This window comes from Rugamonas sp. FW305-51, assembly GCF_058786935.1.
Map to the genome: position 1 here is coordinate 1 of NZ_JBYSZG010000003.1, position 114,907 is coordinate 114,907.

A 114,907-nucleotide genomic window follows, 5' to 3' on the forward strand; every position below is an offset into this window, starting at 1 on the left:
GTTTTTGTCCGTTTCATAAATCCTCCCGTTGATGAAGTTTACCAAACAGGAGTGTCCGAAAAAGTCAGAGTACCTCAAAGTTAGCTAGCGTAGGTGGTCGTCTTAGGAAGCTTGTTTATGTTCGCTTGCAAAATCAGCTCTGTCTAGGGCAAACCTCCTTACTGAGCATAGATATACAAAGCCGGGTACAAAACCGGGTATGTTCTTTCGATATTTTGTGTATTTTTGCAAAATTTATGGGCTATTGCTGTGAACTTCCCGTTCAACGTCGAAGCTAGAAGTGACTCAACTGTTGTATTTTTCACAAACAGGTAAAAAATTTCTATCAAGTATTGACCCATGGAACTATCTTATAGATAAGCCTTCCCTTCTTGGTACTGATCCAATGGCCGTATAGGAATCGATATGTCGAAAAACCTGCCACCATCGTTGCCAAATATGCAGCAACAACTGGACGTTTCCATTTATACGTCGCATGGGCAGCGAAAGGTACCCGACATCCGGACGCCCGCCAGGCAGAAAGCAGTAAATTTCGAAAACAAGGTACGACATGCACCCGTCGAAAACGGGGCGTTCTTCCGTGCAGATGGCACTTTGATAACACAAAAAGCTGGCACCATAAATAGTATCCATTTCGATCAGCATGAACTCGTCGGCACTGGGAAAAGCTTGTTCACGCACAACCACCCCAACGGACTGTCCTTTTCATGTCCAGATGTCGAGCAGGCCGTTGAGATCGATCTAATCGAATTGCGTGTCGTAACAACCTACTGCCGTTATATCCTTCAACCAAATGGGAGTTGGCCATCCTGGCCGACCATTGAAAGCGCCATCCAGCAGCATGGACCTCATGCTCACCAATTTGTCACAGCGATGGTGCACTCTTGTCAACTTGCAAATGGGGACGTACGCAAGGAAATGCAGCACCAGTTGTGGCTTTTGGTTGCGCATGACCTAAACCTCATCTATTCACGGGAGCCGTCTTAAATGGATACGCAAAACGCCGTACCCTCTCTTGAGGAATTCCTCTCTGAGATACTGCCGCCACCCGGTTACGAAGGATGTGTGGTGGTTGAAGTGCATGGTCACGTTGTCTGGATGAAACGCTCGGATTTGAAACCCACCGACGCTGTTTGCTTTTTTGACGGTGACTGCCGCACAGTGTTGGTTCCGGAAGACCCGCGAATTCGAAACCTCTTGCGTTAGTGCAAGACTTTGGGGCAGTCAACGCAACACTCTTACAACAATTGGCAAAGGCCTACTTTTGTTGGTATTTTTGTTGGTATCCATGCGATTTTCGTCAGATTTTCATAGTGTGATGTGATACCGGCAGTCGCACCAGCAACATGCATCACCCTGCCTTACGCAGTCACGAAACCCGCTTGCCTCATAGGTAAGCGGGCTTTTTTTTGCCTCATGGAAATTTGTGCAAGGGCATAAGATAGGATAGTTATAGTTGAACAAGAAGAGAACTGGTTAGGCACTCGCCTTCGATCCGCAGTACCGTAACGCAATTGTGCCCCACCGTGGTTGCACGGTTAATGTTATGTTAAAAATTCTTTATTTCTTGGAAGATTTCTACCGCTGAGCAGTCCTGCGACACTACATCCCGGCAAGGTGATCCCGTTGCCGCACAAGACCTTGCAAGATCGCCTTGGCCAAATCCTTCGGATACCCTTCGGGAAGCTGCGCATAGGCCGATGTCACCACGCCATCGACGGCCGCCAGCAAATCCTCGATGATGCCTTCGGCGGCGGCGGCACCCAGGCCGACCAGCTCCGCGTGGTTCAGCCAGTGCCGGCGTTGTATCTGCTGCAGGTTGTAGTAATTCTGCGCGCCTTTGACAGCCATCGCCAGTTTCGCCCGTTGTGGCGCCAGCTTGTTCGCCCCGGCTCCCAGAATGGGATGAGCGGAGAGGACGTCGTACAGTGGCGTAGCCTGGAACCGGCTTCCAGCCAAATGGAAAATGCTGAAATTTTTCGCGTGGCCGTCAGTCGCCGCCAGCAGCCAGAACACGAGCTGGGTTTTAAAGAAATTCAACCTGTCCTGTTCCGACTGTTCCGACCCCAGCAGGACTTCCATGATCTTGCTGATCCCCGGGCCGCCGTCCGCCTGGTACTTGTGCAGCGGTGACGTTCCCGTGGCCTGACAGAAATCCTCCTGCGGCAAGCGCACGATCCAGCTGCCGTCCTCGGCCGCCCTGCGGTCGAAGCGCTCAACGACCAGCACCTTCATGTTCTCAAACTGCGCGATCTCACAGTGCGCGACGGGCAGCCCGAATCCCTGCATGATGCGCGAACACAGCCACTCGTTTTCAACCGACGTGCGCATGTCGGCCTGCATCGCGCCGACCAGTCCCAGAGGCAGCTTCAGGATATGCGTGGTCGGCGTGCTGCCTAGCGGACGTTGCCACTGCCCCTGATGCCACAGCAAGGCGCTTTTCTCCTGGGCGCCAGCAATCGACAGTCTGAGGTCATCGACCTCATCGCCTTGGCCCAGGGGACGGTCGGCTACCGCGTTTCGCAACAGCGTGGCGACGCCGCGCTCATCCAATGGTTCGCTTCGAATTGAAAAAAGATCCGTCGGTGCTTCATCTGTGGGCAGCAGCTGGATCGCGCCGACGCAGTCCCGGCCGACAGCGGCCAGCAGCTGATGTGGCTCGATCCCTGCAGTTCTGAAATGACGCGCGATTCTGCGGCGTATCGCTTCGCTGTCGGGCAGCAGGTTATCGAAATAGTTTTGGACCAGCGCCCCACGATACGGGGCGTTGCCCGGCTGGAAGGGCAAGGAAAGCGAAAGCGGACGGCCCTGCGCATCGTCCAGCCACTCGTCGAAGTAGGTCAGCGTAGCGCCGCCGGCAGACGCATCCCAGTAGCCGACAGGGGTTCCATTGAGCCAGATATTCAATCGCTGGGCATGCGCTCGCCGTCCCATGTTACCAATGCTCCGTTTTCTTCGATGGCGGGATCACCTTCGGCGGCGCGGCCACCCTACCCTTTCGGGTGCTGGCGATGGACGTTGGCACTGTCGGCGCTTCGGGCGAAGCAAGCACAACATCAGGCGAGGCCGCCGCAGCGCTCTCGCTCAGCACGATCTCGCTACCAAGCAGCCGTAGGATGGTAAACAGGCGTTCTACGCTCGTGGCCGAAGGGTTCGCTTCGATCTTAGCGTAACTTTGCTGTGTTACGCCAAGGAGAGCGGCGACAGCGGTTTGTGACAAGCCCGCGCGCTTTCGAAACCCGACCAGTAACGGGCGTATCTGTTGCAATGTTCGAATGGGATAGTCCACGTCCGCAGCCCTCGTTATTTTTTACAGTATATAAGCTGTAAATTTAAAATACAACCTGATGATTGTATTCAAATTTTACACCTCTTAGGCTGTAACTCTGGCGCCAATGAGCGCGAACGCGCGCCCAACAATTAAGCAACCGCAACACCAGCCGCCATCAGTCATGACATTGTTCATCATGGCTGACAAAAAGCTTATTGACGACACCTACAAAATTTCCGAGAAGCGCGGCAACGGCCAACTGCGACGGGAAGTCTGGGTTGACGATCGCGGCCATGTCACGCGCTACGACCTCGCCTATATAAATCAGCGCCTCTACCAACGAGACAACGGCCGGGTAGTGGGTTACGATAATGCACACGATAGCCATCATCGTCACCACATGGGGACTGTTGAACCGGTCGATTTCACGCCATTCGAAGACATCGAAGCCCGCTTTTAACGGGACTGGACTGCCTTGCAGGAGCGGAAATGAGCAAACTGATCATCAAGACTGGCGACGAGGCAGAATTTTTCCAGCGTGGACGAAAACTCGCGCAATTAGCCGACCAGGGCCGTGAACTACCGAAAGAGAGCATCATCGCCTACGAGGATCCGGCCGACGTCCTCAAACTGCTGAGCGCCGCCAAACTGGCGCTTTTTCGCGCCATCAAAGACCAGCCCGGCTCGATCACGGCCATCTCGGAGCGCCTCCATCGGGACAGAAGCGCAGTGAAGCGCGATGTGGATGCGCTCGCCAAGGCAGGCTTGGTCAAGGTCGAACCAAGGGTGCTACCAGGCCATGGCCTGATGAAAGAAGTCAGCGTCACCGCGCTGCGTTTCAAATTGGAGGCTGTGCTGGCTTGAACCCGGGTACAAACTCCCCCCGGGCATCATCCGCATTGCTTCGCGCGTGCCCACGAGCATGCGTGCGCTCAGCACAAGAAAAAAGGCCGATCACTCGCATGACCGGCCTAGGCTGACTTCCAAACGCCGTCAGAACTTGCTGGACAAGCTCATGCCTATGCTGCGCGGATTAACCCGGTAGCCCTGCACAATGGACGCCACCTGCGGATGCTGGATCAGCGTATCCTCATCGAGCGCATTCTTGACGAACACGGTCACGCTGACACGGTCAAAGCTCATCCCTGCGCTAAGGTCCACCGTGTGATAAGCCGGCCGCAGGTAGTCGGTCTGGTCCGGATCGAGCGAGCCGTGGCTGGCCCCCACCCACTGCACTCCGCCCATCACGAACGCGCCGCGCTCGCCGACGGCGAAGTTGTACTGCGCATTGATGGCCGCGTTGTACTTCGGCACGCCCTGGATGGGCGCCCCTTCATGCGCACCGACGATGCCCGACTGCAGCCCGATATCGTTCGACAACTCCGCCTTCACATAGCCGCCCGACGCGCTCAGGGTCAGGCCAGCCATCGGCTTGCCCTTGATCTCGAACTCGAAGCCCTTGCTGGTGGCGTCGCCCGCGTTGGCGTTGTAGGTGTAGGCGCAGGTCGGCAGATACACGCCCTGCTGGATGTTCTTCCACTTCACGTAGAACAGGTCGGCATTGACGGTCAGCCGGCCACCCAGGAAGCGCGACTTGTTGCCGACCTCGTAGCTCCACAGGCTGTCCGGCGCATAGGTGCCGGGCGCGGCCGTGATGCCGTTCGCTTCCAGGTCCGGGCCGCAGGTGGTGGGCGGCACGTAGACGTTGGAGCCGCCAAGGCGGAAGCCCTTGGCCACGCTGGTGTAGACGGTGTTGTTGGGATCGAGCTCCCAGGTCAGCGCGTATTTCGGCGTGAACGCCTTGGTCGACTGCTCGGCGCCGCCGTTGCTGCCGGCGCCGGCCAGGTACAGGCCGTTGTGCTGCGACAGGGTGGTGGTGGCCTTCAGGTAGCGCGCACCCACGGTGGCGTGCAGCGTGGGAGAGAAGTAGTAATTGAGCTCGCCGAACACGGAGCCCTGGCGCTCGCGATAGTGGAAGTTGCCCGAGAACGAGTTATCGTTCGGGAAGTCATTCGGGAACGCGCCGGGCAGGATGTCCGGGTCCGACGTGCTCAGGCCGAACTGGTTGAACAGCGCGTTGACGCCGAAGATGGGATCGTTCTCGGTGATGTTGGTGTGCTGGTTGGCGTAATAAACGCCGCCCAGCCAGGTCCATGGCGACACGCTCGCGTCATACGGCTTGGAGGCGAGCCGGACTTCCTGTGCGATCTGGCGCACCTGGTTGTTCAGGTAGACGGCCGACGGCAGCGCCGCCACGCCATCGATCAATTCCTGCGGCGCGGTGCCGCCGTCCGCGACGGGGGTCATGAAGGTCGACAGCGAATAGCTGTTGTAGGCCGAGCCGTTCTGCGTGCGGTCGAACTTGCGCTGGAAATAGCTGGTGCTGGCCGTCAGGTCGGCCGCGCCCATGTCCCAGTTGACGGTCACGCTGGGCGCCAGCAGCACGTCGTTGGACGGTTCGCGCACCTGCTTTTGCGCCTGGTAGCGCGGCAGTTCGAGGTTGAAGGCGGCGATATCCTTGGCGTTGACCCTCTGGTAGTAGAGCGACGGCGTCACCGTCACCGTGCGGCTCGGCACCCACTTGAGCGCCACGCGCAGTTCCTGGTCGTCGATCTTGTTGATGTTGTTGGCCAGCGTGTTGCCGGCCCCGTCGACCTGGTTGATGAAGCCGCCCGTGTGCTGGACTTGCGCACCGATGCGCAGCGCCAGTTCATCCTTCACCAGCGGGAAGTTGCCGACGATGTTGGCCGCGTAATTCATGCTGCCACCCTTGGTGCTGGACGCTTCCGTGTAGGTGGTGAATTCGCGTTCCTTCAAATCGGGTTCGTTGGGCACGAACTTGATGGTGCCGCCCATGGAACCGGCGCCGTACAGCGTGGCCTGCGGTCCGCGCAGCACTTCCACCCGGTCCAGGTCGAAGAACTTCGGCTCGATGTTACCCATGGTGTAGACATTGCCCACCGTGACGGGCACTTCGCCCAGGTAGATGCCGACCGTGGCCGCGCCGGCCGCCGAGCTGATGCCGCGGATTTCGATATTCGAGGTGCCCGGCCCGGCGCCGCCGTTGCCGGTGGCGGCCGTGAAGGAGACGTTGGGCACCACCCGGGTCAGGTCGGTGATGTCGGTGACGTGTTCGTTCTGCAGCTGGGCGCCGGTGACGGCGCTGATGCTCATTGCTACCTTGCTGGGATCTTCCTTGCGCTTTTGCGCGGTGACTTTCACGACTTCGATCTGGTCGGACTGCACGCTTTGCGACCATGCCGGCGCGACCAAAGTGGCGGCAACGGCGACGACGAGGGTTTTTCTGCGTATTTTCATGCGAAATCTTTCCAAGAGTGACGAGGTTGCTCTATGAATACATCAGTGCTCTCGAATGGTGCACGAATCAGTTTAAGAATGGTGAAAAAAGCCAGCAAGTGTGGCGTTTTTTCATCTTTTCCATCGAGATCATCTTGCTTGCATTATAAGCAAGAAGCCTGCCATGGGCTGCGCCAGCGGCCGGCGCAACCCTCACTTGAGGATGCTGTAAATGCTGCTGTAATCATCCGTCCACGGCCGGATCGTGCTGAGGCGCGGGGACTGGGTGGCCACCTGCCGTATCCGCTCCGGGTGGGCGATGCTGGCCGGGCGGGCCACCAGCACCCATTGTGCGCGGGCGAGGCCCGTCTGCGGGTCGGAGTAGGAATCGACCAGGAAGCTGTCGCGGTGGTAGTGGGCGGCGGCGCTTTGCACTACCGGCACCAGGTCCAGGTGCAGGTTCGATACGTGCACCGCCAGCACACCGCCCCCATTCAGGTGGCGGAAATATTCGCCGAACGCTTCGCGCGTGAGCAGGTGAACGGGGATGGCGTCGCCGGAGAAGGCGTCCAGCACGATCAGGTCGAAATGCTGGGGCGGCTCCGCCTCCAGCGACAGGCGCGCGTCGCCATGGGCGATTTCCACCTGTGCCTTGCAGTCGGACAGGAAGCTGAATTGCGACGCGGCCAGCTTGCTGACGAGCGGATTGATTTCATAAAAGCGGTAGTAGTCGCCGGGACGGCAGTATGCCGCCATGGTGCCGGCGCCCAGCCCGACCACGCCCACCCGCTGGGGCCCTTCCGTCCGGCTGGCGGCCATCCCCACCCCGGCGCCGCCGATGGCGCCGTAATAGGACGTGGGCCAGCGCCGCCGATCCGCCTGCCGGAATTGGAAGCCATGCAGGATGATGCCGTGCGATAGCTGCCGCACGGCGTCCTTGCCCTCGCCCAGGTCGCGCACCTTGACGATGCCGTAGAAATTCCTGGCCTTGATGGCGCCGCGGTCGATCAGCAGCTCCTTGCCCACGTAAAGGCAGGTGCTGAGCGTGGCCGTGAACACGACGCCCTTCTTCCACGACTCACCGGACAGCATGAACGGCATGGCCGCATCGGGCTCCCGGCAAACGGTAAGGAACACCATGAGCAAAGCGCCGATGGCGGCGATGGCCAGTTCGTAATTATCATTGAACAGGCGCGGCGCGAGCAGGGCGACGAACACGCCCCCGATGGCGCCGCCGCTGGCGATCATCAGGTAGTAGGCCGTCAGCTGGGACGGCGCCGGTTTGAGCCTGGCCAGCTCGCCATGGCACACCATGCAGCAGACGAACAGGCCGGTGCAGAACAACAGGATCTGCCAGACCACGTTCTCGTTGAGCAGCATGGGAAACATGCACAGCACGACCATCACGGGCACGATGCCGGCGAACAGGGGCAGATAGCGGTCGCGCCGGTACCAGCGGCTGCTCTCGAAGCACAGGATAAAACTGAGCAGGTACAGTACCAGCGGCAGCACCCACAGCAGCGGGATGGGCGCGATATTTTCCGTCAGGTGGCTGGTGATGGACATCAGCAGCACCGTCGGCAGGGCCGCCAGCGCCACCCAGCGCAGGCGCGCGTGCCGCTCCAGCGTCACGCGCGCCACGGCGGCGGCGGGTGCGGGTGCAGGTGCCGGCGCGCCGGCCTGCATCCAGGCGCCGCGCACGGCCAGCGCGATGCAGCACAACACAAACACGCCATAGCCCGCGGACCAGCCCAGCGCCATGCCGCGCGTGGCCAGCCGGGGCTCGAAAAACAGGGGATAGCTGAGCAGCCCCAGCATCGAGCCGAAGTTGGACAGCGCGAACAGGCGGTACGGAATGCGGCCGGCCTCCTCGCGCGCGTACCAGGCCTGGATCAGCGGGCCGGTGGACGACAGCAGGAAATACGGCAGCCCTATCATCGCCGCCATCAGGCCCAGGATGCGCCAGGACGGGTCGGCATCGCCAACGGGCTTCCAGCTGGCATCGGCCACGATGGGCAGCAGCGCCATGCTGGCGGCCAGCAGCAGGATGTGCAGCACGGCCTGGCGGCGGGGGCCGAGGTAGCGCACGGTCAGGTGCGCATACAGATAGCCCAGCAACAGCAGCAGCTGGAAGAACAGCATGCAGGTGCTCCACACCGCCGCCGAACCGCCGAACCAGGGCAAGATCATCTTGCCCACGATGGGCTGGATCTGGAACAGCAGGAAGGCGCTCAGAAAGATCGTGCTGGCATACAGAAGCGTCATTGTCGCTGTCCTATCCACTGGCTATCGTTCTGGCAGCTTAGAGTGTCACCGCATGGCGCGCAATAGCTGTTTTGTCCTGCCCAGGACAGCCTGCGCACGCCGTTGCGCCGGCCGCGCGCCGCAACGCTTCCCGCTTGCTATCCGCATTCTGGTCCGCAAAAAACGCAGTTCGTCGCATGCCGGTGGTGGTGTGCACGGTCCCTGTCTATAGTTCACTCATCGCAGCACACAACCGAGCAGACAACCACCGACAAGGAGCATCAAAATGAACATCGCCAAAAACATGGAAGCCATCTTCATCATCGCCACCGTACTGATCGCCGGCACCAGCCTGGCCACCGCCGCAGTCCCGGCGCACCACGCCGCCACGCACACCGTGACCAAGGTGGACACCGCCAGCATGCAGGTGGTGACCATCAGCGCCAAGCGCCTGACCGCGGAACAGAAGGCCGCACTGGGCAACTAATAGCGCAACGAAGACCATCAACCATCCACACTTGACGACGGGAGCATCAACATGAAACGAATCATGCGCGCAGCATTCCTGGCCACGGCACTGTGCAGCGGAGCACACACCGCGCTGGCCGATGAAGCCGTCAGCGAGCAGCGCGCGGTCGATGCGCGTACCGTCAACGTCAACCTCGATGGCGTCATCAGCCTGAGCGTGAAGCGGGGGCCGGCCGCGCTAACCATCTCCGGCGACCCGCGCTACCTGCCCAAGGTGGTGGTCGAGCAGCGTGGCGACAGCCTGCACATCGGCACCGAGCTGCGCGGCGTCCACATGGGCAAGATGGATCTGCGCGCCGAGCTGACCCTGCCCAACCTGCACGAGCTGGTATCGGCCGGGGTGGGTTCCACCGAGATCAACGGCTTTAACGGCGACACGCTGAACCTGGCGCTCAACGGTGCGGGCGGCATCAACGCCAGGGCGCAATACCGGAACGTGACCGTGAAACTCGGCGGCGCCGGCAGCATCAATCTGGACGCGGGCAGCAGCGACAACATGGATATGAACCTGCGCGGCGCGGGCAGCATGCATGTCCACGGCCAGACCAAGAAACTGCACGCCAACCTGAGCGGCGTAGGCAGCCTCGATGCGCGCCAGCTGCAGGCCGACAGCATCGACGTCAGCCTGACAGGCCTGGGCAGCGCACGCGTCTACGCGAAGAACAGCGCCAATATGAATCTGACCGGCCTGGGCTCGGCCACCGTCTACGGCAATCCGGCCAATCGCCAGGCCAGTGCACGCGGCATGGGCAGCGTGCACTGGGAGTAGCACCGCCAGCACCGCCGTCAGGCGCAACAGAAAACACGTGGGTGTGTTTTGCAGTCCGGGTCCCTCCCCCGGACTTTTTTTTGCCCGCTATTTCAGATAGCGCTGCCGCAGCACGGCGGCGCTGAGCAGGTCCCGTCCCAGCACGATGCGCACTTCGGCGCGCTGGTTGTCGGCGCGCGGTTCCGTCGCCGTCATGCCCAGGCGCGCGGCCAGTACCTGGGCCGCCGCCTGCTGGTCCGCCCGGTATTCGATCCGGCTGACAGGCACTGCGAACGGCCGCATATTCGTCAACCGCACCACCTTCACGTCATCGCTGCGCACCGTGCGCGCCAGTGCCGCCGCCATTCCGGTCACGCCGTTGCCATTGCTGATTTCCAGCCGTACGGCCATGCCTGCATTTGCCGCTAAAGCCGGTGCGGCGGGAGCGGACGGCGGCAACAACGCTGCCGGTGCGCCGGCCGGCCGCACATCCGGCGCCTGCAGCGGCAGCTGCGGCGCCAGTGCCGATGCCGGCGATGGTGCCGGCGCCGCGACCCGCCGCAGCTGCACCATCGCGCCGCCGGCCGCGACCACTTCGGTACGCGCCAGCGATCGCGGCCAGCCTGGCTGAGGTGCCGGCACAACCGGCGTCGCATCGTGTTCACCTTCGCGGCCCGCATCGGGCCAGCTATCCTGTCCCCGCCGGGCGGCCAGCGCGCGGGCGGTGGCGGGCGCCATGCCCTGGTCGGCCAGCAGCGCATAGTCGCGCCGCAGGTCGTGCGCCTGCAGCGAGCGCGCCTGCCGCAGCATCAATGCCGCGCGTTCACCCTGCCCCTGCTGCTCCAGTGCCTGCGCCAGGTGCTCCCAGCTCACGGCGTTCAGGGGATCGAGCACGCACGCCTTCTCCAGCGCGGAGACGGCATGGCCGCCATCGCCGGCCAGCAGATAGGCATAGCCCAGGTTCCCCAGCAGGAAGGCCGATTCCGGCGTGACCGCGCCGGCGCTTTCGCGCACCAGTTCCTGCCATAGCACGATCGCCTTGCCGTAATCGCCCTGCCCTGCGTACAGCACCGCCAGGCCGTTGCGGGCATTCACATGGCGCGGGTCCAGCTGCAAGGCTTGCCGGTACGATTGCAGCGCATCCTCATAGCGCCCGGCCGCATGCTGGTTGCGGCCCAGCGTGTAGTAGCCATCCGCCAGCGCCGGCGCAGACACGGGCGCAGGGGCCGGCGCAAGCTGGCCGGCGGCCGGCGCCACGCCAGCGCTGCTGCACGCCAGCAGGGTGGTGCCGGCACAGATGGCGCTCAACAGCTTGATCGTGGTTCGCATGGTGGTCTCCCAGGGTTAGGACGTGCCCGACAGCGTAGGCAGCAGCACGCGCATGACCTGCATGGCCGCAGGTCCCAGCAACACCAGCATCAGCGTGGGGAAGATGCAGAAGATCAGCGGGAACAGCAGCTTGAGCGATATCTTGGCCGCCGATTCCTCCGCCGCCAGGGTGCGCTTGTGGCGCAGGTTATCCGAGTGCACCCGCAGCGAATCGCCCATGCTGGTGCCGAAACGCTCGGACTGGATCAGCATGGCCACCAAGGTATCGACATCTTCCACCCCGCTGCGCAAGGCCAGGTTACGCAACGCCTTCTCCTTGCTGAAGCCGGCCCGCATTTCCATCAGCACCAGTTGCAGTTCCTGGGCCAGCGCCACGCTCTTGATGTGGATTTCCCCCGCCACCTTGGCCAGCGCCCGCTCCAGGCTCAGGCCCGCCTCCACGCACACGGTGAGCAGGTCCAGGCCATCAGGGAAGTTCTCGAAGATTTCGCGCTGGCGGCGGGCGGCGGCCCGGGCCAGGACCAGGTTCGGGCTGTAATAGCCCACGCCCGCGCCGAACAGCAACAGCAGCAGGAAGCCGTTGTGGAATACGCTGTCGAGCGCGGCGGCGCCCAGCACGGCCAGCAGCGCCGGCACCCCCAGCGCCAGCACCGTCTTGGCGCCGAAGTACAGGGTGGGTGCATTGGCGTTGCGCCAGCCCGCGTTCATGAAGCGCGCGCGCAACGGCTGCCGTTCCCAGCCCTCCTCCGGCAGCGACAACTTCATGAACGGCTGCGCCACCTTGGCCACGCGCTCTATCCAGCCGTTGTCTTCCTGCGCTTCCGGTGCCGGCGGCGCCATGAAGCTGCCCAGCCGCTGGCGCAGCGGCACCGAGGAAAACATCAGCATGGCCAGCAGCGCCAGCGCCACCACCACCGCGAATACGATCGCCAGAAACAGGATCTGCTGCCCTTCCATGCCATCCTCCCGTTCACACCCGGATGCGGATCAGGCTGCGCATCCACAGCACGCCGATGGCAGAGGTACCTGCCGCATACCACATCAGCCGCACCCCCATCGGGTCCTCCCACAGTGGACTGACGTAGGCCGGATTGAGCAGCGACATCAGCAGCAGCACCCCGATCGGCAACAGGCCCAGTATCCAGGCCGACATCCTGCCTTCGGCCGACATCACGCGCACCTGGCCCAGCAGCTTGAGACGGGCCCGTATCAGGCGGCTGATGCTGCCCAGGATCTCGGCCAGGTTGCCGCCCGATTCGCGCTGGATCAGCACTGCGATCACCAGGTAGCGCAAGTCCGTCAACGGCACCCGCAGGGCCAGGTTGTGCAGCGCTTCGTTCATCGGCACGCCGTAGTTGATTTCCTGGTGGGCGAAGCGGAATTCGGCGGCGATCGGGTCCGGCATCTCCTCGCCCGCCATCTGCAGCACGTTGGCGAACGAGTGGCCGGCGCGCAGCGCACGGCCCAGGAAGTCGGCCGCCTCCGGCAGCTGCTGCTCGATTTTCTGCAGGCGCGCGGCGCGCGCCCGCAGCAGCAGGCCGCCAGGCACCAGCAGGCCCGCCGCCACGGCGGCTACCGTGGCCGGCGTCGGCAGTTCCCACAACTGCGGCAACACCAGGCCCGCCAGCAACGCCGCCAGCGCCCCGCCGAGGAACTGCGCGACGGACCACGACCGGCCGGTCTGCAGCAGCAGCCGGTCCAGCAGCACCAGCTGGGGGATGCGGCGCAGCACCCTTTCCAGGACGGGCGAGGCGGCATAACGGCGTTGCTTGAGGATGCTGACCTGTTCCGCGCCGCCCTCGGCGCGCCCCGCCATCAGCCGCAGCCGCTTGGCGATGCGGCGCGCGCCGCCGCCACGGCTGCCGGACCACCACAGCCAGCTGCCTTCGATCGCCAGGATCACGGCGGAAAACAGCAGCACCGCAAAACCCGTCATGAACATGTCCATCGCCAGCTCCTATTCAAATACCCGGTCGGGATCGAACACGGCGTCCGTCACCGGCACCCCGAACATGCGCAGCCGGTCCGCGAAGCGCGGCCGCACGCCGGTGGCATAGAACTGGCCCAGCACCTTGCCCGTCGCGTCGACCCCGGTCTGCTCGAAGCGGAAGATCTCGTGCATGGCCACCACCTCGCCCTCCATGCCGGTGATCTCCTGCAGGCTGACCAGCTTGCGCGTGCCGTCCGTCAGGCGCGACACCTGCATTACCACCGTCACGGCGGAACAGATCTGCTGGCGCATGGCGCGCGGCGTCAGGTGCACGCCGGCCATGCCCACCATGTTCTCCAGCCGCGACAGCGCATCGCGCGGGGTGTTGGAGTGGATCGTGGCCAGCGAACCTTCATGGCCCGTGTTCATGGCCTGCAGCATGTCGAGCGCCTCGGCCCCGCGCACCTCGCCCAGGATGATGCGGTCGGGCCGCATGCGCAGCGCGTTGCGCACCAGCGAGCGCTGGTTGACTTCGCCCTTGCCTTCGATGTTGGGCGGGCGCGTCTCCAGCCGCACCACGTGGGGCTGGCGCAGCTGCAGCTCGGCCGCGTCCTCGATGGTGACGATGCGCTCGCTGGGCGGGATGAAGGCCGACAGCACGTTGAGCAGCGTGGTCTTGCCGCTGCCCGTGCCGCCCGAGATCAGGATGTTGATCTTGGCCTGGCCCAGTGCCTGCAGCACCTGCACCATGGGCGGCGTCAGGCTCTTGTACTCGAGCAGGCGCTGTACGGTGAGCGGGTTGGCGGCGAAGCGGCGGATCGACAGGATGGGGCCATCGACGGCCAGCGGCGGAATGATGGCGTTCACGCGCGAGCCGTCCGGCAGCCGCGCGTCGACCATGGGGCTCGACTCGTCCACCCGCCGGCCCACGCGCGAGACGATCTTTTCGATGATTTTCATCAGGTGCGTGTTGTCGTGGAAGGTCACCTCGGTCAGCTCCAGCCGTCCGCTGCGCTCCACGTACACCTTGTCGCAGGTGTTGACCAGGATGTCGGACACGCCGGGATCGGCCAGCAGCGGCTCCAGTGGCCCGAACCCCAGCATCTCGTGCTGGATGTCGAGCACCAGGCTGTGGCGCTCGTTCTGGTTGAGCGCGATGCGCTCGTCCTCGATGATGCGCTGGACCAGCAGCGCCAGCTCGTGCTTGAACTGCTCCGGCGTGAGCCGCTTGAGGCGTTCCAGGTCGATGCGGTCCAGGATGGTCTGGTGCATGCGCTTCTTCAGTTCCTGGTAGGCCGCGGCGGCCAGCGCCGGATGGCTGCCGTGGTTCGCCCTGGGCTCGTCGGCCACGGCCAGGCGTTCGCGTAGACTCATGTCGCTCTCCTTCCGATGGTGTGCGCTACTCCGCCTCGCTGCGCCCGAACAGGCGGTCGAACAATCCCTTGCTCTCGGAGATGCGGCGCGCCGTCACCAGTTCCACCAGGTCGGCCAGGCTGCGCGCCACGGCGCTGCTGCGCGAGAGCTGCAGCACGGGGATGCCCTGATTGACCGAGTCGGTGGCCGAGATGTAGTCGTTGGGCACGGTATGCACCACCTCCGCCCCCAGCGCGTGTTCCAGGTCCGCCAGCCGCAGCTTGCCGCCCTTTTCGTAGCGGTTGACGATCAGGCGCGTGCGCTCGTTCGGATAGCCGAGCGAGCGGAAGATGTCGAGCAGGCGGCGGCCGTCGCGGATGTCGGGCAGCGCCAGCTGCAGCACCGGGTAGATGGCGTCGGCCTGGTCCAGCGCGCGCAGCGAGATGGCGTCGATCTGGCGCCCCACGTCGAGCACGATGAAGTCGTAATGCTGGCGTGCCACGCGCAAGATGGTGTCCATGTGCTCCGGCTTCATGTCGACCGCGTGGCTGGGATCGTCGGCCGCGGCCAGCACGCCGAAGTTGGAGGCCACGTGCACCAGGCACGAATCGAGGAAGGCGCCGTCCATGCGCGCGATCTGGGCGCAGATGTCCGACAGCGTCATGCTCGGCTTCTGGTCCGACACGTACAGCGTGGCGTCGCCGAACTGGCGGTGCAGGTCGATCAGCAGCACCTTGCGCTCGGCCAGCGCGGCCAGCGCGTAGCCGAAATTGGTGGACAGGAAGGTGGCGCCGCTGCCGCCCTTGCAGGAGATGAAGGCCAGCACCTTGCCGTCGCGCATATGGGACACGCCGGCCGCCACTTCGATCCGGTCCATCGCCTCGTGGAAGGCGCGGTGCACCAGCGGCAGCTGCAGCACCTCGCGCATGCCGGCGCGCATGGCGCGGATCAGCAGATCCTGCTGGGCCTCGCGCGTGAGCAGGATGAAGGAGGCGGACGGATAGTGCTTGCTGAGCCGCTCCACCAGTTCGGCCTCCTCGGCCGCCACTTCGCTGGCATCGAAGATCACCAGCGCGGGCGGTTCAGGCATCAGCCGCTCCACCGCGTCGCGCAGGCCGTTGCGGGACGCCACCAGCTGCACGGGCGGCATGCGGGCCGATCCCTGGGCCGCTATTTCCGCATGCAGCAGGCTGTCGCGGCTAATCATCAGCGCTTTCATTCCAGTTCCTTGGTCTAGTCGTTGAGGTGGCCGCTCACGGCCGGACGCCGCCCTGGCGCCCCGGCCGGGCGGGACGGGACTTCATTTGGCGCCGCTCACGCCGATGGTGAAGCTGGCCGGCTGCGGCTTGGGTTCGGAAAACGATTTCTCGTAGCGCCCGAAGGCGGCGCTGGCGGCGCGGCCATCCATGCCCGCCACCGGATCGGCGTTGCGCGCCGCCTCCGGGTGCAGCACCTGCTGCGCCAGCGTGACGCGCGCCGCCTGGCCGAACCGCCGGTCCCATTGCGGCGTGGTGTCGGCGCAGGCCGACAGCAGGATGACGCCGGCCAGCACGGCCAGGCGGCCGGCGGCGCAAGACAAGGTAGCGTGGCCCATGGTCGGTCCTCCGTTCATTTCAGTTCGAATTCGCGGTCCCTGCCGCTGCTGGCCGCGGCGGCCGGCGCCGGCGGCTTGCCTTCCAGCCGTCCGCCCAGGAACAGTTCGGCCCGGCCCGGCGTCGTCACGCCATCCGTCGGCAGCGCGTAATTGGATGGCAGCGGCTTGACCAGGTGGGCCGTCACGACGAACAGCAGTTCCGTGCGGTCGTGCTGGAAGTCGGTGCTGCGAAACAGCGCGCCCAGCACGGGCAGCTCGCCCAGCACGGGCAGGCCGTGGATGTTGCTGACCTGGTTGTTCTTGATCAGGCCACCGATGGCGAAACTCTGGCCATCCATCAGTTCCACCGTGGTGGCCGCGCGCCGGGTGGTGATCAGGGGCAGGATGGCGCCGCCCGAAAAACCGGACGCCGATATGCCCACCCCTTCGCGCGACAGTTCCGACACTTCCGGCGCCACCCGCAGGTTGATACGCCCGCCGGCCAGCACGGTGGGCGTGAAGCGCAGGCCCACGCCGAACTCCTTCTCCTCCAGCGTGACCTTGTTGTTATCCTGCGCCACCGGGATGAAGATCTTGCCGCCGGCGAGAAAACTGCCCTCCTGGCCGCTGATGGCCATCACCGTCGGCTCGGCCAGGATGCGCACCAGGCCATCCTGCTTTTCCGCCTCCACCGTGAACTGGGTGCCGTTCGACTTGCTCGCGTCGACCATGCCCTTGACGGTACCGGTGAGGAAGTTCGACAGCAGCTTGGCGGTCCAGCTGCCGGAAGCGAAGCGCAGCGTGCTGCCCGCTTCGAGCTTGTCGAGCAGGGTCTTGGAGACTTCGGCGATTTTCACTTCCAGCATCACCTGCTGCGGCGCGCTCACGCCCAGCAGGTTGATGATGCGCGGGGTGCCGGCGGCGCCGCCGGATGCCGCCGCAGTGGATGTCGCGGGCGCGGCGGCGGCGCCCCCTTCCTCGCCCTTGCGCACTGCCAGCGCCTGCGCCGGCCGGCGCACATAGGCCGCCGCCAGATCGAGCACGTGGGCCAGCGTGACGGCATCGTCCACACTGCCGCTCAATACCAGCGAGTCGGCCGCCGCGCTGACGCGGATGTTGCGTTCCTGGGGCAGCAGGGCGGCCAGCGTGGCCTGCAGCGCTGCCGGGTCTATTCCCACCGTCACCTCGACCACGCTGCAGGTGCCGCTGCGGCCCTGCACGATCAGGTTGGTGCTGCCCACATCGACGCCGGCCACGTACAGCGTGTCGGGCGACACCAGCATTGCCTGCACCACGGCCGGATTGCCCACCGCACGCGCCTGCACCGCCTCGGGCAGGCGCATCAGGGTGGACTTGCCCAGCTGGAGACTGAGGCTGCCCGGCGCGGCGGCCTCGCCCGTGCAGCGCAGCTGCGCATCCTGGCGCGCGGCCGGCGTGGCCGGTGCGGACGCGGCGCCGCCGGCGCGCACCGATGCCAGCGCCGCGATGGCCGGCCCCATGTCGGCCTGCGGCAGGTTGCCCGCCGCCGGCGCGGCAATGGCGCTGCCGCTGGCCGACAATGCGGTGATGGCGACGGCGGCGGTGGCAAGCGCGGTGGCGACCGCGGCGGTAGCGGCGGCGGCTGCAGCGGAGGCCATCCCGCCGCAAGCCCGCACTGCCATGGCGGCGGCCGCGTTCACAGGCACTCCTGCGTGCTGCGCAAGCCGTCGATGGCGGCGATGCAGTGGCGCGGCGCCTGGCGCGGCGCCGTCGGCGTCAGTTCCGCCCGCATGACCGGCATGGCGGGCGGTACATCGGCCGGCGCGGCCGGCGCGGCCGCCACGGCGGGGGCGGGCGCCGCCCGCTGGCCCAGCAGGGAAGTCTTGGTGGCGCCTTCCGTCACGCCCGGCTGCGGGTCGACCTGGTTGCGCAGCACCAGCGACAGCGTGCCCACGCTGCGCGCCAGATCCAGTTTTTCGGCCTGCTCCGGCGTCACCTCCAGCGTGACGGCGTTGACCACGCGCGGCTTGGTTTCGTCGCGCCCCACTTCCTGCGCCACGGCCAGCACCAGTATCCGTTCCAGCACGATCTTGGAGATGCCCTGGTCGCGCCCGGTGCCGCCTTCGGTCTGGGTGTAGACGATGATGTCGACGAAATTGCCCGGCAACGCGAAGCCGGCCACGCCCACCACGTCGTTCACGCGCACGGTGATGGCGCGCTTGCCCTGTTCGATCAGGGCCGACAGCCCGCCCAGCGTGCCGGCCGGCGCCAGCTTCGATTCGGTCAGCGGTTCGCCGCGCTGCACGCTGCTCTTGAGCACCCGGCCACTGAGCTTGGCCGGGTCGCGCAGGGCGCCGCGCGGCAGGCTGTCGGCCGGCCAATCGACCAGCTTGAGCATGTCCGGCGCCAGGCGCTGGCCCAGGTTGACGTCGGCCCCGGCCACCACGATCTTGTGGCCGCCGCCGCCGGCCTGGTGCAGCAGCCAGCGCGAAGCCATGAGCACGGCGCCCAGGCCCAGCAGCACGGCCAGTCCCAGCATCAACAAGGCGCGCCGGTGCTTCATGCTATTTTCTCGCACAGGATGGTGTTTTCGCCGTCGGCCGCGCCGCCGCACACGGCGAACATGCTGATCCAGGCCTGGTCCAGCGCGGCCACCGTCAGGCGCGGCGGCTCGCCGGCAAAGCCGGCAAAGTCGGCGATGCGGGCCAGGATGTCGCGCGGGTAGCTGGCCAGCAGCGGTTCGCCGCTGCCGGCATGGAGTTGCTCGATCAGGTAGTCGAGCGCCGCCTCGTCCGGCGCCACGGCCGCGCTGTGGCACTGCTCGCGGAACAGGCTGCGGTAGCGCGCCTCGCTCAGCGCCCCCACTTCAATCTTGTAGGCCAGGCGGCGCAGGGCGGCAGTATCGAACAGGTGCTCGGGCGGACGGTTGGTGGCGAACATCAGCAGCATGCGGAACGGCGCGGCGAACTTGTGGCCGCCCTGCAGCGACACCTGGTCGCAACCGGCGTCGAGCGGCTGCAGGTAGCGGTTGAGCACATCGGTGGCCGGCATGCGCTGGCGCCCCAGGTCGTCCACCACCAGCAGGCCGTTGTTGGCCTTGAAGTGGGGCGGCGCCCGGTAGCTGCCGCTGGTGGCATCCCAATGCGGCTCGAGCATGTCGGCGTTCAGCTCCGCGCCCAGCGACACCAGCGGGCGCTGGCACAGCATCCAGCGCAGGTCGCAGCTGCGCCGTTCCAGCGCCTGGCGCACCTGCATGGCCAGCCGCGGCGGCGGCGCCTGGTGCACGGCCGCGTCGTAGACCTGGACGATGTCCTGTCCCACCGCGACGGCATGGGGCACGGCCACCACGCCCTGCAGCAGCCGGCCCAGCTTGCGCGCCAGCCAGGTCTTGCCGCTGCCCGGCGGCCCGTACAGCAGGATGGAGCGGCCCGAATACATGGCCGCGCCCAGCAGGCCATGCATGGCCGGCGCCAGGTGGTCGTCCGCCACTTCCATGGCCAGGTCGTCGGCCGTGACGGGCGGCAGCAGGGCGGCCTGCTGTTCGACCATGGTGCGGTAGGCCTCCAGCGTGACGGGCGCCGGCCCCGCATACGGGCAGCGCTCCAGCCACGCGGCGGCGCGCTGCTTGCCCACCGTGGCCAGCTGGTATTGCACGTCGATGTCCGATTCGCCGCGCCAGGCCACCTCGGCCAGCTGTTCGGCCAGCATGAAGTCCAGCGTTTCGCGCAGCACGTTGATGGACAGGCGCAGCTTGCCCGTCAGGATGGGCAGATGGGTGCGCCCGCCGATGTACAGGCACTTGGCGATCAGCTCGACCAGCAACGGTTGCTCCAGTCCCGTTTCGCGCACCGACTTGGGCTGTGGCGGCAACGGCGGCAAGCCGTCGGTGGCGGCAGACACTTGCTGTTCAAGCTCGGACATGACGGTCCTCCTCAATCTGTCTGACTCGCAAGATTGTTCCCACGAGCAATCGATTCTAGCGACGGGGGCGGGCCGGACCTTGATCCGCAGCAAAGCCGCGGCCGGCACCGGCGGGGCCTAGTACTGGCCCCAGACGATGTAGCCCATGGTGCCCAGCGCGATGGCCAGGCCGTAAGGCATGTTGCCCACGCTGGTCCCGGGTGGCAGCGGCACGGGCAGCAAGGGCACGCCCAGCATGCGCAGCAACAAGGGTTTGCACAGCGCGCGGAAGTTGTGCCAACCCTCGCGCCAGCGGCCGCTGTACACCAGCATGGCCAACGCCATCAGGCCGCCGATCAGGCAGGCCAGCAGACCGATCTGCAGCGCCGCCTGTGGTCCCATGAAAGCGCCCACCATGGCCATCAGCTTGACGTCGCCGGCCGCCATGCCTCGGGCGAGATACAGCGGCAGGAATAAAAAAAAGCCGGCCAGGGCGCCGGCCAGCCAGTGGGTCACAGGCGCCCAGTGGGTGCCCCCCATCAGGTGCAGTACCAGCGCCAGCAACAGGCCGCTGAGCACCAGCACGTTGGGTATGCGGCGCACGGACAGGTCCGTCATCGCCGCCTGCGCTACCATGCAGATCAGGATCACTTCGATGGCATATTTCATGGCATTGCCCCCCTGGTAGTCCTCCCGGCATGACCAGCCCGGGAGGACGGGCTGGTTCAAGGCGTGGTCAACGACGTCTTGATACTGGTGAAGGTATCGATCAGCGGCTGCTTGAGCAGCCCGACCGAAGCGACCACGCCGGCCGCCATCACCGCCGCAATCAAGCCATACTCGATGGCCGTTACCCCTGCGTCATCCCTGGCAAACTCCTTTGCCGCCGCAATGAATGCATACATGACAGACTCCAAAAAGTGATTAACACGACTTACCCCTGGCGCCCGCTGCACATGCATCAAGGTAACTTTCGTTTCCCCGTATCATTACCGCGCCATTGGATTCACTATAGGGTCTGTAGCATGTTGGGAGTTGATGTGGCGCAAGCTTTCCGTATGGAATTATTTTTATGATTTGCCGAAAGAATCCGCAGAATGCACACGCCGGAGCTGGCTTATGTCAAACTGCGTCAGTTTCCCCGCGAGTACGCTGGCACAGGCGACGGCCTGCCCCCGGTGTCGGGAAAAAGATGCATGGAAACGTGAGGAATGTTTTTTTTCGCACACATGAATTGCCTAGAATGCAAAAAGCTATTATCCTGCTTAGCTGTTCTTTGGAAAGGCCCCGTGCAATCGATTCACAGTGCGCCTTGCTATCAAAAAAACTATGCGCAGATGGTTGATAGACGTGAACGAAATGTGGCTCGACACAATGGTTGTGTGAATATTTTCCAGAGACGAAAATGGATTCCCTACTGAAACACATGGTGGACATGACCGGCCACCGCGATCACACGATGCTCGACATCTCCGTGATCTCGGCGGTACAGGAACTCGCCCATGCCACTCAGACCCGGGTACTGTCGTTGGCCCAAGTACGGGGCCAGCTGTTCGTCCGTCCGCGCGCCATTATCACGGACGGCTTGCCGGCCAAGATGGTGGACAACCCCGACCCCGGCAGCCCCGGTGAACCGATCAGCAACTTCCCCGCCCTGGCCGACTGCATCGCACGCCATGAAGCGAGCGCAGACGTGGCCAACGCGGCCGGCGAGCACACGCTGTGGCTGCCCATCTGGCTGGGCGACAAGGCCGACACCTGCCTGGAAATCGTCAATCCCACGCCCTACACCAGCGACACCATCCACGTCATCGGCGGCATCGTCAGTGTGTACCGCAATTTCCAGAACCTGCTCGACTACAGCGAGCGCGATTCGCTGACCGGTTTGCTCAACCGCAAGACCTTCGACGACCAGCTCAGCAAGATGCTGGCCGCCAGCGGCGAGCCCGATTCGCTGACCCTGCCCGGCGAGCCGGAACGGCGCCACCACCGCGACCAGGAAAAGCAGTGGCTGGCCGTGGTGGACGTGGACCATTTCAAACATGTCAACGACCGCTTCGGCCACCTGTATGGCGACGAAGTGCTGATCCTGATCGCCAACCTGATGACGTCCTCGTTCCGGGCCCAGGACCGCGTGTTCCGCTTCGGCGGCGAGGAATTCGTCGTGCTGCTGCGCTCGACGACGCTGGACAATGTCAAAAAGATCATCGACCGCTTCCGCATGAACGTGGAAGCGCATGACTTCCCGCAGGTGGGCCGGGTCACCGTGAGCGTGGGTTTCGTCAGCATCAGCGCGGTGGAAGCGCCCGTCATCATCCTCGGCAAGGCCGACCAGGCCCTGTACTACGCCAAGAGCCACGGCCGCAACCTGGCCTGCCACTACGACGAACTGGTCGAAGGCGGCCTGCTGCAAACCATCGAATCGAACGATACGGCCGAATTCTTCTGACGCCGATGGCGCCGGACTGCACCGGACTGCGCCCGGTTACCCTGGATTGCCCCGGCCTCAGGCCAGCGTGAGGAAACGCATCGGATCGACTTGCCACTTGGACGGCGACTCGTGGCCGACGATCTTGTCGCCGCCACCAAAGCCCAGCCCGCGCGACAAGTCGACGGTTTCCGGCTTGATGTAGAGATTTTGCCTGGTGTTGAAGAAAACGTTGACCTTGGGCGCCAGCAGATTGGTGTCGTGCGGCTCGATCACCACCCCCAGCCGGCCCGACTCCAGCAGCACCATGGTGCCGACCGGATAGATCCCCACGCAGCGCATGAATTCCTGGGCATACACGGGATTGAAGTGGAACTTGCTCCACTCATAAATCTTGCGCAGGGCCGCCGCCGCCGACATGCCCCTGTGATAACAGCGGTCCGCCGTGATCGCATCATAAACGTCGACAATGGCCGCCATCTGCGCCAGTTCGCTGATATCGTCGCCAGCCTGCTTGTCCGGATAGCCGCTGCCGTCGCGCCGCTCGTGGTGGTGCAGCGTGATGTCGAGCGGAATGGGGCCCACTTCCGGCGACTGCAGCAGGATATCGTAGCCATCCTTGGGGTGGCGCTTGATGATGGCAAATTCCTCGTCCGTCAGCGGCCCCGGCTTGTTCAGGATGGCGTCCGGCACCAGCGCCTTGCCCGTGTCGTGCAGCAAGCCGCCCAGGCCGGCCTGGTGGGTGATGCCGGCGTCCATGCCGCGCGAGCGGCAAAACGCCACCAGCAGCGCGCACACGCTCACGGAATGGAGAAAAGTGTAGTCGTCCTTGGTCTTGATGCGCAGCAGTCCCACCAGCGCGCCCGGATTGCGCAGGATGGATTCCGTAATGTTCTGCACCACGGGTTGCACCTGGTCCAGTTCGATCGCCTTGCCCAGCCGGGCATCGCGCATCACGGAACGCACCAGGGTCGAGGCCTGATGCCGGATCTGGGTCGCGCGCGCCATTTCTTCGCCCAGCGAAACGCGCGTCACCACCACCGGCTTGGCCGCCAGCTCCACCAGTTCCCGTTCCGTTGCCGCCTGCGCCTCGTCCAGGGTAGGGGCGTTGACCACATCCAGGCCCTTGGCGCTGTCGATCACCACGTCGTGGATGCCGGCCTGGATGATCTTGCGGATCTCGTCCTCGCTGCTGATGAGGAAACGGTTGCGGATGAACGGATGGGTCATCCAGTCGCAACTGAGGTCATGGATGTACATGCCCACTTTCAGCTGTGAGGAATCGACTTTCTTAAACATACAAAACGCTCACAAAGGGGGCTGAGACGGCAAGAGGAGTTAGAATGAGTATAACAAATAGTTTCTGTCCAGGACTAACATTTGCCGGACCGCCAGCGCTTCGCTGCCGTTTTTTTGCATAACGCGCAACACATCAGCCTGTAACTTCCATGGAATTACGCCAACTTCGCTATTTTGTCGCCATCGTCGACCACGGCTCCCTGTCGCGGGCGGCGCTGGTGCTGCATGTAGCGCAGCCGGCGCTGACCCAGCAGCTGCGCCAGCTGGAAGATGAGCTGGAAGCGCAGCTGCTGCACCGCACAGCCCAGGGTGTGCTCAGCACGGATGCCGGCAAAGTGTTCTACCAGCATGCGCAAGCGATCCTCAAACAGGTGGCCGACGCCAAGTCGGCCGTCACGCAATCGGCCACGCGCCCGTCCGGCAGCGTGACGCTGGGCCTGCCCCACAGCATATCGGGCGCCCTGGCCCTGCCCTTGCTGATGGCGGCCCGCAAGCATTATCCTGAAATTACGCTGCAATTGACGGAAGAACTGACGGGTAACCTGAGCGAACAGCTCAAGGCAGGCCGGGTCAACCTGGCCGTGCTGTTTGACGACGGGCAGCTGACGCCGTTCGCCTGCACCCCGCTGGCGGAGGAAGAATTGCGCTTTATCTGCCGCGCCGACGCGGCCTGCGCGCCGGACGGCACGGCCATCACACTGGCGCAGGCGCTGGCCGCGCCCCTGATCCTGCCCGGCCTGCAGCATGGCGTGCGGCCGCGGATAGAAAGCGTGGCGCGCACGGCGGGGCTAACGATAGGCAACGTCATCGAAATCAACTCGATCGCCATCCTGAAATCCGCCATCCTGGCCGACATGGGCGCCACCATCCTGCCCGTGGCGCCCGTGCTGGACGCGCTGGAACGGGGCGCCATGCGCTCCTACCGCATCCACAGCCCCGCCATCTCGCGCACGGTGGTGCTGTGCGCGTCGAAGAACATTCCGCTCACCAACGCCGCCGCCGCCGTCAGCCGGCTCGCGGTGCAGGTGGCGGCGGACCTGTGCGCCGGCGGCACCTGGCTGGGCGCCCGCCTGCTGCCGCAATAAAGGCGCGCGGCGCAGTCCCGCTAGGCCAACAGCGCCTGCAATTCACGCTGCAAGCCCGGCGCCAGCGCGGGCGCCGCCTTGGCCAGATTGACCTGCTTGTTCGTCTCGGCCACTTCGGTCACGCCGGCGGCCACCCGGTACGGGCCCCTGGCCAACAGCCACTTCAATACGTCGGCCAGGTGCCAGACGGCGCTGTTGCCATCATGCACGGGCGCTGGAAAACTGGTGGCGTGGTTGACCATCAGCTTACGCATGTTCTGGCGCGTCATGCCGACCACGTCGGCCACATCGGTCAGGCCCACGAAATCGGGTGCGGCCTCGATCAGGCTGGCGCCAGGTACCACCTGTTTGACGTCGGCCAACGCGCTGAGCAGGGCTGCCTGTGCACTGTCGGCCTCGCGGGTGAATTCCAGCGCGATGCGGCCCGGTTGGCCGATACCGATCAACGCATCGTCGCAACCACCAGCGCCCAGCCGCTCGACGATTTCTTCCTGATTGCTATCTTGCTCGGACAGCTGGTATTTGAGGGTGAACAGATATTCCATGGCGTCACTCCGGTTTTCTTGCCGCTAAAATAAGCTTATGTTCGGTACAGTTATCGATCACGCGCCGTATGGCCTTGGCGTGGTTGCCCGGGTTTTTGGGCGTACTCCAGATGCTGGTAATACAAAACTCACCACAGTCGTCGTTGTTATAGGGACAATAAATGCGCCCCCATGCGTGGCTACCGCCCACTTTGACCGACCATCCTTGTTCTTCTGCGTGCCTCAGTGCGGCTTCAACATCTTTGTGAGGATGAGATGTTCGTTTCATCACTGCCTCCAGATTAGGCGCATCTCTTGCGGTTGTCAAGTGACAACCGCAAGAGATGCATCAGGTTCTCCGCAAGGGCGACTACCATGCCCGAAGCAACCGCTCCAGTTTGCGCCTGCTGTGCCGCCCCGGTTTGTGCCAGCGCAGCGGCGCGCCAGACTGGTAGGTCTATGGTTGCCATCACTTTTTCTTATACCCCCATCCGCAAACGGTATTTCCGTATACGTTAACTAAGCCCTACACTGGGCGCAAAGCGGATTTTTTAAGCCTAAAATTTCTGTATCGCCGCCATAACAGGCGGCTAATGGCCCGACCCTGGTGCGCCTACCCGGCGTTCCCACAGACCGGGCGCGATCTGAGACCACGGAGACACCACCATGCCTGATACCACGGCCACCGGCCCTGCCACGTCCACCGGCGTTGCAGCGACTGCCAACGACCGCCTCACCACCGTCACCCTCGACGACAAATACACAGCTACCCAAAGCGACATCTTCCTGTCCGGCATCCAGGCCCTCGTGCGCCTGCCCATGATGCAGCGCCAGCGCGACCTGGCCGCCGGCCTGAACACGGCCGGCTTCATCTCCGGCTACCGCGGCTCGCCGCTGGGCGGCCTCGATGAAAACCTGTGGAAGGCGCAAAAGCACCTGGCCGACAACCACGTCCAGTTCGTGCCCGGCGTCAACGAGGACCTGGCCGCCACAGCCGTCTGGGGCTCGCAGCAGGTGGACCTGATCGGCGAGGCCAGGTACGACGGCGTGTTCGCCATGTGGTATGGCAAGGGCCCCGGCGTGGACCGCTGCGGCGACGTCTTCAAGCACATGAACCATGCCGGCACTTCCAAACACGGCGGCGTGCTGCTGGTGGCCGGCGACGACCACGGCGCCTATTCGTCCACCCTGCCGCACCAGTCCGACCACCTGTTCTCGGCCTCCATGATTCCCGTGCTGTATCCGTGCAATGTGCAGGAATACCTGGACCTGGGCCTGCACGGCTGGGCCATGTCGCGCTTTTCCGGCTGCACGGTGGCCTTCAAGGCCCTGGCCGACACGGTCGAATCGTCGGCCTCCGTCGACGCCGACCCGTTCCGCGTCGAATGCAAGATCCCGCACGACTTCCACATGCCAGAAGGCGGCCTGAACGCGCGCCTGTCCAGCATTCCGCTGGGCCAGCAGGCCCGCAACCAGGAAGCGCTGATGCAGGACTACAAGATCTATGCGGCCCTGGCCTACGCCCGCGAGAACAAGCTCAACCACACCACCATCACCAGCCCGGACGCCAAGCTCGGCATCATCGCCTCCGGCAAGTCTTACCTGGACGTGCTGGAAGCGCTGGAAGAACTGGGCATCGACGAGGAGATGGCGGCCAAGGTTGGCCTGCGCCTGTTCAAGGTGGCCATGCCGTGGCCGCTGGAACCGGACAGCGTGCGCGAATTCGCGCAAGGCCTGGACGAGATCCTGGTGGTGGAAGAAAAACGCCAGATCGTCGAGTACCAGCTCAAGGAACAGCTCTACAACTGGCGCGACGACGTGCGTCCGCGCGTGATCGGCAAGTTCGATGAAAAAGGCGAATGGGTGGCGCCGCGCGGCGAATGGCTGCTCACCTCCAAGGCCGACTTCTCCGTCTCGCAAGTGGCGCGCGTGATCGCCAGCCGCGTGGCGCGCCTGATCTCTGACCCCGTCACGTGCGACCACATCAAGGCCCGCCTGACCTTCCTGGACGCCAAGGACGCCGTGCTGAAGAAGGCCATCAACACCCCGTTCCGCCCCGCCTTCTACTGCTCCGGCTGCCCGCACAACACCTCGACCAAGGTGCCCGACGGCAGCCTGGCGCTGGCCGGTATCGGCTGCCACGTGATGGCCACCTCGATCTACCCCGAGCACAACAAGCTGACCACCCACATGGGCGGCGAAGGGGCGCCGTGGATAGGCCAGGCCGCCTTCTCCAAGCTGCCGCACGTGTTCCAGAACCTGGGCGACGGCACCTACTTCCACTCCGGCTACCTGGCCATCCGCGCGGCCGTGGCGGCCCGCGTCAACATGACCTACAAGATCCTGTACAACGACGCCGTGGCCATGACGGGCGGCCAGCCGGTGGACGGCATCACTTCCGTGCCCATGATCGCCCAGCAGATGGCGGCCGAAGGCATCAAGCGCATCGCCCTGGTGACGGAAGACCTGAGCCGCTACACGGACCGCTCCGCGCTGCCAACCATCGTCAGCCTGCACGACCGCAAGGAGATGGACGCCGTGCAGCGCGAACTGCGCGAAGTGCAAGGCGTGTCCGTGCTGATCTACGACCAGACCTGCGCCGCCGAGAAGCGCCGCCGCCGCAAGAAAGGCGAGTTCCCCGACCCGGCCAAGCGCATGGTCATCAACGAAGCCGTGTGCGAAGGCTGCGGCGACTGCGGCATCCAGTCCAACTGCACCTCCATCCTGCCCAAGGAGACGGACTTCGGCCGCAAGCGCACCATCGACCAGTCGTCCTGCAACAAGGACTACTCGTGCGTCAAAGGCTTCTGCCCCAGCTTCGTGACGGTGGAAGGGGGCACGCTGAAGAAATCGAAAACGGGCGTCAGCAAGGATAACGGGGACGACGGCTTCGGCCCGCTGCCGCTGCCCGCACTGCCCGACTGCGAACAGCCGTACAACATCCTCATCAACGGCATCGGCGGCACCGGCGTGATCACCGTCGGCGCCCTGATGGGCATGGCGGCCCACCTGGAAGGCAAGGGCGCGTCCGTGCTGGACATGACGGGCATGTCGCAGAAGAACGGTTCCGTCACCTCGCACGTGAAGATCGCCCGCACCCCGGCCCACCTGCGCGCCCAGCGCATCGCCACCGGCGAGGCGGACCTGATCCTCGGTTGCGACATGCTGACGGCCGGCGCCGCCGACGCCGTCTCCAAGATGCGTCCGGGCCGCACCATGGCCGTCATCAACCTGCACGAGCAGCCGCCCGGCACCTTCGCCCAGCAGCCTGACTGGCAGTATCCGGTGGGAGAAGTGCGGGCCCTGATCAGCGAATCGGTGGGCGCCGAGCAGTACCACAGCGCCGACTTCATCAACGCCACCAAGCTGGCCACGGCGCTGATGGGCGACTCGATCGCCGCCAACCTGTTCATGCTGGGCTATGCGTGGCAGAAGGGCCGCATCCCGCTCAACGAAGCGTCGCTGCTGCGCGCCATCGAATTGAACGGCGTGGGCATCGCGTCCAACAAGAAGAGCTTCCTGTGGGGCCGCCGCGCCGCCGTCGATTTCAAGCGGGTGGAAAAGATCGCCACCCCGACCCAGGCCATCGTGGTGCAGATGCCGCAAAGCCTGGAGACGCTCATCAAGCAGCGCGTCCAGTTCCTCACCGGCTACCAGAACGCGGCCTACGCGGCCGGCTACGAAGACCTGGTGGCGCAGGTGCGCGCCAAAGAAACGGCGCTCGGCCTGGGCAACAAGCTGTCGACGGCCGTCGCCAAGTCCTACTTCAAGCTGATGGCCTACAAGGACGAATACGAAGTGGCCCGCCTGTACACGGACGGCCGTTTCGTCGAGCAGCTCAAGCAACAGTTCGAAGGCGACTTCACGCTCAAGTTCAACCTGGCGCCGCCTTTGTTCGCCAGGAAGGACGCCAAGGGCCACCTGGTGAAGGCGGAATTCGGCTCGTGGATGTGGCGCGCCTTCCAGCTGCTGGCCAAGGCCAAGGGCCTGCGCGGCGGCATGTTCGACCTGTTCGGCTACTCGGATGAGCGTAAGATGGAACGTGCCCTGATCGTGGAATATCGCGAGATGACGGCCGCCATCCTGGCCAGGCTGAACGCGGAAAACCACGACACGGCCGTGGCCTTGGCCGCGCTGCCGGAAAAAGTGCGCGGCTTCGGCCATGTGAAGGAAAAGGCCGTGGCCGAGTTCCACGCCGAGAAGGCACGCCTGATGGGTGCGCTCGACGGCGGCCACCAGCACGCCGCCTGACCCCGCAGGGGATCGGCCCCATCCCGCAGCAACATTGCTCAGGGATTAAGGCCGGTCCCCCGTTAAAAGATTGCCACCCGGCCGGGGCGTGGCTGGCGTCAGACAAGCGCACGATTTCGCTTGACTTGACGTTAACGTAAACGTCATATAATTTGACACGACCGCCTGACCACGCCTCGCGCCCAGAACTACAAGGACACCCATGAACGACCTCTCCGCTCCGAAAATCGCCGCCGTGCCGGAACAGCCCAAGCTGGCCAACAAGGTACGCTTCGTCACCGCCGCGTCCCTGTTCGACGGCCACGACGCCTCGATCAACATCATGCGCCGCATCCTGCAGTCGAACGGCGTGGAAGTGGTCCACCTGGGCCACAACCGCTCGGTCGATGAAGTGGTGACGGCGGCCCTGGCCGAAGACGTGCAAGGCATCGCCATCTCCAGCTACCAGGGTGGCCACGTCGAATATTTCAAGTACATGATCGACCTGCTCAAGCAGCGCGGCGGCGCCCACATCAAGGTGTTCGGCGGCGGCGGCGGCGTGATCGTGCCGGACGAAATCGCGGACCTGCATGCCTACGGCGTGACCAAGATCTTCAGCCCGGAAGACGGCCAGCGCATGGGCCTGGTGGGCATGATCCAGTGGATGGTGCAGCAGTGCGACATCGACCTGTCCCAGTATTCGCCCACCTCGCTGGCCCCGCTCAAGCAAGGCGACATCGCCCAGCGCCACCGTCCGCTGGCCCAGCTGATCACGACGCTGGAAAACGAAAAGGCTTCCCCTGCCCTGCGCGCCGAGCTGCTGGACGCGGCCGTGGGCCTGGGCGTGCCCACGCTGGGCATCACCGGCACGGGCGGCGCCGGCAAATCGTCGCTGACCGATGAACTGATACGCCGCATCCGCCTGGACCAGGGCGACGCGCTCAACATCGCCGTGATCTCGATCGACCCGTCGCGCCGCAAATCCGGCGGCGCGCTGCTGGGCGACCGCATCCGCATGAACGCCATCAACCCGTGGGCTGGCCAGAGCCGTGTGTTCATGCGCTCGCTGGCCACGCGCGAAGCGGGCTCCGAGATTTCGCAGGCGCTGCCGGACGTGATCGCCGCCTGCAAGGTGGCCGGCTTCGACCTGGTGATCGTGGAAACGTCGGGCATCGGCCAGGGCGACGCGGCCATCGTACCGCACGTGGACGTGTCCATGTACGTGATGACGCCGGAATTCGGCGCCGCCTCGCAGCTGGAAAAAATCGACATGCTCGATTTCGCCGACTTCATCGCCATCAACAAGTTCGACCGCAAGGGCGCGCTCGACGCACTGCGCGACGTGGCCAAGCAATACCAGCGCAACCGCGAGCTGTGGTCCAAGCGCCCGGACGAGATGCCCGTGTACGGCACCCAGGCGTCGCGCTTCAACGACGACGGCGTCACGGCCCTCTATCAAGGCCTGCTGCCCAGGCTGGCCCAGTTCGGCCTGCAGGCCAAGGCGGGCAAGCTGGCCGCCGTCGACGTCAAGTACTCGAGCGGCAAGCACGTGATCGTGCCGCCGGCGCGCGCGCGCTACCTGGCCGAAATCGCCGACACCGTGCGCGGCTACCACAAGTTCACCCGCAAGCAGGTCACGCTGGCGCGCGAACGCCAGCAGCTGACGGAAGCCAAGCGCATGCTGGCCGCCGCCAAGGCGGGCATGGACCTGGGCCCCGACTTCGACCACCTCATTTCCGAGCGCGACAGCGCCATGGATGCCGGCGCCAGGAAGCTGCTGGCCCAGTGGCCCGACCTGCAGGAAGCGTATGCGGGTGACGACTACGTGGTCAAGATCCGCGACAAGGAAATCCGCACCCGCCTGGTCCAGCACACGCTGTCGGGCACCAAGATCCGCAAGGTGGCCCTGCCCCGCTATGAAGACCATGGCGAAGTGCTGCGCTTCCTGATGCTGGAAAACGTGCCGGGCTCGTTCCCGTTCACGGCCGGCGTGTTCGCCTTCAAGCGCGAAGGCGAAGACCCGACCCGCATGTTCGCCGGCGAAGGCGACGCCTTCCGCACCAACCGCCGCTTCAAGCTGGTCTCCACCGGCATGGACGCCAAGCGGCTGTCGACCGCGTTCGACTCCGTCACCCTGTACGGCGCCGACCCGGCCATCCGTCCCGACATCTACGGCAAGGTGGGTAACTCGGGCGTGTCGATCGCCACGCTGGACGACATGAAGGTGCTGTACGACGGCTTCAACCTGTGCAGCCCCAGCACCTCGGTGTCGATGACCATCAACGGCCCGGCCCCCACCATCCTGGCCATGTTCATGAACACGGCCATCGACCAGCAGGTCGACAAGTTCAAGGCCGAGAACCAGCGCGAACCGAGCGCCGACGAAGCGGCCAAGATCCGTGCCTGGGTGCTGCAGAACGTGCGCGGCACGGTGCAGGCCGACATCCTCAAGGAAGACCAGGGCCAGAACACCTGCATCTTCTCGACCGAGTTCTCGCTCAAGGTGATGGGCGACATCCAGGAGTACTTCGTGCACCACCAGGTGCGCAACTTCTACTCGGTGTCGATCTCCGGCTACCACATCGCCGAAGCGGGCGCCAATCCGATCTCGCAGCTGGCCTTCACGCTGTCGAACGGCTTCACGTTCGTGGAAGCCTACCTGGCGCGCGGCATGCACATCGACGATTTCGCACCCAACCTGTCGTTCTTCTTCTCCAACGGCATGGACCCGGAATACACGGTGCTGGGCCGCGTGGCGCGCCGCCTGTGGGCCGTGGCCATGCGCGACAAGTACGGCGCCAACGACCGCAGCCAGAAACTCAAGTACCACGTGCAGACCTCGGGCCGCTCCTTGCACGCGCAGGAGATCGACTTCAACGACATCCGCACCACGCTGCAGGCCCTGATCGCCATCTACGACAACTGCAACTCGCTGCACACCAACGCCTACGACGAGGCCATCACCACGCCAACCGACGAATCGGTGCGCCGCGCGCTGGCGATCCAGTTGATCATCAACCGCGAATGGGGCCTGGCCAAGAACGAGAACCCGAACCAGGGTTCCTTCATCATCGACGAGCTGACCGACCTGGTGGAGGAAGCCGTGCTGCAGGAGTTCGAGCGCATCGCCGAGCGCGGCGGCGTGCTGGGCGCGATGGAGACGGGCTACCAGCGCGGCAAGATCCAGGAAGAGTCCATGCTGTACGAGCACCAGAAGCACGACGGCACGCTGCCCATCATCGGTGTCAACACCTTCCGCAATCCGAAGGCCAGCGACGCGCCGCAGAAGATCGAACTGGCCCGTTCCACCGACGATGAAAAGCAGTCGCAGCTCACGCGCCTGGAAGACTTCCACGCCCGCAACGCGGCCGCCGCGCCGGCCGCGCTGGCCGCGCTGCAGCAGGCCGCCATCGACAACGCCAACGTGTTCGACAAGCTGATGGACGCCGTGCGCGTCTGCTCGCTGGGCCAGATCACCACCGCGCTGTTCGAGGTGGGCGGCCAGTACCGCCGCAACATGTAAGCGGGCAGTACCGCTGCAAAGCAAACGGGAGGCAGACGCCTCCCGTTTTAAAAAAAAGGGGTACGTCCCCATTTTTTCGTCCTGCCGCGCGCGTTACGCGGGACGGGGTCCGACCGTCGAACCGGGCACCAGCACGGGCTGCCACAGCTCATGCAATTCCCCGGCCGGGGTGCCGTCGGCCAGCGCCAGCAGCATGGCGATCATGCGCTCGCCGGCGCGGCGCGGTTCCGGCTGGTCGATGATGGTCACGTCGGAACAGACCAGCGTATCGGGCATGTTGCCCCACACGATGATGGACATTTCCTTGCCGATCACGATACCCGCATCGACCAGCGCCCGCACGGCGCCCACGCCGGACAAGTGGTTGTCTACGATTACGGCCGTCGGCCGCGGCGAGCAGGCCAACAGCTGCATCATGGCGTGATGGCCGCTGCGCCGGTCCAGCGTGTTGGCGATCAGGTGGCGCGGGTCGGGCGTCAGCCCCGCCTCGGCCAGGATGGCCAGCAGGCTGTCGTGCCGTTGGCGGGCAAAATTCAGTTCCAGCGGCGCGCTCAGCATGGCGATGCGCTGGTGGCCGTGGGCCAGCAGATGCTGCACGGCCAGCCGCATGCCGGCCTCGTTGTCGTAATCGAACCAGGCATAGGGGGCATCCAGTTCCGTGCGGCCGTGGGCCACGAACGGAAAACCCACCTTGCTCAGGAAGGCGATGCGCTCGTCATGCACCAGCGTACGCGCCACCACCAGCCCGTCCACGCGGCGCCCGCGCACCACCTGCTGGTAGGACGGCTGCTCGTTCTGGGCCGACACGGGCGCGATGATCAGGTTCTTGCCGGCCGCCTCCAACGCCTCCGACATGCCACCCACCACGTCCAGGAACATGGGGTCGCCCAGGTCGCTGGGCGAGAGCGGATAAATGATGCCGAACACATTGGTACGCCCCAGCGCCAGGCTGCGGGCCATGGGGTTGGCCTGGTAGCCTGACTCCTTGGCCGCCTTCAGGACGCGCTCGCGAGTGCGGCGGCTCACCTCGGGATAGCCGTTCAAAGCGCGGCTGACCGTGGTTTTCGACATGCCGAGCAAACTCGCAAGACTCTTCAGATTCATGTGCAGTACTTCAATGTTGACCGCTGATTATAGCGGAGCCGTCAAATTCTCTTCCACCATCATCAACCGATTTTTTGAAAAAATATAACATTATCAGAATGATAGAGATCGGCACCAGGGTCAGGTAGAAGGCGAAATGGCCGCTGAAGTTGCCAAACACATAACCCGTGATCAAAGATCCCGTGGTGCCGCCCAGCGCCGAGAAGATCACCAGCAGGCCGGTCATGGCCGAATGCTGGTGCTTGGGCAGGGAACTCAGCATCACCGAATTGATGCCGGGGTAGATGGGCGCCATGAACAAGCCGATCAGCGGGAACAGGAAGGTGGCCAGGGGCGCGCTCGACCAGCTGATGTGCGGGTCCAGCACCACGTCATGCGTCAGCGGCAGCGCCAGCAGCACGGTCGCGCCCATGCCGATCACGCAGGCATTCATCACGGGATACCAGTTCAGGCGGCGCATCAGCACCCCGGCCGACAGCCGGCCGATGGCCAGGCAGGCGGCGAAGATGCTGGTCACCTGCACGCTCATCGCCGCCGGCAGCTTGAGGATTTCATTGTTAAACGTCGGCAGCCAGGTGCCCACGCTTTGCTCGATCAGCACATACAGGAAGGCGGTGACGATGAACACGCACACCAGGGGCTTGAGCATCAGTTTCAGCATGGCGGCGAAATCCTGCGCCAGGCTGCGCTCGGCCGGCAGCGCCGCCATGTCTTCGTTAAAGGGCGTGAACAGCAGCAGCGCAAAGGTGGCCACGCACAGCGCGGCCAGCACCCAGTAGACCTGCAGCCAGGTTTGCGATTTCGGGTGGTCGGAATCGATGAAGAAGCTGAACACCCAATAGGCGCTCAGCACGCCCAGCATGAAGAAGCCTTCCAGCAGGTTCATGGTGCTGGCGTGCTGGCGGCGGTCGGTGGCGATCAGGCCCAGCGTCGAATAGACCGATACCTTCACCAGCGCGAACGACACGCCGACGCTGAGGAACAGCAGCTTGGCTGTCCAGAAGGCGGGCACCAGCGGCATCGCCACGCAGCCGCAGCTGACGATGACGAGCGCAATCAGCATCGCCTTCTTGTAGCCAAGGCGCGGCAGGAAGGACGCCACCAGGAACGAGACGATGGCGATCGGCAGATCCTTAAAACCTTCCAGCACACTGGCACTGGACTTGCTCACGTCGTAATTGTTGATGACCTGCAGGATCACCGTCCCCACACTGTTCAGCAGGATGCCGAACATGAAGTAGATCAGGAACAGGGCCACCAGGATGCGCTGGTTTTTCATGTTGTCTCCGGAATTTTTTATATTATTTATTATGTTTTCAGATCGCGGCGAGAGTGAATTCGGCCAGCCCCGGTATCACCCGGTCGGCCTGCGTGAGCACCTCCGGCTTGCCGATGCCGAGCGCATACATGCCCGCGCCCTTGATCGCGGCCACCCCGGCCACGGCATCCTCCACGCCCAGGCAATCGGCCGGCGCCACCCCCAGCTCCCGCGCCGCCTTGAGGAAGATTTCCGGGTCCGGCTTGCCGCGGGCGATGGTGGCCGCGTCGACCACATAGTCGAACTTGGCGGCAATGCCCAGGTGGTCCAGCACCGTAAAGGCGTTCTTGCTGACGGAAGCCAGGCCGATCTTCAGGCCCGCCGCGCGCACCGCGTCCAGCGCCTGCACCGCGCCGGGCAGCAGATCCGCCGCCGACATGGTGTCGATAAGCGTCTTGTAATGTTCGTTCTTCTCGTCCGCCAGCGCCAGCTTTTCCTGCAGCGAATACGCCCTGCCGGCCGACGCCAGTATCATCTCGAGCGACCCCATGCGGTCGATACCCTTCAGGTTCTCGTTGAAGGCGTGGTCGAAATGCACGCCCTGCGATTCCGCCAGGCGCTTCCAGGCCAGGTAGTGGTAGTGGGCCGTGTCGGTAATGACGCCATCGAGGTCGAAGATGACGGCTTTGAATCGGATAGTCATATACCAAGCTCCTTAAATGGCGCGCGACTGGACCGGCGCGGACGGCGTGAGCGCGAGCGCTTCGCCACGGTGGCTGAACGCGAGCGCCTCGCCCTGCAACAGCCGGTATTCGGCGCGGCCCGGCGCCACGTGCACTTCCAGCAGCGCGCCCCGGAAGTGGATCTTGAAACTGTAGTGCTGCCACTGCCGGGGCAGCGCCGGCGCGAAGTGCAGCGCGCCGTCCACCACCCGCATGCCGGCGAAACCGTAGGCCACGCCCATCCAGGTGCCGGCCATCGCCGCCGTGTGGACGCCGTAATGCGTATTGCCGTGGGTGTCGTCGAGGTCGAGCCGCGCCGTCTCCATGAAGTAGTCGTAGGCCTTGTCGTGGTACCCGACTTCCGCTGCGATGATGCTGAAGATGCAGGACGACAGCGACGAATCGTGGGTGGTCACGGCTTCGTAGTAATCGAAGTCGCGCCGCTTGTCTTCCAGCGTGAACTGGTCGGACAGCAGCAGCAGCGCCAGCACCACGTCGGCCTGCTTGCAGACCTGATGGCGGTAGATCACCATCGGGTGGTAATTCAGCAGCAGCGGATAGTTTTCCTTGGGCGTGCCGGCGAAATCCCACACTTTCTTGGACAGGAAGCTGTCGTCCTGGGCGTGGATCCGCAGCGCCTCGTCATACGGCAGATGCATGCGCGCGGCGGCGCGCCGCCATGCGGCCGGCTCGTCCGCCTCGAGCGCGGCCAGGCCGGCGATACGCGCGAATTCGGCCGGATACTCCTGCGCCAGGCGCTCCGCGATGTCGGCCGCGAAGTTCAGGTGCATCCGCGCCATGGCGTTGGTGTAGTAGTTGTTGTTGACCAGCGCCGTATATTCGTCCGGCCCCGTCACCTGGTTGATGACGAAGCGGCCCTCGCGGTCGTAGCTGCCGATGCCGATCCAGATGCGCGCCGTCTCCATCACGATTTCCGCGCCGTGCCGGAGCAGGTATTCGTCGTCGCCGGTGGCCTCCATGTACAGCTTGATGGAATAGGCGATGTCGGCGTTGATGTGGTACTGCGCCGTGCCGGCCGGGAAGTAGGCCGAGCACTCCTCGCCGGCGATGGTGCGCCACGGGTACAGCGCGCCGGCGGCGTGCGACATCTGGCGCGCCCGTTCGCGCGCCTGCGGCAGTCCGGCGTAGCGGTACTCCAGCAGCTTGCGGGCGATTTCCGGCTTCGAATACAGGAAGAAGGGGAAGATGTAGATCTCCGTGTCCCAGAAATAGTGGCCTTCATACCCTTCGCCCGTCACGCCCTTGGCCGAGATATTGGTGCGGCCGTCGCGCCCCACCGATTGCAGCAGGTGGTACTGGTTGAAGTGGATGCCCTGCTGCAGCGCGTCGTCACCGGCGATCTGCACGTCGGCCTGCTGCCAGAAGTCGGCCAGGTACTGTTGCTGCGCCATGCACAGCGCCTCGAAACCGGCCTCGCGCGCTTGCGCCAGCGTGGCCTTGCTGCGTTCCAAGAGCTCCGCTTCCGGATAGTCGCGCGACGAAAAATAACTGCCGTACTTGGTCAACGTGATGCATTGCCCCGCCTGCGCCCGCAGTTCAAAAGTCTGGCTCAGGCGCTGCTCCGCGCGGGCGATGGTGAGGGTGGCGTCGGCGCCGGCCAGTTCCGTGTCGGTCGCGCTGACCAGCATGAAGCCGCTGTTGTGGGTGCGCTGCACCAGCGCCGCCAGGCCCACGTTCTGCTCGTGGCCGACCATGTGCAGCGACTGGCCGGAGATGGCCGAGCCAACGCGCGGATCGTCGCCCGCCTCCAGGTTCTTCACGGCGCCGTCCAGCGCCGACACCAGCCTGAGACGACCGCCGAAATTGAGCGGCGTGACCTGGTAGTCGATCGCGAACAGGTGCTTGTTCTCGAAGCACACCAGGCGCCGGCTGCGCAGCGCGATGCGGCGGCCCTGGGGCGACGTCCACTCCAGCGTGCGGGTCAGCAGGCCGGTGCGGAAATCGAGCACCCGCTCATACTGCTGCAGACTGCCCTGCAGCAGGTCGAAGCGCTCGTCTTCCAGCCAGAGTTCGATGCCTTTGGCGTTCGGCACGTTGAGCATGAACTGGTTGGTCTTGGCCAGGCCATAGGCCGCTTCCGGATACTGGATGGGCTCCGATTCGTAGAAGCCGTTCAGGTAGCTGCCGTCCAGCGAGGTGCCGGCCGGGCCGTGGTAACCCTCCTCGTGCGTGCCGCGCAGGCCGATGTAGCCGTTGCCCAGGGCGAACAGCGTCTCATCGAGGAAATGCGAGGCGGTATCGAACGAGGTCTCCCGAATGCACCATGCTTCGAGCGGGTAAGTGTGGAGTGGGCGATCAGGCTGCTGCACAGTGCAATCCTTTAAAACACGTTATTTGAGGGGAAAAACGCGATCCAAAGCGGTTTGGATTTTACAAAACAGTCAAACCTGGCAATGTTCTGCGTCTATTGTCTTACTTCAGGGAAGCTACTGGCGGCGCGCCGTCAGGTCTGGCGCACCATCAATGTGGTCGGCAACATCTCGGACTGCACGGGCTGGCCCTCTATCAGTCCAAGCATCTTCTTGGCCAGTAACACGCCGCCGTCGCGCAGATACTGGTGCACACTGGTCAGCGGCGGCACGAAGCTGGCCGCGCTGGGCGTGTCGTCGTAGCCGATGACGGAAACGTTCTCCGGCACCCGCAGATTCTTTTCCGCCAGCGCGCGGATCGCGCCCATCGCCAGCAGGTCGCTGGCGGCGAACACGCCGTCGAAACTGGCGCCCTTCTTTTTCAACAGCGCGGAAATGCTGTCGAAGCCGGCCTCGAAGGTGAAGGCCTTGGGGCGGATGATGTGCACCGTCGCCTGGCCGCCCATGGCGTCGATAAAGCCGGCGCAGCGTTCCTGCACTTCGGCGTGGTCCACGTCGCCCAGGAACACCAGCTTCTGCCGGCCCTGCGCGATGAAGCGTTCGGCCGCGCTGATGCCGCCCTTGCGGTTATCGGAACCGACCACGATGTAGTCGGTCCCCGGCTCCGGCGCGCCCCACACCACCAGCGGCATGCCGGTCAGCTGCAAGGTGCGCACCGCTTCGCCGTGCGAGCCCTGGCCCAGCAGGATCAAGCCGTCGGCGCCCTGCACCGGCGCCGTATCCATCAACTGTTTCGACGTCAGCACCACGCTGTAGCCGGCCGTGGTCAGCTCCTGCGTGATGCCGCCCAGCAGTTCCAGCGGATAGGGATCGGACATCGGGCGCCCGCGCACCGGCGTCATTTCCACCACCACCGCCACCGAATAGCTGCGCCGCATGCGCAGGTTACGGGCGCTGATGTTGAGACGGTAACCCTGCTCCGTGGCCAGCTGGCGTATCTTTTCCCGCGTTTCCGGCGTGACCAGCGGACTGTCGCGCAGCGCCCGCGAGACGGTGATCTTGGACACGCCCGCCAGCTTGGCGAGGTCCTCCATCGTCAATGCCGTCTCGGTCTTGCGGGCTCCAACTTTGTTCGCAGGCATTAAACTCTCATCAATAAAATCACGGTAGGCGGACGCATTATGACAGATTTTTTTCCGTTGTCGTAAAAAATGACATCGATAACATTTCAATTGACATCGATAACATTTCTTGTTTCAATGGCCAATCTTCAGCTTATGCCCAACTTTTGAGCATAGGATGGAGATGGGGATGGAACTGCCTTGGATGCTGTTTTAAAGGTGGCGCACTGTCCGGAGACGACACGATTCATACCAATAAGAGAGCATTGCACAATGAAAACCCAGAACAAGTTCTTGTTATCCGCCATTTCCCTGGCCGTACTGACCCTCGCCAACCAGGCAGCCGCCCAGCAGGCCGCCGAACCCAAGCCGGCCAAGGACGGCGTGGCCACGGAAATCCAGCAGGTGGTGGTGACCGGTTCGGCCACCGGCGGCACCCGCAAGATCGATGCTTCCTACTCGATCACCACCGCGTCCGAAGAACAGATCAAGCAGGCCGCGCCCAGCAGCACGGCCGATTTGCTGAAATTGGTGCCGGGCGTGTACGCCGAATCGAGCGGCGGCAATGCCGGCGCCAACATTGAAGTGCGCGGCTTCCCGTCCGGCGGCGACGCTCCGTTCGTCACCGTGCAGATGATGGGCTCGCCGCTCTACCCGACCCCGACCCTGTCCTTCATGGAAAACTCGTCGCTGTTCCGCATCGACGACACGGTCGAGCGCGTGGAAGTGTTGCGCGGCGGCCCCAGCACCATCTATTCGAACGCCCAGCCCGGCGCCACCGTCAACTTCCTGCTGAAAAAAGGCAGCGACACGCCCGAAGGCAGCCTGCGCGTCTCCACCGGCACCGGCAGCATGCGCCGCGTGGACGGCTACTACGGCGGCAAGATCGGCGACGGCTGGTATGGCAGCATCGGCGGCTTCACCCGCACCAGCCAGGGCGTACGCGACGGCCAGTTCCCCGCCGACGACGGCAGCCAGCTGACGGCCACCCTGACGCGCAAGCTGGAGCAGGGCGAACTGACTTTCTACGCCCGCACCACGGACGACAAGAACGCCTTCTACACGGGCGTGCCGCTGGTCAGCTCCGCCAATGGCGGCAAACCCTCGGCCTTCCCCGGCTTCGATCCGCTGACCGGCACCCCGCTCAGCAACGAACTGCGCAACGTGACGCTGGAAGTTGCGCCCGGCAAGACGGTGCAGAAAGACCTGGCGGACGGCCGCGGCCTGCACGCCACCGTGTTCGGCGCCGACTTCGCGCAGAACATAGAAGGCTGGCAGGTCAGCAACAAATTCAACCACTTCAGCGGCGACGCGCCCACCCTGGCCCTGTTCACCGGCAACTCGCCGCTGACCATGAATGCCTACCTCGGCAACGCCGTCGCCAGCGCCAACGCCAATGCCGCCGTGACGGCCGCCGCCGGCAAGCCCGCCACCACCGGCACCGCCGTCTACGCGGCCGACGGCACGCCCGTGGCCGGCAACCAGCAGGTGATGTCGGCCGGCATCTGGTCGGTGGAAAAGAACCTGAAGTCCACCACCGACGAATTCCGCGTCAGCAAGGAAGTGGTGCCCGGCCATACGCTGACGGGCGGCGTCTATTTTGCCGACTACTCCTCGCACGACCAGTGGTACCTGGGTAACGGCACCCTGATGACGGCGACCAGCAACGCCCGTCCCATCAGCGTCAGGCTGGACAACGGCGTCATCGTCGCCAACGGGGCGGGCCGCGACGGCGCCACCTTCTACGCCGTCAACGCCAACTACAACGGCCACAACACGGCCGCCTTCCTCTCCGACGACTGGAAGATCAACGACGTGATCCGGATCGATGCCGGCGTGCGCCGCGAGCGCCAGCGCCTGAACGGCTCGCTGGCCAACCTGACCTCGGGCGACGCCGACAACAATCCGCTGACCATCTACAACAACAATACCTCGATGACGACGGCCGCCACCACCGGCCTGACCCGCAGCGACAACGCCACCTCCTACACCCTGGGCGGCAACTACAAGCTGGCCAAGGACTTCAGCATCTTCGCCCGCGCCAACTCGGGCCACGGCCTGCCGACCTTCGAGGACCTGCGCAACAACGGCAGCCAGGCCAATGTCGACAACACCACCCTGCTGCCGCAGGTGGACGTCAAGCAATACGAGCTGGGCCTGAAAACCGTGGGCAGCATGTACAGCGCCTACCTGACCTTCTTCCACAACGACTTCAAGGGCGTGCCTTACCAGCAGTTCCTGGCCGACGGCACCAAGATCGCGTCGGTCGGCGGTTCCACGGCCGATGGCGTGGAGTTCGAACTGGCCGTGCGTCCCCTGCGCGACCTGCAGATCACCATGTCGGGCGACTACCAGGATTCCAAATACAAGGACTTCGGCCCCAATACCGGCAACCGCGTGCAGCGCCAGCCCAGGCTGCAGTTGCGCCTGACGCCGACCTACCGCATCCCGTTCGGCGACAACAACGCCAAGCTGTATGCGACCTACACCTCGGTCGGCGAGCGCTATTCGGATGTGGAAAACCAGCAAGTGCTGCCCCAGTACCACACCATCGACGCGGGCGTGCTGGTCAGCCTGGGCGACAAGGTCGAGCTGCGCCTGTCCGGCAACAACCTGAGCAACGAACTGGGCCTGACCGAAGGCAATGCCCGCATCATCGGCGCGGGCGCCGGCGGCACCGTGTTCGCCCGTCCCATCTTCGGCCGCTCGTGGGAGGCATCGGTGCTGTATCGCTTCTGACGGCTGGCCGTAACCAACGCAGCAGCGCTGGAGCCTGCCGGCTCCGGCGCGTTACGTAGTTGCTTGTTTCAATGATCCCTCATTTGCCGGCCGGGTTCGCCCGCCGGTTTTTTTTGATAGCATCGTTTTTGATGGGGTCAGACCCTACCGTTTTTGATGGGGTCAGACCCTACAGGGCCGACCCCACAAGGCCCACACCAGGATGGACTTGCCGATGAAACTATTCGCCCTCTGCCTGCTGGCGCTGCCGCTGCTGGCCGCCGCCGACAATAACGATATCGCTGGCGATGGCTGGAACGTCAGCGCCGCGCCCATTGCGGGTGCGCCCTACTTCGGCGTCACGGTCGCCAACGGCATGATAGGCCTGGTGTCCTCGCGCGAACCGATGAAGCTGGGCGAAACCGTCCTGAACGGCGCCTACGACAACTATGGCCGCGGCCGCGTCGACAACATCCTCAAGGGTTTCAACTTCATGAACCTGACGCTGGACGTGGACGGCCGCCGCCTCGATGCCGCCGCCGTCAGCGGCGTGCGCCAGCGGCTCGACCTGCGCCACGCCGAGCTGGTCACGGAATTCGACCTGCCCAACAAACTGCATGTGCGCCACACGGTGGCCGCACTGCGCCAGCTGCCCTACAGCGCCATCGCCACCGTCGAGCTGAGCGCGACAGCGGACGTCACCGTCACCCCGGCCAGCGTGATCGAATCGCCCGACGTGCTGCGCGACGTGCATAACCTGTACGCGCTGATCGACCGTCCGCACGCCAGCATCGGCCTCACCACCTCGGTGGCGAAGAGCCCGTCCGGCAAGCACACGCTGGCCGCCGCCACCGCCTTCGTGTTCGAGGGTGGCGAACGCCCGGCGCTGGTGCACGAAGAGTGGGACTACCCGATGCACGCCACCAAATTCACCCGCCGGTTGAAGGCCGGCGAACACTACCGCTTCGCGCTGGTGGGCTCGGTGATCTCGTCGGCCCACGTGGCCGATCCCCACAACGAAGCGGAGCGCCTGACCCTGTACGCGGCGCTCGAAGGCCGGGAACGCCTGCTGGCCGCCCACCGCCGCGCCTGGGACCAGCTGTGGCAAGGCGACATCGTCGTCGACGGCGATCCGGCCGTACAGCGCGACATGCGCCTGATGCTGTACCACCTGTATGCCTTCGTGCGGGCCGGCACCGCCTACAGCCTGTCGCCGATGGGCCTGTCCGGCCTGGGCTACAACGGCCACATCTTCTGGGATGCGGACGTGTGGATGTTGCGCCCGCTGCTGGCGCTGCAGCCGGAGCTGGCCCGCTCCATGCTCGAATACCGCTACCAGCGCCTGGCCGCGGCCCGGCAGAACGCCTTCAGCCACGGCTACCGGGGCGCGATGTTCCCGTGGGAATCGGCCAGCGAAGGCCAGGAAAGCACGCCCGTGTGGGCGCTGACCGGGCCGTTCCAGCAACACATCACGGCCAGCGTGGGCTGGGCCTTCTGGCAGTACTACCTGGTCACGCGCGACCGCGAATGGCTGCGCACGCGCGGCTATCCGGTGCTCAAGGAAGTGGCCGATTTCTGGGCCAGCCGGGTCGAGCGCAAGGGGCCGGGCCGCTACGAGATCAACAACGTGATCGGCGCCAACGAGTGGCAGGAAAACATCGACAACAACGCCTACACCAACGGCATGGCGATCACCGTGCTGCGCAACGCCACGGCCGCCGCCCGAGCGCTGGGCCTGGCCCCCGATCCGGACTGGGAACAGGTGGCGGCCAATATTCCCATCCTGACCTTCGCCGACGGCACCACGCGCGAAAACGCCACCTACGACGGCGTGCCCATCAAGCAGGCCGACGCCAACCTGCTGGCCTATCCGCTGGCCATCGTCAGCGCGCCGGACCGTATCGCCCGCGACCTGGCCTACTACGGGCCGCGCATGTCGCCCGCCGGCCCGGCCATGTCGCACGCCATCCTGGCCACCCTGTACGCGCGCAGCGGCCAGCCCGAACAGGCCTACCGCCTGTTCCTGGACAGCTATCGCCCCAACCAGTTGGCGCCGTTCGGCGTGCTGGCCGAGACGGCCGGCGGCAGCAATCCGTATTTCGCCACGGGCGCCGGTGGCGTGTTGCAGGCGCTGCTGTTCGGTTTCGGCGGACTCGACATCACAGCGGCCGGCCTGGTCCAACACCCGGCGAGCTTGCCGGCCGGCTGGCGCAGGCTGGAAATCCGGGGCGCGGGACCACAACGGACCACCTACACCGTCAAGGCACACTAGCGCCATCGCAGATACTGCTGGCGTCCTGGACGATTTTGACCTACGCTTGAGTAGTACCTGATTGATAGCGATCCTGTATCTTTGCGTCCAAAGATATTGCTGCTGAGATCGACCCAGGAGAATTTATTACCGAGGGGCAAATCGTGGCTTCCGTGTCATCCGTCAACACGTTGCAAGCATCCGTGGCACTGGCCGAAAGGCAAGTGCAGCAGGATCAGACGCGCGTCAACCAGGATGCAAGCCGGCTGGAACAAAGCCAGACGCAGCTGACGAAGGACAAGGAACAGCTCAGCAGCACCCAGCAGCAAAGCCGCCAGGCCGCCCAGCCGGCCCTGAAGGCGGCCACGCCGGTGCGGATCGACAACGCGATCGAAAAACCGCCCCCCTCCCAGCAGGCGCTGCCCGCCGCCCTCACTGCCGCCAAGCCCCAGGTGAACACCTTGGGCCAGACCATCGGCAAACTGATCAATACAGTCGCTTAAGCGAGCGCGTGCAACCACCACTGTTCGTCCGCATGCGGCGCCGTCAGGCTCAGCGCCTTGCCAATGGCGGGCGTGGCAACGGGCAACTGGCGTTCCCTGGCCAGCGCCACGATGCGCTCGAACGGCTCGTGCCAGGCGTGCAAGGCCAGGTCGAAGGTGCCGTTGTGGATCGGCAGTAACACCTTGCCCCGCAAATCCAGGTGGGCCTGCAAGCTTTCCTCCGGCTGCATGTGGACGTCCGGCCACTGCGGATCGTAAGCGCCCGTTTCGATCATGGTCAGGTCGAACGGACCGTAGATGTCGCCAATTTCCTTGAACCCCTTGAAATACCCGCTGTCGCCGCTGAAGAAGATGCGCGTGTGCGCCGTTTCGATGACCCAGGACGACCACAAGGTGCGGTTGCCGTCGAACATGCCGCGGCCGGAAAAATGCTGGGCCGGGGTGGCCACCAGCTTGACGCCGTCAAGGTGCTTGCTTTGCCACCAGTCCAGCTGATGGACCTTGCCGGCCGGGATGCCCCAGCTCACCAACGTGTCGCCCACGCCCAGCGGCGCGACAAAGTGCGTGGTCCGCTCGGCCAGCTGCAGCACGGCGGCCTTGTCCAGATGGTCGTAATGGTCGTGCGACAGGATCACGCCGTGGATGGGCGGCAAATCGGCGATGGTGATGGGCGGCGCGTGAAAGCGCTGCGGCCCGGCCCACTGCACGGGCGAGGCCCGCTCGGCAAACACGGGATCGGTCAGCCAGAACTGGCCGCCCAGCTTGAGCAGCAGGGTCGAATGGCCGAGGCGGAACAAACTATTGTCATCGGCCTCGAACAATTGTTCTTTGGTGAGCGCGTGGACGGGGATGGGCTGGCTGGGCACCGTATTGGCCGGCTTGGCGAACAGGAAACGCACCAGGATGCCCAGGCTCTTGAGCAGACCGCCCTTGCGCATGCGGGCCGGATTGCGGTATTTGCCATCCTTTTGGTGGTATTGGCTCAAGTTGGCGTCGAGGCGGGCGGTTATGGTCGTCATGGCGGAGGCTCCGGAGGGATGCGGGCTGAATTACACGGTCATTTCACTTAAATTACACTACACAGTGTAGTTCCAATTTTTGGAAAAGTAAACCAGTCAGTGTAAAATAAACCCATGTCCACCTCCCCCGCCCCGCAACGCCTGACCGACCGCAAGCGCCAGGCCATCATCGACGCCGCCATCGCCGCCTTCCGCACTGCCGGCTTCGAAGCCACCAGCATGGACAAGATCGCGGCCGAGGCCGGCGTTTCCAAGCGCACCGTGTACAACCATTTCCCCAGCAAGGATGAGCTGTTCAACCACATCCTGCAGCAACTGTGGGACAGCAGCGCGGCCCGCATGGACTTGCCTTACCGGCCCGACACGCCCCTGCGCGCCCAGCTGCTGGCCTTGCTGGAGCAAAAGATGCAGCTGCTGGAAGATGCCTATTTCCTCGACCTGGCCCGGGTGGCCATCGCGGAAACCATCCACACCCCGGCGCGGGCGCAGGAAATGGTGGCCCGCCTGGGCGAAAAGGAACAGGGCGTGGCCGCCTGGATACGGGGCGCCCAGGCCGACGGCAAGTTGCGCCGGGCCGAGCCGCAGTTCGCCTCCCACTTCCTGCAGGGCCAGCTCAAGACGTTCGCATTCTGGCCCCAGGTCACGCTGGGCCAGCCGCCGCTGGATGCGGCCAGCCGCCAGCGCGTGCTGGACACGACGGTCGACATGTTCCTGGCCTATTACGACCAGGCCTGAACGGCGGGCAGGCCGTCAGCCGAACGCCACCGCATACACGGGCGGCAGGCTGGTGCCTATGGTTTGCCAGTGCTCGCCGCCGTTGGTGGACAGCCACACCCCGCCCGTCGTCGAACCCATCAGCAAGGTCTTGCCGTCGTCGTCGATGGCCAGGCCGTGGCGGTAGACCAGGTCGTAGCAATGTTCCTGCGGCAAGCCGCTGCGCAAAGCCGCCGCCGTCTGGCCGCCGTCCGTCGTGCGGGTGACGGACAGGGCCGCGCCGGGCGGGATGCGGCGCTGGTCGGCCTCGGCCGGCACGAACCAGGCCGTCTCGCCGTCCTGCGGATGGGCGGCCACGGCGAAGCCGAAACTCGACAGCGGCGCCGTCAGCACTTCCGTCCACTGCGCCCCGTTGTCCGTGCTGCGCCAGATGCCGCAATGATGCTGGCACCACAGCGTATCGGGCGCGCCGGGACAGCGCACGATGCGGTGCGGGTCCTGCACGGCCTGGTTGTCGGCCAGTTCCGGCGGCATGTAGGCCGCGTTCATGCCCTTGCCGCGCAGCGTCCAGCTGGCGCCGCCGTCCGTCGTCAGCCAGGCCCCGCCGCACGACACGCCCACCAGCACCGAACGGCTGTCGCGCGGATCGACGCAGATGCTGTGGATGCCCGGCACGTCGTAGCCGCCGCCGAACCACTGTGCGCGCTCGGGCGCGTTCCACAGCGACTCCACCAGCTGCCACGTCTGGCCCCGGTCGGCCGAGCGGAACAGGCCGCCGGGTAGGGTGCCGGCCCACAACACGCCGGGCTCGTCGGCGCCGCCGGCCGCCAGCGACCAGATCTGCCTGAGTTTCCATTCCACCTTGTCCTGGCTATCCTCCGGCTTGGCCGGATAGGCCGGCACGCCCACTTCCGTCCACGTGTCGCTGCCAGCGTCGAGCCGGTGCAGCTTGGTGCCGAAATGGCCCAGGTTGAGCGCCGCGTACAGGGCGCCGTCTCGCGCATCGGGCAGCACCATGGACACCGGGTCGCCCAGGAAATGGCTGGCGCCCAGCTGCCAAACGCCGTTCGCCGGCGCCAGTTCGAACAAACCCTTGCGGGTACCAAGAAAGGCGCGTGCTGCCATGTCAACCTCCGGAAAGCGCTTGCAGGATGTAGACCCGGGAATCGGGACGCAGGGCATCGTCGAGCCGCTGGCGCTCGCGCGTGCGCTGGCCGTCGATGAAGATGACGACGTTCTCGCGCAAATGGCCCTGCTCGTCGAGCACGTAGCCGCGCAGCCGGGGCTGGCCGGCGAAGGCGTCGTCCAGCGCGCCGCGCAAGTCCGGGGCGGCCGTGTCCACCTCGGGCACGGGCAGGAAACGGGCCAGCTGCTGGGTAAAGATCAGGTGCGCCATCGCCGTTATGAATTCGTCATCGAAACAACGATTCTAACGCGGTTCGGACGGAGGCCGGTCTACAATTGAACCGTGCCAACCACCGGAGCGCATCATGTCGATTACCCCGCAACAACTGGAATTGCTGATGGAGGAAGTGGAGCAGGAAGACCCGATCGACTTTGCCGACCTGCCGTTCAACGAACACGAGCTGCGCGCCCTGATCGCCAACCACCTGTGCGAGATGGCGGATGCGATGGAGAACTTCAGCGAGGAAGACAAACAGCTGACGTTGCTGGCCGTGGCCGCCAAGCTGGTGCTCGAGAACATGGTCCTCAACATCCAGCTGCTGCGCCGCCACGGCCTGCCCATGAGCGAGAGCACCGAAGCCCTGCTGAGTCGCCTGCGCAAGGGGCCGTAAGCAGCAGCGGGCAGATCGGCCGCGCCCCGGCGGGCGGATCTCGGATAGCGTTGGCGGGCCGTCGCCATGCGCGGCCTTGACGGCGGCCCGATGTTGGTCCGATGTTGGCCCGGTGTTGGCCCGGTGTTGGCCCGGTGTTGGCCCGGTGTTGGCCCGGAATTGGCTTGATCGCGGCCCCGGCGGCGTTCCAGGCCCGATGCTACACTGACGTCACCTCAGCCATCCCCGTCCGCGCCATGCACGAACAGCTCGACAACATTTTCTGGCACGCCCTGAGCGGCCCCCAGGCGCAGTTCGCCAGCGGCGCCGGCGCCGCGCGCCGTTATGCCGCCGGCTTTTCCCCCATCATTGCCTTTGCCGAGCCGGAACAGCCCGACTTCGCGGCCCTGGCGCCTTATTGCGCGCCGGGCGAACGGTTCTACTGCGCCGGCTGGTCCGGCAGCGCGCCGGATGGCTGGAGCGTGGAAGTGGAAGCGACCATGGTCTGCATGGTGTGGAACGGCCCCCTGCCCGCCACCGACGCTGCGCCGGACGCCATCCCGCTGGGACCGGAACACGTCGACCAGGCCGTGGCGCTGGCCGCGCTGACCAGGCCCGGCCCGTTCGGCCCCCGCACCATCGAACTGGGCGACTACTACGGCTATTTCGACGGTTCGCGCCTGATCGCCATGGCCGGCGAGCGCACCTGCGCCCGGGGCCTGCGCGAAATCAGCGGCGTCTGCACCCATCCCGACTTCCAGGGCCGGGGCCTGGCGCGGCGCCTGATGAACAAGCTGATACGGCGCCACATGCTGCGCGACGAGCAATCCTACCTGCACGTGATGCAAGCCAACGAAGCGGCCCACCAGCTCTACCTGCGCATGGGCTTTGCGGACTACCGGGTAACGGTGGTGCGGGTGGTGGCCAGGGCCGGCTAGCGCGGCCTCGCCGTCAGGCCGTCTTTTTGGCCGCCGGGGCGATCAGGATCAAATCCGTCTCGGCCAGCGCCACGCAGGGCAGGATGTAGCCCTCGCGTTTTTCATCCAGGCTCAGGCCCGGCCACTCGATGCGGTAGCGCACGCTGCCGCTGCGCAGCTGGCAGAGGCAAGTACGGCAAGTACCGTTGCGGCAGGAACTGGGCAGGCGGATGCCGGCCTGTTCGGCCGCCGCCAGCACGGTCGTCCCGGGCGCCGCCTCGAATTCCCATCCCTTGCCTTCCAGCGTGATACGCCGCGCCGCCGTGTCCATCATTCACCGCCCCGTTATCCTCGAAGCGACATGATAATGGGAAACGGCGGGCGGCGTGCCGCTGCGGCTCTCAGCCTCAGGCCAGTTGCCGCAGCGGTTGCCGCGCCTGGCCCGGAGGTCGGGGCGGCCCGCGGCGCTGGGACGGCGCCGTGCCGGCACCGGTCGCCGGCGCGCGCACGGCCTGCAGCTTGAACACGGCCATGGCTTGCGACACGTGCTGCGCCTGCTGCGCCAGGTTGCCGGCCGCGGCGGCGGCCTGCTCCACCAGCGCAGCGTTCTGCTGCGTCAGGTCGTCGATCTGGACCACGGCCATGTTGACCTGGCCGATGCCGTGGCTCTGCTCGCGGGTGGCGGTGGAAATTTCGTCCATCACCTGCGTCACCTGGCACACGGAAGCGATCACTTCATGCATGGTGGCGCCGGCGCTGCTGGTGAGCGCCGCGCCCGCGTTGACCTTGACGATGGACAGGTCGATCAGCTGCTTGATCTCATGGGCCGCCGTAGCCGCGCGCTGGGCCAGGCTGCGCACCTCGCCCGCCACCACGGCGAAACCGCGGCCCTCCTCGCCGGCGCGGGCCGCCTCCACGGCCGCGTTCAGGGCCAGGATATTGGTCTGGAAGGCGATGCCGTCGATCAGGCCGATGATGTCCTGGATCTTGCGCGACGAGGTGCTGATTTCGTCCATCGTATGCACCACGCGCGACACGATCTCGCCGCCCTGCTCGGCCACCCGCGAAGCCCTTCCGGCCAGCTCGTTGGCGCTGGCCACGCTGCTGGCGCTTTGCTGGACGTTGGTGGTGAGCTGCTCCATGCTGGCCGCCGTCTGCTGCAGGCTCGACGCCTGCGACTCCGTGCGCCCCGACAGGTCCAGGTTGCCGGTGGCAATTTCGCCCGTGGCCAGGGCGATCTCGTCGAAATTGCGCCGCACGTCGCCGATGATGCTGTGCAGGTTGACGTTGGTCTGGCGCAGCGCGGCCAGCAGCTGCCCCATTTCGTCGTCGCGCGGCACCTCGATCACGCCCGTCAGGTCGCCGCCGGCCATTTTGCGGGCGGCGCTGGTGGCGCGCCGCAGGGGGCCGGCCACGGTGCGTTGCAGGCTGCTCCAGAAAGTCAGCATCACGAGGGCCGACAGGGCGGCCGCCGCCGTCAGCGCCATGCGCGCGCCGTCGGTGGTGCTGCCGTCGATGCGCCAGAACGCGACGGCAAACACGGCCATCATCAGCGTCATGAAGCAGGCGTTGAGCGCGACGTGGCGGCTGAACGACAGCTTGCCCAATGCGCCCAGCCGGGCCAGCACGCCGGTCGACACGGCGCGGCCGTTGACGATGCGCAGCCGCTGCGGATTGCCGGCCTTGAACTGGCGGTACAGGGCGTCGGCCTGGGCCACCTGCTGGCGGCTGGGCTTGGTGCGCACGGACATGTAGCCGACCGGCTTGCCCTGCTCGATCACGGGCGTCACATTGGCCAGCACCCAGTAGTAGTCGCCGTTCTTGCAGCGGTTCTTCACCATGCCGGTCCACGGCATGCCGCCCTTGATGGTGGCCCACAGGTCGGCGAACGCTTCCACCGGCATGTCGGGATGGCGCACGATATTCTGCGGCGCGCCGATCAGCTCCTCTTGCGTGAAGCCGCTCACCTCGATGAAATAGGGGTTGGCGTAGTTGATATTGCCCTGCAGATCGGTGGTCGAGACGATGGTCTTGTCGTCGTCGAGCAGGTATTCATGTTGGCTGACCGGCGTGTTGTTGCGCATTGTCGCATTCCTCGGAGCAGAAGAACCGTAAGACAAAAACGGAGCACATCGAAGTCGCGAGCCGGGGATAGGGGGTCGCCGTTGATTTGCGCGGGCAATCGGGCCCGCCCGGTCGAGATACCGACCGTATCAACGAATTTAGTATAGTCGGTACTAATCGCAACAATATCTCCAATTGTTGCGGCGCAGGAAAACAACGCCCGCCACGTGGGCGGGCCTTGATGGCGCGCATGGCCGGCGTCGCACGCCGGCCACACCGGCTCAGTCGGCGCGGAAGTTCTGGCCCAGCGACATGGGCTTGTTGAGCAGGATGGTCTGCGGATTGCGGCAAATGATTACCAGCACCACGATGGTGGCCAGGTAGGGCAGCATGGCCAGGAACTCGGAAGGCACGGAAATGCCCATGCCCTGGCCGTGGAACTGCAGCACCGTGACCCCGCCGAACAGGTAGGCGCCCACCAGCACGCCGCGCGGCTTCCACGTGGCGAACACCACCTGGGCCAGCGCGATCCAGCCCCGGCCCGCCGTCATGCCCTCGACCCACATGGGCGTCAGCGCCATCGACATATAGGCCCCGCCCAGGCCGGCCATGGCGCCGCCGAACAGCACGGTGCCGTAGCGGAGTCCGATCACGGGGAAGCCGATGGCGTGGGCGCTGTCGGGCGACTCGCCCACGGCGCGGATCTGCAGCCCCAGGCGGGTGCGGGCCAGCATCCAGCCCACCACCGCCACCAGCACCACGGAACCGTACACCATGATGTCGAAGCGGAACAGCAGTGGCCCGATGAACGGCAGTTCCGACAGCACGGGAAAGTGCAGGTGCGGCAGGGGTTCTATGGTCTGGCCCACGAAGCCGCGGCCCATGAAGGCCGACAGCCCCACCCCGAACAGGGTCAGGGCCAGGCCCGTGGCTACCTGGTTGGTTTGCAGCGTGAGCACGAGGAAGCCGAACACCAGCGCCAGCGCCATGCCGGCGACCATCGCGCCGAGCAGGCCCAGCGTCATGCTGCCCGTGGTCAGGGTGACGGCGAAGCCGGTCACGGCGCCCACCAGCATCATGCCCTCGAGGCCGAGGTTGAGCACGCCGGAGCGTTCCGTCACCAGTTCGCCCATGGAAGCGAGGATCAGCGGCGTGGCGGCGCCGGCCGTGCTGGCCAGGAAGGCGATCAACAGGTCGGTATTCATCAGGCTGTTTCTCCTTGTGGGGTGGGCGCGGCGGCGGCCACATGGGGCACGACCCGCTTGCGCGGCTTGAAGCGGTAATGGATGAACAGGTCGGCCGCCAGCAGGTAGAACAGCAGCAGCCCCTGGAACAGGCCCGTGATGGCCGACGGCAGCTGCATTTCGATCTGGGCCGTCTCGCCGCCGATGTAGAGCAGCGACATCAGCAGCGCCGACAGCAGCACGCCCAGCGGATGGAGCCGGCCCACATAGGCCACGATGATGGCGGCGAAGCCGTAGCCGGGCGACACGGACGGCTGCAGCTGGCCCAGCGGGCCCGCCACTTCGCCCACGCCGGCGATGCCGGCCAGCGCGCCGCTGATCATGAAGGCCACCCATACGTTGCGCGGTTCGCTGAAGCCGGCGTAGGCGGCGGCGGCCGGCGCCATGCCGCTGACCTGCATGCGGTAGCCGGCGAAGGTGCGGGCGCAGAAAAACCAGGCGCCGGCCGCGATCAGCAGCGACAGGGGGAAGGCCGCGTTCACGCGCAAGCCTTCCACCAGCAGCGGCAGCAGGGCCGCATCCTGGAACATCTTCGATTGGGGGAAGTTGAAGCCGGCCGGGTCGCGCAGGGGACCGTGCACCAGGTAGCTCAGCAGCAGATAGGCCACGTACACCAGCATCAGGCTGACCAGGATTTCGCTGGTGTTGAAGCGGGTGCGCAGCAGCGCCGGGATGGCGGCCCAGGCCATGCCGCCCAGCGCGCCGGCCACCACCATCAGCGGCAGCAGCCAGCCGGCCTGCACGTCATCGAAGTACAGGGCCACGGAACCGGCCGCGATGGCGCCCACCGTCAGCTGGCCGTCGGCGCCGATGTTGGCCACGTTGGCGCGAAAGCCGATCGCCAGGCCGATGCCGCACAAAATCAGCGGCGTGGCCTTGAGCAGCAGTTCGCCGACGCCGTACAGCGTGGTGGCCGGCTTGATGAAATAAACGAAGAAGGCGTGCAGCGGGTCCTGCCCCAGGAAGGAGAACAGCACGGAGCCCGTGATCAGCATGGCCAGCGCCGCGATCAGCGGCGAGGCCAGCATCATGGCGCGCGAGGGTTCGGGACGTAGTTCAAGCCGTGACATGGTGGGCAGCTCCTGGTGCGGGTTGGTCGGCGGGCGGGTCGACATGATCGAAGTCGCCGCTCATCCACACGCCGATCTGGTGGATGGTGGTGGAGGCGGCCGGCACGGCGCGCGACAGGCGGCCGTGGGACAGCACGGCCAGCCGGTCGCTCATCTGGAACAGCTCGTCGAGCTCCTCCGACAGCACCAGCACGGCCGCGCCCTGGTCGCGCATGTCGATGATGGCCTGGCGGATCAGCATGGCCGCGCCGATGTCCACACCCCAGGTGGGCTGGGCGAACACCACCACCTTGGGGGCGAGCGTGATTTCGCGTCCGACGATAAATTTCTGCAGGTTGCCGCCCGACAGGCTGGCGGCGGCCGAAGCGGTGCCGCCGCACTTGACCTGGAACCGCTCGATCACGTTGCGGGCAAAAGCGCGCACGGCGCCGAACTGGATCAGGCCGCGCTTGACCATGCCGGCCCCGCCGGCCGGGATATAGCCGGTCAGCAGCGCATTGTCGGCCAGCGACAGGGCCGGCGCGGCGCCCCGCCCGAGGCGCTCTTCCGGCACAAAGCCCAGTCCCAGCTGGCGGCGCTGGGCCGCGTTGAGCCGGCCCACGGGCTGGCCGTTCATGCGGATGGCGTCGCCCTGCGCCAGCAAGCGCTCGCCGGAAATGGCTTTCAGCAGCTCCTGCTGGCCGTTGCCGGAAATGCCGGCGATGCCGACGATCTCACCGCTGCGCAGTTCCAGGCAGATGTCTTTCAATTTGGTGCCGAACGGGTCGTCGCTGTCCACGCTCAGGTGTTCGATGGCCAGCCGCACTTCGCCCGGCGCGCGCGGCAGGTGGCGGCAGGTGGGCAACTCGTGGCCTATCATCAGCTCGGCCAGCGAACGGGCGCTTTCTTCCCTGGGGTTGGCGGTGCCGGACACGCGCCCGGCGCGCAGCACGGTGGCCTTGTCGCACAGGGACTGGATCTCGTCGAGCTTGTGGCTGATGTAGAGGATGCTCAAGCCTTCGGCGGCCAGCCGGCGCAGCGATTCGAACAGCTTGAGCACGGCGTCCGGCGTGAGCACGGAAGTCGGTTCGTCCATGATCAGCAGGCGCGGCGACTGCAGCAGGCAGCGCACGATTTCCACCCGCTGGCGCTCGCCCACGGACATGCTGTGCACCAGCCGTTCCGGGTCCAGCGGCAAGCCGTATTGTTCCGACACGGCGCGGATGCGGGGCGCCAGCTGTTCCGGCGACACCTTCTCGTCCAGCGCCAGCGAAATGTTCTGCGCCACGGTCAGCGTTTCAAACAGGGCGAAGTGCTGGAACACCATGCCGATGCCCAGCTTGCGCGCATCGTGCGGCGAGTGGATGGCCACCTCCTTGCCTTCCCACTGGATCTGGCCCGCGTCGGGCCGGGTCACGCCGTAGATGATCTTCATCAGCGTGCTCTTGCCGGCGCCGTTCTCGCCCAGCACGGCATGTATCTCGCCCGGCATCACGGTCAGGTCCACCTCCGCGTTGGCGATGACGGACGGGTAAATCTTGGAAATGCCCCGCAGCTGCAGGCGCGGTTCAGTGCGCGGCGGCGTGGCCGGGGCGGCGGTGTCGTTCATCGGGCGGGACCTCCATCATCGGGCGTTGTATACAAATGCAATGAGCATCTCGATCGAACTACGCAAGGTCCGTGCCACCGCCCGGTGGCCGGGATATGCGTGCGCTGATGGAAAGCATACGCTCTCGCGCATGATTTCACGCACTTTTTTTGCGCACGCTGTGGGCAAAAACGCACTAAATAAACCGTGCAGTTTCACCACAAACGTGCAAAATTGTATCCACAAGCCACCAAATCGGCCCCGCTTTCGTACACAATGTGAGCACGAATCCTGCTTTACATGTCGCAGACATACTGTGCCGGGCCAGGCCCGCGATCGCTTCAGGAGAATGAAACATGAGCAGCCTCACCCCTGCGCCGCGCCCATCCGGCAAGCGCAAAGCCGGCAGCACGGCCGAACCGGCTGCGCCAGCCGCCCCCGCCGCCCGCCTCAAGCGCGGCACCACGGCCGTCGACCTGCGCATCTACCGCGCCGTCGTCAATGCCGTCATGAGCCACCGCCTGCCGCCCGGCACCCACCTGGGCGAGGCGGACTTCTGCGAGCTGTACCAGGTCAGCCGCACCACCGTGCGCAAGGCGCTGCAGCGGCTGGCGCACGACCACATCATCGAACTGCGCCCCAACCGCGGCGCCGTGATCGCCTCGCCCACGCCGGAGGAGGCGCGCGACATCTTCGCCGCGCGCCGCGCCGTGGAACGGGAAATCGTGCCGCTCGTGATCCGCAACGCCACCCCCGCCTCGCTGCAGCAGATCCGCGCTGCGCTGGAAGCGGAAGACCAGGCCCGCCGCACGGGCGACCGCGCCGGCTGGATACGGCTGGGCGGCGAATTCCACATCCTGCTGGCCGAACTGGCCGGCAACCAGGTGCTGCTGCGCTTCATGTCGGAGCTGGTATCGCGCTGCTCGCTCATCATCGCCCTGTATGAAAGCCCGGGCGCGGCCATGTGCGAGAACGACGAGCACCAGGACCTGATGTCCCTGATCGAACAGCGCAAGGTGGCCGAGGCGACGGCCCTGATCGAACACCACCTGATGGAAATCGAAGGCCGGCTGCGCCTGGGCGAGCCGGAACGCAAGATCAACCTGGCCGAAGCGTTGTCCGGTTTCTGAGGCTAATTGCATACAAATAGTGAAGGCGCGCACCAGCACTGGGCGTTTTGCCGGCGGCAGCCCGTCCGTGGTGCATCCGGCGCCCGCTGGCAAGGCGGGAAGCCAGTCGTAGTGCGCCCTGCCGGCTGGTGCCGGATGGCGTAAAAACCACAATCGGCATGACGAAATGCAGCATTTGTTTCATTTGGACGAGACTCTGGCCTACTATTTGCTAGAGCACTGAATCAAGAATTGAATCCAATTGTTGACAGTGATTGGATTCAAACCGCAGCAAACCGGTATCACCCTTGCCGTCCGATTTTCGTTAACCTGTCCCAGGAGTCTGCATGAAGCCACATCCATTCAAACGTAGCGCCATCCTCGCCCTGCTCGCCGGCTGCGCCTGCACCGCCGCCCACGCCGCCGACTGGAGCGACACCTCGCTCAGCTACCGCTACGGCACCAAGTTCGCCGAGCCGTTCAACAACCAGGACATCGCCAAGAGCATCGTCAACCTGAGCGGCGTGAGCGGCTACAAATACGGCACCAACTTCTTCAGCGTGGACTTCCTGATGTCGGACGACAAGGACCCGTCGTCGGTGGGCGCCAAGAGCGGCGCGCACGAAGCGTACGCCCTGTACCGCCACACGCTGGACCTGGGCAAGGTCACCGGCAACAACTACGCTTTCGGCCCCGTGCGCGGCATGGGCGTGACGGCCGGCTTTGACTTCAACAGCAAGACCGACGCCGGCTACAACTCCAAGAAGCGCATGCTGGTGGCCGGCCCCACCCTGATGTTCGACGTGCCCGGCTTCCTCAACGTCAGCCTGCTGGCCCTGTGGGAAAGCAACGCGCCCTACAACGGTTACAGCAACACGGCCGTCGACCGCTACCGCTACAAGACCCACCCCATGCTGACGGCCGCCTGGGGCATCCCGATCGGCGCCGGCATCCCGCTGTCGTTCGAAGGTTTCGCCAACTTCATCGGCACCAAGGGCAAGGACGAATTCGGCGGCGACACGGCCACGGAAACCAACATCGACATGCAGATCATGTACGACGTGGGCGCGGCCATCGGTTCGGGCAAGAACGTGTTCAAGGTCGGCGTCGAGTACCAGTACTGGAAGAACAAGTTCGGCAACTCGGACCACAACAATCCGGGCGCCACGGCCAAGACCCCGATGATACGCGCCGAATACCATTTCTGATCCCGCCGCTCCCACTCTAGAACAGGAAACGTCATGATGAAACGTCGTACTCTGCTGGCCTATGCCTCCCTGGCGGCCACCCTGGGCCTGGCCGCCGCCGCGCCCGCGCAGGCGGCCGAACCGCTCAAGGTCGGCTTTGTCTATGTAGGCCCGGTCGGCGACGCCGGCTGGACCTACGCCCACGAACAGGGCCGCCTGGCCTTGGAAAAGGAACTGGGCGACAAGGTCAAGACCACCTATGTGGAAAACGTGCCCGAAGGCGCGGACGCCGAGCGCGTGATCCGCAAGCTGGCCGCCGACGGCAACAAGCTGATCTTCACCACCTCGTTCGGCTTCATGAATCCGACGGAAAAAGTGGCCAAGGCCTACCCCAACGTCGTGTTCGAACACGCCACCGGCTTCAAGACGGGCAAGAACCTGGGCACCTACGAAACCAAGACCTACGAGGGCGCCTACCTGCTGGGTGTGGTGGCGGGCAAAATGACCAAGTCCAACATCCTGGGCATGGTGGCCTCGTTCCCGATTCCGGAAGTGATACGCAACATCAACGCCTTCACCCTGGGCGCGCAGAGCGTGAACCCGGCCGTCAAGACCAAGGTGATCTGGGTCAGTTCGTGGTACGACCCGGCCAAGGAACGCCAGGCCGCCGAAACCATGATCGCCCAGGGCGCCGACGTGCTGACCCAGAACACGGACTCGCCGGCCACGCTGCAGGCGGCCCAGGAAAAGGGCATCTATGCCTTTGGCTGGGATTCGGACATGGTCAAGTTCGCACCGAAGGCGCACCTGACGGCGTCCGTCAACAGCTGGGGCGGCTACTACATCGACACGGCCAAGGCCGTGATCGCTGGCACCTGGAAGCCGACCGACGTCCACGGTGGCCTGAAGGAAGGCATGATCAAGATGTCGCCCCTGAATGCCGCCGTCAAGCCTGACGCGGCCAAGGCCTTCGAGGAAAAGAAAGCCCTGATGGCCAGTGGCAAGTTCACGCCGTTCCAGGGTCCGATCAAGGACCAGTCGGGCGCCATCAAGGTGGCAGCCGGTGCCGTCATGCCGTTCAAGGACCTGATGTCGATGAACTTCTACGTGCAAGGCGTAGAAGGCAGCATTCCGAAGTAATGGCCTGAGCATACGGTATATATCGTTTATACCGTATGTCACTGTCCGCATGGTTGGCATAACATGCAGGCAGCAGCCAGTTGCAACCGACGGGGCGGCCAGCCCGTCCCGCCGGCTCCAGCCGCGATACGGCCCCGCGCCGCAACGCGCGGCCGCGTCACCATCCCCCATCACCGCATCGAGGAGAACGCATGAGCACAGCCACCCCGCAAGACCAGCAATTCCTGACCCAAGTGTTGGCCCTGGCCCAACGCTCGCGCGACGAAGGCCACCATCCGTTCGCCGCCATGGTGGTGGGCGCCGACGGCACCGTCATTGCCGAGGCGATGAACGCCTCCAGCAGCGACCGCACGGCCCACGCGGAAATGAACGCGCTGCGCCAGGCTTCGTCGCGCTACAGCCCGGCCCAACTGGCCGGCGCCACGCTCTATTCCAATGCGGAGCCGTGCGCCATGTGCGCCGGCGGCACCTACTGGAGCGGCGTGGGACGGGTGGTGTACGCCATGTCGGAAGCGAGCCTGCTGGAACTGACGGGCAGCGACCCGGAAAACCCCACCCTGTCGCTGCCCTGCCGCGAAGTGTTCGCGCGCGGCCAGCGACCTACCGAAGTGATCGGCCCCATGCGCGAAGACGAGGCGCGCCTGTCGCATGCGGGGTTCTGGCACAAGTGAGCCAATATCAAGGGAAGTGCCGCGCGGCTGGCGCGGCACCGACGGCGTATCCGGCTCAGGCGTGGTGCAGCAGATTGGCGATGTCCCACTCCAGCCCGGACGGCGCTTGCTCGCGCTGCGCCAGCTCGTGGCGCTTGAGCGCATCGTAGGTGTCGACGAACTGGGGGCCGAACAGCTCGCGCGTCCAGTCGTCCTGGCAGAAGGCCTGCAGGGCCGCGTCCAGCGACAGCGGCAGCTGGTCTGGTTCGGACGCGGGTGCCAGCTGGCGCTCCATGCCGTCCAGCCCCGCCGCGATCATGGACGCCAGCAGCAGATAGGGATTGGCGTCGGCGCCCGGCAGGCGGTTCTCGATGCGGCGGTTGGCCGCGTCCGACACGGGAATGCGGAACGCCACCGAACGGTCATCCTGGCCCCAGCTGGCGGCGGCCGGCGCGGCCTCGTGCTTCTGGAAGCGCAGGTAGGAATTCTGGTAGGGCGCGATCAGCGCCGTCGTGGCCAGCGCGTGGCGCTGCATGCCGGCCACAAACGCCAGCAGTTCCGGTGACGCTTCGCCATCGGCGCCGCTGAACACATTGCGGCCGCTGTCCTTCTGCTGCATGCTCATGTGCCAGTGCATGCCCGACCCCGGGCCTTCCGTGTAGGGCTTGGCCAGGAAGGTGGCGGCAAAGCCGTAGCGCAGGGCCACGTCGCGCGCCAGGCGCTTGAAGCGGAACACGGCGTCGGCCTGCGCCAGCGGCGCGGCGGGCGCGAAGTTGACTTCGTACTGGGACGCGGCCGCCTCGTGCGAGAAACCGGTAACGGGAATGTGCTGCGCGCGGCAGGCCGCAAACAGGGTGGAGAAGAAGGGATCGAAGGCCGACGTGCGCTCCAGCGAAAAAATGTCGATGAAGCTTTCCCGTACGCCAGGATGGAAGGGGCTGGCCGCCGGTGGCAGGTCCATGCCCTGGCGCGCGCCGGGGATGGCGACCAGGAAGAATTCCAGCTCCGGCGCCACCTGCGCCGCCAGGCCGCGCGCCGCCAGCCGCTGCAGAACGCGCTTGAGGATGCTGCGCGGCGACAGCGAGGCCGCCTCCACCTGCACACCCTTGGGCGTGACAAAACTGCCGCTGACGTCGCACAGGACCGTGGCGCGCTGGGCGATCAGCGGGTCGGGCGCGAAGGTCGACCAGTCCGGCTTGAGGGCCACGTCCGGATAGGTAGCGGGGATCAGGTTCTCGTACACGGAGCGCGGCTCGCCGCCCACCACGGTGGTGCCGAAGATGATGGAAGGCAGCCGCGTGCCACGCTGGGCGGAGAATTCGGCCGTAGTCTGGATCTTGCCTCGTGCCACAGACGCCAGGTCCGACAGCGCGCATTCGACCGTGCGGATGTCGCGTAACTGGCACAGGCGCAGCGCCTCGTGTTCGGTCTGCCCGGTGTGCGACGCGGGGAAGGGATCGGCTACGGCAATGACGGGATAGGCTGACACGGCGGGCTTTCTGGGCTGGTGGAAGGAGAATCGATGCACGACAGCGCCAGCATAGGATGGCCCGCTGCGGCGCACAAGAACCACTCGGCCCCCGTTCGCCTGGACCAGTTACGGCCCGGTTCAACTGCGCCGCACTTGACAGGATGGCCCCGCCGGCGTCACGCTGGCTGCTGACAACGCAACCGACACCGCCTCCCGCCATGCCCAACGCCGTATCGAATAACGCCAGCCCCGATGTTCTCCCTGCCGCTGCATGAATGGCTGAACCAGCAGCTGCCGGGCGGGCAGGCTGCCTGGCCGGCCCTGTCGCGCAAGCACCTGATCATCCGCCTGATCCGGAACGCCATCCTGGACGGCACGCTGCCGGCCGCCGTGCAACTGCCTTCCACCCGCATGCTGGCGGCGGAGCTGGGCATCGCCCGCAATACCGTCGTCAGCATCTACGAGACGCTGCAGGACGAAGGCTTTGTCGTCATCGGCCACGGTTCGGGCACCTATGTGTGCCGGGTCGAACCGGACGTGGTGACGGGCGCGCGGCAGGAGGCGGCCACGCCGGACGGGCCGTCGTTTTCCGCGCGCGGCCGGGGCATCGTATCCCATCCACTGAACCGCTACTACATCAAGCGCCCGTTCTGTCCCGGGGTGCACGACCTGACGCTGTTCCCGCTCAAGATCTGGAACCAGCTGCAGCAACGGCACTGGAAGCAGGCCGAGGCTTCCTCGCTGGTGGAGGGCGAACCGGGCGGCCTGCCCGCGCTGCGCCAGGCCATCGCCGAACACCTGCGGGTGTCGCGCGGGGTGCGCTGCGAGGCGGAACAGGTCATCATCACCGACGGCACCAGCCAGTCGCTGGACCTGATCGCGCGCCTGCTGGCCGATACGGGCGACGAAGTATGGTTTGAAAATCCCGGCCACTGGGCCGCCAGCAAGGTATTCGACGGTAACGGCCTGCGCCTGCGCCCGATCGACGTGGACGACCAGGGCATGCCCTGCCCGGACGGCAGCGACACGCCGCCGCGCCTGGTGTACCTGACGCCGTCGCACCAGTTCCCGCTGGGCGGCGTGATGCCGCTGCAGCGCCGGCAGCAGTGGCTGGAGTTCGCCCGCCGCCACGACAGCGTGCTGCTGGAAGACGACTACGACAGCGAATACCGCTTCGGCGCGGCCCCGCTGCAATCGCTGCAGGGCCTCGACAGCCACCACCGCGTGATCTACCTGGGCACCTTCAGCAAGACGCTGTTCGTCGGCATCCGGCTGGCCTATTTCGTGGTGCCGCCGGCGCTGGCCCGGGACTTCGCCCACGCCTCGGCCGACCTGTACCGCGAAGGCGAGCAAGTGGGCCAGGCCGTGCTGGCCGCCTTCATCCGCGAAGGCCATTACGACAGCCATTTGCGCCGCACCCGCCTGGTGTACGCCGAGCGGCGCCAGGTGCTCACCGATACGCTCCAGGCGGCGCTGGCGCCCTGGTTCGCATCGGGCGCCGTCGGCTTCGCGGGCGAGGACGTGGGCGTGCACTGCACGTTGCGCCTGCCCGACGCGGTGGACGACCAGGCCGTGGCCCAGGCGGCGGCCGACGCCGGCATCAGCGTCATGCCGCTGTCGGGCTATTGCCTCGGCAGCCGGCGCAGCGGCCTGGTGCTGTCGTATGCCGCCACCACGGTCGAGGACATCGTGCCGCTGGCGCGCCAGCTGGGCGCCGTGGTGGCCTCCCTGCTCGGCTAGCGCCGGTCTGGCGCGCACTGGCGCCGGCGCCAGTGCCATCGAGCTGGAGCGGTAAACAATAAGAAAAAGGCCACTTTCATAAAATGAAATTGATATTTTTTTGATAATTTCAAAGTTATAATCGACTCCCCGATGCAATCACGTGTGGAGGCAGCATGAAGATCAGCAAGCCCATTGTTTCGACACTCCCAATCTTATTGCTGGCGGCGATGGAGGGCTGCGGCGGCGGCGGCGGCAGCACCACGGTGGCGGCCACGACCACCGTCGCCAGTCCGCAAGGGATCTACGAGGGCGCGTTCTCCAATGGCGGCACACACAACACGCTGATACTGGAAAATGACCAGTTCTACACGCTCTACGGCGGCACGGTAGCCGGCGTATTCACCGTCAATGGCTTCCTGCAAGGGAACGGGCACGCCAGCGGCGGCAATCTGACGGCGACGGACGTCAAGGACGCGACCGTCGACGGCCAGCTGCTGAGCGGATCGCTCAGCGCCACCTACGCAGCCAACGGCAACCTGAACGGGACGCTGACGGAGGGCAGCAACACCGTCAACTTCAGCGGCACCACCGTCGTCAGTTCCGTCTATGACTACAACACGCCCGCCAGTCTGGCCGACATCGCCGGCGCGTGGAACATGACCTCGCTGCGGGGCTACGCCAACACATTCAACATCGCCGCATCGGGCGCATTTACGGCCACGTCGGGCGCCTGCTCGTTCAGCGGCACTTTCTCGCCGCGCGGTTCCGGCAAGAACGTGTTCGACGTCGCCATGACGTTCGGCCCCGCGCCCTGCCTTCTGCCCGGGCAGACGCTGGCCGGCATCGGTATCGACTTCATGCTCAACAACGGCAAACGCCAGCTGCTCATTGCCGGCCTGAATCAGGCCCGCACCAGTTCCGCCGCCTTCTTCGGCGCCCGCTGACCTGCCCCCACCAGCAAGGAGATCATCATGAAACATCAGATAGCCGGCGCAGCGCTGGGGCTTTGCCTGACGCTCAGCGGCTTGACCGCGGCGGCAGCGGACGAGCACGCGCCCGTCGCCGCGCCCCAGGTGGCCGTTGGCGACAGTTGGACCTACCAGTACACCGACGTCTGGAAGCATGCGCAGGGTAACCTGAACCGGATGGAAGTGACGGCCGTCGACGACAGCGGCATTCAGGTCGACATCAAGCGCGCCGCCAGCGGCGCGCTGGTGAGCAAGCAGCGCTTCAGCCGGGAGCTCAATCCGATCGACCGCGGCCGCATGCACTTCAACCCCGCGTTCGGGCGCTACGCCTTCCCGCTGGAGCCGGGCAAGGAGTGGAGCAGCGACGCCACGGGCGAAAACCCGGCAGCGGGCAAGCGCTGGCGCTACCGCATCAAGGGCAAGGCACTGGGCTGGGAAAAGATCAAGGTGCAGGCCGGCGAATTCGACGCGCTGAAGGTCGAGGTGGTCGGCTATTACCACGGTGAGGAAGTGGGCTCGAACGGCGGCAGCGGACAGCTCAACGAGACGCTGTGGTTCGCCCCGGCCGTCAACAACTTCGTCAAGCTGGAATACCAGGATACGGATTGGCAGGGGCGGGTGTACAACCGGGATATCTGGGAGCTGGCGGCCTACACGCGGAAATAGGGGGCGTGCCGAGAAGAGAAAAAAGTGGTACAGTACACACAAGTACATCCGAAGGCGAACATGATGCAAACGACACGCGTATTTAAGAACGGGAACTCGCAAGCGGTGCGGATTCCGGCCGAGATCGCCTATGACAGGACCGACATCGAGCTGGAAATCGAGCGGGTCGGCGACGAGATCCGGATTCGTCCGGCCCGCCGCCCCCTGGCTGGAGTCATGCAGAAATTCGCCCGTTTCGGGGCGGATTTCATGGCGGAGGGACGTGGCGACCAGGAGCAGAGCGAACGGGAGCCTTTGTAATGGCGCTGTACATGCTGGACACCAATATGTGCATCTACCTGATGAAGAACCAGCCGGAGCAGGTCGCGCGACGGTTTGCCCAATGTTATGTGGGGGATGTCGTGATGTCCGCCATTACCTACGCGGAGCTGCAGTATGGGGTGGCGGTGTCGCAGAACAGCGAGCGCGACAGGCGCAACCTGGCGGCGCTGATTGAGGATATTCCGGTTGCTCCCTACGATGTGGCGGCGGCGCTGTCGTATGGCCCCATCCGTCAAGCGACGCGGGAGCGTAAGAGCGACCAACTCGACAAGCTGATTGCATCGCACGCGATATCGCTGGATGTGTCCTTGGTTACCAATAACGAGCGTGATTTTGTGGCCTATTCCGGCTTGCGAGTTGAGAATTGGCTCAACACCTGAAACCGGGGGTGGGCATGACCGTGGACAACGAATAATCGGTCTACTACTGCACAACGACCGGTATGGTGAAACACCCTGCTGGGAGGCAATGGGAGCTTATCGGTGAAACGCGGCGCGCCCATAGTTCGGGCACGGTAACGCGTCCAGGTACAGAGCGCATTGATTTCAAAGGGAATTCTGGTGCGGCTGGCGGGGATCGAACCCACGACCCTTGGCTTCGGAGGCCAATACTCTATCCACTGAGCTACAGCCGCTTGGGGGATTGTCTGAATCGACACGAAGGATACCGTTTTTCTCCGCGCCCGTCCATGGAAAGTGTCGTTTTAGGCAGCATTTCGATTCCATGGGGCAGTTTTTGAGTCTATAATCGCCCGTTTGGCGAGGGTTTGCATTGCTGCATGCAAAGGACAATACTTCGCACGGCCAACCAGCTTCGAAACATTGTAAAAGGAAATCATGAGCGACGCACACAACGAACACGAATCCGCCATCAGAACACCTAAGCAGCTCGTTGCTGCCGTGATCGGCTTTTTTGCAGTGACCATTTTCGGCATCATCCTGCTGGTGCAGTATGTGACCACCGACAAGCTGACCGGCCGTGGTTCCGACAGCCAGTCGCCCGAAGCCGTTGCTACCCGTGTCCGTCCCGTCGCCGATGAAGGCTTCACCCTGAAAGATGTCAACGCGCCCAAGCAGCTGCAAGCCGGCGACGCCGTCTACATGGCCGTCTGCGCGGCCTGCCACGCTTCCGGCGCGGCCGGTTCGCCCAAGTTCGGCGACGCCGGCGCCTGGGGCCCCCGCATCGCCCAGGGCTACGACACGCTGCTCAAGCATGCCGTCGAAGGTATCCGCGCCATGCCGGCCAAGGGCGGCAATCCCGACCTGGACGACGTGGAAGTGGCACGTGCCGTGGTCCACATGGCCAACGCCTCCGGCGCCAAGTTCAAGGAGCCTGCCGCTCCTGCCGCCGCCGCCGCTTCGGCCGCCTCGGCACAGTAATTAATACGCTTGCGGCGCCGGCCAGTCCGGCGCTTCCATCAAGACCGCTCCGTCACACGAGCGGTTTTTTTTTCGCCTGGCGGACCGCGGCGACGGTTGCGACATGGCCCGCGGCACGATGAAAAAAGGGCCGCTCGCGCGGCCCTTCGTTTTGCCTCAGGAGGCCATTACCACATGATCACGCGGTCTTTCGGCGCCAGGTACATCTTGTCGCCCTTCTTCACGCCGAAGGCGCTGTAGAAGCCGGGCTGGTTGCGCATGGTGCCGTTGGCGCGGAACTGGCCCGGCGAGTGCGGGTCGGTCTTGATCTGGACGATCTGCTGCGGTTCACGCATCTTCATGCGCCACACCTGGGCGAAGCCCATGAAGAAGCGCTGGTCGCCCGTCAGGCCATCGATCACGGGCGCTGGCTTGCCGTGCAGCGACAGCTTGTAAGCCTTGTACGCGATCGCCACGCCGGAGTTGTCGGCAATGTTCTCGCCCAGGGTCAGCTCGCCGTTGACGTGGTAGCCGGGCAGCGGGCTGAACTGGCTGTACTGGTCCACCAGCATCTTGGTCTTGGCCGCGAAGTTCTTGTGGTCGGCCGCCGTCCACCAGTCGCGCAGGTTGCCGTCGCCGTCGTACTGGGCGCCCTGGTCGTCGAAGCCGTGGCTGATTTCGTGGCCGATCACGCCGCCGATGGCGCCGTAGTTGACGGCGTCGTCCGCGTTGGCGTCAAAGAACGGCGGCTGCAGGATGGAGGCCGGGAACACGATCTCGTTCATTTCCGGGTTGTAGTAGGCATTCACCGTCTGCGGCGTCATGCCCCACTCTTCGCGGTCGATCGGCTTGCCCAGCTTGTTCAGTTCCTTGTCGTAGTCGAACTTGTTCGAGCGCAGCACGTTGCCCACCAGGTCGTCGCCCGCCACGGTCAGCTTGGAGTAATCGCGCCAGTGGTTCGGGTAGCCGATCTTGGTGGTGAACTTGGCCAGCTTGGCTTGCGCCTGCTTCTTGGTGGTGGGGCTCATCCAGTCCAGCTTGTCGATGCTGGTCTTGTAGGTGGCCAGCAGGTTCTTGACCAGCTCTTCCATGCGCGCCTTGCGCTCGGCCGGGAAGTACTGCTCCACGTACAGCTTGCCGACGGTTTCGCCCAGCGCGCCTTCAGTCACGCTCACGCCGCGCTTCCAGCGGGGACGCATTTCCGTCACGCCGCTCAGCACGGTGCCGTAGAAGGCGAAGTTCTCGTCCACGTAGGCCTTGGTCAGGTAAGGCGCGTTGGCATGCACCAGCTGCCACTGGAAGTAGGCTTTCCACGTTGCCAGCGGGGTGCTGGCCAGCACGTCGTTAAAGCCTTGCACGTAACTGGGCTGGCCCACGATCACGTAGCCGGTCTTGCCGGCGATGCCGGTTTCGTTGAGCCAGGTGGTCCAGTCGAAGCCGGAGGCCAGGCCACTCAGCTTGGCCAGTTCCACCTTGTTGTAGCCCTTGACGGGGTCGCGCAGTTCGACCTTGGTCCACTGCACCTTGGCCAGCGCCGTTTCCAGCGCGACGATGGCCTTGGCGTTGGCGGCCGCGTTGGCGTCGCCCGTCAGGGTCAGCATCCTGGTCACGTGCTGCTCGTACTTGGCCAGCGTGTCGGCCATCTTGGCGTCGTCCAGCTTCAGGTAGTAGTCGCGGTCTGGCAAGCCCAGGCCGGCTTGCTGGATGTCGGCCACGTATTTGGTCGAATCCTTGTTGTCCTGGTGGATGCCGAACGTCAGCGGGGCGCCAAAGCCCAGCTGGTTGAAGTGGGCGACCAGGGCCGGGATCTGCTGCTTGTCGCTCAGGGCGGCCACTTTGGCCAGCTCGGCGTTGAGCGGGGTCAGGCCCAGCTGTTCGATCTTCGCTTCATCCATGAAGCTGGCGTAGAAGTCGCCGATGCGCTGGGCGTCGGAACCGGCCACCTTGCCCTTGGCGTTGGCGGCGTTCTCGATGATGGCGCGCAGCTGCGGCTGGATGTCGTCGCGCAGCTTGGCGAACGTGCCCCAGCTCGACTTGTCGGCCGGGATCTCGGTCGTGGCCAGCCACTTGCCGTTCAGGTGGGTGAAGAAGTCGTCCTGCGCGCGCACGGACGATTCGATAAATTCGGTGGCTATGCCCGACGACAGCTTGCCGCTGGCGACCTTGGCGGTGGCCGCGGTCATGCTCTTGGCGTTGTCGGCGGCACCGGCGTAGCCTGCGATCAGGCTCAGGGTTAATGCACTCAACAGATAACGTTTCACAGAAATATCCTCATTGTTTGTAACGAAAAAGATCGCCCCTGGACTTTTGGCCCATCATTGACTTTATCATAAGGCCACGTCCGGGGGCAGGTGCAATTACCACATGCTCACACGCTGCTTGGGCGGCAAATACATCTTGTCGCCCGGCTTGACGCCGAACGCGGCATAGAACGGCGCCTGGTTGCGCACCGTGCCGTTGGCGCGGAAGCGGTCCGGTGAGTGCGGGTCGCTCTTCAGGTAGACGATCTGCTGGGCTTCGCGGATCTTGCTGCGCCAGACCTGGCCAAAGCCCATGTAGAAGCGCTGGTCGCCCGTCAGGCCGTCGATCACGGGCGCCGGCTGGCCGCCCAGGGCGATCTGGTAAGCCTTGTAGGCGATGGCGATGCCGGAGTTGTCGGCGATGTTCTCGCCCAGCGTCAGCTCGCCGTTCACATGGTAGCCCTTGACGGGGCTGAACGCGCTGTACTGCTTGACCAGCATCTTGCTCTTGGCGGCGAACTGCTTGTGGTCGGCGGCCGTCCACCAGTCGCGCAGGTTGCCGTCGCCGTCATACTGGGCGCCCTGGTCGTCGAAGCCGTGGCTGATCTCGTGGCCGATCACGGCGCCGATGGCGCCGTAGTTGACGGCGTCGTCCGCGTCGGCGTCGAAGAACGGCGGCTGCAGGATGGCGGCCGGGAACACGATCTCGTTCATTTCCGGGTTGTAGTAGGCGTTCACCGTCTGCGGCGTCATGCCCCACTCTTCGCGGTCGATGGGCTGGCCCAGCTTGGCCAGCTGGCGTGCGTAGGCGAACTCGTTGGCGCGCAGCACGTTACCCACCAGGTCGTCACGGCTCACCACCAGGCTGGCGTAGTCACGCCATTTGTTGGGGTAGCCGATCTTGGTGGTGAACTTGGCCAGCTTGGCCTGGGCCTGTTCCTTGGTGGCCGGGCTCATCCAGTCCAGGGTGGCGATGCTTTGCTTGTAGGCGGCCAGCAGGTTGGCCACCAGCTGTTCCATGCGCGCCTTGCGCTCGGGCGGGAAGTGCTGGGCCACGTACAGCTTGCCCAGGCTCTCGCCCAGCGCGCTGTCGGTGGCGTTGACGGCCCGCTTCCAGCGCGGCTGCTGCTCTTTCACGTCGCTCAGCACCTTGCCGTAGAAGTCGAAGTTTTCGGCAGCGAACGCCTGCGACAGATAGGGCGCGTTGGCGTGGATCACCTGCCAGCGGAAATAAGCCTGCCACGTGGCCAGCGGCGTCTGCTCCAGCAACTGGCGCATGCCTTTCAGGTAGCTGGGCTGGCTGACGATGACGTAATCGACCTTGCCGGCCAGGCCAGTCTGCTGCAGATAGCTGGTCCAGTCGTAGCCGGGCAGCAAGGTCGGCAGCTGGTCCAGCGCCACCTTGTTGTAGGCCTTGACGGGGTCGCGCAGCTCGACCTTGGTCCACTGGATCTTCGCCATCGCCGTTTCCAGCGCCACGATGGCGCGCGCATCCGCCTCCGCGGCCGCCTCGGTTTGGCCGGCCAGCGCCAGCATGCGGGCCACGTGCTGCCGGTACTTGGCCAGGGTGGCGGCCAGCTTGGCGTCGTGCGGCTTCAGGTAGTAATCGCGGTCGGGCAGGCCCAGGCCGTCCTGGTACAGGTCGGCCACGTAGCGGGTCGAATCCTTGTTGTCCTGGTGGATGCCATAGCCGTACGGCGCCGTGAAGCCGAGCCGGTTGAAGCGGGCGATCAGGGCGGGCATGTCCTGCTTGCCGCGCAGGGCGGCCACGCGGTCCAGTTCGCCGCGCAGCGGGGTCAGGCCCAGCTGGTCCAGCCTGGCCTCGTCCATGTAGCTGGCGTAGAAGTCGCCGATGCGCTGGGCGTCCGAGCCGGCCGTCCGGTTCGGGTCGGCGGCGGCCGCTTCGATGATGGCGCGCAGCTGCGGCTTGGTGTCGTCGTCCAGTTTCTCGAACGCGCCCCAGCTGGCCTTGTCGGCCGGGATGGCCGTGTTGGCCAGCCATTTGCCGTTCAGATTGCCGAAGAAATCATCCTGCGCCCGTACCGACGTATCCATGTTGGCGACGGCAATGCCGGAGGCGCGGATGGCGGCCGTTGCCTGCCGCGCCGGCGCGGCGCCATCCTCGGCATGGGCGCCCGTGGCGCCGGCCAGCAGCGCCAAGGTCAGTGCGCTTAATAAATGAGCTTTCAAAGTCTCTCTCCCAGGTTTTGGTCACATTGCACTATTGTTGTGTACCAGCGACGGGACTGTATCATGTCATCATGATATTAGTAACAAAAAGACCACGCCAGATCGCTCCGGCATGGTCTTTTTTTTGCTACCGCATGGCGCGCTTGCCAGATGCGCGGCACCAAATGCGCTTTACCAAATGATCACACGCTGCTCGGGCGCCAGGTACATGCGGTCGCCCGGCTTGACGCCGAACGCTTCATAGAAACCGGGCTGGTTGACCATGGTGCCGTTGGCGCGGAACTGGCCCGGCGAGTGCGGGTCGGTCTTGATCTGCACGATCTGCTGCGGTTCGCGCATCTTGCTGCGCCACACCTGGGCAAAACCCATGTAGAAGCGCTGGTCGCCCGTCAGGCCGTCGATCACGGGCGCCGGCTGGCCGCCCAGCGACAGCTTGTAGGCCTTGTAGGCGATGGCCAGGCCGGAATTGTCGGCGATGTTCTCGCCCAGCGTCAGGTCGCCATTCACGTGGTAGCCGGGCAGCGGGCTGTAGCTGCCGTACTGCCGCACCAGCACGTCCGTGCGGGCCTTGAAGTTGGCGCGGTCTTCCTGGGTCCACCAGTCGCGCAGGTTGCCGTCGCCGTCCGACTGGCTGCCCTTGTCGTCGAAACCATGGCTGATTTCGTGGCCGATCACGGCGCCGATGGCGCCATAGTTGACGGCATCGTCGGCGCCCGCATCGAAGAACGGCGGCTGCAGGATGGCGGCCGGGAACACGATCTCGTTCATCGTCGAGCTGTAATAGGCGTTGATGGTCTGCGGCGTCATGCCCCACTCGGCGCGGTCGATAGGCTTGCCCAGCTTGTTGATCATGCGCTGGGAGGCGTACACGTTGGCCCGCATCATGTTGCCCGACAGGTCGCCGGGCACAATGGCCAGCGAACTGTAGTCGCGCCACTTGGACGGATAGCCGATCTTGGGCGTGAACTTGGCCAACTTGGCCTGGGCCTGCTCCCTGGTGGCCGGCCCCATCCACTCCAGCGTATCGATGCTGGACTTGTACGAGGCCAGCAGGTTGGCCACCAGCTGCTCCATGCGCGCCTTGCGCTCGGGCGGGAAGTACTGGGCCACGTACAGCTTGCCCAGCGCTTCGCCCAGCGCGCCTTCGACGGCGCCCACGCCCCGCTTCCAGCGCGGCGGCTGTTCCGTCACGCCCGTCAGCACGGTGCCGTAGAAGGCAAAGCTGGCGTCAGCGAACGGCTTGGACAGGTAGGGTGACTGGCTGCGCAGCAGCTGCCACTCGAAATACGATTTCCAGGTGGCCAGGTCGGTCTGTTCCAGCACCGCGTTGAAACCGCTCAGGTAGCTGGGCTGGTTGACGATCACGTAATCGACCTTGCTGGCCACGCCGGCAGCAGCCAGCGCGTGCTTCCAGTCGTAGGCGGGGGCCAGCTCGGCCAGCTTGTCGATCTGCACCTTGTTGTAGCGCTTGACGGGGTCGCGGTTCTCGACCTTGGTCCACTGCACCTGGGCCAGCGCCGTTTCCAGCGCCACGATGGCGTGGGCGGCGGCGGTGCTGTCCTTGATGCCGGCCAGCGCCAGCGTCCTGGCCACGTGGGCTTCGTACTGGACCAGCACGGCGGCCAGCTTGGCGTCATCCTTTTTCAGGTAGTAGTCGCGGTCCGGCAGGCCCAGGCCGCTTTGCACAACGTTGACGGCGTACTTGGTCGATTCGCGCGCATCCTGGCCCACGTAGATGCCGTAGGGCGTCGGTACGCCGATCTCGTCCAGGTGGGCGATCAGGGCCGGCAGCGCCTTCTTGTCCTTGATGGCGCGGATACGGTTCAGTTCGCCCGCCAGGGGCTTGATGCCCAGCGCGTCGAGCTTGTGCTCGTCCATGTAGCTGGCGTACAGGTCGGCGATCTTCTGGGCTTCGGAACCGGGCTTGCGGGCGCTCTTGTCCTGCTGGGCCTGCTGGGCCGCTTCGATCAGGGTGCGCAGCTGGGGCAGCGTCGCTTCGCGCAGCTGGATGAAGGAACCCCAGCTCGCCTTGTCGGCGGGAATTTCCGTCGTCTGCAGCCACTTGCCGTTGAGGTAGCGGAAGAAATCATCCTGGGGCCGCACGGCGCTGTCGATGTATTGCACATCGATGCCCGAGCGGGGAGTGGTGGCGGCCGGTTCGGCGGCGCCGGCAACGGCGGTCAGCAGGCTCATGGTCAGGGTGCTCAGCAGATATCGGTTCACGAAAAGTCCTTGTAGGGCATGGTAGCAAATACGGCCGCTCTGGGCCGTCCGGCGGATAAGCCGGAACCCGGAAATGTAGCACGGCGGGGCGGCCATGGCACGGGAATCCTCGCGTGCCGTGCCCGCCCGCCGCTGCTGGCCGCCCAGGCCGTCAGAACTTCGTTTCGAACTTCACGCTCCAGGCCGTATAAGTCTGGTAGTCCGTATCGGCCGCAGACGCCACCCCGCGCGCCGTGACGACGTTGCGGCCCACGCTGTCGAGCGGCGCCAGGTTGCTGGCCGAAATGCGCAGCTGCTTGCGGCTGTCGAACTTCCACAGGGCGTAGGCGTCGAAGGCGCGCTTGCGGCCGTTTTCCACCACCTGGGTGAGGCTGGTCTGGATCACCGTGGCCGGAGTCCAGTTGAGACTGCCGCCCACCGTCAGCGGCCACTGCCTCAGGTGGTAATCCAGGCCCACATTGGCCGTCTGTTTGGCTTGCTGGTCGAGCCGGTTGTTGGGGCCGGGGATGCCGTCCACGCTGGACCAGAAGCGGCTGTAGTTGGAGCGCAGGTCGACGGCCGGCGCATCCTCGAACAGTTCCACCAGCTGGAACTTGGCCTCCAGCTCGATGCCGCTGGTGCGGGCGTGGCCCACGTTGGACGGGGTGGACACGTAATGCGGGCCTTGCGCCGTGTCGTAGCTGGTCAGGGTGCGGCGGATCAGGTTGTCGATGTCGCGCACGAAACCGCTGACGCTGACGATGCCGCTGCGGCCCAGGTAGTGCTCGTAGGCCAGGTCCACACCCGTGGCCAGTTCCGGCTTCAGGTCGGGATTACCCACGCGGTCGGGATGGGTGGCGTTGTTCGGGTGGGCCAGGTAGGGCAAGGCGATCAGATCCTGCACGTTGGCCGCCTTGTAGCTCCTGGTCAGGCTGGCGCGCAGCTGGTCGCGCGCGTGGCCGGGGATGCGCCATACGCCGTGCAGCAGCGGGCTCAGCACGCTGCTGGTGTTGCGCACCTCGCCGCCGGCGCGGCTGCTGGTGGTGGTGATGCCCTCCCAGCGCAGGCCGGCATAGGCCGACCATTGCGGCGTGATGTCCCATTCGTCCTGCGCGAACACGGCGTAGCGGCGCGTGTCGGCGCTGAGGTTGTCGCCGGAATCGTCGAACTGGGCCACGCCGTTACGGTCCAGCGAAGTCTTGGTCTGCTCGCGGTGGCTCGCTTCGACATCCCAGCCGGCGGCCAGCGTGTGGTCCTTGCCCAGCGGCGTGCTGTACTTGCCGCCGCTGCTGACGCTGCGGTCGCGCGTGCTGTCGCTGTCGGTAAAACGGTTCGATTCCTGGCCGCTGGCGTCGTACTGCAGGCGCAGCGCGTCGCTGCTGCTGTGGCCGGCGCCAAAGCCGAACTTCACATCGAGCTTGGCCGCGCCGCCCAGCTTGTGCACCCAGTTGCCGAAGCCGCGCAGGAAGGTCGTGTCGGCATGGCTGCGGGTGGCGGCCGTGCTGTACTCGGGCGACAGCTGGCCGATGCTCTGGTCCAGCACGCTGGAGGCCGTCGTGTCGCTGCGCACGCTCATCAGGAAGGGCTGGAAGTTCAGCGTGTCGCCGCCCTCGAACTTGTAGGACAGACGGGGCGTGAGATGCACCCCGCGCGCCTTGCGGCTGCTCTGGTCCGCTTCCAGCTGGTCCTTGAGCAGGTCGCCGGCCGCATCCGTGTCATGGTAGGCGATGGTGTTGTGGTCGTGCTGGCGGTTCTCGAAGACGGAGCCGGTCAGCAAATAGGTCAGGTTGCCGGCCTTGCCCGGCACCGTCAGCGCAACGTTGGGCGCGTGCCGGCCCTGCTCCACCGTGTCGGTCAGCTTGAGCTGCTTGTCCTTGAGCTGGTAACCGTCGCGCAGCACGATGTTGATGGTGCCGGCGATGGCGCGCGTGCTGTGCTCGGCCACCGGGCCGCGCATGATTTCCACCCGCTCCACCTGCTCCGGCGACAGGCTGTCCATGGAAAAACCGGCCGGCGGCCGCTCGCCGTTGACGAGGACTTGCGTGTAGCCGCTGCCCAGGCCGCGCATGCGGATGTCGCCGCCACGGCCGGGACGGCCGCCGATGGTGACGCCGGGCAGGCGCTTGAGCACGTCGGCCAGACTGGTGTCGCCGTTGCGGTCCAGTTCCTCGCGGCCATAGACTTGCTTGCCGGCCGTGGCGTGGCGGCGCTCGTCCATGTCGCTGGCGCGCCCGCCGCTGACGGTCACTTGCTGGATCGGGTGGCCGTCGGTTGCTGCGGTGGGCTGGGCGGCGGTGGCGCTGCTGGCAGTGGCGCCAGGCTGGGTGCCGCCGACGCTGGTATCGGCCGGCTGGCCGGGTGCAGTCTGGGTCTGGGCCTGGACCGCCGGATCGGTCAGGGCGCCCAGCAGGGCCAGGCAGGCGTAGGGAAACAGTTTGCGCATAAGGAATCGGGTGGTGTCGTTGCGGACGGCAATCCGCGCCCGCATTCTAGCGCCTCGCTCCCCCCGCGATGGCCGCCCGCAGTTGTTTTTTACTTTACGATACACACCCTCTACATGCCCCGTCAGCCGCCCGGCATCCCCATGCCGGCCCCGCCCTGCTTGTGATGGCCGCCGCGGCTGTGGTCGCCCCCCTCCTCCCGCGGGCGCGGCGCCGCACCGGCCCGGCCGCCGTTATCGGGCATGCGCAGCAACTGCTCGGCCAGCTGGTTGGCCACCACGCGGCGCTGGGACTCGCTCAGCGCATCGTTGACGGTCAGCCACCATTCGCGCAGCTGCTTTTCCTCGGCCGCCGTGGTGGCCGTTTCCGCATCCATGGCGCCTGCCAGGTCGCGCAGTTCGACGCCGGCCGCATCCAGGCCTGTCTTGCTGGCCGCCTGCAGCCGTTCGCGCCGGGCCTGGCGTTCGCGCAGCAAGGTGCGCGTCTTGCCTTCCGTCTGCTGCCACAGGGTTTGCTGGTTGGCGTTCAGGTTCAGCGAGGTCTTCAGGTCGGACGCCATCGGCAGCAAATCTTCGGCCCGCAGCTCCATCACGGGCACGGCCAGCGCGGGCAAGGTGGCCGCACTGAGCAGCAAGGCCGCGCCCAGGTGACGGACGCGGAAAGGTAGCGAATTGAACGGCATGAAGACTCCCGGGATAAAAAAAAGCCTGCGGCTTGAGCGCAGGCAAAGAACCACTTCAGGGTAGAGAGAAATACAAGGCCAGTGTAGGCCGCCGGTGCCGTCCCGGCAGGGATTCTTACAATTGCTTACCGTCGTCAAGGCAAGCGTTACACAGCGTGAGCTAACCCCGGCCTGGCGCAATATTTACAGTCCTGCACGCTGCTAAGGTGGACGGGTGGGCCAGCGCGAAAAAACGTGTAAATCATTACGCATTGGATACTACGTTTGCCAGAAATCAGGTTTATACTGAATCGTAGCGTTACGCTGGCGCCGACCGCGCAGCCGCAACGCCGAGTGGATAGATTCGACAGGTGAAACATGGGCAAGAAACTCAAGAATACCGGGCTGGTTGGCCTGGGTGTCATCGCCGGCATTGCCGTTTCGCTGCAGTTCTCCGCGATGGCGCAAAAGCCCGTCGAGCCGGCCCTGCCGCTGGAAGAGTTACGCCAGCTGGCCGACGTGTTCGGCCTCATCAAGTCGGATTATGTGGAACCGGTCGAGGACAAGAAACTGCTGACCGAAGCCATCGCCGGCATGGTCGCCTCGCTCGACCCCCACTCCGCCTACCTGGACAAGAAAGCCTATGCCGAACTGCGCGAAGGCTCGCAAGGCAAGTTCGTGGGCCTGGGCATCGAGATCGGCCAGAGCGAGGACGGCTACATCAAGATCGTCTCCCCCATCGAGGATTCGCCGGCCTACCGGGCCGGCATCAAGGCGGGCGACCTGATCACGCGGCTCGACAGCACGCCCGTCAAGGGCATGAGCCTGGACGACTCCGTCAAGAAGATGCGCGGCGAGCCGCACACCAAGGTCAGCCTGACCATTTTGCGCAAGGGTGAGACGGAGCCGCTGGTGTTTTCCATCGCCCGCGAGGAAATCCACCAGAAGAGCGTCAAGGGCAAGCTGATCGAGCCGGGCTACGCCTGGCTGCGCGTGGCCCAGTTCCAGGAACCGACGGTCGACGACCTGGCCGCCAAGATCGTCGACCTGTACAAGCAGGACCCCAACATCAAGGGCCTGGTGCTGGACCTGCGCAACGACCCGGGCGGCGTGCTGCAAGGCGCCATCGGCGTGGCGGCCGCCTTCCTGCCGCGCGACTCGGCCATCGTCTCCACCAACGGCCAGCTGCCCGACTCCAAGCAGATCTTCTACGGCCGGCCCGAATACTATGCCCTGCGCAGCGACAGCGACGCGCTGGCCAAGCTGCCCGACGCCATCAAGAAGGTGCCGATGGCGGTGCTGGTCAACACGGGTTCGGCCTCGGCCTCGGAAATCGTGGCCGGCGCCCTGCAGGACTACAAGCGCGCCGCCATCATCGGCAGCCAGACTTTCGGCAAGGGTTCGGTGCAGACCATCCGCCAGCTGACGTCCGACACGGCCGTCAAGCTGACCACGGCCCGCTACTACACGCCCAACGGCCGCTCGATCCAGGCCAAGGGCATCGCGCCCGACCTGCTGGTCGACGAGAACGCGGATGGCGACGGCCTGAACAGCCTGCGCACGCGCGAGGCCGACCTCGACAAGCACCTGGCCAACGACCGCGACCAGGAAGGCGCCAAGTCCAACCGCGACGAGCTGGAAGAGCAGCTGCGCGTGATGGCCATGGAAAAGCAGCGCAAGCCGCTCGAATACGGCAGCAGCGACGACTTCCAGCTGGCCCAGGCGCTGAACCACTTGAAAGGCTTGCCGGTGCAGCTGGCCAAGAACGATGCCAAGCTGGTGCAGGTGGCAGGCCCCGCCGCCAAGAAGGCGCTCGACAAGAAATAGGGGGCAAGCCGGCCCGCGCCACCGGCAGCAATGCTGGCACGGACCCAGGCCTCAGCGCAGGCCACGCAGGCGGCCAGGCAACACCGGCGGCGTCTCAGAGGCGCCGCCGGCACGTTGATCCGCCCCGTTCCATGGGCGTGGTCAATAAAAAAACAACCGACCGTTCAGAAAATCCGATGATGGGCCCCGCCATTGTGTAAAATTTGCTCACTAGCGGCGCCAGCCCATTATCATATTTGAAAGCTTAACCATGAAACAAGCCGTCATCAGCGGTACCGGCCTCTTTACGCCAGCGCAATCGATCTCGAACGAAGAGCTGGTCGCCAGCTTCAACGCCTACGCCGAACAATTCAACGCCGACAACGCGGCCGCCATCGCGGACGGCAGCGTGACGGCGCTGGAACTGTCCAGCGTCGGCTTCATCGAGAAAGCGTCCGGCATCAAGTCGCGCTTCGTGATGGAAAAAAGCGGCATCCTCGATCCCGCGCGCATGGTGTCGCGCATCCCCGAGCGGGCCGACGACGAACTGTCGCTGCAGGCCGAAATCTGCGTGGCCGCCGCGCGCCAGGCGCTGGACCGCGCCGGCCGCAGCCCGGCCGACATCGACATGGTGCTGGTCGCCTGCAGCAACATGCAGCGCGCCTATCCGGCCATGGCGGTGGAAGTGCAGTCGGCGCTGGGCATCGACGGCTACGGCTTCGACATGAACGTGGCCTGCTCCTCGGCCACCTTCGGCATCCAGACCGCGGTGGCGGCCATCAAGAGCGGCCAGGCGCGCGCCGTGCTGGTGCTCAATCCGGAAATCACCAGCGGCCACCTGAACTGGCGCGACCGCGACAGCCACTTCATCTTCGGCGACGCCTGCACGGCGATGGTGATCGAAGACGCGGCCACGGCCCAGGGCCCGCACCGCTTTGAAATCGTCGAGACCCAGCTCAAGACGGCCTTCTCCAACAACATCCGCAACAACTTCGGCTTCCTGAACCGCTTCGACGAATCGGGCATCGGCGCGCCGGACAAGCTGTTCCGCCAGCAGGGCCGCAAGGTATTCAAGGACGTGTGCCCGATGGCGGCCGAGATGATCAAGACCACCATCGCCGGCGCCGGGCTGGAAGTGCCGCAGGTGAGCCGCTACTGGCTGCACCAGGCCAACCTGAACATGAACCTGCTGATCAGCCGCATGGTGCTGGGCCGCGACGCCGAAGCGGGCGAAGCGCCCGTGATCCTGGACACCTACGCCAATACCTCGTCGGCCGGTTCCATCATCGCCTTCCACAAGCACTCGGACGACCTGGCCGCCGGCCAGCTGGGCGTGATCTGCTCGTTCGGCGCCGGTTACTCGATCGGTTGCGTGGTGGTGCGCAAGCTGTAAAGAGGGAGCGTACATGATCACCGTCCAGCTATCGGCGGAACTGGAGGCAGCGGTAATCTCCGCCGCCGGCCGTCATGGCCAGTCCGTCGACGACTACCTGGCAAGCGTATGCGCGGAGGCCCTGCTTCTGGAACGCGACCGTACGCGCGTTCAGTCGTTTCGTGATGGCGAACCGGCCGTGTCCCATGAGCGTGCCGACGCCTGGCTTGCCGAGCTGGCAGCCGGCAAGCGGAGCACATGTCCGCGCTGACCTGGCATCCAGATGCGCTGGCCGACGTGGGGCGGCTGTACGACTTCCTTGCACCAAGCAATCCTTCAGCTGCCCGGCGCGGCGTCAACGCGATTCGCAACGCCGCCAATCAGTTGCTGAAGAATCCGCAGCTGGGTTCACCCTACGCCGAATTCAGGGAATGGCCGGCCAAATTCGGCCGGCGCGCATATATCCTGCGCTATCTCATCCTGGAAACCGGCGACATCCTGATCGTTCGCGTCTGGCACAGCAGGGAGCTGCGGCCGCGCTGACGGTACAGCACATAGTTACAGCCGCACAGCCAGTTCCGCGCCTTCCTTGATGGCGCGCTTGGCGTCCAGTTCCGCCGCCAGCGCGGCGCCGCCGATCTTGTGGAAGCGCGGGCCGCTCTTGGCCTCCTGCTCGCTCGGCATCAGTTCCGTCAGGCTGTCCTGGCCGGCGCACACCACCACGTTATCCACCGCCAGCAGGCGCTGTTCGCCGCCCACCGTGATGTGCAGGCCGTGGTCGTCGATGCGGTCGTACTGCACGCCGGCGATCATCACCACGCCGGCACGCGCCAGCGCGGCGCGGTGCACCCAGCCCGACGTCTTGCCCAGGCCCGCGCCCAGCTTGGAGGTCTTGCGCTGCAGCAGATAGAGCTGGCGCACCGGCTCCGGCGCCGCCGCCGGCACCAGGCCGCCGGAGGTATCGCCCTTCAGGTCCACGCCCCACTCGCGCGCCCATACGTCCAGCGCCAGCGGCAGCGCGTAGCGCGGGTCGTGCAGCAGGTATTCGCTGATGTCGAAGCCGATGCCACCGGCGCCGATGATGGCCACCCGCTTGCCCACCGGCGCCTTGTTCTGCAATACGTCCACATACGACAGCACCTTGGCATGTTCGATACCGGCGATCGGCGGCCGGCGCACCTTGATGCCGGTGGCCACCACCACGTCGTCGTAGCCGCCGGCCAGCAGCTGCTCGCGCGTGACGCGCTGGCCCAGCTGCAGCTTGACGCCGGTCAGTTCGATCTTGCGCCCGAAGTAGCGCACCGTTTCTGCAAACTCCTCCTTGCCCGGAATCTGCATGGCGATGCGGAACTGGCCGCCGATGCCGGGATTGGAGTCGAACAGGGTCACGTCGTGGCCGCATTCGGCCGCCACGGTGGCGGCCGACAGACCGGCCGGGCCGGCGCCCACCACGGCCACCTTGCGTTTGATGGCGGCCTTGGCGTACACCAGCTCCGTCTCGTGGCAGGCGCGCGGATTGACCAGGCAGCTGGCGCGCTGGTTGGAGAAGGTATGGTCCAGGCAAGCCTGGTTGCAGCCGATGCAGGTGTTGATCTCGTCGCTGCGCCCTTCCGCCGCCTTGACCACGAACTGCGGGTCGGCCAGGAACGGACGGGCCATCGATATCAGGTCGGCCTCGCCGCGCAGCAGTATGCCTTCCGCCTCCTGCGGCATATTGATGCGGTTCGACGCCACCACGGGAATGGTCAGCTCGCGCCGCAGGCGGCCGGCCACGCCGGCGAACGCGGCGCGCGGCACCGAGGTGACGATGGTGGGCACGCGCGCCTCATGCCAGCCGAAGCCGGTGTTCATGATAGTCACGCCGGCGTGCTGCAGCGCCTTGGCCACCGCCACCACGTCGTCCCAGGTGTTGCCGCCATCGACCAGGTCGAGCAGCGAGTGGCGGTACATGATGATGAAGTCGTTGCCCACTTCGGCGCGGATGCGCTTGACGATTTCCACCGGCAGGCGCATGCGGTTCTCGATGCTGCCGCCCCAGCGGTCGGTGCGCAGGTTGGTGCGCGCGCACAGGAACTGGTTGATCAGATAACCTTCGCTGCCCATCACCTCGATGCCGTCGTAGCCCGCGTCTTTGGCCAGCCGGGCGCATCGGGCGTAGTCGCGGATGGTCGATTCGATCCCGGCCTCGGTCAGCGCGCGCGGCTTGAAGGGCGAGATCGGCGACTTCTGCTCCGAGGCCGACACCACGAACGGCTGGTAGCCATAGCGGCCCGCGTGCAGGATCTGCATCAGGATCTTGCCGCCCTCCTCGTGCACGGCGGCCGTCAGGCGGCGGTGGTTGAACACGTCGGCCTTGAAGTTGAGCGTGCCGCCGAACGGCAGCAGCCAGCCGGCCCGGTTGGGCGAGATGCCACCCGTGACAATCAGGCCCACGCCGCCGCGCGCCCGCTCGCGGTAGAACGCGGCCAGCTTGCCGTAATTGTAGAAGCGGTCTTCCAGTCCCGTGTGCATGGAACCCATGATCACGCGGTTGCGCAGCGTGGTGAAGCCGAGGTCGAGAGGGGCCAGCAGGTGTGGGTAGCTTGGAGTAGTCATTATCGTTATTGGAGTGGTTGACATGCGATGCCGGCATTAAAGCCGAATTCTCTAGACCCGTGGTTCTAAACGGCGCAGCCCGCGGCGGCCGGCGCCGCGGCCAATTTGTAACCAGAACGTACCACTCTTGTATTCTGCCACCCTTTCCCTTACGCTGGAAAGATGATGCGATTCCTTCTGTTCCTGATGATCGGTGTGGCCGCCCCCGCCATGGCGCAAACACCGAGGCTTGAATTGCCCAAGCTGGAAGTGTCGGTGAACCGGGTGGAACTCGATGCGCTGCATATGTTCGAGGTCAACGCGGCCGGCACGGTGCAGGCGGCGCCGGCCACGGTGTGGCGCATCCTGACCAACTACGAACGGATGAATGAGTTCGTGCCGGACATGGAGTCATGCAAGGTGTTGGCGCGCAATGGCAATGAAGTCATCATCGAACAGTTCGGCACGGCCCGCTTCCTGTTCATGTCCAAGTCCATCCACCTGATCGTGCGCGCCACCGAGCAGCCGATGACGTCGATCGACATCGCCCTCATCTCGGGCGACATGAAGCACTATGAATCGCACTGGGAACTGGTGCCGGTGCCCGAGACGGGCGGCACCAAGGTGATTTACAGCGGTCGCCTGGTGCCCAACTTCTACGTGCCGGGCATCCTCGGCGCCAAGATCATCCGCCACGATATCGAACGCATGATGGCGGCCGTGCTCACACGGCTGGACAGCAAGCGCGAGTAGCCAGCCAGCGCGCGCCCGCGTGTTGCAGGGCGGCGCCGGTGCGCGGCGCCATCCAGCGGCGGCGTGCTGCCGCCACCTGTTGCTGTCGGGTCTGGCCGTGGCGTGTAGCCGTGGCGTGTTGCGGCGGTGGCCGGTCGCCACGCCCTGTGTCAGGCCAGGTAGGTGTCGCGGTCGCGCAGCTCGGCGAAATTCTCCAGGCTGCCGATCTTGATCAGCACGGGATTGAGACTGAGCTTGCTTTGCATGGCGCGCCACGCGAACTGCCACTCATGTTCGTCGGCCTCCTGGGCCGTCTTGGTGAAGGCCGCGCCCAGCGCGGCGCGGGTGCCGTATTCGACGGCGCCGTCGATGCCCGCCCAGCTGGGCAGGGTACGCTGCACGGCGCGGTGCAGGCGCTCGCCGAATTCTTCCGTGTTGTGGATGATCAGGCAGCAGTCGGCGTTGAACAGGTCGAACAGCTTGCGGTCCCATACCTGGGAAAAGCTCAGCGTCAGGCAGTTTGACGCCGGGCGCAGCACGAACTGCCCCTGGGTCAGTGCCAGTTCCAGGTCTTCGCGCACGCCGTAGCGGTGCAGGGTGGGGGGGCGTTGGTAATCGTGCATGATGGTATTCGGTTCGGTCAGATGGGGTGGCAACAGCCACCAGACTACAAGCTTGCTATTTTACCGGCTGGCGCACGTGGCGGTGGGAACGCATGGCCGCCGACGCGATAAAGATCTCGCGCAGGAACGAGACAAAACTGCCGATCAGGCAAGCCATGGCCGCCACGAACATGCCGGCGATGTATTTGTCGAGCGGCAGGTTGGTGACATCGCCCAGGAACAGCATGGCGATTACCAGGCAGATCAGCAGCGCGCACGAGGTGGCCAGCGTGATCGACACGTTGATCAGGTGCGCGCGCCGGTACAGCGTGTCCAGTTCGTTGAGATAGGCGTCGCTGTAACCGATGTCCAGCCTGTCCTCCAGCACCCGCGAACGGTCGATGATGCGGGCCAGGCGGTTAATCAGCACCATCAGGGTGGTGCCCACGCCCGCCAGCAGGAAGACCGGGGCGATGGACAACTGGATGATGTGGCCGACGTCGCCGATCTGTATGTTCATGAGTGCGATGATGTTTCCTCGATACTGTTGGTCGCGCAGGCCGTAGTGTAGCAGCCCGCGGCGGCGCCCGGCCGATTGCCCGCGTGCGCGTTCCGGCGCGGCCGGCCATGCGTGCGTTCCTGGCCGCGGTCTAGCCGAAACGGCCGTGGCGGCGGAACTGTTCCGTGGCCGCCACCAGGGCGCGGGCGATGCCCTGCTCCAGCGCGCCGTGGCCGGCGTCCGGTATCATCTGCAGCACGGCGCCGGGCCAGGCCCGGTGCAGGCGGTGGGCCGACAGCGGCGGGCAGATCACGTCGTAGCGCCCCTGCACGATCACGGCTGGCAGGTGGGCGATGCGGCCCATGTCGCGGATCAGCTGGTCGTCCGTGAAGAAGCCCAGGTTGGCCATGTAGTGCGATTCGAGCCGGCCCACGCCCAGGTCCAGCGCGTCCGACGACGCCTCGTCCGGCTGCGGCAGCAGGAACACGCGGCGGCCCTCGAAGCGGCTCCATGCACGCACGGCCGGCCAGTAGACGGCCGGGTCGGCGCTCATGATGCGCTCCACGTAGGCCTGCAGCAGGTTGCCGCGCTCGGCCAGCGGAATGGGGGCGATGAATTCCTCGTACAACTCGGGATAGAACCACTGCACGCCGTGGATGAACCAGTCGATCTCGGCCTGGGTGCACAGGAAGATGCCGCGCAGGACGAAGCCCAGGCAGCGTTCCGGGTGGGCCTGGCCGTAAGCCAGCGCCAGCGTCGAGCCCCACGAACCACCGAACACCAGCCACTGGCTGATGCCGAACAGTTCGCGCAGGCGTTCGATGTCCTCCACCAGCAGCTGGGTGGTGTTGGCGCGGCACTCGCCCAGCGGGGTGGACTTGCCGGCGCCGCGCTGGTCGAACAGGATCACACGATAGTGGTCGGGATCGAAAAAGCGGCGGTGCTGGGGCGACAGGCCGGCGCCGGGGCCGCCGTGCAGGAACAGCACCGGCATGCCATCCGGATTGCCCACTTCCTCCCAATAAATCGTATGCAAGTCATCGACCGCCAGCATGCCATGACGGCGCGGCGTAACGGGAGGGAACAGGGGCGAGGAATCGGGCATGGCGCATCCTTTGCGTGTGCTGGACAGGTGATACGCGCATTGTACTTGAGCAGGTCACTCCAGCAAAAAAGCCCCGGATGCGGCGCACGAAGAATGGGGGAGAAAAATGGGGACGTACCCCATTTACGAAAAGGGGTACGTCCCCATTTTCCGGAAAACCGTGTTACGTCCCCGTTTTTTGTAGGCTTGGGCGAAAAAAAAACGCTGCCCGAAGGCAGCGCTTTTGGCTCGCAGACGAATGCGATCAGGACATGTGCTGGCCGCCGTTGATGGCGATGTTGGCGCCAGTGACGAAGGCCGCTTCGTCCGACGACAGGTAGGCCACCAGGCCCGCCACTTCTTCCGGCTTGCCCAGGCGCGCCATCGGAATTTGCGGGATGATCTTGGTGTCGAGCACTTCCTGCGGGATCTCCATCACCATCTTGGTGCCGATGTAGCCCGGCGAGATGGTGTTGACCGTCACGCCCTTGCGCGCCACTTCCAGCGCCAGCGACTTGGTGAAGCCGTGCATGCCGGCCTTGGCCGCCGCGTAGTTGGTCTGGCCGAACGCGCCCTTCTGACCATTGACGGACGAGATGTTGATGATGCGTCCCCAGCCGCGCTCCACCATGCCGTCACACACCGGCTTGGTCATGTTGAACACGGAGTCCAGGTTGGTGGCCATGACGGCGTCCCAGTTGGTCTTGTCCATCTTCTTGAACGTCATGTCGCGCGTGATGCCCGCGTTGTTGACCAGCACATCCACCGGACCGATATCCTTGGTGATCGCTGCCACGCACGCTGCCGCCGAATCGTAATCGGCCACGTCGCATGGATACGCCTTGAAGTTGAAACCCTGGTCACGGGTGGTGGCCAGCCAGTCATTGACTTTGGTATTGCCAGGGGAATACGTTGTCACTACGGTGTAGCCCAGTGCCGCCAGTTTGAAACAAACTGCTTCGCCCAGACCGCCCATGCCGCCGGTTACCAATGCAACTCTTGCCATTTTTCGTCCCCTCGTTTTCAACAACTACAATAAAATCGTTCCCCGCCTGCGCGGGCCGCTTACTCGCGCTCGACCGCCAGCGCCACGCCCATGCCGCCGCCGATGCACAGCGAGGCCAGGCCTTTCTTGGCGTCGCGCCGCACCATTTCGTGCAGCAGCGTGACCAGGATGCGGGCGCCGGAGGCGCCGATCGGGTGGCCGATGGCGATCGCGCCGCCATTGACGTTGATCTTGCTGGTGTCCCAGCCCATCTCCTTGTTGACGGCGATGGCCTGGGCCGCGAAGGCTTCGTTAATTTCCATCAGGTCCAGGTCCTGCGGGGTCCAGCCGGCCTTTTTCAGGCACAGGCGGGCAGCCGACACGGGACCCATGCCCATCACGGCCGGGTCGATGCCCGACGAGGCGTAGGCTTTCACGCGCGCCAGCGGGGTCAGGCCCAGGGCCTTGGCCTGCGAGGCCGACATCATGATGACGGCGGCGGCGCCGTCGTTGATGCCGGAGGCGTTGCCGGCCGTGACCGTGCCATCCTTGGCGAAGGCCGGACGCAGGCTTTGCAGCGATTCGATGGTGGAACCGGGCTTGACGTATTCATCGCTGTCGAACACCACGGTGGCCTTCTTCTGGGCGATTTCCAGCGGCAGGATTTCATCCTTGAACTTGCCGGCCTTTTGCGCCGCTTCCGCCTTCAGCTGCGACTGCAGCGCGAACTCGTCCTGCTCGGTGCGGGAAATCTCGTATTTCTTGGCCACGTTCTCGGCCGTGATGCCCATGTGGTACTGGTTGTAGACGTCCCACAGGCCGTCCACGATCATGGTGTCGACCATCTTGAAGTCACCCATGCGGAAGCCGTCGCGCGAACCGTTCATGGCGTGCGGGGCGGCGCTCATGTTCTCCTGGCCGCCGGCGATGATGATGCCGGCGTCGCCGCACTTGATGGCCTGGGCCGCCAGGTGGGTGGCCTTCAGGCCGCTGCCGCACACCTTGTTGATGGTGTAGGCGGGAATGCTGTTGGGCAGGCCGGCCTTGATCACGGCCTGGCGCGCCGGGTTCTGGCCCACGGCGGCCGTCAACACTTGTCCCAGGATGGCTTCGCTGATCAGTTCTGGCGCAATGCCGGTCTTGGCCAGCAAGCCCTTGATCACGTGCGCGCCCAGCTCCGAGGCGGGGATTTTTGCCAGACTGCCACCAAATTTGCCGACTGCGGTGCGGCCTGCGGCCACGATCACTACATCTTCCATGTGTTTCTCCAATGCGCCGGTCGGAACCGGCTTAGTTATGCCACAAACATCAAGACTCCATCAAGCAACTGGTTGCTCAATTACAAAATTCGTTGTTAGCCTGTGTGCATGCCATATCGACAAGCCCGGCAGTCCGATCATACGCCGCCGCTCCGCCAGGCGGCGCCCGTTTCTAACGCATGGAATCAACGGGCGCCCACATAAACTCTCTAGCAGCAACCGTGCCAGTGGCGAGGGTCATGCGGTAGGCGTCCGCGTGGCGCTCGGCGCACAGCATGCCGCCGTCCAGCCATGCTTCCATGCAGGCCCGCAGGGCCGCCAGCTGGACTGCCAGCAGCGCGTTGCCGGCCCGTGAACTTTGTTGTGCGATATCGAACATGCTGACCCTTTGCGTGCAAAGTGAACCCAACCTCACATCGTAGGCGACCAGCCCTTGCCGGCCTTGATCTGTATCAAAGCTACTTGTTCATTCTGCAGATGCGGTGCAAATTTGTCACGATAATAATTTGATACCATCCAGGCTGGCGGCACACTGCTCCCGTATCACATTGACGAAGTCGAGCACATACGCTTTCTGCTTGAGCGCCTCGGGCACGGACACGAACAGGTCGCTCCACAAGCCCAGCTCGCCCACCGGCTTGGCGATCACATAGTCGTAATCGACGTAATTCTTGATGGCCCAGTTGGGCAGCGCGGCCACCCCGCGGCGGCTGGCCACCAGCTGCAAAATGGCCACCGTCAGCTCGGCCGTGCGGCGCTCGAAATGGATGCCGGCCGGGCGCAGCACTTCGCGGATCAGGTCGATGCGTTCCTCGGGTACGGGATAGGTGATCAGGGTCTCGCCCTCGAAGTCGGCGGCGGCCAGCCGGCGCACGCCCTGCAGCCGGTGCTTCTGCGCCATCACCACCAGGATCTCGAAGCGGAACAGGGGGAAAGTGCTGAATTCGCGGCTGTAGTCGGAACCGATCACGAGGTCGGCTGCGCCGCTGCGCAGCAGCTCGGCCGGCTCGCTGTGAAAGCCCGACACCAGGTCGATTTCCACGTCCGGCCAGCGCTGGCGGAACTCATCCATCACCGGCATCAGCCAGTCGAAACAGGTGTGGCATTCGAGCGCCACGCGCAACTGGCCCTGGTCGCCCTGGGACAGGCGGGCCACGTCGCGCTCGGCCTGTTCGATTTCCGGCAACAGCAGGTCGGCCAGCTTGAGCAGGCGGGCGCCCGTGGCCGTGAAGCCGATCGGCACCGACTTGCGCTCGAACAGGGGGCCGCCGTAGCGCTCTTCCAGCAATTTGATCTGGTGCGACAGGGCCGATTGCGTGAGATTGAGCAGCTGGGCGGCACGCACCAGGCTGCCTGCGGAGCGCAAGGCGCTGAGGGTTCGGAGATGGCGTATTTCGAGCATGGTCTATTTATGAAACTTTTTCATGTGAAGCCACAAAATCTTTCGTTTTGATTATAGACCAGAATGCCGCACACTTTATCGCACCATTATGAAATGCGGATGACAAAACATGACAACCTTGCAAATACACATACCCGGCTTTCCCCGCATCGGCGCGGCACGCGAACTGAAGACGGCGCTCGAGCGCCACTGGCGCGGCGAATTGCCGGCGGCCGCACTGGAACAGACGGGCCGCACCCTGCGTGCGCGCCACTGGGCCCTGCAGCGCGCGGCCGGACTGGACTGCGTTACCGTGGGCGATTTCGCCTATTACGACCACGTGGCCAACCACATCCAGCTGCTGGGCTGCGAACCGGCCCGCTTCGGCTTCACGCCGGAACAGGACGCGCTGCAGCGCTACTTCGCCATGGCGCGCGGCGCAACGGATCACGACAGCCATGCCGATTGCGGCCACGGCCACGCCTGCCAGCAGGGCGCGGCGCTGGAAATGACCAAATGGTTTGACACCAACTACCACTATCTGGTGCCCGAATTCGCCGCCGATACGGCGTTTGCGCTGGCCGCCGGCCGCCTGCTGGCGGAAGTGGCGGAAGCGCGCGCGCTGGGCCACCCGGTCAAGGCCGTGCTGCTGGGGCCGCTGACCTTTTTGTGGCTGGGCAAGGAAAAAGGCCAGGCCCCGTTCGACCGCCTGGGGCTGCTGGAACGCTTGCTGCCCGTCTACGGCGCCCTGCTGGCCCAACTGAAAGCGGCGGGCGCGGACTGGGTCCAGATCGACGAACCCATCCTGGGCCTGGACTTGCCGCCGGACTGGCGCAACGCTTTCGAGCCCGCCTACTGGCAGCTGAGCCAGGCCGGCGCGCCCTTGCTGCTGGCCACCTATTTCTCGCCGCTGGAAGAAAACCTGAGCCTGGCCTGCCGCCTGCCCGTGGCCGGCCTGCACGTGGACGGCGTGCGCGCAGCCCATGAGCTCACCAGCGTGGCCGACTGGTTGCCCGGCCACAAGGTGTTGTCGGTCGGCATCGTCGATGGCCGCAACGTGTGGCGCACCGACCTCGATGCGGCGCTGGCCGTGCTGCGCCCCCTGCGCGAAAAACGCTCCGGTCCGCTGTGGCTGTCCACCTCGTGCTCGCTGCTGCATGTACCGTTCAGCCTGGAGCAGGAAACGCGGCTGGACGGGGAAGTGCGCTCCTGGCTGGCCTTTGCCACGGAAAAACTGGCCGAACTGGCCGTGCTGCGCGCCACCCTGGCCGGCGCCGACACGAGCGCGGCATTGGCGGCGGCGCGATCGGCCGTGGCCAGCCGCCGCGCCAGCCCCCGCGTCCACAACGGCGCCGTGGCGGCCCGCCTGGCCAGCCTGGCGCCCGACGCCGACCGCCGCGCCTCGCCCTTCCCCCAACGCCAGGCCGTGCAGCGCGAACGGCTGGGTCTGCCCGCCTTCCCCACCACCACCATCGGTTCCTTCCCGCAGACGGCGGCGATCCGGGCCGCCCGCGCCAGCCACAAGCGCGGCGAGCTGGACACGGCCGCCTACGAACGCACCATGCAGGTGCATATCGCGGAAGCCGTGCACCGCCAGGAACAGCTGGGGCTGGACGTTCTGGTGCATGGCGAGGCCGAGCGCAACGACATGGTCGAGTATTTCGGCGAGCAGCTGGACGGCTTTGCCTTCACGCAACATGGCTGGGTGCAATCGTACGGTTCGCGCTGCGTCAAGCCGCCCCTGATCTACGGCGACGTGGCCCGGCCCCGGCCCATGACGGTGGCCTGGACCGTGCACGCCCAGGGCCTGACGGCACGCCCCATGAAAGGCATGCTGACGGGGCCGGTAACCATCCTGCAGTGGTCGTTCGTGCGCGACGACCAGCCGCGCGCCACCACGGCGCGCCAGATCGCGCTGGCCATCCGCGACGAGGTGGCGGACCTGGAACAGGCCGGCATCGCCGTGATCCAGATCGACGAACCGGCCCTGCGCGAAGGCTTGCCGCTGCGGCGCGCCCGCTGGCACGATTACCTGGACTGGGCCACGGGCGCGTTCCGCCTGACGGCCGCCGTGGCGGCGGACGCGACCCAGATCCACACCCACATGTGCTACGCGGAGTTCAACGACATCCTGCCCCAGATCGCGGCCATGGATGCGGACGTGATCACGATCGAGACCAGCCGCTCGGACATGGAGCTGCTGGCCGGCTTCGGCCAGTTCCGCTACCCGAACGAGATCGGCCCCGGCGTGTACGACATCCACTCGCCGCGGGTGCCGGACACGGCACAGATGGTGCGCCTGCTGCGCAAGGCCAGCGCCGTGATCGCGCCGGACCAGCTGTGGGTCAACCCGGACTGCGGCCTGAAGACGCGCGGCTGGGAGGAAACAGAAGCGGCCCTGCGCAACATGGTGGCCGCCGCCCGCCAGCTGCGTGAGGAGCATGCCATTTATTAACGGCCGGACGCCGCATTTGCATACATTCGCCGCCGGGATAAGTGCAGTATCAAGCAGGATCGTCGCCATCCCGGCGTCGGATGAAATGAGGCAACCGTCGAAGAATGGGAAATAACATCCGTTATTACCCCGATTTGATAACCCTTCCCTATGCAGCCTTGCCTGACCGCACCTGGCCCAGCATCCTGCGGAACTCGGCAAATTCGGGAATATCAATGACCGACTGGCCAAACAGGTCGTGCTGACGATCTCGGGGAACAGGTTTGTCGCTTAAAACGGCATGAACCAAGCCCTGCACGGGAGAAATCTCGCGTTCGAGCGGGATAATGGCAGCAGCGGTCCGTGCTCGCAGCAAAGCGGCAGCCAACATGTAGGCCGTACGGTCCTCTTCCGGCGTTTTCTTGACGGTAGTCATGGTTGGCGCTCCACCAAAGCTTCGTATAAGTAGTGTAGCAAAATCGACCAACTGCGGCTCCCCGGCGTCAAATCGAAACGCATGGTGCGTCCCGTTCCATGGTCCATCCACCACTGAGGGTTTCGTGTAATCACATCCTGTACGCTGACCGACTGCAACAGCTCGCGCGCGGCCTGCCGATTCAATTCTACTGGCGACACGGGTGCGTCAAATCCGAACTTGGGCCAGACGGCATAGCCGATAAAGGCGTCCGGATCTGCTGGCCGCAGCGGGCCATGTCCTGCGGCGAACAGGCTGATATGGGCAAAACCAAGCCGGTAGGCAGTCGCGGCCATGAGGCCAAAGGCGACAGTCGCCAAGCGTTGCGGCGCACTGTGTGCGAACATCAATCTGCGCACGTACAAGGCTTCGACCCATATTGCCGATCCTGCCTCATCCAAAAACGCAACGACACTATTTTGCTCGCCCTCAGCGAGAAAGGGGCTTGTGGATCGCACATCCAATCCAGAAGGCCCGTCCTGATTTTCCCCCACGTTGGTTGCCCAGACGGTAGAGCCATCCGGTATCATGAAAAGACGGCCGGTCGTGGCGGCATCCAGCACAAGTGCTCCGCCCCCATGTCGTTCCAGCGACAGCCCCAACAAGGACCGATTGTTTCTATCGTACAGCTCCCCTCGAAAATAAGTGCGGGCGATCTCATAGCCTAGCAAGATGGCCTCCGCCCTGCTTATATTTTCATCAGTAAATCGCTGGTCTGGCTGCATTCCAGCATGGTAAGGACATGGCGCGTGCCGCTATTGTGCGACCACAACGAAGTCGCTCATCGCCCCGCAAGCCGCACCATCAGCCGCTTTGATGTCGTGCGGGCTCTCCCATTTCCCCGCTTTCCACAGTAAAATGTGTGCGCCTGCGCATGCGCGCGGGCTAACTCTTATCCTGTCGCCCATGTCCAACAGCCTGTTCCAGAAGCCCATCGAAATCAAGATCTCCACCGTGGTTGCCGTGTCCGCCATCCTGTCCACCGCGGACCGCATCGCCCTGGGCGCGGCGCTCAACGATATGACGGGCGGCTCGGCCGACTTTTTCGAAGATGACTTGACCGTGATCGACATCGGCGCCCTGCCGCCCGGCGGCGAGGCCATCGACTGGGACGGCATCATCGCCCTGCTCAAGAAATACCGCCTCAATCCCGTGGCCGTGCGCAACGCGCCGCCCGAGATGGCCGGCGCCATCCTGGCCCACGGCCTGAGCCTGGAAACGGCCGCCAAGCCCCGCAAGGAAGCGGAAGCGCCGGCAGCGGCACCGGCCGCCGTGCCAGCGCCCGCCCCGGCCGCGCCCGCCCCGGTGGCCGCCGTCCCGGCAGCGGCGCCGGCCACGGCCGTCGTCAGCCCCGGCACCCTGATCATCGACACCCCGGTGCGGGCCGGCCAGCGCATTTACGCGCGCGGCTGCGACCTGATCATCACAGCCGTCGTCAACAACGGCGCCGAGATCATTGCCGACGGCAGCATCCACGTCTACAACACCCTGAACGGCCGCGCGCTGGCGGGCGCGTCCGGCAACGCGGACGCCCGCATCTTCGCCCTGGCCATGGCGCCGGAACTGGTGTCCATCGCCGGCGTGTACCGCACCTTCGAGGATGGCTTCCCGGCCGAGTTTGCACGCGCTCCGGCACAAATTCGCCTGGTGGGCGACCGAATCGATATACTATCTGTCAACTCCGCATCCCGCGCTTAAGCACCGGGCTCTCTGAAAAGGATTATTTGTGGCAAGAATTATTGTTGTAACGTCCGGCAAGGGCGGTGTCGGTAAGACGACTTCCAGCGCCAGCTTCTCCACCGGGCTGGCCATGCGCGGCCACAAGACGGCCGTGATCGACTTCGACGTCGGCCTGCGTAACCTCGACCTGATCATGGGCTGCGAACGGCGTGTGGTCTACGACCTGATCAACGTCATCAACCAGGAAGCGTCGCTGACCCAGGCCCTGATCAAGGACAAGCACTGCGACAACCTGTTCATCCTGCCCGCCTCGCAGACGCGCGACAAGGATGCGCTGTCGGAAGACGGCGTGGAACAGGTGCTCAACGAGCTCATCAACATGGGCTTCGAATACATCATCTGCGATTCGCCGGCCGGCATCGAGCACGGCGCGCTGATGGCGCTCACCTTCGCCGATGAAGCCATCATCGTCACCAACCCGGAAGTGTCGTCGGTGCGCGATTCCGACCGCATCCTGGGCATCATCCAGGCCAAGTCGCGCCGCGCCCAGACGGGCGGCGAACCGGTCAAGGAACACCTGTTGATCACGCGCTATTCGCCCAAGCGGGTCGAGGCGGACGAGATGCTGTCACACGAGGACGTGCAGGAAATCCTGCGCATCCCCCTGATCGGCATCATTCCCGAGTCGGAGTCGGTGCTGCACGCGTCCAACCAGGGCAACCCGGCCATCCACTTCAAGGGCACGGACGTGGCGGAAGCTTACGAAGACGTGGTCACGCGCTTCCTCGGCCAGGACTTGCCGCTGCGCTTTACCACCTACGAAAAGCCCGGCCTGCTGCAGCGCATTTTTGGGGGCAAGTGACATGGCTCTGCTTTCCTTTCTGTTCCCGTCCAAACCGAAAACCGCGTCGGCGGCCAAGGAACGGTTGCAGATCATCATCGCGCGCGAGCGCAACGGCCGCGGCGGGCCCGACTTCCTGCCCGCCCTGCACCGGGAACTGATCGAGGTGATCTCCAAGTACACCAAGGTCAACGCCGACGACATCAAGATCTCGCTGGACCGCCAGGGCAACCTGGAGGTGCTGGACGTGAACGTGGTGCTGCCGGACGCCTGAGCCCCCTAGCCTAGTTGGCGGCCGCCGCGCGGCCGGCCAGCAACTCCTGCGCCACCACGGCGCAGGCTTCCACATGCTGGTAGCCAATCTGGCGGAACACGGCAAAGCCGATGGCGGCCGAGGCCAGCTGGCCGGCGATGGGCACCAGCTTGCCCGCCTGGCGCGCCAGCAGCTTGGCGCCGCTGCGCCGCAGCAGGGCCGTCACCAGTTCGCGCGTCACCATTTTTCCTACCAGCATGCCGCCGGCGCCCATGGCCGCCTCGTAGGCCAGCATGCGCCACTGCGGCTGCAAACGGGCGATCTGCTCGGCGCCGAGGCCGAATTCCTGGTTGATGTCTTCGATCAGGAGGGCGAACAGGCGCAAGTCCGTCACCACATCCACCCCCGGGATGGGCACGGCCGCCATGCCGGCCGACCACACGGCGCGCCGCCGCACCAGGCGCCGGCACCGTTCGCGCACGGCGGCGATGTCGCGCGCCGAAGCGGGCACCAGTACCCATTCCGTATCAATGTTACTCGCCATTATGTGCCTCCCGCGGGCCTGCGGCCCCTTGCCCCCTGCCATGTTGCATATTGAAATCACGGTGATGAGAGTGTACCGTGTAATGGTCTAGCAGGCTGCCAGGGGACGCGCGCATGGAAAATGGTTATATCCAAATGGAAATATTTAGCTTTTTTACTAACTATTTTTGTAAATCTCTGTTATATTCAATGTGACTTCTCCTTAACATTTACCGGCAGGTGGCGAACGATGGCGCCGCCGGTCGCACACGCCCCGCACAACCATGAGAATCGCCGTACTTGACAACGACCGCAGCCAAGCCGATCTGATCTGCCAGGTTCTCACTTCCGCCGGCCACGCCTGTCACAGTTTCCAGACCAGCCGCGAGCTGCTCAATCACTTGCGCAAGGACAGTTACGACATGCTCATCCTCGATTGGCAGGTGGCCGATCTCAGCGGGACGGAAGTCATGCGCCGGGCCCGTGACAAGCTGCCCGACAATGCGCCCGTGCTGTTTCTCACCACCACCTCGGGCGAGGACGACATCGTGGCCGGGCTGGCGGCCGGCGCCGACGACTACATGATCAAGCCGCTGCGGCGCAGCGAACTGGTGGCCCGGGTGCAGGCGCTGCTGCGGCGCGCCTACCCGTCCCAGAACGGGGCCGAGCAATTGCAGTTCGGCCAATACACGTTCGAAACCCGGCCTGGCCGGCTGCTGATGGACGGCATCGTGCTGGACGTGACGCACAAGGAGTTCTACCTGGCGTTGTTATTTTTCCGCAACATCGGCCGCCCCCTGTCGCGCGCCTACATCCACGAAGCCGTGTGGATACGGGAAACGGCCGTGCCGTCCCGCACCATGGATACCCACGTCTCGCGCGTGCGCAACAAGCTGCAACTGAAGCCGGAAAACGGCTACCGCCTGGTGCCCGTCTACAGCTACGGCTACCGGCTGGAAAAACTGGGCGCCTGAACGGGCCGGGCTCGCCGCGGCCAGGCTGCGGCCGCACGCCAACTAGCCTATAGTGCGTATATCAAGGTCATACTGATGACGGGGTCACCCCCCGGGCAGAATACGGACACAACACGCTATAATGTCGGCTAACAACCACCCTTCCCGCTCCGAAATGCAACTGCTCGCCGTCGGCCTCAACCACAACACCGCGCCGGTCGCCCTGCGCGAACGGCTGGCGTTCGCGCCCGACCAGTTGGGGCAGGCCGTGGTGGCGGCGCGCGCGTGGTTCGAACGCATCGTGCCGGGCGGCGCCGACGAGGCGGCCATCCTGTCCACCTGCAACCGCACGGAACTGTACGCGGCCAGCCACGTGCCCAATCCGCTCGACGCGGGCGCCCACTTCCTGGCCGACTTCCACCAGCTCAACTACGGCGAGCTGCGTCCGCATCTGTACATGCTGCCCCAGCACGACGCCGTGCGCCACACCTTCCGCGTCGCCTCCGGGCTGGACTCGATGGTGCTGGGCGAGACCCAGATCCTGGGCCAGATCAAGGACGCCATCCGCACGGCCGACGAAGCGGGCGGCCTGGGCACCTATCTGCACCAGCTGTTCCAGCGCAGCTTTTCCGTCGCCAAGGAAGTGCGCAGCACCACCGAGATCGGCGCCCACAGCGTGTCGATGGCGGCCGCCGCCGTGCGCCTGTCGCAGCGCATCTTCGACAAGGTGGCCGAGCAGCACGTGCTGTTCATCGGCGCCGGCGAGATGATCGAGCTGTGCGCCACCCACTTCGCGGCGCAGAACCCGAAAAGCATCACCATCGCCAACCGCACGCTGGAACGGGGCGAAGTGCTGGCCCACCGCTTCGGCGGCAAGGCGATCCGGCTGGCCGAACTGCCCGACAAGCTGCACCAGTACGACATCGTCATTTCCTGCACCGCCTCGTCGCTGCCCCTGATCGGGCTGGGACTGGTGGAGCGCGCCATCAAGGCCCGCCGCCACAAGCCCATCTTCATGGTCGACCTGGCCGTGCCGCGCGACATCGAACCGGAAGTGGCGCGCCTGAACGACGTGTTCCTGTACACGGTGGACGACCTGGGCAAGGTGGTGCAGACCGGCCTGGAAAACCGCCAGGCGGCCGTGGCCCAGGCCGAAGCCATCATCGAAACCCGGGTCCAGTCCTTCATGCACTGGATCGACGACCGCGCCGTGGTGCCCGTGATCCAGAGCCTGCATGAAAGCGGCGAAGCGCTGCGCCAGCTGGAACTGGAACGGGCCCGCAAGATGCTGGCCAAGGGCGAAGACATCGACGCCGTGCTGGAAGCCCTGTCCAAGGGGCTGACGGCCAAATTCATGCACGGGCCGCAGCAGGCGCTGCACCGTGCCCAGGGCGACGAGCGGGCCCAGCTCGCGACCCTGCTGCCCCAGCTGTTCCGCGGCCGCCGTTAGCGACCCTGCCGCCTTGCCCCGTCCGGCCCCCGGCCGCGACCGACCGGCCCCGCGCCGGCCCTTTCCCCTGATTACTTGAGATGCACACGCTATGAAACCATCAATGCTGGCCAAGCTGGACCAATTGGCGAACCGCCTGGTCGAACTCGACGAACTGCTGATGTCCGAAGGCGCCACCGCCAACATGGACAGCTACCGCAAGATGACGCGCGAACACGCCGAACTCGGTCCGCTGGTGGCCCTGTACCACGACTACCAGCAAGCGAACGGCGACATCGCGGCGGCCCAGGAGATGCTGGCCGACCCCGACATGAAGCAGTTCGCCCAGGACGAGATCGAAGCGGCCAAGGCCCGCATGGCGCAACTGGAACTGGAACTGCAGAAGATGCTGCTGCCCAAGGACGCCAACGACGAACGCAACATCTTCCTGGAAATCCGCGCCGGCACCGGCGGCGATGAGTCGGCCCTGTTCGCCGGCGACCTGCTGCGCATGTACACCCGCTTTGCCGAACGCAACCGCTGGCAGGTGGAGATGGTGTCCGAGTCGCCGTCCGACCTGGGCGGCTACCGCGAAGTGATCGTGCGCCTGATCGGCAACGGCGTCTATTCCAAGCTCAAGTTCGAATCGGGCGGCCACCGCGTGCAGCGCGTGCCGGCCACGGAAACCCAGGGCCGCATCCACACCTCGGCCTGCACGGTGGCCGTGATGCCGGAGGCGGACGAGGTGGAAGACGTCAACATCAACCCGGCCGACCTGCGCATCGACACCTTCCGCGCTTCCGGCGCCGGCGGCCAGCACATCAACAAGACCGATTCGGCCGTGCGCCTGACCCACCTGCCCACCGGCATCGTGGTCGAGTGCCAGGACGACCGCAGCCAGCACAAGAACAAGGCCCAGGCCATGAAGGTGCTGGCGGCCCGCATCAAGGACGTGCAGATGCGCGAGCAGCAGTCGAAGGAGGCGGCCACCCGCAAGAGCCTGATCGGCTCGGGCGACCGCAGCGAACGCATCCGCACCTACAACTTCCCCCAGGGCCGCATGACCGACCACCGCATCAACCTGACCTTGTACAAGCTGGACTTCATCATGGACGGCGACCTGACGGAACTGACCAACGCGCTGGCCGCCGAACACCAGGCCGAGCAGCTGGCGGCGCTGGGCGATTAAGGCGGCGCGTCATAGCAAGCCGGCCACCGGCGCTAATGCCATTAAGTTAGCGGTCTTCTCAAAAAAAAGGGGTACGTCCCCATTTTCGATGCCGGTGCCGCGCGCATTAGTCACTGTCGCAGCCAGCGAAAAAAGGGGTACGTCCCCATTTTCGAAAAAAGGGGTACGTCCCCATTTTCGCGTCCCCATTTTCGATGGCTGGCGCGGTGCGCCGCAGCGGCCGCCGCGGCAAGCGGCCCCGGCCGCAACCGCCGGTCCCACTTTATGCGAGAATAAGCGCGCCCTGCGGCACTACGACCCTGCGGCCACGACGAACAACCTGACTGGAAACGCCCCATGATTGCACTGCGCCCATTGCTGCTGTCCATCGCCATCGCCTGCTTCGGCCTGATCGGGGCCGCCCTCTACCTGCAACACGGCATGGACATGCTGCCCTGCCCGCTGTGCGTGATCCAGCGCTACCTGTTCCTGGCCGTCGGCTTCAGCTGCCTGCTGGGCGCCTGGGCCGGCAAGCCCGTGCTGGGCGCGGGCCTGGGCCTGGCCAGCGCCTTGGGCGGCATGGGCGTGGCCGGCAAGCACCTGTGGGTGCTGGCCCATCCCGGCCTGTCGTGCGGCATCGACCCGATGGAAACGGCGCTCAACAAGATCTTCCTGGCCCAGTACCTGCCGTCCATCTTCCGCGCCGACGGCCTGTGCGAGGATGCGCTGGCGCCCCTGTTCGGGCTGTCCATCCCCCAGTGGTCGTTCCTGTGGTTCGGCCTGTTCGCCATCGCGCTGGGCTGGCTGCTGGTCCGCCGCCGCCGCGCATGAGCACGGCCGCCATCCGGACCGGCATTACGCTGGCCGAGCTGCAGCGCCTGCCCCTGCTCGATCCCATCGACCGCCGCATCCTGCTGTGCCACGCGCTGGGCCTGTCGCGCGTGGGCCTGATCACGCAGTCGGAACGGACCCTGACGGCGGACGAGGCGCAGCGCCTGGCCGCGCTGGTGCAGCGCCGCATCGACGGCGAGCCGGTGGCCTACCTGATCGGCCAGCGTGAATTCTTCGGCCTGCCGTTCGAGGTGAACCCGGCCGTGCTGATTCCCCGCCCGGAAACGGAGCTGCTGGTGGAACTGGCGCTGGAACGCCTGCCGCCGCAAGGCGCCGTGCTCGACATGGGCACCGGCAGCGGCGCCATCGCCGTCGCCCTGGCCCACGGCCGGCCCGACGCGGCCGTCACGGCGCTCGACGTGAGCGCCGATGCGCTGGCCGTGGCGCGCCGCAACGCCAGCGCCAACGGCGCCAACGTCACCTTCATGCAGAGCGACTGGTACGGCGCGCTGGCGCACGAGCGCTACGACCTGATCGTCTCCAATCCACCCTACATCGCCAGCGGCGACCGCCACCTGGGTGAAGGCGATTTGCGCTTCGAACCGGCCGGCGCCCTGACCGACCATGCGGACGGCCTGTCGGCGTTGCGCACCATCGTGGCCGGCGCCGCGCGCCATCTGGCGCCGCAAGGCTGGCTGCTGATGGAGCACGGCTACGACCAGTCCGCCGCCGTGCAGGCATTGTTGACGGCTCAAGAATATACGGACGTGCAGAGCTGGGCCGACCTGGCCGGCATCGCGCGCGTGACGGGCGGACGCGCGCCCTGAAACAACGGCCGCGCTTCGATTAAAATAAACATCGATCTTTGCAGTGATGGCGGCGGGGCACCCGGTCTGCGGGCGTGCCGGCCGCTTTTGGCAGTCTCCGGCGCGGTTTGCCAATTTCGGTTACTCTCGCACCCATCATTGTGTGCTGCACAGAAAGGAAGATCAAATTGTCCAATCTCTTGACACGCCGTCTGGCCCTGCTGGGACAGGAAACGCACCGCGCGGTGCTGACCGGCTTGCGCGGCATCGAACGGGAAACGCTGCGCGTGGACGCGACCGGCCACCTGGCCGCCACGCCCCATCCGGCGGCGCTGGGCTCGGCTCTGACGCACCCGCAGATCACCACCGACTATGCGGAAACGCTGCTCGAATTCATCACGCCGGCCGAGGCCGACATTGCCACCACGCTCGACAAGCTGGACGGCATCCACCGCTACGCCTACAGCAAGCTCGGCGACGAACTGCTGTGGAGCGAATCCATGCCCTGCCAGCTGCCGCCCGAGGCAGACATCGCCATCGCCTGGTACGGCACCTCCAACATGGGCATGCTCAAGCACGTGTACCGGCGCGGCCTGGCGCTGCGTTACGGCAAGGCCATGCAATGCATCGCCGGCATCCACTACAACTATTCGCTCAGCGAAGAGCTGTGGCGCGTGCTGGCCGAGCATGAAGGCAAGCCGGCCCGCCAGTCGGCCATGGCCTACCAGTCGGAAGCCTACCTGGCCACGATCCGCAACTTCCGCCGCTACAGCTGGCTGCTGATGTATTTGTTCGGCGCCTCGCCGGCGCTGTCGAGCAGCTTCCTGCGGGGCCGTCCGCACAAGCTGGAGCAGCTGTCGGACGACACGCTCTACCTGCCCTACGCCACCAGCCTGCGCATGAGCGACCTGGGCTACCAGAACGACGCCCAGTCCGGCCTGAGCCCGCGCGAGAACTGCCTGGACAGCTACGTGGCCGCGCTGACCAAGGCCGTCAACCAGCCCTACGAGCCATATGCCAGGCTGGGCACCAAGCAGAACGGCGAATGGGTACAGCTGAGCACCAATGTGCTGCAGATCGAAAACGAGTACTACGCCACCATCCGCCCCAAGCGCGTGATCCGCACCGGCGAGCGTCCGATCCAGGCCCTGTGCTCGCGCGGCGTGCAATACATCGAAGTGCGCTGCATGGATGTGGACCCGTTCCAGCCGGTGGGCATCAGCCTGGCCACGGGCCGCTTCCTCGACACCTTCCTGCTGTTCTGCGCGCTGGAAGAAAGCGGCGCCATCTCGGAACAGGACGGCGCCCGCTACACGGACAACTTCGCCCGCACCGTCAAGGAAGGCCGCCGTCCGGGCCTGATGCTCAACAACAGCGAAGGCGAAATCAGCCTGCAGCAATGGGGCCAGCAACTGCTGGAACGGCTGGCGCCCGTGGCCGCCCTGCTGGACCGGCGCCATGGCGGCAGCGAACATGCCGACGCGCTGGCCGACGCCGGCCGCAAGCTGGCCGATCCGGACCTGACGCCGTCGGCCCGCGTGCTGGCCGCCCTGCGCCAGCACGGCGGCTCGTTCGGCGCCTTCGGCCTGGCGCAAAGCCGGCAGCACGCGGCCTACTTCCGCAGCCCCCCGCCGGCGGCCGACGCGGCGGCCTATTTCGACGGCCTGGCGGCCGCCTCGATCGCCGAGCAGGCCGAGATGGAGCGCACCTCGACGGGCAACTTCGACGACTACGTGGCGGCCTACCGCGCCAGCAACCTGTGCCACTCCACGCCGGACTGCGACTGACGCCCACGGAACCGCCTTGCTCACCTTCTACAACGAACAGCACAGCCTGCACCAGGGCCGCCACGAATTCTTCCGCGGCCAGCAGGTGCCATGCTTCGAGACGCCGGCCCGGGCCGACGCCGTGCTGGCCGAGCTGGGGCGGCGCGGCCTGGGCCGCATCGTCACGCCGCACGGGGTGCCGCTGATGTCGCTGGAACGCATCCACACGCCGCGCTACCTGCACTTCCTGCGCAACGCGTGGAGCGAATGGCTGGCGCTTGATCCGGCCAACGCCGGCCAGGACGCCTTCCCCTCCGTCTGGCCCATCCGCACGCTGCGCGCGGACGTGGAGCCGGACAACTTCTGCGCCAAGCTGGGCCTGTACTCGATGGACAGCGGCACGCCGCTCACGGCCGGCACCTGGAGCGCGGCCAAGACGGGCGCCGACTGCGCCGTCAACGCGGCCCACGCGCTGCGCCTGGGCGAGCGCAGCGCCTTCGTGCTGACCCGGCCGCCCGGCCACCATGCGGGAGCCGACTTCTACGGCGGCTACTGCTTCCTCAACAACGCCGCGCTGGCGGCCCAGCACATGCTCGACGACGGCGCCCGCAAGGTCGCCATCCTGGACCTGGACTACCACCACGGCAACGGCACGCAAAGCATCTTCTACCAGCGCGACGACGTGCTGTTCATCTCGCTGCACGCCGACCCGCGCTTCGAATACCCGTTCTACCTGGGCCACGCGGACGAACGGGGCGAAGGAGCCGGACTGGGCTACAACCTGAACCTGCCGCTGCCGGCCGGCACCACGGCCACGACCTGGTTCGCCGCGCTGGAGACGGCCTGCATCCGCCTGGGCAGCTTCGGCGCCGACGCGCTGGTGGTGTCGCTGGGGGTCGATACCTTTGCCGGCGACCCGCTGTCGCGCTTTGCCCTGCACAGCGCCGATTACCTGCGCGTGGGCGAGCGGCTGGCCTGGCTGGGCCTGCCCACCGCCTTCATCTTCGAAGGCGGCTATGCCGTCAAGGAACTGGGAGTGAATGTGGTCAACGTGCTGGAAGGGTTTGAGACGGCGCTGTTATTCTGAGCAAATAAAATCGCCAACAAAACCAAGGGCTCTGCCGACCGAGCGCGTCGTGCTGCCCGCGTCCGGGACGAAACCCATACGAAAACCCGAGAAAATCCTGCTCGTAGATCGCGTTAAGGATTTCGACCACCGCGCGCTGGACAATTTTGTCTTCCAGCGCGGTCATACCCGACGGGCGCTGTTTGCCATCAGCCTTCAGGATGAACCGTCGTCTGACAGGCAGCGCCTTGTATGCGCCGCTGTGTATTCGGCCATGCAGGCTCTGGAGATGCTCCTCCAGTTTTCCCTCATAGTCCGACCACATCTGCCCATCAACTCCTGGTGCCGCCTTGCGCCGAAGCGCATAAAAGGCTTGCTCCAGAAAATCGACAGTAATATGGTGCAGCAGCGCCGTGAACCGCTCCTTCTTCCTCAACTTTGCTGCTTGTCGTACGCGTTCCAGCCGAGAGATCTCCCGGTTCCCGCGCAAAGCGTGTCCATGCATGCCAGGTTCTACGACCACGCCGGACCGTCGTGCGCTTGCGATGACGCGCTCGTACGTATTGCCTTCCACATACTGGAGTACGTCGGCATCCGGGAAATAAACCATTTCGTGGCTCCATGGCTGGCCTGCATGCTCCCCTACCAACGCTTCGCGGACACCCTCGCGGATGGCCACGCACGGCTCGGGGCCGATGTGGTTCGCTACACCTTCATCGCAGTGGACTTTCACCACCTGCGCTTTGCCGGTCTCCCGGCGCACCCAGTACGGATTCTCGACCCAACCCCACACCACATCCTCGTCCGACAGGGCAAAGGTGTGCCGCAAGTTCAGCAAGCCCGAAATCAGGCGGGTCGGCGTGGCCGGGCGGCCACGCGACGAAGGGAAATGGGGCGCCCACTTTTGTTCGAACACTTGCCAGTCGATGTGCTGGGCCAGTCTGGCCAGCGGGTGCTGCAGGTTCACCAGCTCGTCGAGCCGTTGGCGAAACAAATCGTTGCTCTGCGGTCCGACCGGCTTTGGTCCCATTTAAACCTCTGGAATTTGCAAGGAATTGCCTCTATTTTGACGAAACCTTGCAAATTCCAATGGTGTTTTTTGGCCGTTTCGCCTTTAGAATCAGGCTCCGTTCAATTGTTCAGGGCCGACTACGTCAGTAACGAAGGTGGCCACGATCGAACCAAATACGAGATAACATCTATGTCCCAAACCTGCTCGGGTTCGAAGGCAAGGAGGACCTTGGCGCCGGTACGCATGCGATCTTCCAACTCGTCAACCAGTATTCCCTTAGTACCGGATCCATCATCGGCGGAGGGCTGTTCGCGCGCACAGCCATTGTGGGCCTGGAAAACCAGCTTTATGGCAAGCTGACGCTTGGCAACCAGTATGAATTCATGGTGGATGCACTGGCGGGCAGCGGAAACGAGATCGCGCCGGACCTTGTCGGCCTGTATGCCCATCGCAATGGCCCGTTCGACAAGCTCAATCTCCCGGACAATCCGACTGGCGCGTTCGATGGGGATCGCGTCGCGGGCAGTAACCGTGTGCCGAATTCGATTAAATACACGTGCGCACCGATGGCGGGCTTTACGGCAGGTGTACTGTACGGATTCCGCGGCGCTACGGAATCAGCCGGCGCGAATAACGCTGTCAGCGTCGGCGGCAGCTATAACGACGGGGGCTTTGGTGGGAGCGTGGCCTATACGAATCAGAAGTACGCTTCAGCAAACGGTATCCAGGCTACGAGCCTACGCAATTATGGAGCAGGCTTGCACTATACGGTCGGGGCAACGACTGCAAAAGCCCTGTTCACAAGCGTGCGCAATGCGCAGAACGGGGCGGGAATCTGGTCGATCGAGTCCTGCGCGTTCTGGCATTTACCAAGCGCGTGGAGCGCGGGCGCCTCTTACCTCTACATGAAAGGCAACGACAGACTCGAGAGCGCACATGCCCATCAAGTCTCGACGACTGTTCACTACTCGTTGTCGCAACGCACCATGCTGTACGTTGCGGGCGTGCACCAGCGCGCTAGCCACGGCAGCACTGCACGGATCAATGGGGTCATTGGTCCAGGCAGCGGGTCAAGCAACATGTTTCAGTCGATTGCTCGGCTCGGCCTCAGTACGCGTTTCTGATGTGCTACGCCGGCCCGGGACGGGTCGAACGCAGCGGCACTGGCAATGCGATCGTACGTGAGCGGCGCGGAAGTCGACCAAAGCCGGTCACAGATACTCGACGTTGCCGTCAACACTGATCGACTGCCCTGTGATGTTCGCCGCGGCCGGTGCAGCGAGGAACAGCGCCATCGCCGCAACGTCCTGCGCCGTCACCATGCGACGTAACGAGATCTTCTTCAAATACTCGTTTCGCATCTCGTCGACGGTGAGGCCAACTGCCTGTGCCCGCGCCGCGATCACGCCCTCCATGCGGGGCCCTTCAACGACACCGGGCAGGATGGTGTTGACGCGGATTCCCAGAGGCCCCAGCTCCATCGCCAACGATTTCATCAACCCCATGATGGCCCATTTTGTCGAGGCATACGGAGTACGATAAGGGTATCCAAGTCTGCCCGCCACCGACGAGATGGCGATGATGCTTGCGTTATCGGAGGATTGCTTGAGTGCCGGGACAGCATGCTTCAAGAAATAGAATTGGCTGTTCAAGTTGGTGTCGATCGTTCTTTCCCAATCGTCGGTGGCGATGTCTTCGACCGAAGCAGTAGGACCGGCGATGCCGGCATTGTTGATCAAGACATCGATGCCCCCAAGCCTCTCCAGCGCTTGCGCGATGACGTGCTCGACCTCGTCCGCCTTGGCGACATTGGCCAAACCGATGAAGCAGTCGGGATGTCGCTCCTGCATCGACTGCAGCGCCACAGGGTCGACGTCACAAACAAAAACGGCGGCCCCCGCTTCGAGGAATGCTTGGGCGACGGCAGCGCCGATGCCGGCAGCCGCGCCCGAGATGAATACCCGCAGTCCTGCTTGAGGTTTTAAGAGTTGAAAAGTCTTCATGGCTGTATGGTTGTTTGAAGAACGCCTGGATCGCCAGGCTGCATGAAACGACTAAATGACGAGTCCGCCGGAGACCTCGATCACGGCACCGTTGATATAACTGGCCTCGTCGGACGCAAGGAAGGCGTACAGATTGGCGACTTCTTCCGGCCGACCCAGGCGCCGCAGAGGAACCTGGCAGCGCATCTTGTCCAGGACCTCGTCGGGCACCGTGGCGATCATCGGTGTCTCCACAAAGCCAGGGGCAATCGCATTGACACGAATGCCCTTGGGGCCCAACTCACGGCTCCACGTCTTTGTGAAGCCGATGACGCCGAACTTTGCCGCTGAATAGTTGGTTTGACCAAAGTTGCCATAGATGCCAACGATGGAGCTCGCGTTGAGAATCACGCCCTTCCCTGTGGCAGCCATGCAGTCCGCCACTGCCTGCGACAAGAAGAAAACGGCCCGCAGATTGACGTCGATGACGTCGTCGAATTGCTGCTCGGTCATCTTTTGCAGGCGCGCGTCGCGGGTGATGCCGGCATTGTTGACCAAGGTATCGATCCGTCCGTATTTCTTGCATACGAATCTGACGAGCGTTTCGATGTCATCGCGCGAGGTCACGTCGACCGCGTACCCCTCCGCCGTACTCCCACCGGCGCGGCATTCTGCAGCCACGGCGGCAACGCCCGCCGCATCCAGGTCGCACGCGATAACAGTCGCGCCCTCCCGTGCGAATTTCAGGGCAGTCGCCTTGCCAATACCCTGCGCTGCTCCGGTGATGATGGCGACGTTGTCAAGTAGTTTCATCGTATTCCTCAATGTTCAATCATCGGGAGGCCGCCGAATGGCGACGCTCCCGCATTCGATGGCTCAAGCACGAGCCTCCAATTCGACCGCCACGCCGGACTCCCTGGCGAACGCGATTGCCAACAGCGGCACCAGCAGCAGCCCCAAGATGGCGGCGACCAGGATCACCAGGAAGCCGGATTCACTTCGTCCCGTCGCCGCCTCCGCCATACCGAACAGATAGGGGCCGACGAAACCGCCCAGCAAGCCAACCGTGTTGATGAAGGCCAGTCCGGCCGCGGCCTGGATTCCGCTCAGACGCTTCATCGCGATGCTCCAATAGGACGGCAGCACGCCGCCGGCAAGGAAGGCCGTCACGGCGAGCAACAGCACCTTGCCTACCAGGCTGGCAGTCAGAATGAAGGCAGCTGCGCCAAGAACCAGTCCGAAACTCAACGTGCCCAGATAGCGCGAATCGCTGGCGACGCGGCGATGAATGCGCGGCAGCACCAGTACGCCGAGCAGGAATCCCAGGCCGACGCTGGCGGACAACAACCCGACCACCAGGGGAGAGTCGATCTTCATCTGGCTGATCATTGCCGGAGCAAAGAAATACAAGCCTATGAAGGCGACCTGGTTCAGGAAGTAGATCAGGCCGATAAGGATCGTCGTGGGACGTTTGATCGCCGCCACCCAATCGCTGGAGAAATACGTGGCATGCTGCGGCACGTTGGCCTGCGCCTGTTTCTCCAACGCGGCCGCTTCATCCTTGTTCAGCCAGGCAGCTTTGCTTGGGTGATCCGGCATCTTGAAGTACAGCACGATGCCCAACAGGATGCTCGGGATGCCTTCGATCAGGAACATCCACTGCCAGCCATGCAAATCGCCATAGCCATCCAGCTGCAACAACGCACCACCGATTGGATTTCCCAAGAGAAGTGCCAGCGCTGGCGCGGTGTAGATCCACCCGATGGCGACAGGTCTGTCAGCCGTCGCAAACCATAGGGTGACCATGTACATCAACGCGGGGAACAAGCCGGCCTCCGCAATACCCAGCAAGACACGCATGATGTAGAACGACCGCTCGCCGGCGACGAACATCATGCCGACGGACATGATGCCCCACGATACGGCGATCCGCGCAATCCAGCGGCGCGGGCCGATACGATGCGCCAGAAGGTTGCTCGGCACCTCCAGGAGGGCGTAGCCGAGAAAGAAGATGCCGGCGCCCAGGCCGTAGGCAGCTGCACTGATACCGACGTCGGCTGCCAGATGCACTTTCGCCAGTGCGACATTGGTTCGGTCCAGAAAGGACATGAAATAGATCGCGCACATTAGCGGAATCAGTTTCAGGAACGCCTTCTTCGTGGCTCGTCGATGCAATTCGTTGGGAATGCTTGGAATCTGGTTCATCATGTCTCCTTGGATAAGCGTTGCTTTGTTCTGCGCTGTCCGAGCAGGCTCAGGAATACAGGCCGGCTTTTCCCTTCAGGCCCAACATCTGCCGCGCCTCGTCGGGCGTGGCGATTTCAAATGACAGTTCCTCGAGAATCCGCTTGATCTTGCTGACCTGCTGGGCGTTGGTCTCGGCCTTGGTGCCCTTGCTCAGGTAGACACTGTCCTCCAACCCCACCCGCACGTTCCCGCCCATGATCGCCGCCATCGTTACCAGCGCCATCTGGTGGCGCCCCGCTCCCAATACGGAGAACTGATAGTTCTCCCGGCCAAAAAGCCGGTCTGCCGTGTTGCGCATGATCGTCATGTTCTCCGGATCGGGACCGAGCCCCCCCAGGATGCCGAAGGCCGCCTGGATGAAGAATGGCGCCTTCACCAGTCCCTGTTCCACGAAATAGGCCAGGTTGTAGAGATGGCCGACGTCATAGCACTCGAATTCGAAGCGCGTGCCATGCTGGCCCAGCTCCTGCAGGATGCGTTTGATGTCGTCGAAACTGTTCTTGAAGATCGTGGCTTCCATGCCCCGCACGAAGTCCTGCTCCCAGTCGTATCGCCAAGAGGTGATTTTCGAAGCGATTGGATGGATGGAGAAATTCATTGTGCCCATGTTCAAAGAGCACATTTCCGGCTTGGCGAGACGCGGGTAAGCGAGGCGCTCGTCCAGCGTCATGCGAGTGCTGCCCCCGGTGGTGATGTTGATCACCGCATTCGTGCGCCGTGCGAGTTCCGGCACAAACTGTTCGAACACAGCGGGTGCGGGTGTCGGACGACCGTCCTCCGGATCACGGGCATGCAGGTGGATGATTGCCGCTCCCGCCTCTGCGGCTTCAATGGCGCTATCGCGAATTTCCTCGGGGGTAATCGGCAGATACTCCGACATGGACGGAACGTGCGTGGCACCGGTGATGGCGCAAGAGATGATGACTTTTCTTGTCGGCTTGCTCATGAATATTTTTCTGCCTTGTTTAGATGGCGTTCGCGACGCTGGCAACACATATCTCACTCAAGAAAGAGGCAATAGGAGCCCCTCCCGAGAAATGAATGAGATGCAGCGGCGTGTCTCTGGTTTCTAATAAAGAAGCCCGCTTGGGCGGCGCTCCCCGGTTATGGACTAACGATAGTCAGTCGGATTTCGTCAAATTAAAAAATGGAACGTCCAATGCGCCAGTCGCGGATTGCCCGCTATCCGGTACGCTGCCTTGCTCAACGACTTCAGCTCTTTCTTCACAGACTGACGACAGGGTATGCCACAGTTCCAATCTGATCTTTTCCAGCGGCGGGGGCGGCGATGGCCGGCGTTGACGATCCTGCATCCACTGCCTGATCCGCTCCTTGGGTGATTGATTGGCGTAGTCCATGATCGAGTTAGGTCGATGATTCCGATGACGAGCGCATTCCGTCGCTTGCTTTGCGCGCCCATGCCCTGTTCGCCAATGGCCCAGGCGTACATGGAATAGCGACCATATGTATTCGTTTGCTACTGCTGCCACCACGAACGGTGCTGCGGCCAACAACCATCCGCAAGCAGGAATGCTCCCGTTCAACTCCGGCTCCGACTGTTGCCAATCTCTGATGTCCACGTCGCTGATCATGCTGGTTCACCTCTTGCCGCGTAGCGGCGTGTCTCCGGTTTCTGATAATGCTAGTATCCTCAAACCGTCGCTTAAAAACTATGTATGACTGCACACATTCAATGGGGTCAAAGTGTACAGCTATGACATTGCTGGTCCAGACAGTGCATATCAAGGTTGGGTGTCGACTAAAGCAATTCTTGCCACCATAAGTCCATGAAAGACTGCGAATAAGGTTACGCAGGCAACGATCGGGGGGCACGCGCACGCGCTACCGGAGGAATAGCGGACCGGTGCCCCGGTGCAGTTGCCGCGGCCATGCGGAACACGCTCACCACCTCGGCCAGCTTGGCGGCCTGCTCCTGCATCGCTTCCGTTGCAGCCGCCGCTTCCTCGACGAGCGACGCATTCTGCCGGGTCACCTGGTCCATCTGGGCGATGGCCTGGTTGATTTGCTCGATGCCCTCGCCGTGCTCCTGCGCTGCGCTGCTGATAGCGCCGATCATCGTGCTGACCTTGTTCACGCTCGCGACGATCTCTTGCATCGTCGCGCCGGCTTCCCCGACCAGCTTCGCGCCGTCGTTCACGCGCGCGACGGAATCGCCGATCAGTGCCTTGATTTCCTTGGCGGCTGCGGCAGAACGCTGGGCCAGGTTGCGCACCTCGCTCGCCACGATGGCAAAGCCGCGGCCCTGCTCTCCCGCACGGGCCGCCTCGACGGCCGCATTCAGCGCGAGGATATTCGTCTGGAGCGCGATGCCGTCGATGACGCCGATGATGTCGACGATCTTGCTCGACGACTCGTTCGTCGACGCCATCGTGTCGACGACGCACGCGACGACGGCACCGCCCCTTCCCGCCACCTCGGCGGCGGAAGCGGCGAGGCGGCTCGCTTCGCGCGCGTTCTCGGCACTGTTCTTCACGGTCGAGGTCAGTTCTTCCATCGACGCCGCCGTCTGTTCCAGCGAGCTGGCCTGCTCTTCCGTGCGGCTGGAGAGATCCAGGTTGCCGCTGGCGATCTCGCGCGATGCCGTGGCGATCAGGTTCGTCCCCGTACGCACCTCGGCGACGATGCCGGCCAGCGCGTCGCGCATGCGTTTCATCGCAGCCATCAGGCTCGCCTCGTCGCCAACGCGCACGGGTACCTCCACGCCGAGGTCGCCGGACGCGATCCGCCGCGCCACCGTGACGGCGCCCAGCGGATCGCCGCCGATCGAACGCTCGACGCTGCGCACGACGAGCCACACGATGGCAGTCAGCAGCACGCCTATCACAACCACCCAGGCAGCGGCGCTGGCCAGCTGGGCGTAGAACGCACGATCGAGGTCGTCGACGTACAGGCCGGTCAAGAAGTACCAGCCCCACGGTTGATACCCCTGGATGTACGTCAGCTTGGGCTCAGGCTTCTGCGAGCCCGGCTTGACCCACACATATCTGATGAAACCGGCGCCATTCGCCTTCGCGGCGGCGATGCCATCCACGTACGGCTTGTGCCCTTCCGGATCGACGTTCTGTCCGATCGGTGTCCCATTCAATTCCTGCATGATGGGGTGCATCAGCACGAATTTGTCGTTGTAGCTGACGATATAGCCACTAGCGCCGTAGCGCAGCGCGCGGATCCGCGCCAGCGCCTGCTTTTTTGCCTCGTCAAGGGGTAGCGTGCCCGCGGCGGCGAGGGCTGCGTACTCCTTGGCGATGGACGCGGCGATCTCGCCGGCATTGGACAACTGGATCTTGCGTTCCTCGAGGCGCAACGTGCGGCTCTGCAAGATATCCACGCTGAACACAGCCAACAGGCAAATCCAGCTGAGGAATAAGGGAAGGAAAAGTTTTTGCCGAAATGAAATTTTCATGATAGTGGGCCGTCATCTTGTATCAGGAGTGCGGAGAGACTTCAGAAACGTCGTTGAGACGGGCGTTCTCAAGAACCAAGTGCAACACCCTTTTGCTGTAAGGTGCTGCAATGCCAAGAAACTATATCCATCTGACGCCGCAAGACCGCGCGGTCGTCATGCTTATGCGCGACGACCAATGCAGCGTGCGCGCCATTGCTAAACGCCTTTGCCGTTCGGCCAGCACGATCAGCCGCGAACTCAAGCGGGTCGATACCGCCGGCATGTACGATGCCAACTGCGTCCAGAATCAGGCGTTGGCGCTGCGGGTGAAGCGACGCAAAGTGCCGAAACTCCACGTTCACAGCGTGTTGTTCACCGTGGTTCGCTATTTTCTCAATCTACGCTGGTCACCACAGCAAATTGCTGCCAAGCTCAAAGCCATGTGGCCCAACGACTCTAACGAAACCGTCTCGCACGAGACCATCTACAACGCGATCTACCTGCATCCGCGTGGCGAACTCAAGCGCGAGCTGATCGCCTGCCTGCGGCATCACAACCAGGTGCGCAAGCCGCGCAGCCAGGGGACCGACCGCCGCAACCAGATACAGGACATGCAGAGCATCCATATCCGGCCTCCAGAGGTTGAGGATCGCCTCATTCCTGGCCACTGGGAGGGCGACCTGATCAAAGGCGCCGGCAACCGCTCCTCGGTCGGTACGCTGGTCGAACGCACCACCGGCTTTGTCGTGCTGGCCAAGATGGACAACGCCACCACCAAGGCTGTCGTCGACAGCTTCGCCTTCGTGCTCAACCGCGAGCCGGCCGCCATGCGCAAGACCATGACCTACGATCAGGGGCGCGAGATGCACGGGCATAAAATCCTCACTGAACGCACCGGCGTGCAGATATATTTCGCCGACCCGCACAGCCCCTGGCAGCGTGGCTCAAACGAGAACACCAATGGCTTGCTGCGGCAGTACATGCCCAAGGGATCGGACCTGTCGATCTACTCCCAAGACGAACTCGATGCCATCGCACTGGAACTCAACCAGCGTCCGCGTGCCCGCTTTGGCTTCGAATCCCCCTTGGCCGTTTATACTGCTCACATGGCCAGATTAAATAATCCGGACATCACCGTTCATTAACCCAGTGTTGCACTTGGTTCTTGAAACCGCCCGGCACTACCTGGCCACGACTTTTAACGCCATGTTTGCATCGCCGGGCGACGTAGCGTCGGCGTGCAATCGTCCTCAATCAACCCGATTGCAGATCTTGGCAGAGCGTATTGGTCAGATTTACCCGATGATTTCCGCCGCCGCGCGAAAACCACCTGCTGAAAGTGGGACACCGCAAAGGATGGCTGCATGCAGCGGAACTTCCCGAATTTCCTCTGCCGTGGCGCCGTTATTGAGCGCGCCGCGAACATGACCCTTCAGTTCACGTGTACGCCCGAGCGCAGTCAGCATGGCAACCGTGACCAAGCTTCGTGTCTTCCTAGCAAGGTCTTTGCAGACAGGTGGTCTCCAGTTACTTATTGATGAGAATACAGCGTCGTGCCTTTTGCGAAGCCCTTGGCATGGAAAATCCACGACCCCTCGCTGCCCTTACCGTCATTGGTAAGAATCAACATGTCATTCGTTCCAGGCACGAATCCCATGCTGGTCGACCTCATGTTGTGGCCCGTTTCCCGCTTGGGCAGGAGTATCTGGCCAATGGCGATACCATTCGGATTGAAGACAAGAACGCGTCCTTGGGAATACATCGCGACGTAGATATTGCCGTCACTGTCCGAACGCATTGAATCGGGCGCAAAACCGCTGAAATAATAAGGTACCGCCGTGCCGAATGGAGCAATCGTGGTTGGCCCGCTCAACTCGATCTTATGGAGGCGCCCCGCGCTCAATTCGGTAGCCCAAAGCACGCTTCCGTCAGGGCTCAGGCAAACGCCATTTGCAATCGCCATGTGGCTCAGTATGGGCGTGATCGTCTTGAAATCCGGCGATACGTAATGCACGCCGCCGACAGGATTGTCCGAACTGCCCCGGAAGTCGGTGAAATATAAGCCGCCGTTTTTATCGAACACCAGGTCGTCCGGCAGATAGCCTGCGCTCGCGGGAACGATGGTTGTCAGGCCGGAGCCGTCCGGATTCAACCAGAAAATGCTCCCGGTATCCACGAAGTTCCCGAGGCCCGCGACAAAGATCCTCCCATCCTTGTGAATGGCAATGCCGGCTGAACCAAGGGCATTCGGTGACAGCACGGTGCTGAGAACCTTGTCGGGCGTGAGGCGAAAAATCGTACCGCCAAACACGTCGACAAAAAGGAGGTTGCCTTTCCGGTCAAACGACGCGCCTTCCAGTTGCAGACCTTTGTCCGACACCTTGAAGTATGGAGTGGCCGTGATGGTATGAAGCCCGCGCTCGCTCTGCGGGATCGGGAAAGGGCCTTGGATATCCGGAGTATAAGCAAGGCCGCGACCCGGGGCCTTGGTGCTGGCAACGCTGTCAAGCGCCACCAGGGCTCCCAACGACCCAACAAGCCTGGTCAGACAGGCGCGACGACCTGACGACGCCTGTGTAAGTAATTCTTTTTTGCTTCGATTTCCCAGATCCATTTATTGTCTCCTTCAGGTGGGTGAGTCTCACTCTTGACGTTTTCCTTGGACGGAAGCCATGATGCGTTGGCAGTCCGCGCAGAGACAGTATGTGAGGCGATCGGAGACAGAGCAATGTGAGGATGAGCCATAAATACGTGATTTTTATGGCATGGAGTTACTTTTCAGGTGAGACGCCACAGCCGCAAGGCAACATGGATTTCAAGCGCGCGCGTCGGATTGCCCCAGTAGCCGAGCATCTCCTCGATATTGCTCAAGCGCTGTCGAACGGTATTCACATGGATGCCCATGCGCGTTGCTGTGGTCCTGGCGTTCTGGTTGCTGTCCATGTAGCACAGCAGGGTCTCGGCCAGTTGCGTATTGCGCTTTTCATCGTAGGCAATCAGCGGGCCGATCGTCGTTTCGAGAAAGGACTTCAAGCTGTCCTGATCGTGGGTTTCGAAAATCACGGAGTACAGCGCCATCTCGTTTTGATCGAGGATCTGGTTCTTCACGCCCAGCCGTCGCAGCACTGCCAGTCCGCGCCGCATCACCATGCAGGACGCCGGGATTTCCGCCGGCGACAGGATGGGCCTTGAGAGAATGCCGCTGAAGCTGTCGACGAATTCACGTTTGGCAATGGCTGTGAATTCAGTCAAGGTGCGCTGTACTTTCGTTGTCGATACGATCATCGCCAGCGTGCCATCGATCTCATCCAATACGAGTTCGGAAAGCGCCGAACCAGCGCGCAAACGCCGCGCCAGGGAGTCCGGTCTCAAGCCTTCCGTTTCCACGAGTATCAACGACACGGGTTGCGACAAGTCGAGCCCGAACCGCTTCGCCAACTCCCAGGTCGAGGCCATGTCATCGCGGCGACTGCCTGAGGTCAGCGAACGCACCAGCGTCGACACATCGCGGCTTTTGCCGGCTTCCATGCGTTCCTGCGACAGCAGCACGATCCCGATGATGCTCGAACTCCGTTCGAAGGTACGCACCGGTATCTCGCCGAGGTCTTCCTTGCGAAACAGGAGCACTGCACCGAGCAGGTCATTGCCGCCGATCACGGCTATCGCGCGGCACAATTCGCCATCGCCTTCATACGCAACGACGGAACGACCGCCTTGCCGGCTGTTCCGTATGGCATTCGTGATTTTCGCGCTGATGGCGCCATGCGGCGTGTAGGTGCTTGCCAGCTTGCCGCTATA

The 114,907-nt window shown here is 64.5% G+C and carries 98 protein-coding genes, 1 tRNA gene and 3 pseudogenes (1 of these 102 cut by a window edge); 43 read left to right on the forward strand and 59 right to left on the reverse strand.

From position 1 onward, the window contains the following. Positions 1-405: 405 nt before the first annotated feature. Positions 406-987 carry a hypothetical protein gene (locus tag AC3WOS_RS02550; protein ID WP_492714258.1) on the forward strand — a complete coding sequence of 194 codons (582 nt, stop codon included), beginning with the start codon at positions 406-408 and terminating at the stop codon, positions 985-987. Positions 988-1,602: 615 nt separating this feature from the next. On the opposite strand, the gene AC3WOS_RS02555 is transcribed toward AC3WOS_RS02550, so the two are convergent. Together AC3WOS_RS02555 and AC3WOS_RS02560 are read right to left on the reverse strand one after the other, a co-directional pair. Further along, positions 1,603-2,934 (reverse strand): type II toxin-antitoxin system HipA family toxin, encoded by a 1,332-nt coding sequence (locus AC3WOS_RS02555; RefSeq protein ID WP_492714259.1) that lies wholly within the window; start codon positions 2,932-2,934, stop codon positions 1,603-1,605. A gap of 1 nt (position 2,935) precedes the next feature. Further along, entirely contained in the window at positions 2,936-3,289 is a 354-nt protein-coding gene (locus tag AC3WOS_RS02560; protein WP_492714260.1) for a helix-turn-helix transcriptional regulator, read from the reverse strand. A 163-nt stretch (positions 3,290-3,452) separates the two neighbouring features. On the opposite strand from AC3WOS_RS02560, the gene AC3WOS_RS02565 reads away from it, so the two are divergent. Both AC3WOS_RS02565 and AC3WOS_RS02570 read left to right on the forward strand, forming a co-directional pair. Then, positions 3,453-3,731: a toxin-antitoxin system TumE family protein gene (locus AC3WOS_RS02565; protein ID WP_492714261.1), complete on the forward strand. Its 279-nt coding sequence runs from the start codon at positions 3,453-3,455 to the stop codon at positions 3,729-3,731. 29 nt (positions 3,732-3,760) lie between these two features. Continuing rightward, positions 3,761-4,135: an HVO_A0114 family putative DNA-binding protein gene (locus AC3WOS_RS02570; RefSeq protein ID WP_492714262.1), complete on the forward strand. Its 375-nt coding sequence runs from the start codon at positions 3,761-3,763 to the stop codon at positions 4,133-4,135. A gap of 129 nt (positions 4,136-4,264) precedes the next feature. Here AC3WOS_RS02570 and AC3WOS_RS02575 read toward each other — a convergent pair whose 3' ends face one another. Further along, positions 4,265-6,589, reverse strand: coding sequence for a TonB-dependent receptor (locus AC3WOS_RS02575; protein ID WP_492714263.1), 2,325 nt, complete (start codon positions 6,587-6,589; stop codon positions 4,265-4,267). A gap of 192 nt (positions 6,590-6,781) precedes the next feature. After that, positions 6,782-8,833 (reverse strand): spermidine synthase, encoded by a 2,052-nt coding sequence (locus tag AC3WOS_RS02580; RefSeq protein WP_492714264.1) that lies wholly within the window; start codon positions 8,831-8,833, stop codon positions 6,782-6,784. Positions 8,834-9,098: 265 nt separating this feature from the next. On the opposite strand from AC3WOS_RS02580, the gene AC3WOS_RS02585 reads away from it, so the two are divergent. Together AC3WOS_RS02585 and AC3WOS_RS02590 are read left to right on the forward strand one after the other, a co-directional pair. After that, positions 9,099-9,299 carry a hypothetical protein gene (locus AC3WOS_RS02585; protein WP_492714265.1) on the forward strand — a complete coding sequence of 67 codons (201 nt, stop codon included), beginning with the start codon at positions 9,099-9,101 and terminating at the stop codon, positions 9,297-9,299. Positions 9,300-9,350: 51 nt separating this feature from the next. Further along, on the forward strand, positions 9,351-10,109 hold the full coding sequence (locus AC3WOS_RS02590; RefSeq protein WP_492714266.1) for a GIN domain-containing protein: 759 nt from the start codon (positions 9,351-9,353) through the stop codon (positions 10,107-10,109). An 87-nt stretch (positions 10,110-10,196) separates the two neighbouring features. Here the strand turns inward: AC3WOS_RS02590 and AC3WOS_RS02595 are convergent, their stop codons facing one another. The 11 genes from AC3WOS_RS02595 to AC3WOS_RS02645 form a co-directional block, all read right to left on the reverse strand. After that, a complete protein-coding gene (locus tag AC3WOS_RS02595; protein ID WP_492714267.1) occupies positions 10,197-11,417 on the reverse strand; it encodes a LytR C-terminal domain-containing protein in 1,221 nt (406 codons plus the stop codon). Positions 11,418-11,432: 15 nt separating this feature from the next. Next, positions 11,433-12,374, reverse strand: coding sequence for a type II secretion system F family protein (locus tag AC3WOS_RS02600; RefSeq protein ID WP_492714268.1), 942 nt, complete (start codon positions 12,372-12,374; stop codon positions 11,433-11,435). 13 nt (positions 12,375-12,387) lie between these two features. Further along, on the reverse strand, positions 12,388-13,365 hold the full coding sequence (locus tag AC3WOS_RS02605) for a type II secretion system F family protein (RefSeq protein WP_492714270.1): 978 nt from the start codon (positions 13,363-13,365) through the stop codon (positions 12,388-12,390). Between the two features lie 9 nt (positions 13,366-13,374). Continuing rightward, the gene (locus tag AC3WOS_RS02610) at positions 13,375-14,721 is read right to left on the reverse strand and encodes a TadA family conjugal transfer-associated ATPase (RefSeq protein ID WP_492714271.1); all 1,347 of its coding nucleotides are present in this window, start codon (positions 14,719-14,721) and stop codon (positions 13,375-13,377) included. Between the two features lie 25 nt (positions 14,722-14,746). After that, positions 14,747-15,919 (reverse strand): CpaE/TadZ family protein, encoded by a 1,173-nt coding sequence (locus tag AC3WOS_RS02615; protein WP_492714272.1) that lies wholly within the window; start codon positions 15,917-15,919, stop codon positions 14,747-14,749. Between the two features lie 81 nt (positions 15,920-16,000). Continuing rightward, positions 16,001-16,294, reverse strand: coding sequence for a hypothetical protein (locus AC3WOS_RS02620; RefSeq protein WP_492714273.1), 294 nt, complete (start codon positions 16,292-16,294; stop codon positions 16,001-16,003). Positions 16,295-16,308: 14 nt separating this feature from the next. Further along, on the reverse strand, positions 16,309-17,772 hold the full coding sequence (locus AC3WOS_RS02625; RefSeq protein WP_492714516.1) for a type II and III secretion system protein family protein: 1,464 nt from the start codon (positions 17,770-17,772) through the stop codon (positions 16,309-16,311). Between the two features lie 176 nt (positions 17,773-17,948). Then, positions 17,949-18,815, reverse strand: a complete 867-nt coding sequence (gene cpaB, locus AC3WOS_RS02630) for a Flp pilus assembly protein CpaB (RefSeq protein ID WP_492714274.1) — start codon at positions 18,813-18,815, stop codon at positions 17,949-17,951. Continuing rightward, entirely contained in the window at positions 18,812-20,173 is a 1,362-nt protein-coding gene (locus AC3WOS_RS02635; RefSeq protein WP_492714275.1) for an ATP-binding protein, read from the reverse strand. The genes cpaB and AC3WOS_RS02635 overlap by 4 nt, the downstream gene beginning before the upstream one ends. A 117-nt stretch (positions 20,174-20,290) precedes the next feature. Then, positions 20,291-20,821 (reverse strand): A24 family peptidase, encoded by a 531-nt coding sequence (locus tag AC3WOS_RS02640; protein ID WP_492714276.1) that lies wholly within the window; start codon positions 20,819-20,821, stop codon positions 20,291-20,293. A 56-nt stretch (positions 20,822-20,877) separates the two neighbouring features. Further along, positions 20,878-21,057 carry a Flp family type IVb pilin gene (locus AC3WOS_RS02645; protein WP_492714277.1) on the reverse strand — a complete coding sequence of 60 codons (180 nt, stop codon included), beginning with the start codon at positions 21,055-21,057 and terminating at the stop codon, positions 20,878-20,880. A gap of 500 nt (positions 21,058-21,557) precedes the next feature. Between AC3WOS_RS02645 and AC3WOS_RS02650 the strand changes: the two genes are divergently transcribed. Continuing rightward, on the forward strand, positions 21,558-22,601 hold the full coding sequence (locus AC3WOS_RS02650; protein WP_492714278.1) for a GGDEF domain-containing protein: 1,044 nt from the start codon (positions 21,558-21,560) through the stop codon (positions 22,599-22,601). Positions 22,602-22,658: 57 nt separating this feature from the next. Here the strand turns inward: AC3WOS_RS02650 and AC3WOS_RS02655 are convergent, their stop codons facing one another. Further along, positions 22,659-23,879 (reverse strand): HD-GYP domain-containing protein, encoded by a 1,221-nt coding sequence (locus tag AC3WOS_RS02655; protein ID WP_492714279.1) that lies wholly within the window; start codon positions 23,877-23,879, stop codon positions 22,659-22,661. A gap of 149 nt (positions 23,880-24,028) precedes the next feature. Here AC3WOS_RS02655 and AC3WOS_RS02660 point away from each other — a divergent pair, with 149 nt between their 5' ends. Next, entirely contained in the window at positions 24,029-24,964 is a 936-nt protein-coding gene (locus AC3WOS_RS02660; protein ID WP_492714280.1) for a LysR substrate-binding domain-containing protein, read from the forward strand. Positions 24,965-24,984: 20 nt separating this feature from the next. Here the strand turns inward: AC3WOS_RS02660 and AC3WOS_RS02665 are convergent, their stop codons facing one another. Next, on the reverse strand, positions 24,985-25,509 hold the full coding sequence (locus tag AC3WOS_RS02665; RefSeq protein WP_492714281.1) for a helix-turn-helix transcriptional regulator: 525 nt from the start codon (positions 25,507-25,509) through the stop codon (positions 24,985-24,987). A gap of 4 nt (positions 25,510-25,513) precedes the next feature. Beyond that, a complete protein-coding gene (locus AC3WOS_RS02670) occupies positions 25,514-25,777 on the reverse strand; it encodes a hypothetical protein (RefSeq protein ID WP_492714282.1) in 264 nt (87 codons plus the stop codon). Between the two features lie 377 nt (positions 25,778-26,154). Between AC3WOS_RS02670 and AC3WOS_RS02675 the strand changes: the two genes are divergently transcribed. Together AC3WOS_RS02675 and icmF are read left to right on the forward strand one after the other, a co-directional pair. Further along, positions 26,155-29,739, forward strand: coding sequence for an indolepyruvate ferredoxin oxidoreductase family protein (locus AC3WOS_RS02675; protein WP_492714284.1), 3,585 nt, complete (start codon positions 26,155-26,157; stop codon positions 29,737-29,739). A 202-nt stretch (positions 29,740-29,941) separates the two neighbouring features. Next, positions 29,942-33,241, forward strand: a complete 3,300-nt coding sequence (gene icmF / locus AC3WOS_RS02680; protein WP_492714285.1) for a fused isobutyryl-CoA mutase/GTPase IcmF — start codon at positions 29,942-29,944, stop codon at positions 33,239-33,241. A 93-nt stretch (positions 33,242-33,334) separates the two neighbouring features. Here the strand turns inward: icmF and AC3WOS_RS02685 are convergent, their stop codons facing one another. The 5 genes from AC3WOS_RS02685 to AC3WOS_RS02705 all read right to left on the reverse strand — a co-directional run bounded on the left by AC3WOS_RS02685 (position 33,335) and on the right by AC3WOS_RS02705 (position 39,797). Next, positions 33,335-34,345 (reverse strand): substrate-binding domain-containing protein, encoded by a 1,011-nt coding sequence (locus tag AC3WOS_RS02685; protein ID WP_492714287.1) that lies wholly within the window; start codon positions 34,343-34,345, stop codon positions 33,335-33,337. Between the two features lie 10 nt (positions 34,346-34,355). Further along, on the reverse strand, positions 34,356-35,624 hold the full coding sequence (locus AC3WOS_RS02690) for an MFS transporter (RefSeq protein WP_492714289.1): 1,269 nt from the start codon (positions 35,622-35,624) through the stop codon (positions 34,356-34,358). A 37-nt stretch (positions 35,625-35,661) separates the two neighbouring features. Continuing rightward, entirely contained in the window at positions 35,662-36,306 is a 645-nt protein-coding gene (gene pgmB, locus AC3WOS_RS02695; protein ID WP_492714290.1) for a beta-phosphoglucomutase, read from the reverse strand. A gap of 12 nt (positions 36,307-36,318) precedes the next feature. Continuing rightward, complete coding sequence (locus AC3WOS_RS02700; protein WP_492714291.1) at positions 36,319-38,655, reverse strand: glycoside hydrolase family 65 protein; 2,337 nt, start codon at positions 38,653-38,655, stop codon at positions 36,319-36,321. Positions 38,656-38,789: 134 nt separating this feature from the next. After that, on the reverse strand, positions 38,790-39,797 hold the full coding sequence (locus tag AC3WOS_RS02705) for a LacI family DNA-binding transcriptional regulator (RefSeq protein WP_492714292.1): 1,008 nt from the start codon (positions 39,795-39,797) through the stop codon (positions 38,790-38,792). A gap of 252 nt (positions 39,798-40,049) precedes the next feature. On the opposite strand from AC3WOS_RS02705, the gene AC3WOS_RS02710 reads away from it, so the two are divergent. From AC3WOS_RS02710 to AC3WOS_RS02720, 3 genes are all read left to right on the forward strand, one after another. Next, positions 40,050-42,515: a TonB-dependent receptor gene (locus tag AC3WOS_RS02710; RefSeq protein WP_492714293.1), complete on the forward strand. Its 2,466-nt coding sequence runs from the start codon at positions 40,050-40,052 to the stop codon at positions 42,513-42,515. A 214-nt stretch (positions 42,516-42,729) separates the two neighbouring features. Continuing rightward, a complete protein-coding gene (locus AC3WOS_RS02715; protein WP_492714294.1) occupies positions 42,730-44,766 on the forward strand; it encodes a kojibiose hydrolase in 2,037 nt (678 codons plus the stop codon). A 143-nt stretch (positions 44,767-44,909) separates the two neighbouring features. Further along, the gene (locus AC3WOS_RS02720) at positions 44,910-45,248 is read left to right on the forward strand and encodes a hypothetical protein (RefSeq protein WP_492714295.1); all 339 of its coding nucleotides are present in this window, start codon (positions 44,910-44,912) and stop codon (positions 45,246-45,248) included. Here the strand turns inward: AC3WOS_RS02720 and AC3WOS_RS02725 are convergent. After that, a complete protein-coding gene (locus tag AC3WOS_RS02725; protein WP_492714296.1) occupies positions 45,245-46,267 on the reverse strand; it encodes an MBL fold metallo-hydrolase in 1,023 nt (340 codons plus the stop codon). The genes AC3WOS_RS02720 and AC3WOS_RS02725 overlap by 4 nt on opposite strands. Positions 46,268-46,381: 114 nt before the next feature. Here AC3WOS_RS02725 and AC3WOS_RS02730 point away from each other — a divergent pair, with 114 nt between their 5' ends. Next, positions 46,382-47,002, forward strand: a complete 621-nt coding sequence (locus AC3WOS_RS02730) for a TetR/AcrR family transcriptional regulator (RefSeq protein WP_492714297.1) — start codon at positions 46,382-46,384, stop codon at positions 47,000-47,002. A gap of 15 nt (positions 47,003-47,017) precedes the next feature. Here the strand turns inward: AC3WOS_RS02730 and AC3WOS_RS02735 are convergent, their stop codons facing one another. Together AC3WOS_RS02735 and AC3WOS_RS02740 are read right to left on the reverse strand one after the other, a co-directional pair. Then, positions 47,018-48,106, reverse strand: coding sequence for a WD40/YVTN/BNR-like repeat-containing protein (locus tag AC3WOS_RS02735; protein WP_492714298.1), 1,089 nt, complete (start codon positions 48,104-48,106; stop codon positions 47,018-47,020). A gap of 1 nt (position 48,107) precedes the next feature. Beyond that, the gene (locus AC3WOS_RS02740; RefSeq protein WP_492714299.1) at positions 48,108-48,377 is read right to left on the reverse strand and encodes a ubiquitin family protein; all 270 of its coding nucleotides are present in this window, start codon (positions 48,375-48,377) and stop codon (positions 48,108-48,110) included. 94 nt (positions 48,378-48,471) lie between these two features. Here AC3WOS_RS02740 and AC3WOS_RS02745 point away from each other — a divergent pair, with 94 nt between their 5' ends. Together AC3WOS_RS02745 and AC3WOS_RS02750 are read left to right on the forward strand one after the other, a co-directional pair. After that, positions 48,472-48,777, forward strand: coding sequence for a hypothetical protein (locus AC3WOS_RS02745; RefSeq protein ID WP_492714300.1), 306 nt, complete (start codon positions 48,472-48,474; stop codon positions 48,775-48,777). A gap of 164 nt (positions 48,778-48,941) precedes the next feature. Continuing rightward, positions 48,942-49,694 (forward strand): GNAT family N-acetyltransferase, encoded by a 753-nt coding sequence (locus AC3WOS_RS02750; protein WP_492714301.1) that lies wholly within the window; start codon positions 48,942-48,944, stop codon positions 49,692-49,694. 13 nt (positions 49,695-49,707) lie between these two features. Here AC3WOS_RS02750 and AC3WOS_RS02755 read toward each other — a convergent pair whose 3' ends face one another. The 5 genes from AC3WOS_RS02755 to AC3WOS_RS02775 all read right to left on the reverse strand — a co-directional run bounded on the left by AC3WOS_RS02755 (position 49,708) and on the right by AC3WOS_RS02775 (position 55,639). Further along, positions 49,708-50,007, reverse strand: coding sequence for a 2Fe-2S iron-sulfur cluster-binding protein (locus AC3WOS_RS02755; RefSeq protein WP_492714302.1), 300 nt, complete (start codon positions 50,005-50,007; stop codon positions 49,708-49,710). Positions 50,008-50,080: 73 nt separating this feature from the next. Then, positions 50,081-51,757: a methyl-accepting chemotaxis protein gene (locus AC3WOS_RS02760; RefSeq protein WP_492714303.1), complete on the reverse strand. Its 1,677-nt coding sequence runs from the start codon at positions 51,755-51,757 to the stop codon at positions 50,081-50,083. A 261-nt stretch (positions 51,758-52,018) separates the two neighbouring features. Beyond that, positions 52,019-52,942, reverse strand: coding sequence for an ABC transporter permease (locus AC3WOS_RS02765; RefSeq protein WP_492714304.1), 924 nt, complete (start codon positions 52,940-52,942; stop codon positions 52,019-52,021). Then, on the reverse strand, positions 52,942-54,051 hold the full coding sequence (locus tag AC3WOS_RS02770) for an ABC transporter permease (protein ID WP_492714305.1): 1,110 nt from the start codon (positions 54,049-54,051) through the stop codon (positions 52,942-52,944). The genes AC3WOS_RS02765 and AC3WOS_RS02770 overlap by 1 nt, the downstream gene beginning before the upstream one ends. Beyond that, positions 54,038-55,639, reverse strand: coding sequence for an ABC transporter ATP-binding protein (locus tag AC3WOS_RS02775; RefSeq protein ID WP_492714306.1), 1,602 nt, complete (start codon positions 55,637-55,639; stop codon positions 54,038-54,040). Before AC3WOS_RS02775 ends, AC3WOS_RS02770 begins: the two co-directional genes overlap by 14 nt. 335 nt (positions 55,640-55,974) lie before the next feature. Between AC3WOS_RS02775 and AC3WOS_RS02780 the strand changes: the two genes are divergently transcribed. The 4 genes from AC3WOS_RS02780 to AC3WOS_RS02795 all read left to right on the forward strand — a co-directional run bounded on the left by AC3WOS_RS02780 (position 55,975) and on the right by AC3WOS_RS02795 (position 59,725). Further along, a complete protein-coding gene (locus tag AC3WOS_RS02780) occupies positions 55,975-56,748 on the forward strand; it encodes a GntR family transcriptional regulator (RefSeq protein ID WP_492714307.1) in 774 nt (257 codons plus the stop codon). 326 nt (positions 56,749-57,074) lie between these two features. Beyond that, entirely contained in the window at positions 57,075-57,935 is an 861-nt protein-coding gene (locus AC3WOS_RS02785; RefSeq protein WP_492714308.1) for an outer envelope protein, read from the forward strand. 33 nt (positions 57,936-57,968) lie between these two features. Then, complete coding sequence (locus AC3WOS_RS02790) at positions 57,969-59,054, forward strand: BMP family ABC transporter substrate-binding protein (protein WP_492714309.1); 1,086 nt, start codon at positions 57,969-57,971, stop codon at positions 59,052-59,054. Between the two features lie 191 nt (positions 59,055-59,245). Next, positions 59,246-59,725: a nucleoside deaminase gene (locus AC3WOS_RS02795; protein WP_492714310.1), complete on the forward strand. Its 480-nt coding sequence runs from the start codon at positions 59,246-59,248 to the stop codon at positions 59,723-59,725. 55 nt (positions 59,726-59,780) lie between these two features. On the opposite strand, the gene AC3WOS_RS02800 is transcribed toward AC3WOS_RS02795, so the two are convergent. Next, complete coding sequence (locus AC3WOS_RS02800) at positions 59,781-61,193, reverse strand: glutamine synthetase family protein (RefSeq protein WP_492714311.1); 1,413 nt, start codon at positions 61,191-61,193, stop codon at positions 59,781-59,783. A 234-nt stretch (positions 61,194-61,427) separates the two neighbouring features. Here AC3WOS_RS02800 and pdxR point away from each other — a divergent pair, with 234 nt between their 5' ends. From pdxR to AC3WOS_RS02825, 5 genes are all read left to right on the forward strand, one after another. Beyond that, complete coding sequence (gene pdxR / locus AC3WOS_RS02805; RefSeq protein WP_492714313.1) at positions 61,428-62,915, forward strand: MocR-like pyridoxine biosynthesis transcription factor PdxR; 1,488 nt, start codon at positions 61,428-61,430, stop codon at positions 62,913-62,915. 155 nt (positions 62,916-63,070) lie between these two features. After that, positions 63,071-63,841 (forward strand): hypothetical protein, encoded by a 771-nt coding sequence (locus AC3WOS_RS02810; RefSeq protein ID WP_492714314.1) that lies wholly within the window; start codon positions 63,071-63,073, stop codon positions 63,839-63,841. A 27-nt stretch (positions 63,842-63,868) separates the two neighbouring features. Then, positions 63,869-64,531 carry a hypothetical protein gene (locus AC3WOS_RS02815; protein WP_492714315.1) on the forward strand — a complete coding sequence of 221 codons (663 nt, stop codon included), beginning with the start codon at positions 63,869-63,871 and terminating at the stop codon, positions 64,529-64,531. Positions 64,532-64,594: 63 nt separating this feature from the next. Then, on the forward strand, positions 64,595-64,831 hold the full coding sequence (gene vapB / locus AC3WOS_RS02820; protein WP_492714517.1) for a type II toxin-antitoxin system VapB family antitoxin: 237 nt from the start codon (positions 64,595-64,597) through the stop codon (positions 64,829-64,831). Then, positions 64,831-65,232 carry a type II toxin-antitoxin system VapC family toxin gene (locus AC3WOS_RS02825; protein ID WP_492714316.1) on the forward strand — a complete coding sequence of 134 codons (402 nt, stop codon included), beginning with the start codon at positions 64,831-64,833 and terminating at the stop codon, positions 65,230-65,232. The genes vapB and AC3WOS_RS02825 overlap by 1 nt, the downstream gene beginning before the upstream one ends. A 178-nt stretch (positions 65,233-65,410) precedes the next feature. Here the strand turns inward: AC3WOS_RS02825 and AC3WOS_RS02830 are convergent. After that, a tRNA-Arg gene (locus tag AC3WOS_RS02830) sits at positions 65,411-65,486 on the reverse strand. 202 nt (positions 65,487-65,688) lie between these two features. Between AC3WOS_RS02830 and AC3WOS_RS02835 the strand changes: the two genes are divergently transcribed. Then, a complete protein-coding gene (locus tag AC3WOS_RS02835) occupies positions 65,689-66,231 on the forward strand; it encodes a c-type cytochrome (RefSeq protein ID WP_492714317.1) in 543 nt (180 codons plus the stop codon). A 167-nt stretch (positions 66,232-66,398) separates the two neighbouring features. On the opposite strand, the gene AC3WOS_RS02840 is transcribed toward AC3WOS_RS02835, so the two are convergent. From AC3WOS_RS02840 to AC3WOS_RS02860, 5 genes are all read right to left on the reverse strand, one after another. After that, positions 66,399-68,471 (reverse strand): M13 family metallopeptidase, encoded by a 2,073-nt coding sequence (locus tag AC3WOS_RS02840; protein ID WP_492714318.1) that lies wholly within the window; start codon positions 68,469-68,471, stop codon positions 66,399-66,401. 96 nt (positions 68,472-68,567) lie between these two features. Further along, positions 68,568-70,640: a M13 family metallopeptidase gene (locus AC3WOS_RS02845; RefSeq protein WP_492714319.1), complete on the reverse strand. Its 2,073-nt coding sequence runs from the start codon at positions 70,638-70,640 to the stop codon at positions 68,568-68,570. Between the two features lie 171 nt (positions 70,641-70,811). Then, positions 70,812-72,863: a M13 family metallopeptidase gene (locus tag AC3WOS_RS02850; RefSeq protein WP_492714320.1), complete on the reverse strand. Its 2,052-nt coding sequence runs from the start codon at positions 72,861-72,863 to the stop codon at positions 70,812-70,814. Between the two features lie 151 nt (positions 72,864-73,014). After that, positions 73,015-75,285: a TonB-dependent receptor plug domain-containing protein gene (locus AC3WOS_RS02855; protein ID WP_492714321.1), complete on the reverse strand. Its 2,271-nt coding sequence runs from the start codon at positions 75,283-75,285 to the stop codon at positions 73,015-73,017. A gap of 122 nt (positions 75,286-75,407) precedes the next feature. Then, positions 75,408-75,965 (reverse strand): hypothetical protein, encoded by a 558-nt coding sequence (locus tag AC3WOS_RS02860; protein ID WP_492714322.1) that lies wholly within the window; start codon positions 75,963-75,965, stop codon positions 75,408-75,410. A gap of 357 nt (positions 75,966-76,322) precedes the next feature. Here AC3WOS_RS02860 and AC3WOS_RS02865 point away from each other — a divergent pair, with 357 nt between their 5' ends. The 4 genes from AC3WOS_RS02865 to AC3WOS_RS02880 all read left to right on the forward strand — a co-directional run bounded on the left by AC3WOS_RS02865 (position 76,323) and on the right by AC3WOS_RS02880 (position 79,665). Continuing rightward, positions 76,323-77,771: a S41 family peptidase gene (locus AC3WOS_RS02865; protein ID WP_492714323.1), complete on the forward strand. Its 1,449-nt coding sequence runs from the start codon at positions 76,323-76,325 to the stop codon at positions 77,769-77,771. Positions 77,772-78,021: 250 nt separating this feature from the next. Next, the gene (locus tag AC3WOS_RS02870; RefSeq protein ID WP_492714324.1) at positions 78,022-79,143 is read left to right on the forward strand and encodes a beta-ketoacyl-ACP synthase III; all 1,122 of its coding nucleotides are present in this window, start codon (positions 78,022-78,024) and stop codon (positions 79,141-79,143) included. 13 nt (positions 79,144-79,156) lie between these two features. After that, the gene (locus AC3WOS_RS02875; RefSeq protein WP_492714325.1) at positions 79,157-79,393 is read left to right on the forward strand and encodes a hypothetical protein; all 237 of its coding nucleotides are present in this window, start codon (positions 79,157-79,159) and stop codon (positions 79,391-79,393) included. Further along, positions 79,381-79,665: a type II toxin-antitoxin system RelE/ParE family toxin gene (locus tag AC3WOS_RS02880; protein WP_492714326.1), complete on the forward strand. Its 285-nt coding sequence runs from the start codon at positions 79,381-79,383 to the stop codon at positions 79,663-79,665. Before AC3WOS_RS02875 ends, AC3WOS_RS02880 begins: the two co-directional genes overlap by 13 nt. Before the next feature lie 15 nt (positions 79,666-79,680). On the opposite strand, the gene AC3WOS_RS02885 is transcribed toward AC3WOS_RS02880, so the two are convergent. Next, complete coding sequence (locus AC3WOS_RS02885; RefSeq protein ID WP_492714327.1) at positions 79,681-81,717, reverse strand: 2,4-dienoyl-CoA reductase FMN-binding domain-containing protein; 2,037 nt, start codon at positions 81,715-81,717, stop codon at positions 79,681-79,683. A 165-nt stretch (positions 81,718-81,882) separates the two neighbouring features. On the opposite strand from AC3WOS_RS02885, the gene AC3WOS_RS02890 reads away from it, so the two are divergent. Beyond that, entirely contained in the window at positions 81,883-82,449 is a 567-nt protein-coding gene (locus AC3WOS_RS02890) for an SRPBCC family protein (protein WP_492714328.1), read from the forward strand. A 149-nt stretch (positions 82,450-82,598) separates the two neighbouring features. Here AC3WOS_RS02890 and AC3WOS_RS02895 read toward each other — a convergent pair whose 3' ends face one another. From AC3WOS_RS02895 to AC3WOS_RS02925, 7 genes are all read right to left on the reverse strand, one after another. Continuing rightward, positions 82,599-83,051, reverse strand: a complete 453-nt coding sequence (locus tag AC3WOS_RS02895) for a hypothetical protein (RefSeq protein WP_492714329.1) — start codon at positions 83,049-83,051, stop codon at positions 82,599-82,601. Positions 83,052-83,106: 55 nt separating this feature from the next. Next, complete coding sequence (locus tag AC3WOS_RS02900; protein WP_492714330.1) at positions 83,107-83,550, reverse strand: DUF2721 domain-containing protein; 444 nt, start codon at positions 83,548-83,550, stop codon at positions 83,107-83,109. 130 nt (positions 83,551-83,680) lie between these two features. Then, complete coding sequence (gene pip / locus AC3WOS_RS02905) at positions 83,681-84,634, reverse strand: prolyl aminopeptidase (RefSeq protein WP_492714331.1); 954 nt, start codon at positions 84,632-84,634, stop codon at positions 83,681-83,683. Positions 84,635-84,878: 244 nt separating this feature from the next. Then, positions 84,879-85,619 carry an acetoacetyl-CoA reductase gene (gene phbB / locus AC3WOS_RS02910; protein WP_182160765.1) on the reverse strand — a complete coding sequence of 247 codons (741 nt, stop codon included), beginning with the start codon at positions 85,617-85,619 and terminating at the stop codon, positions 84,879-84,881. Between the two features lie 59 nt (positions 85,620-85,678). Beyond that, positions 85,679-86,857, reverse strand: a complete 1,179-nt coding sequence (locus AC3WOS_RS02915) for an acetyl-CoA C-acetyltransferase (protein WP_492714332.1) — start codon at positions 86,855-86,857, stop codon at positions 85,679-85,681. A 172-nt stretch (positions 86,858-87,029) separates the two neighbouring features. After that, entirely contained in the window at positions 87,030-87,236 is a 207-nt protein-coding gene (locus AC3WOS_RS02920; RefSeq protein WP_492714333.1) for a hypothetical protein, read from the reverse strand. Between the two features lie 114 nt (positions 87,237-87,350). Further along, complete coding sequence (locus AC3WOS_RS02925; protein WP_492714334.1) at positions 87,351-88,259, reverse strand: LysR family transcriptional regulator; 909 nt, start codon at positions 88,257-88,259, stop codon at positions 87,351-87,353. A gap of 109 nt (positions 88,260-88,368) precedes the next feature. On the opposite strand from AC3WOS_RS02925, the gene metE reads away from it, so the two are divergent. Then, the gene (gene metE / locus AC3WOS_RS02930) at positions 88,369-90,693 is read left to right on the forward strand and encodes a 5-methyltetrahydropteroyltriglutamate--homocysteine S-methyltransferase (RefSeq protein WP_492714335.1); all 2,325 of its coding nucleotides are present in this window, start codon (positions 88,369-88,371) and stop codon (positions 90,691-90,693) included. A 148-nt stretch (positions 90,694-90,841) separates the two neighbouring features. Here metE and AC3WOS_RS02935 read toward each other — a convergent pair whose 3' ends face one another. Both AC3WOS_RS02935 and AC3WOS_RS02940 read right to left on the reverse strand, forming a co-directional pair. Further along, the gene (locus AC3WOS_RS02935) at positions 90,842-91,108 is read right to left on the reverse strand and encodes a hypothetical protein (protein ID WP_492714336.1); all 267 of its coding nucleotides are present in this window, start codon (positions 91,106-91,108) and stop codon (positions 90,842-90,844) included. Next, a complete protein-coding gene (locus AC3WOS_RS02940) occupies positions 91,105-91,872 on the reverse strand; it encodes a hypothetical protein (protein WP_492714337.1) in 768 nt (255 codons plus the stop codon). Before AC3WOS_RS02940 ends, AC3WOS_RS02935 begins: the two co-directional genes overlap by 4 nt. Positions 91,873-92,053: 181 nt before the next feature. On the opposite strand from AC3WOS_RS02940, the gene minC reads away from it, so the two are divergent. Genes minC through minE form a run of 3 tightly spaced genes read left to right on the forward strand, consistent with a single transcriptional unit; the run spans position 92,054 to position 93,942 of the window. Beyond that, a complete protein-coding gene (minC, locus tag AC3WOS_RS02945) occupies positions 92,054-92,845 on the forward strand; it encodes a septum site-determining protein MinC (RefSeq protein ID WP_492714338.1) in 792 nt (263 codons plus the stop codon). Positions 92,846-92,873: 28 nt separating this feature from the next. Further along, positions 92,874-93,689 (forward strand): septum site-determining protein MinD, encoded by an 816-nt coding sequence (minD, locus tag AC3WOS_RS02950; protein WP_492714339.1) that lies wholly within the window; start codon positions 92,874-92,876, stop codon positions 93,687-93,689. Between the two features lies 1 nt (position 93,690). Further along, positions 93,691-93,942, forward strand: a complete 252-nt coding sequence (gene minE / locus AC3WOS_RS02955) for a cell division topological specificity factor MinE (RefSeq protein WP_173594320.1) — start codon at positions 93,691-93,693, stop codon at positions 93,940-93,942. 10 nt (positions 93,943-93,952) lie between these two features. Here minE and AC3WOS_RS02960 read toward each other — a convergent pair whose 3' ends face one another. Beyond that, positions 93,953-94,465 (reverse strand): hypothetical protein, encoded by a 513-nt coding sequence (locus AC3WOS_RS02960; RefSeq protein ID WP_492714340.1) that lies wholly within the window; start codon positions 94,463-94,465, stop codon positions 93,953-93,955. 262 nt (positions 94,466-94,727) lie between these two features. Here AC3WOS_RS02960 and AC3WOS_RS02965 point away from each other — a divergent pair, with 262 nt between their 5' ends. From AC3WOS_RS02965 to AC3WOS_RS02995, 7 genes are all read left to right on the forward strand, one after another. Beyond that, positions 94,728-95,417, forward strand: coding sequence for a response regulator transcription factor (locus AC3WOS_RS02965; RefSeq protein WP_492714341.1), 690 nt, complete (start codon positions 94,728-94,730; stop codon positions 95,415-95,417). A 154-nt stretch (positions 95,418-95,571) separates the two neighbouring features. Continuing rightward, positions 95,572-96,846: a glutamyl-tRNA reductase gene (hemA, locus tag AC3WOS_RS02970; RefSeq protein ID WP_492714342.1), complete on the forward strand. Its 1,275-nt coding sequence runs from the start codon at positions 95,572-95,574 to the stop codon at positions 96,844-96,846. A 91-nt stretch (positions 96,847-96,937) separates the two neighbouring features. Further along, positions 96,938-98,014, forward strand: coding sequence for a peptide chain release factor 1 (prfA, locus tag AC3WOS_RS02975; protein ID WP_492714343.1), 1,077 nt, complete (start codon positions 96,938-96,940; stop codon positions 98,012-98,014). Positions 98,015-98,350: 336 nt separating this feature from the next. After that, positions 98,351-98,824, forward strand: coding sequence for a disulfide bond formation protein B (locus AC3WOS_RS02980; RefSeq protein ID WP_492714344.1), 474 nt, complete (start codon positions 98,351-98,353; stop codon positions 98,822-98,824). Then, positions 98,821-99,651, forward strand: a complete 831-nt coding sequence (gene prmC, locus AC3WOS_RS02985; RefSeq protein ID WP_492714345.1) for a peptide chain release factor N(5)-glutamine methyltransferase — start codon at positions 98,821-98,823, stop codon at positions 99,649-99,651. Before AC3WOS_RS02980 ends, prmC begins: the two co-directional genes overlap by 4 nt. A 167-nt stretch (positions 99,652-99,818) precedes the next feature. Then, positions 99,819-101,417 carry a glutamate--cysteine ligase gene (gshA, locus tag AC3WOS_RS02990; protein ID WP_492714346.1) on the forward strand — a complete coding sequence of 533 codons (1,599 nt, stop codon included), beginning with the start codon at positions 99,819-99,821 and terminating at the stop codon, positions 101,415-101,417. 16 nt (positions 101,418-101,433) lie between these two features. Then, on the forward strand, positions 101,434-102,483 hold the full coding sequence (locus AC3WOS_RS02995) for a histone deacetylase family protein (RefSeq protein ID WP_492714347.1): 1,050 nt from the start codon (positions 101,434-101,436) through the stop codon (positions 102,481-102,483). A gap of 742 nt (positions 102,484-103,225) precedes the next feature. Here the strand turns inward: AC3WOS_RS02995 and AC3WOS_RS03000 are convergent. Further along, positions 103,226-103,492: pseudogene (locus AC3WOS_RS03000) on the reverse strand (transposase); the annotation flags it as partial. Positions 103,493-103,561: 69 nt separating this feature from the next. Here AC3WOS_RS03000 and AC3WOS_RS03005 point away from each other — a divergent pair. Then, positions 103,562-104,598, forward strand: a pseudogene (locus AC3WOS_RS03005) (porin). Between the two features lie 87 nt (positions 104,599-104,685). On the opposite strand, the gene AC3WOS_RS03010 reads toward AC3WOS_RS03005, so the two are convergent. The 6 genes from AC3WOS_RS03010 to AC3WOS_RS03035 form a co-directional block, all read right to left on the reverse strand. After that, positions 104,686-105,477 carry an SDR family oxidoreductase gene (locus AC3WOS_RS03010; RefSeq protein ID WP_492714348.1) on the reverse strand — a complete coding sequence of 264 codons (792 nt, stop codon included), beginning with the start codon at positions 105,475-105,477 and terminating at the stop codon, positions 104,686-104,688. 51 nt (positions 105,478-105,528) lie between these two features. Further along, positions 105,529-106,269, reverse strand: a complete 741-nt coding sequence (gene fabG / locus AC3WOS_RS03015) for a 3-oxoacyl-ACP reductase FabG (RefSeq protein WP_492714349.1) — start codon at positions 106,267-106,269, stop codon at positions 105,529-105,531. 63 nt (positions 106,270-106,332) lie between these two features. Beyond that, positions 106,333-107,661 carry an MFS transporter gene (locus tag AC3WOS_RS03020; protein WP_492714350.1) on the reverse strand — a complete coding sequence of 443 codons (1,329 nt, stop codon included), beginning with the start codon at positions 107,659-107,661 and terminating at the stop codon, positions 106,333-106,335. A 49-nt stretch (positions 107,662-107,710) separates the two neighbouring features. After that, complete coding sequence (gene kce, locus AC3WOS_RS03025) at positions 107,711-108,649, reverse strand: 3,5-dioxohexanoate:acetyl-CoA acetone transferase (protein ID WP_492714352.1); 939 nt, start codon at positions 108,647-108,649, stop codon at positions 107,711-107,713. 175 nt (positions 108,650-108,824) lie between these two features. Continuing rightward, positions 108,825-109,295 (reverse strand): hypothetical protein, encoded by a 471-nt coding sequence (locus tag AC3WOS_RS03030; RefSeq protein WP_492714353.1) that lies wholly within the window; start codon positions 109,293-109,295, stop codon positions 108,825-108,827. Positions 109,296-109,510: 215 nt separating this feature from the next. Then, on the reverse strand, positions 109,511-111,127 hold the full coding sequence (locus AC3WOS_RS03035; protein ID WP_492714354.1) for a methyl-accepting chemotaxis protein: 1,617 nt from the start codon (positions 111,125-111,127) through the stop codon (positions 109,511-109,513). 110 nt (positions 111,128-111,237) lie between these two features. Between AC3WOS_RS03035 and AC3WOS_RS03040 the strand changes: the two genes are divergently transcribed. Further along, positions 111,238-112,254 carry an IS30 family transposase gene (locus tag AC3WOS_RS03040; protein ID WP_492714355.1) on the forward strand — a complete coding sequence of 339 codons (1,017 nt, stop codon included), beginning with the start codon at positions 111,238-111,240 and terminating at the stop codon, positions 112,252-112,254. 150 nt (positions 112,255-112,404) lie between these two features. Here AC3WOS_RS03040 and AC3WOS_RS03045 read toward each other — a convergent pair. From AC3WOS_RS03045 to AC3WOS_RS03055, 3 genes and pseudogenes are all read right to left on the reverse strand, one after another. Continuing rightward, positions 112,405-112,611: pseudogene (locus tag AC3WOS_RS03045) on the reverse strand (carboxymuconolactone decarboxylase family protein); the annotation flags it as partial. A 29-nt stretch (positions 112,612-112,640) separates the two neighbouring features. Next, entirely contained in the window at positions 112,641-113,723 is a 1,083-nt protein-coding gene (locus AC3WOS_RS03050) for an SMP-30/gluconolactonase/LRE family protein (RefSeq protein WP_492714356.1), read from the reverse strand. A gap of 164 nt (positions 113,724-113,887) precedes the next feature. Further along, positions 113,888-114,907 carry the 3' portion of a helix-turn-helix domain-containing protein gene (locus AC3WOS_RS03055; RefSeq protein WP_492714357.1) on the reverse strand. It continues 912 nt past the right edge of the window, so only the last 1,020 of its 1,932 coding nucleotides appear in the window; its start codon lies beyond the right edge, outside the window — the gene reads right to left on this strand; it ends in the stop codon at positions 113,888-113,890.

Excerpts from the sequence above, each read along its gene's own strand:
- AC3WOS_RS02895 (WP_492714329.1), bottom strand. The coding sequence starts at position 83,051 with ATGCACGATTACCAACGCCCCCCCACCCTGCACCGCTACGGCGTGCGC.
- AC3WOS_RS02595 (WP_492714267.1), bottom strand. The coding sequence starts at position 11,417 with ATGCGAACCACGATCAAGCTGTTGAGCGCCATCTGTGCCGGCACCACC.
- AC3WOS_RS02585 (WP_492714265.1), top strand. The coding sequence starts at position 9,099 with ATGAACATCGCCAAAAACATGGAAGCCATCTTCATCATCGCCACCGTA.
- AC3WOS_RS02810 (WP_492714314.1), top strand. The coding sequence starts at position 63,071 with ATGAAGATCAGCAAGCCCATTGTTTCGACACTCCCAATCTTATTGCTG.
- AC3WOS_RS02920 (WP_492714333.1), bottom strand. The coding sequence starts at position 87,236 with ATGTTCGATATCGCACAACAAAGTTCACGGGCCGGCAACGCGCTGCTG.
- AC3WOS_RS02655 (WP_492714279.1), bottom strand. The coding sequence starts at position 23,879 with ATGTTTAAGAAAGTCGATTCCTCACAGCTGAAAGTGGGCATGTACATC.
- AC3WOS_RS02925 (WP_492714334.1), bottom strand. The coding sequence starts at position 88,259 with ATGCTCGAAATACGCCATCTCCGAACCCTCAGCGCCTTGCGCTCCGCA.
- AC3WOS_RS02745 (WP_492714300.1), top strand. The coding sequence starts at position 48,472 with ATGTCGATTACCCCGCAACAACTGGAATTGCTGATGGAGGAAGTGGAG.
- AC3WOS_RS02635 (WP_492714275.1), bottom strand. The coding sequence starts at position 20,173 with ATGTCCGAGCTTGAACAGCAAGTGTCTGCCGCCACCGACGGCTTGCCG.
- AC3WOS_RS02650 (WP_492714278.1), top strand. The coding sequence starts at position 21,558 with ATGGATTCCCTACTGAAACACATGGTGGACATGACCGGCCACCGCGAT.
- AC3WOS_RS02690 (WP_492714289.1), bottom strand. The coding sequence starts at position 35,624 with ATGAAAAACCAGCGCATCCTGGTGGCCCTGTTCCTGATCTACTTCATG.
- fabG (WP_492714349.1), bottom strand. The coding sequence starts at position 106,269 with ATGAAACTACTTGACAACGTCGCCATCATCACCGGAGCAGCGCAGGGT.
- AC3WOS_RS02555 (WP_492714259.1), bottom strand. The coding sequence starts at position 2,934 with ATGGGACGGCGAGCGCATGCCCAGCGATTGAATATCTGGCTCAATGGA.
- AC3WOS_RS02670 (WP_492714282.1), bottom strand. The coding sequence starts at position 25,777 with ATGAAACGAACATCTCATCCTCACAAAGATGTTGAAGCCGCACTGAGG.
- pgmB (WP_492714290.1), bottom strand. The coding sequence starts at position 36,306 with ATGACTATCCGATTCAAAGCCGTCATCTTCGACCTCGATGGCGTCATT.
- AC3WOS_RS02980 (WP_492714344.1), top strand. The coding sequence starts at position 98,351 with ATGATTGCACTGCGCCCATTGCTGCTGTCCATCGCCATCGCCTGCTTC.
- icmF (WP_492714285.1), top strand. The coding sequence starts at position 29,942 with ATGAACGACCTCTCCGCTCCGAAAATCGCCGCCGTGCCGGAACAGCCC.
- phbB (WP_182160765.1), bottom strand. The coding sequence starts at position 85,619 with ATGGCAAGAGTTGCATTGGTAACCGGCGGCATGGGCGGTCTGGGCGAA.
- AC3WOS_RS02960 (WP_492714340.1), bottom strand. The coding sequence starts at position 94,465 with ATGGCGAGTAACATTGATACGGAATGGGTACTGGTGCCCGCTTCGGCG.
- AC3WOS_RS02875 (WP_492714325.1), top strand. The coding sequence starts at position 79,157 with ATGATCACCGTCCAGCTATCGGCGGAACTGGAGGCAGCGGTAATCTCC.
- AC3WOS_RS02600 (WP_492714268.1), bottom strand. The coding sequence starts at position 12,374 with ATGGAAGGGCAGCAGATCCTGTTTCTGGCGATCGTATTCGCGGTGGTG.
- AC3WOS_RS02935 (WP_492714336.1), bottom strand. The coding sequence starts at position 91,108 with ATGACTACCGTCAAGAAAACGCCGGAAGAGGACCGTACGGCCTACATG.
- metE (WP_492714335.1), top strand. The coding sequence starts at position 88,369 with ATGACAACCTTGCAAATACACATACCCGGCTTTCCCCGCATCGGCGCG.
- AC3WOS_RS02940 (WP_492714337.1), bottom strand. The coding sequence starts at position 91,872 with ATGCAGCCAGACCAGCGATTTACTGATGAAAATATAAGCAGGGCGGAG.
- AC3WOS_RS02580 (WP_492714264.1), bottom strand. The coding sequence starts at position 8,833 with ATGACGCTTCTGTATGCCAGCACGATCTTTCTGAGCGCCTTCCTGCTG.
- AC3WOS_RS03010 (WP_492714348.1), bottom strand. The coding sequence starts at position 105,477 with ATGAAGACTTTTCAACTCTTAAAACCTCAAGCAGGACTGCGGGTATTC.
- AC3WOS_RS02775 (WP_492714306.1), bottom strand. The coding sequence starts at position 55,639 with ATGAACGACACCGCCGCCCCGGCCACGCCGCCGCGCACTGAACCGCGC.
- AC3WOS_RS02900 (WP_492714330.1), bottom strand. The coding sequence starts at position 83,550 with ATGAACATACAGATCGGCGACGTCGGCCACATCATCCAGTTGTCCATC.
- AC3WOS_RS02885 (WP_492714327.1), bottom strand. The coding sequence starts at position 81,717 with ATGACTACTCCAAGCTACCCACACCTGCTGGCCCCTCTCGACCTCGGC.
- AC3WOS_RS02725 (WP_492714296.1), bottom strand. The coding sequence starts at position 46,267 with ATGACGACCATAACCGCCCGCCTCGACGCCAACTTGAGCCAATACCAC.
- AC3WOS_RS02865 (WP_492714323.1), top strand. The coding sequence starts at position 76,323 with ATGGGCAAGAAACTCAAGAATACCGGGCTGGTTGGCCTGGGTGTCATC.
- prmC (WP_492714345.1), top strand. The coding sequence starts at position 98,821 with ATGAGCACGGCCGCCATCCGGACCGGCATTACGCTGGCCGAGCTGCAG.
- AC3WOS_RS02760 (WP_492714303.1), bottom strand. The coding sequence starts at position 51,757 with ATGCGCAACAACACGCCGGTCAGCCAACATGAATACCTGCTCGACGAC.
- AC3WOS_RS02735 (WP_492714298.1), bottom strand. The coding sequence starts at position 48,106 with ATGGCAGCACGCGCCTTTCTTGGTACCCGCAAGGGTTTGTTCGAACTG.
- AC3WOS_RS02665 (WP_492714281.1), bottom strand. The coding sequence starts at position 25,509 with ATGGAATATCTGTTCACCCTCAAATACCAGCTGTCCGAGCAAGATAGC.
- AC3WOS_RS02675 (WP_492714284.1), top strand. The coding sequence starts at position 26,155 with ATGCCTGATACCACGGCCACCGGCCCTGCCACGTCCACCGGCGTTGCA.
- AC3WOS_RS02860 (WP_492714322.1), bottom strand. The coding sequence starts at position 75,965 with ATGCCGTTCAATTCGCTACCTTTCCGCGTCCGTCACCTGGGCGCGGCC.
- AC3WOS_RS02640 (WP_492714276.1), bottom strand. The coding sequence starts at position 20,821 with ATGAAATATGCCATCGAAGTGATCCTGATCTGCATGGTAGCGCAGGCG.
- AC3WOS_RS02795 (WP_492714310.1), top strand. The coding sequence starts at position 59,246 with ATGAGCACAGCCACCCCGCAAGACCAGCAATTCCTGACCCAAGTGTTG.
- AC3WOS_RS02565 (WP_492714261.1), top strand. The coding sequence starts at position 3,453 with ATGACATTGTTCATCATGGCTGACAAAAAGCTTATTGACGACACCTAC.
- AC3WOS_RS03020 (WP_492714350.1), bottom strand. The coding sequence starts at position 107,661 with ATGAACCAGATTCCAAGCATTCCCAACGAATTGCATCGACGAGCCACG.
- AC3WOS_RS02610 (WP_492714271.1), bottom strand. The coding sequence starts at position 14,721 with ATGAGTCTACGCGAACGCCTGGCCGTGGCCGACGAGCCCAGGGCGAAC.
- AC3WOS_RS02815 (WP_492714315.1), top strand. The coding sequence starts at position 63,869 with ATGAAACATCAGATAGCCGGCGCAGCGCTGGGGCTTTGCCTGACGCTC.
- AC3WOS_RS02570 (WP_492714262.1), top strand. The coding sequence starts at position 3,761 with ATGAGCAAACTGATCATCAAGACTGGCGACGAGGCAGAATTTTTCCAG.
- prfA (WP_492714343.1), top strand. The coding sequence starts at position 96,938 with ATGAAACCATCAATGCTGGCCAAGCTGGACCAATTGGCGAACCGCCTG.
- AC3WOS_RS02755 (WP_492714302.1), bottom strand. The coding sequence starts at position 50,007 with ATGATGGACACGGCGGCGCGGCGTATCACGCTGGAAGGCAAGGGATGG.
- AC3WOS_RS02780 (WP_492714307.1), top strand. The coding sequence starts at position 55,975 with ATGAGCAGCCTCACCCCTGCGCCGCGCCCATCCGGCAAGCGCAAAGCC.
- minC (WP_492714338.1), top strand. The coding sequence starts at position 92,054 with ATGTCCAACAGCCTGTTCCAGAAGCCCATCGAAATCAAGATCTCCACC.
- AC3WOS_RS03040 (WP_492714355.1), top strand. The coding sequence starts at position 111,238 with ATGCCAAGAAACTATATCCATCTGACGCCGCAAGACCGCGCGGTCGTC.
- AC3WOS_RS02705 (WP_492714292.1), bottom strand. The coding sequence starts at position 39,797 with ATGCCTGCGAACAAAGTTGGAGCCCGCAAGACCGAGACGGCATTGACG.
- AC3WOS_RS02770 (WP_492714305.1), bottom strand. The coding sequence starts at position 54,051 with ATGTCACGGCTTGAACTACGTCCCGAACCCTCGCGCGCCATGATGCTG.
- pdxR (WP_492714313.1), top strand. The coding sequence starts at position 61,428 with ATGTTCTCCCTGCCGCTGCATGAATGGCTGAACCAGCAGCTGCCGGGC.
- AC3WOS_RS02890 (WP_492714328.1), top strand. The coding sequence starts at position 81,883 with ATGCGATTCCTTCTGTTCCTGATGATCGGTGTGGCCGCCCCCGCCATG.
- AC3WOS_RS02660 (WP_492714280.1), top strand. The coding sequence starts at position 24,029 with ATGGAATTACGCCAACTTCGCTATTTTGTCGCCATCGTCGACCACGGC.
- AC3WOS_RS02880 (WP_492714326.1), top strand. The coding sequence starts at position 79,381 with ATGTCCGCGCTGACCTGGCATCCAGATGCGCTGGCCGACGTGGGGCGG.
- AC3WOS_RS02710 (WP_492714293.1), top strand. The coding sequence starts at position 40,050 with ATGAAAACCCAGAACAAGTTCTTGTTATCCGCCATTTCCCTGGCCGTA.
- AC3WOS_RS02625 (WP_492714516.1), bottom strand. The coding sequence starts at position 17,772 with ATGGGGCCGGCCATCGCGGCGCTGGCATCGGTGCGCGCCGGCGGCGCC.
- AC3WOS_RS02870 (WP_492714324.1), top strand. The coding sequence starts at position 78,022 with ATGAAACAAGCCGTCATCAGCGGTACCGGCCTCTTTACGCCAGCGCAA.
- AC3WOS_RS02620 (WP_492714273.1), bottom strand. The coding sequence starts at position 16,294 with ATGGGCCACGCTACCTTGTCTTGCGCCGCCGGCCGCCTGGCCGTGCTG.
- AC3WOS_RS02645 (WP_492714277.1), bottom strand. The coding sequence starts at position 21,057 with ATGTATGCATTCATTGCGGCGGCAAAGGAGTTTGCCAGGGATGACGCA.
- AC3WOS_RS02715 (WP_492714294.1), top strand. The coding sequence starts at position 42,730 with ATGAAACTATTCGCCCTCTGCCTGCTGGCGCTGCCGCTGCTGGCCGCC.
- AC3WOS_RS02590 (WP_492714266.1), top strand. The coding sequence starts at position 9,351 with ATGAAACGAATCATGCGCGCAGCATTCCTGGCCACGGCACTGTGCAGC.
- kce (WP_492714352.1), bottom strand. The coding sequence starts at position 108,649 with ATGAGCAAGCCGACAAGAAAAGTCATCATCTCTTGCGCCATCACCGGT.
- AC3WOS_RS02765 (WP_492714304.1), bottom strand. The coding sequence starts at position 52,942 with ATGAATACCGACCTGTTGATCGCCTTCCTGGCCAGCACGGCCGGCGCC.
- AC3WOS_RS02740 (WP_492714299.1), bottom strand. The coding sequence starts at position 48,377 with ATGGCGCACCTGATCTTTACCCAGCAGCTGGCCCGTTTCCTGCCCGTG.
- pip (WP_492714331.1), bottom strand. The coding sequence starts at position 84,634 with ATGCCCGATTCCTCGCCCCTGTTCCCTCCCGTTACGCCGCGCCGTCAT.
- AC3WOS_RS03050 (WP_492714356.1), bottom strand. The coding sequence starts at position 113,723 with ATGGATCTGGGAAATCGAAGCAAAAAAGAATTACTTACACAGGCGTCG.
- cpaB (WP_492714274.1), bottom strand. The coding sequence starts at position 18,815 with ATGAAGCACCGGCGCGCCTTGTTGATGCTGGGACTGGCCGTGCTGCTG.
- vapB (WP_492714517.1), top strand. The coding sequence starts at position 64,595 with ATGCAAACGACACGCGTATTTAAGAACGGGAACTCGCAAGCGGTGCGG.
- AC3WOS_RS02825 (WP_492714316.1), top strand. The coding sequence starts at position 64,831 with ATGGCGCTGTACATGCTGGACACCAATATGTGCATCTACCTGATGAAG.
- AC3WOS_RS02835 (WP_492714317.1), top strand. The coding sequence starts at position 65,689 with ATGAGCGACGCACACAACGAACACGAATCCGCCATCAGAACACCTAAG.
- AC3WOS_RS02790 (WP_492714309.1), top strand. The coding sequence starts at position 57,969 with ATGATGAAACGTCGTACTCTGCTGGCCTATGCCTCCCTGGCGGCCACC.
- minE (WP_173594320.1), top strand. The coding sequence starts at position 93,691 with ATGGCTCTGCTTTCCTTTCTGTTCCCGTCCAAACCGAAAACCGCGTCG.
- AC3WOS_RS03035 (WP_492714354.1), bottom strand. The coding sequence starts at position 111,127 with ATGAAAATTTCATTTCGGCAAAAACTTTTCCTTCCCTTATTCCTCAGC.
- AC3WOS_RS03030 (WP_492714353.1), bottom strand. The coding sequence starts at position 109,295 with ATGATCAGCGACGTGGACATCAGAGATTGGCAACAGTCGGAGCCGGAG.
- AC3WOS_RS02550 (WP_492714258.1), top strand. The coding sequence starts at position 406 with ATGTCGAAAAACCTGCCACCATCGTTGCCAAATATGCAGCAACAACTG.
- AC3WOS_RS02915 (WP_492714332.1), bottom strand. The coding sequence starts at position 86,857 with ATGGAAGATGTAGTGATCGTGGCCGCAGGCCGCACCGCAGTCGGCAAA.
- AC3WOS_RS02730 (WP_492714297.1), top strand. The coding sequence starts at position 46,382 with ATGTCCACCTCCCCCGCCCCGCAACGCCTGACCGACCGCAAGCGCCAG.
- AC3WOS_RS02965 (WP_492714341.1), top strand. The coding sequence starts at position 94,728 with ATGAGAATCGCCGTACTTGACAACGACCGCAGCCAAGCCGATCTGATC.
- AC3WOS_RS02575 (WP_492714263.1), bottom strand. The coding sequence starts at position 6,589 with ATGAAAATACGCAGAAAAACCCTCGTCGTCGCCGTTGCCGCCACTTTG.
- AC3WOS_RS02605 (WP_492714270.1), bottom strand. The coding sequence starts at position 13,365 with ATGGACATGTTCATGACGGGTTTTGCGGTGCTGCTGTTTTCCGCCGTG.
- AC3WOS_RS02685 (WP_492714287.1), bottom strand. The coding sequence starts at position 34,345 with ATGAATCTGAAGAGTCTTGCGAGTTTGCTCGGCATGTCGAAAACCACG.
- AC3WOS_RS02785 (WP_492714308.1), top strand. The coding sequence starts at position 57,075 with ATGAAGCCACATCCATTCAAACGTAGCGCCATCCTCGCCCTGCTCGCC.
- AC3WOS_RS02855 (WP_492714321.1), bottom strand. The coding sequence starts at position 75,285 with ATGCGCAAACTGTTTCCCTACGCCTGCCTGGCCCTGCTGGGCGCCCTG.
- AC3WOS_RS02615 (WP_492714272.1), bottom strand. The coding sequence starts at position 15,919 with ATGAAAGCGCTGATGATTAGCCGCGACAGCCTGCTGCATGCGGAAATA.
- hemA (WP_492714342.1), top strand. The coding sequence starts at position 95,572 with ATGCAACTGCTCGCCGTCGGCCTCAACCACAACACCGCGCCGGTCGCC.